This is a genomic window from Aeromicrobium sp. CFBP 8757 (assembly GCF_014841755.1).
Classification (GTDB): Bacteria; Actinomycetota; Actinomycetes; order Propionibacteriales; family Nocardioidaceae; genus Aeromicrobium.
Window position 1 is genome coordinate 224149 of record NZ_JACYUM010000003.1, and the last position, 112413, is coordinate 336561.

General features: G+C 72.1%; 109 protein-coding genes, 1 tRNA gene and 1 pseudogene (2 of these 111 cut by a window edge). 23 read left to right on the top strand and 88 right to left on the bottom strand.

Going from position 1 to position 112413, the window contains the following annotated elements:
* From araB to IFT73_RS10765, 9 genes are all read right to left on the bottom strand, one after another.
* Positions 1-1537, bottom strand: partial view of a ribulokinase gene (araB, locus tag IFT73_RS10725; protein WP_192167608.1) — the 5' portion only. Its footprint begins 209 nt before the window's first position; the window shows 1537 of its 1746 coding nt (coding positions 1-1537); the start codon lies at positions 1535-1537; the stop codon falls past the left edge of the window.
* Positions 1534-2571 carry a LacI family DNA-binding transcriptional regulator gene (locus IFT73_RS10730; protein WP_197984003.1) on the bottom strand — a complete coding sequence of 346 codons (1038 nt, stop codon included), beginning with the start codon at positions 2569-2571 and terminating at the stop codon, positions 1534-1536. Before IFT73_RS10730 ends, araB begins: the two co-directional genes overlap by 4 nt.
* The gene (gene yjfF / locus IFT73_RS10735; RefSeq protein ID WP_192167609.1) at positions 2568-3572 is read right to left on the bottom strand and encodes a galactofuranose ABC transporter, permease protein YjfF; all 1005 of its coding nucleotides are present in this window, start codon (positions 3570-3572) and stop codon (positions 2568-2570) included. The genes IFT73_RS10730 and yjfF overlap by 4 nt, the downstream gene beginning before the upstream one ends.
* Positions 3569-4606: an ABC transporter permease gene (locus IFT73_RS10740; RefSeq protein ID WP_371811241.1), complete on the bottom strand. Its 1038-nt coding sequence runs from the start codon at positions 4604-4606 to the stop codon at positions 3569-3571. The genes yjfF and IFT73_RS10740 overlap by 4 nt, the downstream gene beginning before the upstream one ends.
* On the bottom strand, positions 4599-6212 hold the full coding sequence (locus IFT73_RS10745; protein ID WP_192167610.1) for a sugar ABC transporter ATP-binding protein: 1614 nt from the start codon (positions 6210-6212) through the stop codon (positions 4599-4601). Before IFT73_RS10745 ends, IFT73_RS10740 begins: the two co-directional genes overlap by 8 nt.
* Before the next feature lie 71 nt (positions 6213-6283).
* Entirely contained in the window at positions 6284-7294 is a 1011-nt protein-coding gene (locus tag IFT73_RS10750; RefSeq protein ID WP_371811242.1) for an ABC transporter substrate-binding protein, read from the bottom strand.
* A 220-nt stretch (positions 7295-7514) separates the two neighbouring features.
* Entirely contained in the window at positions 7515-8615 is a 1101-nt protein-coding gene (locus IFT73_RS10755; RefSeq protein WP_192167612.1) for a glutamate--cysteine ligase, read from the bottom strand.
* 169 nt (positions 8616-8784) lie between these two features.
* Positions 8785-9876, bottom strand: a complete 1092-nt coding sequence (locus IFT73_RS10760) for a CU044_5270 family protein (RefSeq protein WP_192167613.1) — start codon at positions 9874-9876, stop codon at positions 8785-8787.
* Complete coding sequence (locus IFT73_RS10765; RefSeq protein WP_192167614.1) at positions 9873-10409, bottom strand: sigma-70 family RNA polymerase sigma factor; 537 nt, start codon at positions 10407-10409, stop codon at positions 9873-9875. The genes IFT73_RS10760 and IFT73_RS10765 overlap by 4 nt, the downstream gene beginning before the upstream one ends.
* 160 nt (positions 10410-10569) lie before the next feature.
* Between IFT73_RS10765 and IFT73_RS10770 the strand changes: the two genes are divergently transcribed.
* Positions 10570-10977: a DUF2510 domain-containing protein gene (locus IFT73_RS10770; RefSeq protein WP_197984005.1), complete on the top strand. Its 408-nt coding sequence runs from the start codon at positions 10570-10572 to the stop codon at positions 10975-10977.
* 61 nt (positions 10978-11038) lie between these two features.
* Here IFT73_RS10770 and IFT73_RS10775 read toward each other — a convergent pair.
* Positions 11039-11120, bottom strand: a tRNA-Tyr gene (locus tag IFT73_RS10775).
* A 91-nt stretch (positions 11121-11211) separates the two neighbouring features.
* Here IFT73_RS10775 and IFT73_RS10780 point away from each other — a divergent pair.
* On the top strand, positions 11212-11703 hold the full coding sequence (locus IFT73_RS10780; RefSeq protein WP_192167615.1) for a YajQ family cyclic di-GMP-binding protein: 492 nt from the start codon (positions 11212-11214) through the stop codon (positions 11701-11703).
* Between the two features lie 38 nt (positions 11704-11741).
* Here IFT73_RS10780 and IFT73_RS10785 read toward each other — a convergent pair whose 3' ends face one another.
* The 13 genes and pseudogenes from IFT73_RS10785 to IFT73_RS10845 form a co-directional block, all read right to left on the bottom strand.
* On the bottom strand, positions 11742-13139 hold the full coding sequence (locus IFT73_RS10785) for an NADH-quinone oxidoreductase subunit N (RefSeq protein ID WP_192167616.1): 1398 nt from the start codon (positions 13137-13139) through the stop codon (positions 11742-11744).
* A complete protein-coding gene (locus IFT73_RS10790) occupies positions 13136-14563 on the bottom strand; it encodes a NuoM family protein (protein ID WP_192167617.1) in 1428 nt (475 codons plus the stop codon). Before IFT73_RS10790 ends, IFT73_RS10785 begins: the two co-directional genes overlap by 4 nt.
* On the bottom strand, positions 14560-16281 hold the full coding sequence (locus tag IFT73_RS10795; RefSeq protein WP_192167618.1) for an NADH-quinone oxidoreductase subunit L: 1722 nt from the start codon (positions 16279-16281) through the stop codon (positions 14560-14562). Before IFT73_RS10795 ends, IFT73_RS10790 begins: the two co-directional genes overlap by 4 nt.
* Positions 16278-16574: an NADH-quinone oxidoreductase subunit NuoK gene (gene nuoK, locus IFT73_RS10800; protein WP_192167619.1), complete on the bottom strand. Its 297-nt coding sequence runs from the start codon at positions 16572-16574 to the stop codon at positions 16278-16280. Before nuoK (IFT73_RS10800) ends, IFT73_RS10795 begins: the two co-directional genes overlap by 4 nt.
* Complete coding sequence (locus IFT73_RS10805) at positions 16574-17071, bottom strand: NADH-quinone oxidoreductase subunit J (RefSeq protein WP_056605907.1); 498 nt, start codon at positions 17069-17071, stop codon at positions 16574-16576. Before IFT73_RS10805 ends, nuoK (IFT73_RS10800) begins: the two co-directional genes overlap by 1 nt.
* 167 nt (positions 17072-17238) lie before the next feature.
* A pseudogene (locus tag IFT73_RS18980) lies at positions 17239-17463 on the bottom strand (4Fe-4S binding protein); the annotation flags it as partial.
* 122 nt (positions 17464-17585) lie between these two features.
* Positions 17586-18554 carry a complex I subunit 1 family protein gene (locus IFT73_RS10815; RefSeq protein WP_192167620.1) on the bottom strand — a complete coding sequence of 323 codons (969 nt, stop codon included), beginning with the start codon at positions 18552-18554 and terminating at the stop codon, positions 17586-17588.
* Positions 18547-19080 carry an NADH-quinone oxidoreductase subunit C gene (locus IFT73_RS10820; protein ID WP_192167621.1) on the bottom strand — a complete coding sequence of 178 codons (534 nt, stop codon included), beginning with the start codon at positions 19078-19080 and terminating at the stop codon, positions 18547-18549. The genes IFT73_RS10815 and IFT73_RS10820 overlap by 8 nt, the downstream gene beginning before the upstream one ends.
* Complete coding sequence (locus tag IFT73_RS10825) at positions 19077-19628, bottom strand: NADH-quinone oxidoreductase subunit B (RefSeq protein WP_192167813.1); 552 nt, start codon at positions 19626-19628, stop codon at positions 19077-19079. Before IFT73_RS10825 ends, IFT73_RS10820 begins: the two co-directional genes overlap by 4 nt.
* Positions 19629-19648: 20 nt before the next feature.
* The gene (locus IFT73_RS10830) at positions 19649-20029 is read right to left on the bottom strand and encodes an NADH-quinone oxidoreductase subunit A (RefSeq protein WP_192167622.1); all 381 of its coding nucleotides are present in this window, start codon (positions 20027-20029) and stop codon (positions 19649-19651) included.
* A 10-nt stretch (positions 20030-20039) separates the two neighbouring features.
* Entirely contained in the window at positions 20040-20786 is a 747-nt protein-coding gene (locus IFT73_RS10835; RefSeq protein WP_197984007.1) for a TIGR02206 family membrane protein, read from the bottom strand.
* 80 nt (positions 20787-20866) lie between these two features.
* On the bottom strand, positions 20867-21700 hold the full coding sequence (locus IFT73_RS10840) for an SDR family oxidoreductase (RefSeq protein WP_192167623.1): 834 nt from the start codon (positions 21698-21700) through the stop codon (positions 20867-20869).
* Positions 21701-21809: 109 nt separating this feature from the next.
* Entirely contained in the window at positions 21810-22397 is a 588-nt protein-coding gene (locus tag IFT73_RS10845; RefSeq protein WP_056605879.1) for a bifunctional 2-polyprenyl-6-hydroxyphenol methylase/3-demethylubiquinol 3-O-methyltransferase UbiG, read from the bottom strand.
* A 33-nt stretch (positions 22398-22430) separates the two neighbouring features.
* Between IFT73_RS10845 and rarD the strand changes: the two genes are divergently transcribed.
* Positions 22431-23339: an EamA family transporter RarD gene (gene rarD / locus IFT73_RS10850; RefSeq protein ID WP_371811243.1), complete on the top strand. Its 909-nt coding sequence runs from the start codon at positions 22431-22433 to the stop codon at positions 23337-23339.
* A 125-nt stretch (positions 23340-23464) separates the two neighbouring features.
* Here the strand turns inward: rarD and IFT73_RS10855 are convergent, their stop codons facing one another.
* From IFT73_RS10855 to IFT73_RS10930, 16 genes are all read right to left on the bottom strand, one after another.
* Positions 23465-24454 carry a polyprenyl synthetase family protein gene (locus tag IFT73_RS10855; RefSeq protein ID WP_192167624.1) on the bottom strand — a complete coding sequence of 330 codons (990 nt, stop codon included), beginning with the start codon at positions 24452-24454 and terminating at the stop codon, positions 23465-23467.
* Positions 24455-24488: 34 nt separating this feature from the next.
* Positions 24489-26114: an NADH-quinone oxidoreductase subunit NuoN gene (nuoN, locus tag IFT73_RS10860; protein ID WP_192167625.1), complete on the bottom strand. Its 1626-nt coding sequence runs from the start codon at positions 26112-26114 to the stop codon at positions 24489-24491.
* Positions 26114-27664, bottom strand: coding sequence for an NADH-quinone oxidoreductase subunit M (locus IFT73_RS10865; protein ID WP_192167626.1), 1551 nt, complete (start codon positions 27662-27664; stop codon positions 26114-26116). The genes nuoN and IFT73_RS10865 overlap by 1 nt, the downstream gene beginning before the upstream one ends.
* On the bottom strand, positions 27661-29538 hold the full coding sequence (gene nuoL, locus IFT73_RS10870) for an NADH-quinone oxidoreductase subunit L (protein ID WP_192167627.1): 1878 nt from the start codon (positions 29536-29538) through the stop codon (positions 27661-27663). Before nuoL ends, IFT73_RS10865 begins: the two co-directional genes overlap by 4 nt.
* A 14-nt stretch (positions 29539-29552) precedes the next feature.
* Positions 29553-29822, bottom strand: coding sequence for an NADH-quinone oxidoreductase subunit NuoK (nuoK, locus tag IFT73_RS10875; RefSeq protein ID WP_056609932.1), 270 nt, complete (start codon positions 29820-29822; stop codon positions 29553-29555).
* Positions 29823-29842: 20 nt separating this feature from the next.
* On the bottom strand, positions 29843-30628 hold the full coding sequence (locus IFT73_RS10880; protein WP_192167628.1) for an NADH-quinone oxidoreductase subunit J: 786 nt from the start codon (positions 30626-30628) through the stop codon (positions 29843-29845).
* Positions 30625-31206: an NADH-quinone oxidoreductase subunit NuoI gene (nuoI, locus tag IFT73_RS10885; RefSeq protein WP_192167629.1), complete on the bottom strand. Its 582-nt coding sequence runs from the start codon at positions 31204-31206 to the stop codon at positions 30625-30627. Before nuoI ends, IFT73_RS10880 begins: the two co-directional genes overlap by 4 nt.
* A complete protein-coding gene (nuoH, locus tag IFT73_RS10890) occupies positions 31203-32462 on the bottom strand; it encodes an NADH-quinone oxidoreductase subunit NuoH (RefSeq protein WP_192167630.1) in 1260 nt (419 codons plus the stop codon). The genes nuoI and nuoH overlap by 4 nt, the downstream gene beginning before the upstream one ends.
* A 196-nt stretch (positions 32463-32658) precedes the next feature.
* Complete coding sequence (locus IFT73_RS10895; protein ID WP_192167631.1) at positions 32659-35058, bottom strand: NADH-quinone oxidoreductase subunit G; 2400 nt, start codon at positions 35056-35058, stop codon at positions 32659-32661.
* Between the two features lie 103 nt (positions 35059-35161).
* Complete coding sequence (nuoF, locus tag IFT73_RS10900) at positions 35162-36475, bottom strand: NADH-quinone oxidoreductase subunit NuoF (RefSeq protein WP_192167632.1); 1314 nt, start codon at positions 36473-36475, stop codon at positions 35162-35164.
* Positions 36468-37223: an NADH-quinone oxidoreductase subunit NuoE gene (nuoE, locus tag IFT73_RS10905; protein ID WP_192167633.1), complete on the bottom strand. Its 756-nt coding sequence runs from the start codon at positions 37221-37223 to the stop codon at positions 36468-36470. Before nuoE ends, nuoF begins: the two co-directional genes overlap by 8 nt.
* A 20-nt stretch (positions 37224-37243) precedes the next feature.
* Positions 37244-38572: an NADH-quinone oxidoreductase subunit D gene (locus IFT73_RS10910; RefSeq protein WP_192167634.1), complete on the bottom strand. Its 1329-nt coding sequence runs from the start codon at positions 38570-38572 to the stop codon at positions 37244-37246.
* Entirely contained in the window at positions 38569-39318 is a 750-nt protein-coding gene (locus IFT73_RS10915) for an NADH-quinone oxidoreductase subunit C (protein WP_192167635.1), read from the bottom strand. Before IFT73_RS10915 ends, IFT73_RS10910 begins: the two co-directional genes overlap by 4 nt.
* A 13-nt stretch (positions 39319-39331) precedes the next feature.
* Positions 39332-39886, bottom strand: coding sequence for an NADH-quinone oxidoreductase subunit B family protein (locus IFT73_RS10920; RefSeq protein WP_056605838.1), 555 nt, complete (start codon positions 39884-39886; stop codon positions 39332-39334).
* Complete coding sequence (locus IFT73_RS10925) at positions 39886-40245, bottom strand: NADH-quinone oxidoreductase subunit A (RefSeq protein WP_056605836.1); 360 nt, start codon at positions 40243-40245, stop codon at positions 39886-39888. The genes IFT73_RS10920 and IFT73_RS10925 overlap by 1 nt, the downstream gene beginning before the upstream one ends.
* A gap of 168 nt (positions 40246-40413) precedes the next feature.
* Positions 40414-41106, bottom strand: coding sequence for a demethylmenaquinone methyltransferase (locus tag IFT73_RS10930; protein WP_192167636.1), 693 nt, complete (start codon positions 41104-41106; stop codon positions 40414-40416).
* 124 nt (positions 41107-41230) lie between these two features.
* Between IFT73_RS10930 and IFT73_RS10935 the strand changes: the two genes are divergently transcribed.
* Positions 41231-42484: an isochorismate synthase gene (locus tag IFT73_RS10935; RefSeq protein WP_192167637.1), complete on the top strand. Its 1254-nt coding sequence runs from the start codon at positions 41231-41233 to the stop codon at positions 42482-42484.
* On the opposite strand, the gene IFT73_RS10940 is transcribed toward IFT73_RS10935, so the two are convergent.
* The 8 genes from IFT73_RS10940 to IFT73_RS10970 all read right to left on the bottom strand — a co-directional run bounded on the left by IFT73_RS10940 (position 42481) and on the right by IFT73_RS10970 (position 52635).
* Positions 42481-42906, bottom strand: a complete 426-nt coding sequence (locus IFT73_RS10940; RefSeq protein ID WP_192167638.1) for a hypothetical protein — start codon at positions 42904-42906, stop codon at positions 42481-42483. The genes IFT73_RS10935 and IFT73_RS10940 overlap by 4 nt on opposite strands.
* Before the next feature lie 10 nt (positions 42907-42916).
* Entirely contained in the window at positions 42917-43678 is a 762-nt protein-coding gene (locus tag IFT73_RS10945) for a GDSL-type esterase/lipase family protein (RefSeq protein ID WP_192167639.1), read from the bottom strand.
* A gap of 16 nt (positions 43679-43694) precedes the next feature.
* Positions 43695-46577, bottom strand: coding sequence for a helix-turn-helix transcriptional regulator (locus IFT73_RS19425; protein WP_192167640.1), 2883 nt, complete (start codon positions 46575-46577; stop codon positions 43695-43697).
* 44 nt (positions 46578-46621) lie between these two features.
* Positions 46622-46747: a hypothetical protein gene (locus IFT73_RS19300; RefSeq protein WP_256435491.1), complete on the bottom strand. Its 126-nt coding sequence runs from the start codon at positions 46745-46747 to the stop codon at positions 46622-46624.
* A 198-nt stretch (positions 46748-46945) separates the two neighbouring features.
* Positions 46946-48475: an aldehyde dehydrogenase family protein gene (locus IFT73_RS10955; protein ID WP_192167641.1), complete on the bottom strand. Its 1530-nt coding sequence runs from the start codon at positions 48473-48475 to the stop codon at positions 46946-46948.
* A gap of 14 nt (positions 48476-48489) precedes the next feature.
* Positions 48490-50070 (bottom strand): GMC family oxidoreductase, encoded by a 1581-nt coding sequence (locus IFT73_RS10960; protein ID WP_192167642.1) that lies wholly within the window; start codon positions 50068-50070, stop codon positions 48490-48492.
* 67 nt (positions 50071-50137) lie between these two features.
* A complete protein-coding gene (gene menD, locus IFT73_RS10965; protein WP_192167643.1) occupies positions 50138-51694 on the bottom strand; it encodes a 2-succinyl-5-enolpyruvyl-6-hydroxy-3-cyclohexene-1-carboxylate synthase in 1557 nt (518 codons plus the stop codon).
* The gene (locus tag IFT73_RS10970; protein ID WP_192167644.1) at positions 51691-52635 is read right to left on the bottom strand and encodes an o-succinylbenzoate synthase; all 945 of its coding nucleotides are present in this window, start codon (positions 52633-52635) and stop codon (positions 51691-51693) included. The genes menD and IFT73_RS10970 overlap by 4 nt, the downstream gene beginning before the upstream one ends.
* 37 nt (positions 52636-52672) lie before the next feature.
* Between IFT73_RS10970 and IFT73_RS10975 the strand changes: the two genes are divergently transcribed.
* Positions 52673-53332 (top strand): SDR family oxidoreductase, encoded by a 660-nt coding sequence (locus IFT73_RS10975; RefSeq protein WP_192167645.1) that lies wholly within the window; start codon positions 52673-52675, stop codon positions 53330-53332.
* A 64-nt stretch (positions 53333-53396) separates the two neighbouring features.
* On the opposite strand, the gene IFT73_RS10980 is transcribed toward IFT73_RS10975, so the two are convergent.
* Together IFT73_RS10980 and IFT73_RS10985 are read right to left on the bottom strand one after the other, a co-directional pair.
* A complete protein-coding gene (locus tag IFT73_RS10980; protein ID WP_371811244.1) occupies positions 53397-54422 on the bottom strand; it encodes an AMP-binding protein in 1026 nt (341 codons plus the stop codon).
* A complete protein-coding gene (locus IFT73_RS10985) occupies positions 54419-55003 on the bottom strand; it encodes a hypothetical protein (RefSeq protein ID WP_197984008.1) in 585 nt (194 codons plus the stop codon). The genes IFT73_RS10980 and IFT73_RS10985 overlap by 4 nt, the downstream gene beginning before the upstream one ends.
* A 76-nt stretch (positions 55004-55079) precedes the next feature.
* Between IFT73_RS10985 and IFT73_RS10990 the strand changes: the two genes are divergently transcribed.
* Positions 55080-55967, top strand: a complete 888-nt coding sequence (locus IFT73_RS10990; protein WP_056605818.1) for a 1,4-dihydroxy-2-naphthoate polyprenyltransferase — start codon at positions 55080-55082, stop codon at positions 55965-55967.
* Position 55968: 1 nt separating this feature from the next.
* Positions 55969-56466, top strand: a complete 498-nt coding sequence (locus tag IFT73_RS10995) for a metallophosphoesterase family protein (protein WP_371811245.1) — start codon at positions 55969-55971, stop codon at positions 56464-56466.
* On the opposite strand, the gene IFT73_RS11000 is transcribed toward IFT73_RS10995, so the two are convergent.
* Positions 56456-57550: a pyridoxal-phosphate dependent enzyme gene (locus IFT73_RS11000; RefSeq protein ID WP_192167647.1), complete on the bottom strand. Its 1095-nt coding sequence runs from the start codon at positions 57548-57550 to the stop codon at positions 56456-56458. The genes IFT73_RS10995 and IFT73_RS11000 overlap by 11 nt on opposite strands.
* Positions 57531-57797 carry a DUF4229 domain-containing protein gene (locus tag IFT73_RS11005; protein WP_192167648.1) on the bottom strand — a complete coding sequence of 89 codons (267 nt, stop codon included), beginning with the start codon at positions 57795-57797 and terminating at the stop codon, positions 57531-57533. Before IFT73_RS11005 ends, IFT73_RS11000 begins: the two co-directional genes overlap by 20 nt.
* Positions 57798-57866: 69 nt before the next feature.
* Here IFT73_RS11005 and IFT73_RS11010 point away from each other — a divergent pair, with 69 nt between their 5' ends.
* Positions 57867-58142: a PLD nuclease N-terminal domain-containing protein gene (locus tag IFT73_RS11010; RefSeq protein ID WP_192167649.1), complete on the top strand. Its 276-nt coding sequence runs from the start codon at positions 57867-57869 to the stop codon at positions 58140-58142.
* A 12-nt stretch (positions 58143-58154) separates the two neighbouring features.
* Here IFT73_RS11010 and IFT73_RS11015 read toward each other — a convergent pair whose 3' ends face one another.
* From IFT73_RS11015 to hemL, 8 genes are all read right to left on the bottom strand, one after another.
* The gene (locus tag IFT73_RS11015) at positions 58155-59213 is read right to left on the bottom strand and encodes an ABC transporter permease (protein WP_192167650.1); all 1059 of its coding nucleotides are present in this window, start codon (positions 59211-59213) and stop codon (positions 58155-58157) included.
* Positions 59210-60112 carry an ABC transporter ATP-binding protein gene (locus IFT73_RS11020; protein ID WP_192167651.1) on the bottom strand — a complete coding sequence of 301 codons (903 nt, stop codon included), beginning with the start codon at positions 60110-60112 and terminating at the stop codon, positions 59210-59212. Before IFT73_RS11020 ends, IFT73_RS11015 begins: the two co-directional genes overlap by 4 nt.
* A gap of 241 nt (positions 60113-60353) precedes the next feature.
* Positions 60354-61295: a c-type cytochrome biogenesis protein CcsB gene (gene ccsB / locus IFT73_RS11025; protein WP_192167652.1), complete on the bottom strand. Its 942-nt coding sequence runs from the start codon at positions 61293-61295 to the stop codon at positions 60354-60356.
* The gene (locus tag IFT73_RS11030) at positions 61292-62857 is read right to left on the bottom strand and encodes a cytochrome c biogenesis protein ResB (protein WP_192167653.1); all 1566 of its coding nucleotides are present in this window, start codon (positions 62855-62857) and stop codon (positions 61292-61294) included. Before IFT73_RS11030 ends, ccsB begins: the two co-directional genes overlap by 4 nt.
* Positions 62858-62867: 10 nt before the next feature.
* The gene (locus IFT73_RS11035; RefSeq protein WP_192167654.1) at positions 62868-63620 is read right to left on the bottom strand and encodes a cytochrome c biogenesis protein CcdA; all 753 of its coding nucleotides are present in this window, start codon (positions 63618-63620) and stop codon (positions 62868-62870) included.
* Positions 63617-64210 carry a TlpA disulfide reductase family protein gene (locus IFT73_RS11040; protein WP_056605793.1) on the bottom strand — a complete coding sequence of 198 codons (594 nt, stop codon included), beginning with the start codon at positions 64208-64210 and terminating at the stop codon, positions 63617-63619. Before IFT73_RS11040 ends, IFT73_RS11035 begins: the two co-directional genes overlap by 4 nt.
* Position 64211: 1 nt before the next feature.
* On the bottom strand, positions 64212-64862 hold the full coding sequence (locus IFT73_RS11045) for a histidine phosphatase family protein (RefSeq protein WP_056605790.1): 651 nt from the start codon (positions 64860-64862) through the stop codon (positions 64212-64214).
* Positions 64863-64932: 70 nt separating this feature from the next.
* On the bottom strand, positions 64933-66249 hold the full coding sequence (hemL, locus tag IFT73_RS11050) for a glutamate-1-semialdehyde 2,1-aminomutase (protein WP_371811246.1): 1317 nt from the start codon (positions 66247-66249) through the stop codon (positions 64933-64935).
* 184 nt (positions 66250-66433) lie between these two features.
* Here hemL and IFT73_RS11055 point away from each other — a divergent pair, with 184 nt between their 5' ends.
* Positions 66434-67657 (top strand): lytic transglycosylase domain-containing protein, encoded by a 1224-nt coding sequence (locus IFT73_RS11055; RefSeq protein ID WP_192167656.1) that lies wholly within the window; start codon positions 66434-66436, stop codon positions 67655-67657.
* A 76-nt stretch (positions 67658-67733) separates the two neighbouring features.
* Here the strand turns inward: IFT73_RS11055 and hemB are convergent, their stop codons facing one another.
* The 7 genes from hemB to IFT73_RS11090 form a co-directional block, all read right to left on the bottom strand.
* Complete coding sequence (hemB, locus tag IFT73_RS11060; RefSeq protein ID WP_192167657.1) at positions 67734-68711, bottom strand: porphobilinogen synthase; 978 nt, start codon at positions 68709-68711, stop codon at positions 67734-67736.
* Between the two features lie 2 nt (positions 68712-68713).
* Entirely contained in the window at positions 68714-70345 is a 1632-nt protein-coding gene (locus tag IFT73_RS11065; protein WP_371811252.1) for a uroporphyrinogen-III synthase, read from the bottom strand.
* A gap of 35 nt (positions 70346-70380) precedes the next feature.
* Positions 70381-71322: a hydroxymethylbilane synthase gene (gene hemC / locus IFT73_RS11070; protein WP_056605765.1), complete on the bottom strand. Its 942-nt coding sequence runs from the start codon at positions 71320-71322 to the stop codon at positions 70381-70383.
* Positions 71319-72611 (bottom strand): glutamyl-tRNA reductase, encoded by a 1293-nt coding sequence (locus IFT73_RS11075; RefSeq protein ID WP_056605763.1) that lies wholly within the window; start codon positions 72609-72611, stop codon positions 71319-71321. Before IFT73_RS11075 ends, hemC begins: the two co-directional genes overlap by 4 nt.
* On the bottom strand, positions 72608-73303 hold the full coding sequence (locus IFT73_RS11080; protein WP_192167659.1) for a redox-sensing transcriptional repressor Rex: 696 nt from the start codon (positions 73301-73303) through the stop codon (positions 72608-72610). Before IFT73_RS11080 ends, IFT73_RS11075 begins: the two co-directional genes overlap by 4 nt.
* Positions 73304-73421: 118 nt before the next feature.
* Positions 73422-73688: a glutaredoxin family protein gene (locus IFT73_RS11085; protein WP_197984011.1), complete on the bottom strand. Its 267-nt coding sequence runs from the start codon at positions 73686-73688 to the stop codon at positions 73422-73424.
* Entirely contained in the window at positions 73685-75253 is a 1569-nt protein-coding gene (locus tag IFT73_RS11090) for a class I adenylate-forming enzyme family protein (protein ID WP_371811247.1), read from the bottom strand. The genes IFT73_RS11085 and IFT73_RS11090 overlap by 4 nt, the downstream gene beginning before the upstream one ends.
* A 52-nt stretch (positions 75254-75305) precedes the next feature.
* Between IFT73_RS11090 and IFT73_RS11095 the strand changes: the two genes are divergently transcribed.
* The 3 genes from IFT73_RS11095 (at position 75306) to IFT73_RS11105 (ending at position 78127) form a co-directional block, all read left to right on the top strand.
* Positions 75306-76181 (top strand): HAD family phosphatase, encoded by an 876-nt coding sequence (locus IFT73_RS11095; protein WP_192167661.1) that lies wholly within the window; start codon positions 75306-75308, stop codon positions 76179-76181.
* A gap of 127 nt (positions 76182-76308) precedes the next feature.
* The gene (locus IFT73_RS11100) at positions 76309-76941 is read left to right on the top strand and encodes a sigma-70 family RNA polymerase sigma factor (RefSeq protein WP_244633306.1); all 633 of its coding nucleotides are present in this window, start codon (positions 76309-76311) and stop codon (positions 76939-76941) included.
* A gap of 106 nt (positions 76942-77047) precedes the next feature.
* A complete protein-coding gene (locus tag IFT73_RS11105; protein WP_192167662.1) occupies positions 77048-78127 on the top strand; it encodes a DUF5667 domain-containing protein in 1080 nt (359 codons plus the stop codon).
* 67 nt (positions 78128-78194) lie between these two features.
* On the opposite strand, the gene IFT73_RS11110 is transcribed toward IFT73_RS11105, so the two are convergent.
* The 8 genes from IFT73_RS11110 to IFT73_RS11145 form a co-directional block, all read right to left on the bottom strand.
* On the bottom strand, positions 78195-79466 hold the full coding sequence (locus IFT73_RS11110; RefSeq protein ID WP_192167663.1) for a 1-acyl-sn-glycerol-3-phosphate acyltransferase: 1272 nt from the start codon (positions 79464-79466) through the stop codon (positions 78195-78197).
* On the bottom strand, positions 79463-80443 hold the full coding sequence (locus tag IFT73_RS11115) for an NAD-dependent epimerase/dehydratase family protein (protein WP_056605755.1): 981 nt from the start codon (positions 80441-80443) through the stop codon (positions 79463-79465). Before IFT73_RS11115 ends, IFT73_RS11110 begins: the two co-directional genes overlap by 4 nt.
* Before the next feature lie 12 nt (positions 80444-80455).
* A complete protein-coding gene (locus tag IFT73_RS11120) occupies positions 80456-80557 on the bottom strand; it encodes a 30S ribosomal protein bS22 (protein WP_019143756.1) in 102 nt (33 codons plus the stop codon).
* 209 nt (positions 80558-80766) lie between these two features.
* Positions 80767-80952 (bottom strand): helix-turn-helix domain-containing protein, encoded by a 186-nt coding sequence (locus IFT73_RS18995; protein WP_157432466.1) that lies wholly within the window; start codon positions 80950-80952, stop codon positions 80767-80769.
* A 156-nt stretch (positions 80953-81108) separates the two neighbouring features.
* Positions 81109-82305, bottom strand: a complete 1197-nt coding sequence (locus IFT73_RS11130; RefSeq protein WP_192167664.1) for an acetoin utilization protein AcuC — start codon at positions 82303-82305, stop codon at positions 81109-81111.
* A 10-nt stretch (positions 82306-82315) separates the two neighbouring features.
* Entirely contained in the window at positions 82316-83122 is an 807-nt protein-coding gene (proC, locus tag IFT73_RS11135; protein WP_192167665.1) for a pyrroline-5-carboxylate reductase, read from the bottom strand.
* 36 nt (positions 83123-83158) lie between these two features.
* Positions 83159-83944 (bottom strand): TIM barrel protein, encoded by a 786-nt coding sequence (locus tag IFT73_RS11140; RefSeq protein WP_192167666.1) that lies wholly within the window; start codon positions 83942-83944, stop codon positions 83159-83161.
* Positions 83945-83969: 25 nt separating this feature from the next.
* Positions 83970-84881 (bottom strand): Ppx/GppA phosphatase family protein, encoded by a 912-nt coding sequence (locus IFT73_RS11145; protein ID WP_192167667.1) that lies wholly within the window; start codon positions 84879-84881, stop codon positions 83970-83972.
* 65 nt (positions 84882-84946) lie between these two features.
* On the opposite strand from IFT73_RS11145, the gene IFT73_RS11150 reads away from it, so the two are divergent.
* Both IFT73_RS11150 and IFT73_RS11155 read left to right on the top strand, forming a co-directional pair.
* Positions 84947-85690, top strand: coding sequence for a hypothetical protein (locus IFT73_RS11150; protein WP_056609911.1), 744 nt, complete (start codon positions 84947-84949; stop codon positions 85688-85690).
* A gap of 42 nt (positions 85691-85732) precedes the next feature.
* Positions 85733-86371, top strand: a complete 639-nt coding sequence (locus IFT73_RS11155) for a VOC family protein (RefSeq protein ID WP_192167668.1) — start codon at positions 85733-85735, stop codon at positions 86369-86371.
* 18 nt (positions 86372-86389) lie between these two features.
* On the opposite strand, the gene IFT73_RS11160 is transcribed toward IFT73_RS11155, so the two are convergent.
* Complete coding sequence (locus IFT73_RS11160; RefSeq protein WP_192167669.1) at positions 86390-87046, bottom strand: hypothetical protein; 657 nt, start codon at positions 87044-87046, stop codon at positions 86390-86392.
* Positions 87047-87128: 82 nt separating this feature from the next.
* Here IFT73_RS11160 and radA point away from each other — a divergent pair, with 82 nt between their 5' ends.
* Together radA and disA are read left to right on the top strand one after the other, a co-directional pair.
* Positions 87129-88520 (top strand): DNA repair protein RadA, encoded by a 1392-nt coding sequence (gene radA, locus IFT73_RS11165; protein WP_056605733.1) that lies wholly within the window; start codon positions 87129-87131, stop codon positions 88518-88520.
* A gap of 42 nt (positions 88521-88562) precedes the next feature.
* Positions 88563-89663 carry a DNA integrity scanning diadenylate cyclase DisA gene (gene disA, locus IFT73_RS11170; RefSeq protein WP_056605732.1) on the top strand — a complete coding sequence of 367 codons (1101 nt, stop codon included), beginning with the start codon at positions 88563-88565 and terminating at the stop codon, positions 89661-89663.
* Here disA and IFT73_RS11175 read toward each other — a convergent pair whose 3' ends face one another.
* Complete coding sequence (locus IFT73_RS11175) at positions 89664-90452, bottom strand: hypothetical protein (RefSeq protein WP_192167670.1); 789 nt, start codon at positions 90450-90452, stop codon at positions 89664-89666.
* Between the two features lie 46 nt (positions 90453-90498).
* Between IFT73_RS11175 and IFT73_RS11180 the strand changes: the two genes are divergently transcribed.
* The gene (locus IFT73_RS11180; RefSeq protein ID WP_192167671.1) at positions 90499-91401 is read left to right on the top strand and encodes an A/G-specific adenine glycosylase; all 903 of its coding nucleotides are present in this window, start codon (positions 90499-90501) and stop codon (positions 91399-91401) included.
* On the opposite strand, the gene IFT73_RS11185 is transcribed toward IFT73_RS11180, so the two are convergent.
* A complete protein-coding gene (locus IFT73_RS11185; RefSeq protein ID WP_192167672.1) occupies positions 91384-91923 on the bottom strand; it encodes a TetR/AcrR family transcriptional regulator in 540 nt (179 codons plus the stop codon). The genes IFT73_RS11180 and IFT73_RS11185 overlap by 18 nt on opposite strands.
* 62 nt (positions 91924-91985) lie before the next feature.
* On the opposite strand from IFT73_RS11185, the gene IFT73_RS11190 reads away from it, so the two are divergent.
* The gene (locus tag IFT73_RS11190; protein WP_192167673.1) at positions 91986-92315 is read left to right on the top strand and encodes a multidrug efflux SMR transporter; all 330 of its coding nucleotides are present in this window, start codon (positions 91986-91988) and stop codon (positions 92313-92315) included.
* A 60-nt stretch (positions 92316-92375) separates the two neighbouring features.
* On the opposite strand, the gene IFT73_RS11195 is transcribed toward IFT73_RS11190, so the two are convergent.
* The 5 genes from IFT73_RS11195 to IFT73_RS11215 form a co-directional block, all read right to left on the bottom strand.
* Positions 92376-94895: an ATP-dependent Clp protease ATP-binding subunit gene (locus tag IFT73_RS11195; RefSeq protein ID WP_056605720.1), complete on the bottom strand. Its 2520-nt coding sequence runs from the start codon at positions 94893-94895 to the stop codon at positions 92376-92378.
* 271 nt (positions 94896-95166) lie between these two features.
* Positions 95167-95427, bottom strand: coding sequence for an HPr family phosphocarrier protein (locus IFT73_RS11200; RefSeq protein ID WP_056605717.1), 261 nt, complete (start codon positions 95425-95427; stop codon positions 95167-95169).
* A 49-nt stretch (positions 95428-95476) separates the two neighbouring features.
* Positions 95477-97537, bottom strand: coding sequence for a fructose-specific PTS transporter subunit EIIC (locus IFT73_RS11205; RefSeq protein WP_197984013.1), 2061 nt, complete (start codon positions 97535-97537; stop codon positions 95477-95479).
* Entirely contained in the window at positions 97515-98513 is a 999-nt protein-coding gene (locus IFT73_RS11210; RefSeq protein WP_192167675.1) for a 1-phosphofructokinase family hexose kinase, read from the bottom strand. Before IFT73_RS11210 ends, IFT73_RS11205 begins: the two co-directional genes overlap by 23 nt.
* The gene (locus IFT73_RS11215; protein WP_192167676.1) at positions 98510-99277 is read right to left on the bottom strand and encodes a DeoR/GlpR family DNA-binding transcription regulator; all 768 of its coding nucleotides are present in this window, start codon (positions 99275-99277) and stop codon (positions 98510-98512) included. Before IFT73_RS11215 ends, IFT73_RS11210 begins: the two co-directional genes overlap by 4 nt.
* Before the next feature lie 177 nt (positions 99278-99454).
* On the opposite strand from IFT73_RS11215, the gene ptsP reads away from it, so the two are divergent.
* Positions 99455-101095 (top strand): phosphoenolpyruvate--protein phosphotransferase, encoded by a 1641-nt coding sequence (gene ptsP, locus IFT73_RS11220; protein ID WP_192167677.1) that lies wholly within the window; start codon positions 99455-99457, stop codon positions 101093-101095.
* Between the two features lie 111 nt (positions 101096-101206).
* Here ptsP and lysS read toward each other — a convergent pair whose 3' ends face one another.
* The 6 genes from lysS to IFT73_RS11245 all read right to left on the bottom strand — a co-directional run bounded on the left by lysS (position 101207) and on the right by IFT73_RS11245 (position 107304).
* Positions 101207-102664, bottom strand: a complete 1458-nt coding sequence (lysS, locus tag IFT73_RS11225; protein WP_192167818.1) for a lysine--tRNA ligase — start codon at positions 102662-102664, stop codon at positions 101207-101209.
* A gap of 84 nt (positions 102665-102748) precedes the next feature.
* Positions 102749-103528, bottom strand: coding sequence for a type III pantothenate kinase (locus tag IFT73_RS11230; protein ID WP_197984014.1), 780 nt, complete (start codon positions 103526-103528; stop codon positions 102749-102751).
* Positions 103525-103947: an aspartate 1-decarboxylase gene (panD, locus tag IFT73_RS11235; protein ID WP_197984115.1), complete on the bottom strand. Its 423-nt coding sequence runs from the start codon at positions 103945-103947 to the stop codon at positions 103525-103527. Before panD ends, IFT73_RS11230 begins: the two co-directional genes overlap by 4 nt.
* An 8-nt stretch (positions 103948-103955) precedes the next feature.
* The gene (panC, locus tag IFT73_RS19000; RefSeq protein WP_371811248.1) at positions 103956-104804 is read right to left on the bottom strand and encodes a pantoate--beta-alanine ligase; all 849 of its coding nucleotides are present in this window, start codon (positions 104802-104804) and stop codon (positions 103956-103958) included.
* 2 nt (positions 104805-104806) lie between these two features.
* Entirely contained in the window at positions 104807-105709 is a 903-nt protein-coding gene (locus IFT73_RS19005) for a Rossmann-like and DUF2520 domain-containing protein (protein WP_244633308.1), read from the bottom strand.
* A gap of 131 nt (positions 105710-105840) precedes the next feature.
* Positions 105841-107304 carry a glycosyltransferase gene (locus IFT73_RS11245; RefSeq protein ID WP_192167678.1) on the bottom strand — a complete coding sequence of 488 codons (1464 nt, stop codon included), beginning with the start codon at positions 107302-107304 and terminating at the stop codon, positions 105841-105843.
* Positions 107305-107361: 57 nt separating this feature from the next.
* Here IFT73_RS11245 and IFT73_RS11250 point away from each other — a divergent pair, with 57 nt between their 5' ends.
* The 4 genes in view from IFT73_RS11250 to IFT73_RS11265 are tightly spaced (at most 31 nt apart) and all read left to right on the top strand, a layout consistent with a single transcriptional unit that may run on beyond the window.
* Positions 107362-108288: an SAM-dependent methyltransferase gene (locus IFT73_RS11250; protein ID WP_192167679.1), complete on the top strand. Its 927-nt coding sequence runs from the start codon at positions 107362-107364 to the stop codon at positions 108286-108288.
* Positions 108285-109748 (top strand): polysaccharide pyruvyl transferase family protein, encoded by a 1464-nt coding sequence (locus IFT73_RS11255; protein ID WP_192167680.1) that lies wholly within the window; start codon positions 108285-108287, stop codon positions 109746-109748. The genes IFT73_RS11250 and IFT73_RS11255 overlap by 4 nt, the downstream gene beginning before the upstream one ends.
* Positions 109745-110887, top strand: a complete 1143-nt coding sequence (locus IFT73_RS11260) for an NADH-quinone oxidoreductase subunit D (RefSeq protein ID WP_192167681.1) — start codon at positions 109745-109747, stop codon at positions 110885-110887. Before IFT73_RS11255 ends, IFT73_RS11260 begins: the two co-directional genes overlap by 4 nt.
* A gap of 31 nt (positions 110888-110918) precedes the next feature.
* Positions 110919-112413, top strand: the 5' portion of a protein-coding gene (locus IFT73_RS11265) for a DUF885 domain-containing protein (RefSeq protein ID WP_192167682.1). The gene runs 158 nt beyond the window's last position; only the first 1495 of its 1653 coding nucleotides appear in the window; the start codon lies at positions 110919-110921; its stop codon lies beyond the right edge, outside the window.

Consider the following 112413-nt stretch of genomic DNA (forward strand, 5'->3'; position numbering starts at 1 on the left):
CCATGGCCTTCGCGGCGGCGCGTATGTCCGCATACGCACCGGCCGCGACGGCGGCATGGAGAGCAGAGCCCAGCGCGGCGCCCTGCTCGGACCCGACGACGGACAGCGACAGGCGCGTCACGTCGGAGTACACCTGCATCAGCAGGGGGTTCTTCGACAGCCCGCCGGCGATCACGAGCTCCTCGACGGGGACGCCGGAGGAGGTGAAGGCCTCGATGATCGTGCGGGTGCCGAAGGCCGTGGCCTCGATCAGCGCGCGGTACACGTCCTGCGGCCGGGTGGCCAGCGTCTGCCCGACCACGAGGCCCGAGAGCTCGTGGTCGACCAGGACCGAACGGTTGCCGCTGTGCCAGTCGAGGGCGAGGAGGCCGTGCTCGCCGACCTCCTGCTCGACGGCCAGCGCCGTGAGGTGCTCGTGGACGGACCGGCCCAGGGCCGCGGCCTCGTCGTGGACGTACGGGGGCACGCCGTGCTCGACGAACCAGCCGAAGATGTCGCCGACCCCGCTCTGCCCCGCCTCGTAGCCCCAGCTGCCGGCGACGATGCCACCGTCGACGACGCCGCACATGCCCGGCACCTCACGCAGCACGCCGGCACTGACGACGTGGCACGTCGAGGTGCCCATGATCGCGACCATCTGGCCGTGGTCGACGGCCTGCGCGGCGGGGGCGCTGACGTGCGCGTCGACGTTGCCGACGGCCACCGCGATGCCCTCGGGCAGTCCCGTCCAGGCGGCGGCCTCGGCCGTCAGGCCGCCGGCGCGCTGGCCCAGCTGGCCGATCGGCTGCGCGAGCTTGTCGTCGACGAAGCCCGCGAAGGCGGGGTCCAGCGCGGCGAGGAAGTCGGCCGACGGGTACGAGCCGTCCTGCAGGATGCCCTTGTAGCCCGCGGCGCAGGCGTTGCGCACGTAGGTGCCGCACAGCTGCCAGACGATCCAGTCGGCGGCCTCGACCCAGCGGGCGGTGCGCGCGTAGGTGTCGGGGTCCTCGTCGAGCAGCTGCAGCCCCTTGGCGAACTCCCACTCCGACGAGACGAGCCCGCCGTACCGCGGCAGCCAGGCCTCGCCGCGCTCACGGGCGAGCTCGGTGATGCGGTCGGCCTGGGCCTGGGCCGCGTGGTGCTTCCAGAGCTTGACGTAGGCGTGCGGGCGCGCCGCGAGGTCGTCGACCTCGTTGAGCGGGGTGCCGTCGGCGAGGGTCGGCACCATGGTGCAGGCCGTGAAGTCGGTCGCGATGCCGATGACGCGGTCGGGCGCGACGCCTGCCTCGGCCAGGGCCGCGGGCACCGCGACCCGCAGCACGTCGCGGTAGTCGTCGGGCACCTGCAGCGCCCAGTCGGGGGCGAGCTCGACGGGTCCGGCGCCGGTCAGGTGACCGGGGATCTCGCGGTCCATGACGGCGTGCCGGTAGGGGTGCACGGCGGTGCCGAGCTCGACGCCGTCGCCGACGCGCACGACCAGCGCACGCCCCGACAGGGTGCCGTAGTCGACGCCGACGACGTACGTGGCGTCGTCGTCCCGCGTCCGGTCGGCGGTCACGGGGTCCTCCTGGGCTCGACGGGGCGGACCCCCGTGCTGGTGCGCACGACGAGCTCGGGCTCGATGAGCCGCTCGAGGTCCTCGTCCTCGCCGCTGATCGCGGCGTGGAGCACCGCGATGGCGCGACGGCCGACCTCGGCGAAGTTCTGGCGCACCGTCGTGAGCGGCGGGATCAGGTAGCCCGACTCTGGCGAGTCGTCGAAGCCCACGACGCTGACGTCGTCGGGCACGCGGACCCCGGCCTCGTGCAGCGCCCGCAGCAGGCCGATCGCCATCTGGTCGTTGGCCGAGAACACCGCCGTGACGTCGCGCGACCGGGCGATGCGGGCGCCGAGCAGGTAGCCGCGCTCGGCGGTCCAGTCGCCGACCAGCAGGGGCCCGGGCTCGAGCCCCGCACCCGTCAGGGCGTCCTGCCAGCCCTGGCGGCGGGCCTCGGCCTCGGTCCAGTTCACGGGTCCGCTGATGTGCGCGATGCGGGTGTGGCCGAGCGCGATCAGGTGCCGCGTCGCCTCGAGCGCGCCGCGGTGCTGGTCGACCCCGACGGCCGACGGCCCCCGCGACAGGTCGCCCTCGACCACGACGAGCGGGACGCCCGGGTCGTGGCGGCCGATGACGTCGAGCGCCTCGTGCTGCGCCGCGATCATGACGATGCCGTCGACCGACTGGCGCATCAGGTGGTCGATCGCACCCGTCAGGCCGGTGCTGGTGATCTCCTTGAGGCTCACGGACCCGGCGAAGTAGCCGGCCTCGCGGGCGGCCTCCTCGATCGTGCGCTGGATGCTGGTGGGGCCGTACAGGCCGGTCTCGGTGCTGATGATGCCGATCGTCGACGAGCGACGCGTCACGAGGGCACGGGCCGCCGTGTTGGGCCGGTAGCCCAGCTCGGCGATCGCCGCCTCGACCTTCGCGCGGGTCGCCGGCTGGACGTTGGGCAGGCCGTTGACGACCCGCGAGACCGTCTGGTGCGAGACCCCGGCCAGCCGGGCGACATCGGCCATGACGGGGGCGTGGGAGCCGTTCGAGCGCAGGGTCATGACTGCCTCCTCGAGAAGAAGCGTTGCATGACGACGAACACCAGCAGCAGGACGCCGATCGAGATCTTGGTCCACCACGAGCTCAGGGTGCCGTCGAAGGAGATGAAGGTCTGGATCGCCCCGAGGACCAGGACGCCCAGCAGCGATCCGATGACCAGCCCGCGTCCGCCGGTGAGCAGCGTCCCGCCGATCACGACCGCCGCGATCGCGTCGAGCTCCATGCCGACGGCGTGCAGGCTGTAGCCCGACAGCATGTAGAGGGAGAACAGCAGGCCGGCCAGTGCCGAGCAGAAGCCGCTGATCGCGTAGACGCCGACCTTGACGCGGGCGACGCGCAGGCCCATCAGCAGGGCCGAGGCCTCGCTGCCGCCGACGGCGTAGACGGTCCGGCCGAAGCGCGTCATGTGCAGCACCCACGCCGCGACGCCGACCACGACGAGCGCGATGACGGCGGTGTACGTCAGGTAGACGTCGCCGGGCAGCGTGATGGTGGCGCTCGACAGCGAGCCGAACAGGTCGTCGCGGATCGGGATCGACTCGACGCTGATGAGGTAGCAGAGCCCGCGGGCCAGGAACATGCCGGCGAGCGTCGCGATGAACGGCTGGATCTGGAAGTAGTGGATCACCAGACCCATCAGCAGCCCGAGCAGCGTGCCGACCGCCAGCACCGTCACCATGCTGAGCACGGGAGGCCAGCCGGCCCGCAGCGTCGCCGCCGCGATCATGGTCGACAGCGCGACGACCGAGCCGACGCTGAGGTCGATGCCGCCGGTCAGGATCACGAACGTCATGCCGACGGCCAGGACGATCAGGAACGCGTTGTCGACCAGCAGGTTGACCATCACCTGGGGCGAGGCGAACCCCTCGTAGCGGATCGATCCGACGCCGAACATGCTGACGAACAGCACGAACGTGGCGATGACGGGCACGAAGCGCTGGGGCGGGCTGTACCCCTTGACGCGGTCGACCCACGAAGTCGACCCGACGGTCACGGCACTCATGCGACACCTGCCTTCACGGGGGCCGCGGCAGGACGGCGGGTCACCGCGAGGGCGGCCCGCGCCTGCGGCGACTGGAGGAGGCACACCACGATCACCGCGACGGCCTTGAAGAGGTAGTTGGTCTCGGCCGGGATGCCGATCGTCGGGATCGTCGTGGCGAGCGTCTGGATGAACAGCGCGCCCACGAGCGTGCCGGTCAGCGAGAACCGCCCGCCGGCCAGCGAGGTGCCGCCGATCACGACGGCCAGGATCGCGTCGAGCTCGATGAACAGTCCCGCGTTGTTGGCGTCGGCGGCGCTGGTGTTGGACGCGATCATGAGCCCCGCGATGCCGGCGCAGAACGCCGCGAACACGTACACCGTCCAGATGATCGTGCGCGACCGGACGCCGGCGAGTCGCGCGGCCCCGGGGTTGATGCCGACGGCCTCGATCAGCATGCCGAGCGCCGTGCGGCGGGTCAGCACGGCGGTGATGCCGAGCACCACGAGCGCCACGATGATCGCGACCGGCAGGGTCGCGACGAAGCCCGCGCCCAGGCGGCGGAAGGCCGGGTTGTTGACCGTCGTGATCTGGCCGTCGGTGATGAGCATCGCCAGGCCGCGACCGGCCGTCATCAGCACGAGCGTCGCGATGATGGGCTGGATGCCGAGCACCGAGACCAGGAAGCCGTTCCACAGGCCCAGCAGCACGCACACCGCGAGCGCGGTCGACATCGCGACGATCGCGGTGCCGGTGGCGCTCTCCTGCGAGGAACCGGCGATCGACGTGCACGCGACGGCACCGGCGATCGCGGCGATCGCGCCGACCGAGAGGTCGATGCCGCGGGTCGCGATGACCAACGTCATGCCGAGTGCGACGAGCAGCACGGGGGCGCCGTTGCGCAGGATGTCGACCAGGCTGCCGTAGAGGTGGCCGTCCTGCATGCGGATCGAGAAGAACGACGGCGTGGCGATGACGTTCACGACCAGCAGGACGACCAGCGCGAGGACGGGCCACATCAGCTGGTGGCGCACCAGCGGGCGCAGATCAGGCACGGGGAGCCTCCTCGGCCGTGGTGGTGGTGACGGCGTCCGCCGGACCGGGCGAGGACGCCTCGCCCGCGATGATCTGCAGGACGTCGGCGACGTCGAGGTCGACGTTGTCGCGCTCGGCGATCTTGCGGCGGTCGCGCATCACGACGACGCGGTCGCTGAGGCGCAGGACCTCCTCGAGCTCGGCGGAGATGAACACGACCGACATGCCGTCGCGGGCCAGCTCGGCCACGAGCTGCTGGATCTGCGCCTTGGCGCCGATGTCGATGCCGCGGGTCGGCTCGTCGAGGATCAGCAGCTCTGGCTCGGTGATGAGCCAGCGCGCCAGCAGCACCTTCTGCTGGTTGCCGCCGCTGAGGTTCCTCATCATGGCCTGCGGGTCGGCCGGACGGATGTCGAGCGCCTCGATGTACTTGGCCACGAGGGCGTCCTTGGTGCGCTGGGGCACGGGACGCATCCAGCCGCGCGACGCCTGCATCGCGAGGATCATGTTGTCGGCGATCGACAGCTCCCCGATGATGCCCTCGGCCCGGCGGTCCTCGCTGGAGAAGGCGATCCCGTGCTCGATCGCGGCGCGCGGACCCTTCAGGCGCACGCGCCTCGACCGCACCTCGACCTCGCCGGTGTCGGCGGAGTCGGCGCCGTACAGCAGCCGCGCCAGCTCGGTGCGTCCCGAGCCGAGCAGGCCCGCGACACCGACGACCTCGCCGTCGTGCAGCGTCAGGTCGGTGGCCTCGAGGCTGCCCTTGCGACCGAGGCCCAGCACCGTCATGAGCGGCGCCGGCTCGGGAGCCGCCGGATCGGCCGGGGTGCGGTCGATGCGGTCGAGCACCTCGAGCTCGCGGCCGATCATCTCCTGCACGAGCCTCAGCTGCGTCATGTCGGCGGTCAGGTGCTCGGCGACCAGGCGGCCGTTGCGCAGCACCGTCATGCGGTCGGAGATCTCGAAGACCTGGTCGAGGAAGTGCGAGACGAACAGGATCGCGACGCCGTCGGCGCGCAGGGTGCGCATGACGTCGAACAGCCGGCTCACCTCGTCGGCGTCGAGGCTCGAGGTGGGTTCGTCCAGGATCAGCACGCGGGCGTCGATGTCGACGGCGCGGGCGATCGCGACGAGCTGCTGGATCGCGATGGGGTGCTCGTCGAGCTGCGACCGCGCGTCGACGTCGAGGCCCAGGCGGTCGAGCACCTCGCGGGCGCGCTGGTTCATGCGCCGGGTGTCGATGCGGCCCAGGCGGTGCGGCTCGCGGCCGAGCATCATGTTCTCGGCGACCGTGAGGTTCGTGCAGAGGTTGACCTCCTGGTACACCGTGCTGATGCCGGCGGCCTGCGACGCGAACGGGCCGGAGAAGCTGTGGGGGGTGCCGTCGACCGTGATGGTGCCGGCGTCGATCGAGTAGACGCCCGTGAGGGCCTTGATCAGCGTCGACTTGCCGGCGCCGTTCTCGCCCATCACGGCGTGGATCTCGCCCGGGAGGAGCCGCAGGTCGACCCCGTCGAGCGCCTTGACGCCCGGGAAGCCGATCGAGATGCCCGTCATCTGCACGACGGGGTCCGGCTGGCCGATGCCGGTCGGCGACGGGCCGGTCTCGACGGTCGTCTGCATCATGTCTCCTCGGTGGTCCGGGTCCCGGGGGCTCGCGGGCGCGAGCCCCCGGGTGGGTGGTGGTGCGGCGTCGCTCAGTACTGGCGGTCGGCCAGGACCTGCTTGGCCGTCTCCTGGTCGAAGGCGCTCTCCTCGGTGACGACGCGCTTGGGCACGTCCTCGCCGGCGACGACCTTCTTGGCGAGGTCCATCAGCTGCGGGCCGAGCAGCGGGTTGCACTCGACGATGTAGTTGATCTTGCCCTCGGACAGGGCGGTCATGCCGTCCTTGACGGCGTCGACCGTGATGATCTTGATGTCCTTGCCCGGCACCTTGCCGGCCGCCTCGATCGCCTCGATCGCACCGAGTCCCATGTCGTCGTTGTGGGCGTACACGACGTCGATGCCCTTCTGCGACTTCAGGAACGACTCCATGACCTTCTTGCCGCCGTCACGGGTGAAGTCACCCGTCTGCGACGCGACGACCTTGATCGTCGGATCGGCCTTGGTGGTCTCGGCGAACCCCTCCTTGCGGTCGATCGCGGGAGCGGCGCCGGTCGTGCCCTGCAGCTCGACGACGTTGATCGCGCCGTTGCCGTCGACGTCGGAGTCGGCGGCGTTGTCGACCAGCCACTGGCCGGCCTTCTCGCCCTCCTCGACGAAGTCGGAGCCGAGGAACGTCGCGTAGAGGCTGTCGTCCTCGGAGTCGACCGAGCGGTCGGTCAGGATCACGGGGATCTTGGCCCGCTTGGCCTCCTGGAGGACCGAGTCCCAGCCGGTCTCGACGACGGGGCTGAACGCGATGACGTCGACCTTCTGCTGGATGTACGAGCGCAGCGCCTTGATCTGGTTCTCCTGCTTCTGCTGGGCATCGGAGAACTTGAGGTCGATGCCGTCGGTCTTGGCGCTGTCGCGGACCGACGTCGTGTTGGCCGAGCGCCAGCCGCTCTCGGCACCGACCTGCGAGAAGCCCATCGTGATGTCGCCCGAACCGCCCGAACCGCCGGAGCCGCCCGAGCCGGCCCCGTCCGAGCTGCTGCTTCCACATGCCGCGAGGCCACCGATGAGGGCTGCGCCCGCCGTGGCCGTCAGGATCTTCTTGAACACTGTCTTCCTCCATCTTCGGGAACCCCGGGCCGACGGCGAGGGGCTGTGTGGCGGGCGGACTCCGGTCACACGAGGCGGGCTGATCGCTGTGACCGGCATCACCTTGGAGTTGATTGTTAACGCTCACAATTCGCGTGTCAACCATGAGGGTGAAAAAAATGTGAGCGTTAACATCCCTGACGCGGCACGACCGGCTCGCAGGGCCGCGCCGGCGGGCCGTTTAGGGGGTCGGCCGGACGGACGTGCGCCGCAGGACGTCGTCGACGACAGCCTCGAGGTCGGCGCGCTCCCCCGCGACCGCGCGCTGCCGGTCGGCGCCGGTGCCGTCCCGCACCAGCCGGGCCAGGCCGGCCTCGACGAGCGGGCGGTCGCCCGCGAGGTCGAGCGCGGGGCCGATCGTCCGCAGGAGCGATCCGACGACGTCGGACGCGGGGTGCGCCTCGCCCGTCAGGGGGTCGAGCAGCGACCCCGCGAGTCCGTCGCGCCGGGCCAGCCAGCGGGCCGCCCGGAGCTGCTCGACGCGCCACACGGGTGCCCGCTCCCCCGCGCGCCACTGCCGCGCACAGGTCTCGACCAGCGCGCGCACGACGCCGGCGACGACGACCGTGTCGGCCAGGTCGGTGCACACGTCGGCGACGCGCACCTCGACGGTCGGGAAGTCACGTGCCAGTCGGGCGTCGAAGTAGACCATCCCGTCGTCGAGAGCCGCCCCGGACGCGATCAGGCCCGCCACGGCGCGTCGGTAGCCCGCGGCGTCGCCGAACGGCTCGGTGGCTCCCGCGGTGGGCCAGGCCTCCCAGACCTCGGCCCGCCAGCTCGCGAACGACGTGTCGACGCCGAGGTGGAAGGGCGACCCCGCCGACATCGCGAGCACGACCGGCAGCCACGGGCGGAGCCGGTCGACGATCGCGACCGCCTCCTCGTCGTCCGACACGTCCACGTGCACGTGCATGCCGCACACCAGGGCACCGCGCGCGACCCGTCCGTAGCGGGCCATCATCGTGCGGTAGCGGTCCTTGGGCGTGACGTCGCCGTCCGCGTCGAGCACGACCGGCGTCGGCATCGCGGCGAGGCGGGCCCCGACCGAGGAGGCCGCCTCGGCCGCCGAGGCCCGGGCCCCGGCGAGGTCGTCGAGCAGGTCGGCGACCGCCAGCCGGGGGCTCGACTGCGTCTCGACCTGCTGCAGGAACAGCTCCTGCTCCACGTCACCCTCGCCCTCGTCCGACCTCCCGACGGCCCGGTCCGACGACCCGACGAGACGGCGGGTGCCGGGGTCGACCAGGAACATCTCCTCCTCGACGGCCAGCTTGCGAGGCGTCACCCTCGCCGCGCGGACTGCTCGAGCCGGATGTCGCCCACCCCGTGCCGCACGACTGCCTCCATGTCCGCCCCTCCCTGGGCCCCGGCGCGTCCGGTGCCCGGGCCCGTCGTACCCGCGCGGGCCGGTCCCATGCGGCGACCAGCCGCGGGTGCCGGCGCACCGACCGGCCCTAGGACGCGGACCGGACCCAGCGCGCCGTCAGGAAGGCCGTGAAGCTCGTGATGGCGGGGGCCGTGATCTTGGCGGCCACGTCGTCCTTGATCAGGATGTCCTCGGCGCCCAGCAGCCGTCCCGTCGCCGGGTCGACGATCAGCACGACACGGTACGAGGGCGAGGACTCCGGGAACAGCGAGATGCCCAGGCCCGTCCGTCCGGCGCGGTCCTTCACGTCGCCGAGCAGGCGGTAGGCGCCCGTCTCGGCCATCAGGCTCCAGAAGGCCGCGTCGACCCGGGCCGGCACGACGTAGATGTTGTGCAGCTCCAGGATGTGCACGTAAAGGCACAGCGGCCGGTCGGGCCGGTCGCGCGATGCGCAGCCGGTCAGCTCCAGGAGCGCCGTGCGCAGCTTCGCCCGGTCGGTCGGCAGCCGGTCGAGCGCCGCGGCATCGATCTCGCCGGCGGGCTGCGTCACGTCGCCCTTGACCGGGAGCGAGTCCCAGCCGCCCGGCCGACTGAGCCCGCGCCCACTGTCGTCGAGCGGGTCGTCGACCTTCTCGACGCTGCGCTGCGCACCATCGCTGGTCAGCCACCGCTGGAGCAGGGTCGGGATGACCTCGGGCTCCTCGTCACCCCCGACCGTGGCGCTCAGGAAGAAGTTGTCCGACACGGTGTACTGGACCGGCCCTCGTCGAACCGGCTCGACCTGCTCGGCCGCCGTCTCCGAGAGCGACCGCAGGGTCTCCCGGGCGTCCTTGCCGGGTGCCGTCGCGATCTGCTTCGCCGAGGCGTACTCGTAGCTGAGGATGGGCACGGTCGAGGCGGCCGCGCCGTCGGGCTGCCACGGCTGGAAGACGCCCAGCTCGAACACGCTCACGGCGGCGACGGAGCTGACCACAGCGGCCAGGACCCGGCGGCGCCGGTGCCGGCGCCGCCTCGCCACGTCGACCTCGGACGGCCCGTCGTGACCGGCCAGCAGGTCGTCGGCCGAGGGGAACGCGAGGCCGTGCCGGGCCGGGTCGATGTCGGCGTGCAGCCCCGCCTTCTCGGCGGCCCGGCGCAGGCGGGCGAGCTCCTGCTCGGGGTCGACCGGTGTCTCGTTCATGCCCGCTCCCCCCTCTCGGACAGGATCGGCGTGCCGAGGTGCTCGGCCTCGAGCGCCTCGAGCCTGCGACGCAGGCGCAGGACGCGCGTCGTGTACGCCGAGGTCGAGATGCCCATGAGCCGTGCCCCGTCGGCGGTCGACAGCATCTGCACGAAGGCGACGGTCATGAGCCGCTGCTCCGACGGCTCGAGCGATCGCCACACCCACCGGCCGTACTCGGTGTCGGCGACCACCTCGGCGACGTCGGGGTTCACGGGGTCCTCACGGTCGGCGTAGTCCTCGATGAATCGGTTGTCGTGGTGCTTGCGCGTGACCCTCTGCCCTTCTTGCAGGACCTGGTTCCTGGCGATCCCCATGACCCACGGGGCCCACTCCTCGGGTCGTTCCGGGCAGGCATGGCGCTTGCGCAGCACGACCTCGAAGGTGCTGTTGACGACGTCCATCGCCTGTTCGGGCGACAGCCGCCGGGCGGCGAACGAGAACACCGCCTGCTGGAGCCGGGCGTAGAGCGCTCTGAAGTCCTCGTCGCTCACGCCCGCAGGATACGTGAGGCGCGGCTCAGTCCCGGCAGCTCGCGGCGGTCGACAGGAACCCTGCGCCTCGACGGTGATCCGGCGCCCCCGAGTGCGATGAACCACCACGGGGATGTCGATGCATCCCCGGGGGCCCACGCACAGAGGAGTCGTCACGACCATGAACACCGCAGCAGCCGACTGGTACCCCGACCCGCGAGCACCCGAGGGCGGACTGCTCCGCTACTGGGACGGGTCGACGTGGACCGAGCACGTCCGCGACGCCCCCTCGGCACCGGACCCCGCCGCCGAGGACCTGTCCGCCGCCTCCCGACGCTCGGTGCCGGTCCTCGGCGCCAGGAGGATCGCCCGCGACCTGATCGAGGAGAACGACCTCCTCGCGGCCGACAACCGGCGCCTGCGACGGGCCGTCGAGCACTACGGGATCGAGGACGTCGTGGGGCGCACGATCGCCCTCGACGACCTCGAGGCCGAGATCGGCGTGCAGCGGGCGCGGCTCGAGGGACTCCTCGAGCACGTCAGGAGCCTCGGGCTGACCCTCGCGAGCGATCGATCGTTCCCGCTCTGAGCGCTGCACGACGAAGCCCCCGACCCGCGTCGTCGCAGGTCAGGGGCTTCGTGTCGTGCTGTGGCAGGTGCAGGGTTCGAACCTGCGTAGGCTGAGCCGTCTGATTTACAGTCAGATCCCTTTGGCCACTCGGGCAACCTGCCGGGCGTTGCCGGGGCAACGACGAGCAAGCCTAGCGCAGCCGATTAGGCTGAGAGAAATCAGACCCACCGCAACGCTTCAGGAGCACCCTTCATGGCCGACTCGTCCTTCGACATCGTGAGCAAGATCGATCGCCAGGAGGCCGACAACGCGCTCAACCAGGCGGTCAAGGAGATCCAGACCCGCTACGACTTCAAGAACACCGGCGCCGAGATCAAGTGGAGCGGCGAGTGGGGCATCGAGATCACCGCCAACGCCGACGAGCGCGCCCTCGCGGTGCTCGACGTCTTCAAGGACAAGCTCATCAAGCGCGGCATCTCGCTCAAGGCCCTCGAGGACGGCGAGCCCCGCCAGTCGGGCAAGGACACCAAGCTCAACTGCACGTTCGGCGAGGGCATCAGCCAGGAGCAGGCCAAGAAGGTCTCCAAGCTGATCCGCGACGAGGGCCCCAAGGGCGTCAAGGTGCAGATCCAGGGCGACGAGCTGCGCGTCACGAGCAAGAAGCGCGACGACCTGCAGGAGGTCATCGCGCTGCTCAAGGGCGCCGACCTCGACTTCGCGGTGCAGTTCACCAACTACCGCTGAGCCCCACCGCGCCGCTCGCCCCGCTGGGCGCCGTCGGATCAGGGCAGGTGCGACAGCAGCAGGTCGGGCCAGGCACTGAGGACGACCAGGGCGGCCGCCCCGATCAGCACCGTCGACTTCGCGAAGCGCACCGAGATCGGCGGTGACGGGCTGACGTACGGCTCGCCGACCGGGCGCTCGCACAGCGTCACGACGAGCCGCAGGTAGTACGCCAGGCCCAGCACGACGTTGACGCCCATGATGATCGCGAGCCACACGTGGTCGCCGTCGACGACGGGGCGGATGACGACGAACTTGGTCACCAGGCCGATGACGGCCGGGGGGAAGCCCGCCAGCGTCAGGGCCGCCATGACGAGCGGGACACCCATCCACGGGTCGTTGCGGGCCATGCCGCGCAGGTCGTCGAGCCGGGTGCTGCCCCGCAGCCTGAGCACGACCGCCAGGGCGGCGAAGGCCACGAGGTTGGCCAGCGCGTACACCGCGACGTACTGGGCCGCGGCCGGCAGGGCGTACGACGACGAGACGACCGCCGCGGGCGCGACGAGGAACCCGGCCTGCGCGACCGACGACCACGCGAGCAGGCCGATCGCATCGTCCTGGCGCAGCGCGCCGACGTTGCCGACCGTCATGGTCAGGGCCGCCACGACCGCGACGACCGGCTGCCAGTCGTCCTGCGCCGCCGGCAGCGCGACCGACAGCAGCACCAGCAGCGCGCCGAGCGACGCGGCCTTCGAGACCGCCGACAGGAAGCCCGCGACCATGACCGATGCGCCGCCGTAGGCGTCGGGCACCCAGAGGTGGAACGGCACGGCGCCGAGCTTGAACAGCAGGCCCACGACCGTCATCACGACGGCGACCGACACCACGGCGTCGGGCACCGCCGGGTCGACCAGGGCCCGGCCCAGCAGTGCGTAGTCGAGCGTCCCCGTGACGCCGTACAGCAGCGAGACGCCCATCAGCGTGACGGCCGTCGACACCACCGAGACGAGGAAGAACGTCCACGCCGCCCTGATCGCGCCGCGGTCGCCCTGCCGCAGCCCCACCAGCGCGATCGACGGCAGTGAGAGCAGCTCGAGGGCCACGACCAGCGTCACGACGTCGCGGGCACCGACCATCAGCAGCGCGCCGGCGGCCGCGCTCATCAGCAGGAAGTGGTACTCCCCCGGCGGCATGGCGTTCTCGAAGTTCATGACGTTGGAGGCCACGACGACAAACAGCGTCCCGACCAGCACGACGAGCGAGAACGCGAACGGCGTGCCCGTCGCGTCGCCCCGCACCAGCTCGGCCGTCGCGGCGACCCCGGCCACGGTCGCGGGGAGGCCCGAGCCCAGCCACGTGCGGCGCGGGTAAAAGGCGTCGACCATCAGCGCGACGAGCGCGCCGACCAGCACGATCGTGGCGGGCCCGGCGACGGTCCAGTCGATGGGGATCGTCATCGCGCCACCCCGACGTACACGGGACCGTAGAGGTCGAGCAGCAGCTGCGGCACCAGGCCCAGCACCACGACGACCGCGACGAGAGCGCCCATCACGACGACCTCGCGACGTCCGAGGTCGCGGTCGGCCTCGAGCGCCGACGGCTCGCCCTGCGCCAGCAGCCGGACGGCCCGGACGACGTACGCCGTCGTCAGGGCGATGCCGACCAGCGCCAGGCCCAGGGCCGTCCAGGCCACGGGCCTGGTCAGCACGGAGCCGACGTCGTAGGCGGCGCGCAGCGACAGCACCTCGCCCCAGAAGCCCGCGAGGCCCGGGAGCCCGAGGCTCGCCACGGCCGCCAGCACGAACGTCGCCGCCAGCCACGGCGCGCGGCCGTAGAGGCCGCGCCCGATGCCGGCCATCGACGTCGTGCCGTAGCGGTCCTTCATCGAGCCGGCGGCGAAGAACAGCAGCCCCGTGACGACGCCGTGCGCGACCGAGCCGAACACCGCGGCGGCCAGCCCCGCCTCGCTGCGGGTCGAGATCGCGAGCACGACGAAGCCCATGTGCCCGATGCTGGAGTACGCGATCAGCCGCTTGAGGTCGTCCTGCGCGTAGCAGGCCAGCGCCGACCAGACGATGCCGACGGAGCTCGCGACCGCGAGGTACGGCGCGACCACGCCGAGGTGGTCGGACGGCAGGACGAACACGATGAGGCCGTACGTGCCGAGCTTGAGGAACACCGAGGCCAGCAGCACCGACCCGACGGTGGGGGCCGAGCTGTGCGCGTCCGGCAGCCACGTGTGCAGCGGGACGACGGGCGTCTTGACCGCCAGGCCCAGCGTCATCAGGACGATCGCGACGGCGGTCGGCCGCAGGGCCGTCAGCTCGAGTCTCCCGCCCTCCACGGCCGCGACGACGATGCCGACCAGCAGCAGCGCCGATCCCGTCACCGTGAACAGCAGGAACCGCGTGGCCGCTCGGCGCGCGACGTCGCGGTCGGCGTCGGACCACCACGCGATGACGAACCACATCGGCACCAGTGCGAGCTCGAAGAACACGAACAGCAGGAGCGCGTCGAGCGAGCCGAACACCCCGAGGGCCGAGGCGCCGATCACGAGCACCAGCCCGACCAGGGCCGGCGAGGTGTCGTCGGCGACGAGCCACAGGCAGCACAGGACCGCGATGAAGGCCGTCATCAGCGCGAACGGCCACGACACCGCCGTCAGGCCGAGGTGGAGGCGGGCGCCGACGGATTCGATCCAGGCGACGTCGACCTCGCCCGAGACGCCCTCGCGGCCCTCCCAGACGGCGGCCACGAGCACCATCGAGACCGTCGTCGCGGCGACCCCGATCCACGCGGCGGCGCGTCCGGACACGAACCGGCGGCCGAGCATGAGCAGCAGACCCACGACGAAGGGGACGGCCAGGGCGGCGACGATCATCGCAGCACCACCCCCACCACGACGATCACCACGACGCCGACCGCCAGCACCGTCGCGTAGCGCTGGACGTTGCGCGACTGCGCCAGACCGAGCCCTCGCGAGACGGCGGCCACGAGGGCCGCACCGCCGCGCGGGTAGACGTCGACGGCATCGCGGTCGAGGTCGACGACCCCGCGCGCGAGCGGCGCGGCCGCAGCCGGGACCCACCGCGAGAACGGCCGGTCGAGCCACAGCTCGGACGTCAGCGGCGCCGGCGACCGGTCGAGGGCCGATCCGCGGCGCGCCAGGAGCAGCACGGTCGCCACGCCGGCCCCGGCGACCGCCGTGCTCAGCAGGCCCGTGCCGAGGTGGAGCGGCTGGCCGACCGACAGCGCGAACGTCGCGACGGCCAGGACGACCAGGGGGCCCGTCATGGCGGGCGGCTGCTCGCGCACGTCGTGGTCGGCGCGGTCGGCGCCGACCGGGCCGAGGAACGTCAGCACCCACAACCGGGTCGCGTAGGCGGCCGTCACGAACGTCGTCACCAGCGCGACGACCAGGAGCGCCCAGGCCACGCCCGGCGCGAGCCCGTGGTCTCCGTCGGTCGCGACCTCGATCGCGTGCAGCACCGAGTCCTTCGTGAAGAATCCCGCGGTCGGCACGAGGCCCGCGAGGGCCGCGAAGCCGATCGTCATGGTCCAGAACGTCACCGGCATCGAACGCCGCAGACCACCCATCGCCGCCAGCGCGCTCGACCCGACCGCGAGCATCACGCAGCCGCAGCCGAGGAACAGCAGCGCCTTGAAGACCCCGTGCGACACCAGGTGGTCGAGCCCGGCCTCGGCGCCGCCGGCCGCGACGGCGGCGAGCATCAGCGCGAGCTGGCTGACGGTCGACCACGCGAGCGCCCGCTTCAGGTCGGTCTGGACCAGGGCGAACAGCGCCCCCATCAGCATCGTGACCGCCGCGCCGCCCGCCATCAGCGTCAGGACGAGCTGCGAGTCGGCGTAGAGGAAGAACAGCCGTGACGCGAGGTAGACGCCTGCCGCGACCATCGTCGCGGCGTGGATCAGCGCCGTGATCGGCGTCGGCCCGGGCATGGCGTCGGGCAGCCACGTGTGCAGCGGGAACTGCGCCGACTTGCCGATCACGGCGACCAGCACGAGCAGCCCGATCAGCGTCGCGTGACGCGTGCCGTCGGCCTGGGCGACCTGGGCGCCGACGATGTCGTACGTCCCGTACGTCTCGCCGATCACGATGATCGCCATCACCAGGCCGAGATCGGCCGCGCGGGTGACCAGGAAGGCCTTCGCGGCACCCGCCCGGGCCGGCGCCGTCTCCCACTCGTGACCGATCAGCAGGTACGAGCACAGGCCCATGACCTCCCACCCGACCAGGAGCACCCACAGGTTCGTCGTGCCGACGACCGCGATCATCCCGAGCAGGAACAGCACGATGACCAGCGCGTACGAGCGGTAGCGCGGGTGACGACCCAGGTACGCCGTCGAGTAGGTCTGCACCAGCAGCCCCACGCCGACCGCCAGCAGCACGATCTGCGCCGCCTGCGGGAACAGGAACAGGTCGGGCGACAGCGACGGCAGCGGAGGATCGACGCCGGGGCTGCTCGCCCCGACGTAGCGCCCGAAGTAGCCGTGGCGCGTCACCTCCGGGATCGCCCAGACCGCGACGACGACCGCGAGCACGGCCGTCAGACCCACCGCCGTCCACCGCCGCGTCATCGCCCCACCTCGTCGACGTCGACCGTCCGCACCGCGCGGAACAGCGCCAGGACGATCGCGAGCCCCAGGCCGATCTCGGCCGCGGCCAGCGCGATCGTGAACAGCGTCAGCACCTGGCCGGTGTGCAGCGCGTCGGCGAACCACGCGTCGAAGGCCACGAGGTTGAGGGTGACGGCGTTCAGCATCAGCTCGACCCCCAGCAGCACCAGGACGGCGTTGCGGCGGGCCAGGACGCCGTACACGCCGATGCCGAAGAGGGCGGACGACAGCAGCAGGGGGTACAGCAGCGACATCAGCGATCGGATCCCGACCGTGAGAGGACGATCGCGCCGACCAGCGCGGCCAGCAGCACGCCGCTGAGGATCTCGAACGGCAGCACCCAGTCGGTGAACAGCGCCTCTCCGATCGAGGCCGCCGTGCCGATGCGACGCCCCTCGATGCGCTCGCCCGCGAAGCCGGCGACCATCGTCGCCCCGAGGCCGACCGCCGCGACCAGGCCCAGCACCGCGGCCGTCCACCGGTTGCCCGTGACCTCCGCGGTCGTCCGCCCGCTCTGGCGGGTCAGCATCAGCGCGAAGATCACCAGCACCACGACCGAGCCGACGTAGACCAGCACCTGCACCCATGCGACGAACTCGGCCGTCATCAGCACGAAGCAGCCGGCGACGGCCCCGAGCGTCACGACGAGCCACAGCGCCGCGTGCACGAGCTGGGGGCTCGTCATCGCGAGCACGGCCGAGCCGACCGCGAGGAGCGACAGCACGACGAAGACGACCTCGGTGCCGTTCACAGCCCCTCCTCGGTCGCCCGCGTCCGCTCGTACGCGTCGAGCTCCTTGCCCTGCTCGGCGCCGGGGTCGAGGGCCCGCGGGGGCGGCACGGTGTCCATCCACGTGCGCAGGCGGTTCATGTCGTGCGTGAGGTCCTTCAGGTCGCCCTCGGCGTACGCGAACTCCGGGGACCAGTGCAGCGCGTCGAAAGGGCACACCTCGATGCAGATCGAGCAGTACATGCAGATCGAGTAGTCGATGTCGAAGCGGTCGAGGACGTTCTGGCTGCGGTCGCGCCCGCCCTCGGTCGCCGAGGGGATGACCTCCTTGTGCGAGTCGATCGTGATGCACCACGACGGGCACTCGCGGGCGCACAGCATGCACGACGTGCAGTTCTCCTCCTGCAGCGCGATGACGCCGCGACTGCGGGGAGGGAGCTCGGGCTCGACGTCGGGGTAGTGCGCCGTGACGCTGCGCCGCGTCAGGTTGCGCCACGTCACGCGCAGGCCCTGCCACAGGCCCCTGCCGTATGCCTTCACCACACCACCACCAGGGTCGTCAGGGTGACCTGCGCCAGCGCGAGCGGCACGAGCACCTTCCACGCCAGCACGTTGACCTGGTCCTCGCGCAGCCGCGGGTAGGCCACGCGCGCCCAGATCACGAGGAACGAGACGCCGACGATCTTGAGCAGCGTCCAGGCCCAGCCCAGCTGCTCCGACCACGGCCCGGCCCACCCGCCGAGGAACAGCACCGTCGTCAGCGCCGCCAGCACGACGATGCCGGCGTACTCCGCGAGCAGGAACATCGCGAACCGCATGCCGCCGTACTCCGTCAGCGGGCCCATGACGAGCTCGGCGTCGGCCAGCGGGGCGTCGAACGGCGGGCGCTGCAGCTCGGCCAGCCCCGCCACGAAGAACACCACGAGGCCCGGCAGCTGCACCAGGAGCCACCACGGCTCGAAGGCGTCCGCGATGCCGACCAGCGACAGGGTGCCGGCGAGCATCGCGGCGCTGGCCGCGGCGAGAACCATCGGCAGCTCGTACGACATCAGCTGGGCCGCGACCCGCATGCCGCCGAGGTAGGAGTACTTGTTGCCGCTGCCGAGGCCGCCCATCAGCGTCCCGAGCACGCCGACGCTCATCGCGGCCAGCACGAAGAACAGGCCGAGGTCGAGGTCCTGGCCGATCAGCACGCCCTGGCCGAAGAACGGGCCGAGCGGGATCGCGACCATCGCCACGAGGTACGGCACCAGCGCGACGGCCGGCGCCAGCTCGAACACGCGGCGGTCGGCCGCGACGGGCGTGATGCTCTCCTTCTGGGCGAACTTGACGCCGTCGGCGACGAGCTGCGCCCAGCCGTGGAAGCCACCGGCCGCCATGGGGCCGACGCGGGCCTGCATGTGCGCCATCGCCTTGTGCTCCATCTGCCCGACCAGCAGCGGCATCGTCAGGAACGCCCCCAGCACGACGAGGCACCGCAGCAGCACGTCGAGCGCCTCACTCATCGCGCGCCCCCTTGAGCCAGTCGTCGGGCACGCCCGGGGGCCTGACGCGACGACGGCCCGGCGAGTGCGCCGAGTCGGCGTCGCTCTCGCCCGGCTCCTTGGCACCCGGCCAGGCCTTGGCGACGCGCGAGGCGAGCACGAACTCCTTGCGCAGGGGGTGGCCCTCGAAGCCGTCCGGCAGCAGCAGCGGGTCGAGCACGAGCGGTTCTCCCGCCCGGAGGAACGCGATGCCGAACATCTCGTGCGTCTCGCGCTCGTGCCACGCCGCGCCCGCGAAGACGTCCGCGACCGACGCCACCGACGGTGTCGCGCGGTCGAGGTGGGTCGCCAGCAGCAGGTGCTCGAGGGTCGGTGCCAGCCGCGCGACGTGCAGCACGAGCCGGAAGCCCTCGGGGTGCTCGTCGACGGCCGACAGCCAGTCGAAGTACGTGAACCCGTCGGCCCGCAGGCCCGCCACGACGTCGTGCCAGTCGCCGACCTCGACGACGCGGTGCGGCGGGCCGAACGGGTTCGACTCGAGGCTCACGGCGCCTCGATGCGCGGGCTGAGCAGCGACGTGGCGGGGCGGGCGTAGCGCTCGGCGAGGTTCTCCCCCGCGATCTGGTGCTGCAGCTGCACGATGCCGTCGAGCAGCGCCTCGGGCCGGGGCGGGCAGCCGGGCACGTAGACGTCGACGGGGATGATCTGGTCGACGCCCTTCGTGACGCAGTACGAGTCCCAGTAGGGGCCGCCGGAGTTGGCGCACGACCCGAAGCTGATGACGTACTTGGGCTCGGGCATCTGGTCGTAGAGCCGCTTGATGGCCGGCGCCATCTTGTCGGTGACGGTGCCCGAGACGACCATCAGGTCGGCCTGGCGGGGGCCCGGCGCGAACGGGATCACGCCGAGGCGGATGAAGTCGTGGCGCGACATCGACGTCGCGATGAACTCGATCGCGCAGCACGCCAGGCCGAAGTTGAACACCCACAGGGAGTACTTCCGGCCCCAGTTGAGCAGGTAGCGCGCGGCCTTGGGGGCGGCCTGCGAGCCGGCGCCGAGGCTCGCGGCACCGTCGGGCGGTGCGAGGGTCGGCATGGGCAGGTCGACGGCTCCGGTCACGTCCACGACAGCACGCCCTTGCGCCACGCGTAGGCCAGGCCGATCGCGAGGACGCCCACGAAGACGCCCATCTCGACGGCGGCCGCGTGCCCGATCTGCTCGAGCACGAGGGCCCACGGGAACAGGAACACGGCGTCGACCGCGAAGATCACGTAGAGGAACGCGTACACGTAGTAGCGGACCGTCGACTGGGCCCAGCCCTCGCCGACGGGGTCGACGCCCGACTCGTACGTCGTGCGCTTGTCGCGCGACGCGACCTGCGGTCGCAGGAGCCGGTTGACGCCCAGCATCGCGGTCGCGAGCAGGATCCCGACCACGACGATCGCGCCGACGGTGGCGTACCCCTGCAGGTACGTGTCGTCGAGGAGGGCGCGCATGGGCACCACTCTAGGCGCGCCGGCGCCCGGCGGCGGCGTCCGTGCCGCCGCGACGCGCGCCGGCCGACGAGGGTCGCGTCCACGGCCACGTCAGCAGCGCCCACACCGCGGCGACGATCGCGATCTCGAGGACGACGTACAGCGGCCACGGGCCGAGGTGGTCGAGCAGCGAGGCGTTCCGGGGCAGGCGGTTGAGGTAGCCGTAGTTGGTGCCGGCCACGACGTTGAAGGCGTAGGCGGCCACGGCCCACGCCAGGGTGAGCACGACGGTCAGGCGGTACGTGCGCCACGTCGGCACGATGCGCAGGCCGACGACGAGGAAGAACGACGCCCACACGATCAGCACGTGCATGCCCCAGAACATCAGGAACCTGGGCTCGGGGAAGTCGGACGCGAGGTCGGGCGTCAGCATCCCCTGGGTCGTGAGGGTGATGCCCCACAGGTAGGTGATCGTCGAGGTGACGCGGTGGCGGGTCCACAGGGCGTGGGCCGCGACCATCCAGGCGAGGTCGCACAGCTGCAGGGGCAGCGACGTCTGCGGGTTCCACTCGTCGGGGGTCAGCTGCAGCACCTGCAACGGGATCGTGACGCACAGCAGGACGATCGCGAACGTCCGGCGGACGACCTGCTCGTGCGGGCCGCCGGCCAGCCGTCGCCCGGCGACGATCGCGACGGCGACCCCGATCACGAAGATCGCGAGCACCGTCAGGTGCGACGAGCCGTAGCTCTCGAACCGTTCGTCGGCGGCCAGCATCATGCCGCGAGGCTAGTCGATCGCGGGCCGCCGCGGCAGGGACCAGGCGGCCGGGCGGTGAGCGTCCCGCCCGGCCGTCGGCGTCAGCCCTGGGCCTTCTCCGACACGTGGTTCCACTGCTCCCACGTCGCGAGGCGCTTCTCGTAGTCGGCCTTGGCGATGCCGAGCGGCGCGGTGCCGAAGAACACCCGCAGCGGCGGCTCGTCGGCGTCGACGACGTCGAGGATCGCGGCGGCGGACGCGTGCGGGTCGCCGGGGGTGGCGTTGCGCGAGCTGCGCTGCTCCATCGTCTTCTGGCGGAAGTCGGCGTAGGCGGGGTTCTCCTCCGAGTGCGAGGCCGAGTCGCCGCTCCAGTCGGTCGAGAACCCACCGGGCTCGACCAGCGTCACGTGGATGCCGAAGTCGGCGACCTCCTGGGCGAGCGCCTGCGAGAAGCCCTCCAGGCCCCACTTCGACGCGTGGTAGATGCCGACGAGCGGGAACGCCGAGATGCCGCCGATCGACGACACCTGGATGATGTGGCCCGATCCCTGCTCGCGCAGGAACGGCAGCGCCGCCTGCGTCACCCAGAGGGCTCCGAACAGGTTGGTCTCGATCTGCGCGCGGGCCTCCTCCTCCGTGATCTCCTCGATGAAGCCGAAGTGGCCGTAGCCCGCGTTGTTGACCACGACGTCGAGGCGACCGAAGTGGTCGTGCGCCTGCTTGACGGCGGCGAAGTCGGCTGCGCGGTCGTTGACGTCGAGGGCGATCGGCAGGATCGCGTCGCCGTACTTCTCGACGAGGTCGTCGAGGGAGTCGGTCCTGCGCGCCGTGGCGGCCACGCGGTCACCGCGCTCGAGGGCGGCGATCGCCCACTCGCGGCCGAATCCTCGCGACGTGCCGGTGATGAACCAGGTCTTGCCAGTCGTGTCAGTCATGCCGTCGACGCTACGACCTGGAGCGCGCTCCAGCGCAACTCGAAATGCGCGAGGACGTCATCACTTCAGTACCTGGGTCGGCGCACCCGTGATGACGTCCCGGCCGGCCCTACGGCACGCGCAGGAAGGTCACCGCGAAGTCGGCGTCGTCGGCGAACGGGACGAGGTCCCACGTCGCGAACCGCTGCTCGTGGACGAGCCCGGCCGCCTCGGCCGCGGCGTCGAAGTCGGCGACCGAGAGCTCGCGGTCGGTCGCGAACCCCAGCACGACGCGGCCCCCCGGACGCACGTGGCGCCGCAGCGACTCCAGCACCCGCTGCTCGGTGCCGGGCGCCACGAACACCATGACGTTGCCGGCCACGACCGCGAGGTCGAACGGGTCCTCGTCCAGGTCGAGCGTGCTGAGGTCGGCCACGAGCCAGCGCGGACCAGGGTGGTCGTCCTGGGCCGCCTCGATCAGCACGGGGTCGGCGTCGACGCCGACGACGGTGTGGCCGCGCGCGTGCAGCACGGCGCCGACGCGTCCGGGGCCGCAGCCCGCGTCGAGCACGCGCGAGCCCGGCGGGACGATCGCGTCGATCAGGCGCGCCTCCCCGCCGAGGTCGGCGCCCTCGTCGTGCAGCGTGCGGAATCGCTCGACGTACCACTGCGAGTGGCCGTCCTTGGTCTCGCTGAACCAGCGGGGAACGTCGGTCATCGCACCATCGTCCACCAGGCGTACGCTCACCGCGTGGACGACTCCCGCCGCGGTGTGCCCCTCGGGGTCGCGGCCTACCTGTGCTGGGGCTTCTTCCCGCTCTACTGGCCGCTGCTGGAGCCCGCGGGATCGCTCGAGGTCCTGGCCCACCGCTTCGTCTGGTCGATGGTCTTCGTCCTCGTCGCGATCACCGCGATGGGACGCTGGGGGGCGTTCGCCGCGATCGCCCGCGACCGTCGCCTGATGCTGATCCTGACGGGCGCCTCGGTCACGATCGCGATCAACTGGGGCGGTTTCATCTACGGCGTGACGAACGGCCACGTCATCGAGACGTCGCTCGGCTACTTCATCAACCCCCTGGTCACGGTGCTGCTGGGCGTCTTCGTCCTCAAGGAGACGCTGCGCCCCGTGCAGTGGGTCGCGATCGCGATCGGCGCCTCCGCGGTCGTCGTGCTGACGGTCGACTACGGACGCCTGCCGTGGGTCGCGCTGCTGGTCGCGTTCTCGTTCGCGATCTACGGCTTCCTGAAGAAGAAGGCCGACCTCGGGGCGTTCGAGGGCCTCGGCATGGAGACCGCGATCCTGTTCCCCGTCGCCCTGGCGTTCCTGGTCGCGCTGCAGCTGCGCGGTCAGCTGACGTTCGGCCACGACGGCCCCGGCAACGCCGCACTGCTGATCGGCACCGGCGTCGTGACCGCGATCCCGCTGCTGCTGTTCGGCGCCGCGGCGACGCGCCTGTCGCTGACGACGATCGGCCTGCTGCAGTACCTCGGGCCCATCATCCAGTTCCTCGTCGGGCTGACGATCTTCGGCGAGGACATGACCGCCGCCCGCTGGGCCGGCTTCGTCCTGGTCTGGCTGGCCCTCGTGATCTTCACCGCCGATGCCCTGAACAACCGCCGCCGGCTGCTCAGCCGGACCGCCGAGGCCGCCGCGATCTAGCCCACGTCCAGCGACAGCCGCCGAGTGCTGTCTTCCAGCCGTCGAGCGGTGCAGCGTGGACAGACGCGCCGTCCCAGAATGTCCGAACCGCACCACTCGCGGATCGGGGCAGATCGGGGCGCGATCTAGCCCAGACGCGTGGCGACGGTGTCGCAGAGCTCCTGCAGGGCCGCCCGCGCGGACGACTCGGGCAGCGTCGCGAGCAGGGCGCTGGCGGCGTCGGCCTCGGCCTGCACGTAGGCGCGGGCCTCGTCGAGCGCGGGGTGCGCGCGCAGCAGGGTGAGGGCCTCGGCGTGCTCGGCGTCGTCGGTCAGCGGCTTCGACAGCAGCGTGCGCAGACGGTCGTCGGCCGCGTCGGTCGACCGCAGGGCGATCAGCGTGGGCAGCGTCGGGACGCCCTCGCGCAGGTCGGTGCCGGGCGTCTTGCCCGACTCCCCCGTCTCGCTCGCGACGTCGATGACGTCGTCGGCGAGCTGGAAGGCGGCCCCGACGCGCTCGCCGAACTCGGTCAGCGTCTGCTGCACCTCGTCGGGCGCACCCGCCATCATGGCACCGAAGCGGGCGGCGGTCGCGATGAGCGAGCCGGTCTTGTCGGCGACGACGCCGAGGTAGTGCTCCAGCGCGTCCTCGTCGTCGTCGGGCCCGATCGTCTCGCGGATCTGGCCCTGGACGAGGCGAGAGAACGTGCGCGCCTGGATGCGGACGGCGTCGGGCCCGAGGTCGGACACCAGGTCGGACGCCTGCGCGAACAGGAAGTCGCCCACCAGGATCGCGACCGAGTTGCCCCAACGGGAGTTGGCGCTGGGCGCACCCCGGCGGATGTCGGCCTCGTCCATGACGTCGTCGTGGTACAGCGTCGCGAGGTGCGTCAGCTCGACGACGACCGCCGAGCGGGCGACCTCGGGGCGGGTGGGGTCGCCGAACTCGGCGGCCAGCATCGTCAGCAGCGGCCTGAACCGCTTGCCGCCGGCGTTGAGCAGGTGCGACGCGGCCTCGGCGACGAGCCGGGACGGGCTGTCGACGGCGTCGACGAGCTGACGCTCGACCTCGTCGACGCCACCTGCCACCCGCGACTCGAGGGCTCCGTCGGTGAACGAGACACCCAGAGTGGTCACGCAGAGCTCCTAGCCGAAAGATCCTTGGTCGTGGTCAGCGCACGAACGCTCCCGCGTGCTGGGCGAGATCCAGCACCGGTCCCGGAATGATACCGAGTGCGACGGTGCCGACCACAGCCACGACGATGACCACGGTAGTCAGCGGGCTGGGGACCGCGACCGTCGGGCCGTCGCCGACCGGATCGGTGAAGAACATCAGCACGATGACCCGCACGTAGAAGTAGGCGGCGAGGGCGCTGATCAGGACGCCGATCACGACGAGCCACCAGAACCCGCCGGAGTACGCGGCGCTGAACACGCCCCACTTGCCGATGAACCCGCCCGTCAGCGGGATGCCCGCGAACGACAGCATGAACACCGCGAACGATCCCGCCAGCAGCGGCGACGTGCGGCCCAGCCCGGCCCACTTCGACAGGTGCGTCGTCTCGCCGCCGGAGTCGCGCACGAGCGTCACGATCGCGAAGGCGCCGATCGACGACAGCCCGTAGACCGCGAGGTAGAACAGGATGCTCGACACCGACGTGACGCGGTCGGAGCCCGCGACGCCCGCGTACACGCCGACGAAGCCGACCAGCAGGAAGCCCGCGTGCGCGATCGACGAGTACGCCAGCATGCGCTTGACGTCGGTCTGCGAGATCGAGACGACCGCGCCGAGGAACATCGTGACGATCGCGATCGCCACGATCGTCGGTCGCCAGTCCCACTGCGCCCCGCCGAAGGCGACGTAGAACACGCGCAGCAGCGCCAGGAAGGCCGCCGCCTTGGTGCCGGCCGCCATGAACGCCGTGACGGGTGTCGGGGCGCCCTGGTAGACGTCGGGCGTCCAGGTGTGGAACGGGGCGGCGCCGATCTTGAACAGCAGGCCGACCGCCATCAGCGCGATCGACGCCAGCAGCAGCGTCTCGCTGTCGGTGCGGTTGGTGACCGCGGTGTCGATCGCCGACAGCTCGAAGCTGCCGGAGTAGCCGTAGGCCAGCGCGATGCCGTACAGGAAGAAGACCGACGAGAAGGCGCCCAGCAGGAAGTACTTGAGCGCGGCCTCCTGGCTCAGCAGCCGGCGTCGGCGGGCGAGCCCGCACAGGATGTAGAGCGGCAGCGACAGCACCTCGAGCGCGACGAACATCGTCAGCAGGTCGTTGGCGGTCGCGAACAGCATCATGCCGACCAGCGCGAACAGCGCGAGCGGGAAGATCTCGCTGTGCTCGAGACGGCGCTGGACGGCGTCGGCCTCGGCGGGCGAGCCCGGGGCGTCGGCGGCGCGGCCCGTGAAGGCGCTGAGCCCGCCCTCGAGCCGGCGCTCCGCGAACAGCAGCATGCTCAGCAGCCCGAAGACCAGCAGGATGCCCCACCCGAAGACGCCGGGGCCGTCGATCGACAGCGCGCCCTCGGCGGCGACCTGGCCGCGCGCCGTCAGGGACGCCTCTACGCGGTCGAGGTCGGTGTAGACCCAGACCGTGTCGGCCAACGCGGCGACGATCGCGCCGCAGGCCAGCAGGGCCTGGGCGGCGAAGCGGCTGGGGCGCGGCCAGAAGGCCTCGACCAGCACGCCGACGATCGCGGCGCCGACGACGATCAGCAGCGGTGCGATCAGCGAGTACTCGATGTCGGCGGCGGGGATCGGCGGCAGGTCGGTGGCCGCCGCGAGGGTCGAGATGCTCATCAGTGGCCTCCTTCCTGCTCGGACGGGACGTCGATCGGGGTCGGTGTCCTCGGGGTGGGATCGGTCTTGCCGAGGTGGGTCACGACGGCGTCGACGGCGGGGTTGATCGCGGTCAGCACAGGCTGCGGGAAGAAGCCCAGACCGATGATCAGCATGATCGCGGGCGTCAGTGCGGCGATCTCACGCGGCCGCAGCTCGGTGACGCCCTCGGCGCCCGGCGCCAGGGGGCCCGTCATGGTGCGCTGGTACATGATCAGGATGTACAGCGCCGCGAGCACGATGCCGAGCGTCGCGACGGCGGCGGCCGGGATCGAGACCGTGAACGTGCCGGCCAGCACCAGGAACTCCGAGACGAACGGGGCCAGGCCCGGCAGCGACAGGCTCGACAGGCCCGCCAGCAGCAGGACGCCCGACATGATCGGGGCGATCCTCTGCACGCCGCCGAAGTCGGAGATCCTCGCCGACCCGCGCCGCGACACCATGATGCCGGTGACGAGGAACAGCGCCGCGGTCGAGAGGCCGTGGTTGAACATGTAGAGCGTCGAGCCGGCCATCGACGTCGACGTGAACGCGAAGATGCCGAGGATGATGAAGCCGAAGTGCGACACCGACGTGAAGGCGATGAGCCGGCGGATGTCGTCCTGGCCGATCGCCAGCAGGGCGCCGTAGACGATGCTGACGACGGCGAGCGTGATGATGACGGGGCTCGCCCAGTCGGCCGCCTCGGGGAACAGGTTGAGGCACCACGTGATCATGCCGAACGTGCCGATCTTGTCGACGACGCTGACCATCAGCACCGACGTGCCGGGCGTCGACTCCTTCGCGGCATCGGGCAGCCACGTGTGCAGCGGCCACAGGGGCGCCTTGATCGCGAACGCCGCCATGAAGCCCAGGAACAGCAGCCGCTCGGTGGTCTGGCCCATGTCGAGGTTCTTCAGGTCGCTCAGCAGGTACGAGGCATCGCCCTGGCGCGAGCTGACGACGTACAGGCCGACGATCGCGGCCAGCATCAGCAAGCCGCCGACGAGGTTGTAGATCAGGAACTTGACCGCGGCGTACGAGCGGCGGGGACCACCGAAGCTGCCGATCAGGAAGTACAGCGGGATCAGCGTCGCCTCGAACAGGACGTAGAACAAGAACACGTCCATCGACATGAACGCCCCGAGCGCCAGCCCCTCGACCGCGAGCATCCACGCGAAGTACGCGTGCGTGCCCTTCGGGTCGGGCAGGCGGTCGTCGAACGAGGCCAGCACCACGATCGGCACGAGGATCGTGGTCAGCAGCACCAGCGTGATCGCGATGCCGTTGACGCCGACGGCGTAGTGGGCGCCGAAGGCCGCGATCCAGGTGTGCTGCTCGGTCATCTGGTAGCCGCCGTCGCCGGGCTCGTACTGCGCCAGCACGGCCAGCGACAGCACCAGCGTCGCGAGCGACACCGCCAGGGCGACGACCTTGGGACGCATCTGACCGCCCGTGGCGGAGCCGCGCGGCAGGACCGCGAGCACGAGAGCGCCCACGATCGGGGTCGCGGCGAGGATCGAGAGGATCATGCGAGGGTCACCGCCAGGAGGCACAGGACGACGATCGCGACACCGGCGAACATCGTGAGGGCATAGGAACGGACGTAGCCGGTCTGCGGCTTGCGGAGGAGCTGCGAGGTGTCGCCCAGCCGGTCGGCCAGACCCGTCACGAAGCCGTCGACCCCCTTGCCGTCGAACCAGACCAGGAACCGGGTCAGGTGCCGGGTCGGACGGACGACGACGGCCTCGTTGAGCTCGTTGCCGTACAGCTCGTGGCGGCCCGCGCGGGCGAGGAACGACACCGAGCCGTCGGCGGGGGTCTCGGCGGCCACGGGACGGCGACCGTACGTGAGGAAGCCCAGCGCGACGCCGGTCGCGGCCACCAGGGTGATGATCAGCGTCAGCACGATCGCCGGCACCGCGAGCTCGTGGTGCTCGGCGTGCCCGGTGACGGGCTCGAGCCACTCCACGATCCAGTCTCCGACCAGCAGCACGCCGCCCAGCAGCGAGAGGGCACCGAGCGCGACGAGCGGGACCGTCATGACCTTGGGCGACTCGTGGGGGTGGACGTCGTCCTTCCAGCGCGCGTCGCCGAAGAACGTCATCATCATGAGGCGTGTCATGTAGAACGCCGTCACGCCGGCGCCCAGCAGCGCGCCGAGACCCACCCACAGGTTCTCGCCGAAGGCCGTCTCGATGATCTTGTCCTTGGACCAGAAGCCCGAGAAGCCGGGGAACCCGATGATCGCGAGGTAGCCGAGGGCGAAGGTCGCGAACGTCACCGGCATGGCCTTGCGCAGCCCGCCGTAGTGGCGCATGTCGACGTCGTCGTCCATGCCGTGCATGACCGATCCGGCGCCCAGGAACATGTTGGCCTTGAAGAAGCCGTGCGTGATGAGGTGGAAGATCGCGAACGGGTAGCCCGCCGGGCCGAGGCCCGCCGCGAGCATCATGTAGCCGATCTGGCTCATCGTCGAGCCCGCCAGCGCCTTCTTGATGTCGTCCTTGGCGCAGCCGATCCACGCGCCGGCCAGCAGCGTCACGAGGCCCACCACGATGACGGCGGTGCGGGCGACCTCGGACGCGTCGAAGATCGCGTTGCTGCGCACCACGAGGTAGACGCCTGCGGTGACCATCGTCGCGGCGTGGATCAGGGCCGAGACGGGGGTCGGGCCCTCCATCGCGTCGAGCAGCCAGCTCTGCAGCGGCACCTGCGCCGACTTGCCGCACGCGCCGAGCAGCAGGAGCAGGCCCAGCGACGTCGTGACGGCGTCGGTCGCACCGGGGGCGGCGGCGTTGACGGCCGCGATCGCCGAGGTGCCGAACTGGGCGAACATCAGCATGATCGCCAGCGCCATGCCGATGTCGCCGACGCGGTTGACGACGAACGCCTTCTTGGCCGCCGCGGCGGCGCTGGGCTTGTGCTGCCAGAAGCCGATCAGCAGGTACGACGCCAGGCCGACGCCCTCCCAGCCGAGGAACAGCACGAGGTAGTCGCCGGCCAGCACGAGCGTCAGCATCGCCGCGATGAACAGGTTCAGGAAGGCGAAGAAGCGCCGTCGCCGCTCGTCGTGCTCCATGTAGCCGATCGAGTACACGTGGATCAGGGTGCCGACGCCCGTGATGAGCAGGACGAACAGCGCCGAGAGCTGGTCGTAGACGAAGCTCATCTCGACGTGGAAGGTGCCCGTGTCGATCCAGGTGAACAGCGAGACGGCGTGCGACCGCTCCTCGGCGTCGTTGCCGAGCAGGGCGGCGAACAGCACGACGCCGAGCACGAACGACGCCGCGGACGCCGCCGTGCCGATGAGGTGGCCGAAGCGGTCGGACTCCTTGCCCCAGATCAGCAGGAGGGCGCCGGAGGCGAGGGGGATGGCGATGAGCAGCCACTGAAGATCGAACACGTCGTCCAGCGCTCCTAGGACTTCAGCAGGCTCGCGTCGTCGACCGAGGTCGTCCGTCGCGTGCGGTAGATGGAGATGATGATGGACAGGCCGATGACGACCTCGGCCGCCGCGACGACCATGACGAAGAACGCCGCGAGCTGACCGTCGAGGTTGCCGTGCTGGCGCGAGAAGCTGACGAACGCCAGGTTGGTGGCGTTGAGCATCAGCTCGATGCACATGAACACGATGATCGCGTTGCGCCTGACCAGGACGCCGACGGCGCCGATCGTGAACAGGATCATCGACAGGGTGATGTACTCGGTCACTTGCCCTCACCCTCCTCGTCGTCGGCGCGGTCGTCGGAGGCCGGGTCGAGCCGGCGGGCCATGTCGTCGACGGCCTCGTCGTAGCCCGAGCGCACCTGGCCGCGACCGATGATGCTCTCGGAGATCGACGCCTCCAGCGGCGTGCCGTCCGGCAGCAGCGCGGGCGTGTCGACGGCGTTGTGGCGGGCGAAGACGCCGGGCGTCGGCGCGTTGCCGGGATGGACGCCCTGCTCGGCGTAGTCGCGCAGTCGCTGGCGGGCCAGGTCGGCCTGCGAGCGCCTGGGCAGCAGGCTCTCGTGGTGGGCCATGACCATCGCGCCGAGGACCGCCGTGATGAGCAGGGCTGCGGTGAACTGCACCGCGAGGACGTACGGACCGAACATCAGGGCCGCGAGGCCCTCGACGTTGCCGTCGGCGTTGGCGGCCTTCAGGCCCGTCGTCGGCGAGACGACGGCCTGGCCGACGATCGTCACCATCACGACGCCGAAGGCCAGGCCCACGGCCGCCGCGGCGAGCCGCTGGCCGCCGATCGTCTCGCGCAGCGACTCCGAGGTGTCGACACCCACCAGCATCAGCACGAACAGGAACAGCATCATGATCGCGCCGGTGTAGACGATGATCTGCACCGCGAACAGGAACGGTGCCCCCTGCGCCGCGTAGAGGATCGCGAGGCTGATCATCACGACCGCGAGGCCGAGGGCCGCGTGCACGGCCTTGCGGGCGAACAGCAGCCCCAGCGCGGCGATCACCATGACCGGCGCCAGGATCCAGAACGTCGTCACTCCCCGCCCTCCGCTTCACCGGTCGGGCCGCTCGACACGTCCACGATGGGCAGCTGCTTGCCGCGGTAGTAGTCGTGGTGGTCGTCGCTGATCATCATCTCGTGCGGCGGCTCGACCATGCCGGGCAGCAGCGGCGCCAGCAGGTCGCCCTTCTCCCAGATGAGGTCGGCCCGGTTGTCGTTGGCCAGCTCGTACTCGTTGGTCATGGTGAGCGCGCGCGTCGGGCACGCCTCGATGCACAGGCCGCACAGGATGCAGCGCAGGTAGTTGATCTGGTAGACGCGGCCGTACCGCTCGCCGGGGCTGTGACGTCCTGAGCCGTCCGGCTCGTCGGTGTTGGACGCGCCCTCGACGTAGATCGCGTCGGCGGGGCACGCCCACGCGCACAGCTCGCAGCCGATGCACTTCTCGAGGCCGTCGGGCCAGCGGTTGAGCTGGTGACGTCCGTGGAAGCGGGGTGCCGTCGGCACCTTCGTGAACGGGTACTGCTCGGTCACGGGCTTGCGGAACATCGTGCGGAACGTCACGCCGAAGCCGGCGATCGGGTCCCACAGGGTCTCCTTGACCGGGTTCGTCATGACCTCACCTCTTTGGCGTCGTCGGTGGCGGCGGACTCGTGCTCGGCGCGCTGGCCGGGCATCGGCGGGACGGGGTAGCCGCCCGCGAAGGCGTCGAACTCGACCTCCTCGGGCTCGGGCGGCTGCTTCTTCTCGGGAATGAAGAAGGTCAGCACGGCCAGCACGCCGACCACGATCGCGACGGGCACGAGGACGTCCTGGTCGAGCATGTCCTCGGCCTTGAGCTTGCGGATGAACGTCACCGCCACGATCCACGCGAGCGAGATCGGGATCAGGATCTTCCAGCCGAAGCTCATGAACTGGTCGTACCGCATGCGCGGCAGGGTGCCGCGCAGCCACACGAAGACGAAGATGAAGAACAGGGTCTTGCCGAAGAACCACAGGATCGGCCAGTAGCCCGTGTTGAAGTAGCCGTCGTCGATCTGGCCGATGCCGAACGGGGCGCGCCAGCCGCCGAGGAACAGCGTCGTCGCGAGCGCCGAGACCGTGACCATGTTGATGTACTCGGCCAGGAAGAACAGCGCGAACTTCAGCGACGAGTACTCGGTGTGGAAGCCGCCGACGAGCTCGCCCTCGGCCTCGGGAAGGTCGAACGGGGCGCGGTTCGTCTCGCCGACCATCGCGATGCAGTAGATGACGAACGACGGGAACAGCGGGATGAAGTACCACATGTCCGACTGGGCGGCGACGATCTCGGACGTCGACATCGAGCCGGCGTACATGAACACCGACACGAACGACAGGCCCATCGCGACCTCGTACGAGATGACCTGGGCGCTGGAGCGCAGGCCGCCGAGCAGGGCGTAGATCGAGCCGGACGACCAGCCGGCCAGCACGATGCCGTAGACGCCGATCGACGTCACGGCCAGCACGTACAGCACCGCGACGGGCAGGTCGGTCAGCTGCAGCGGGGTGACGGTGTCGGTGAACGGGATCGTCACCGCGGGGCCGAAGGGGATCACGGCCCACGCCAGGAACGCGGGGATGACGGCCAGGATCGGCGCGATGATGTAGACCGCCTTGTCGGCGGCCTTGACGACGATGTCCTCCTTGAGCGCGAGCTTGACGCCGTCGGCGAGGCTCTGCAGCAGGCCGAACGGGCCGTTGACGTTGGGACCGATGCGGTGCTGCATCTTGGCCACGACGCGTCGCTCGAACCAGATGTTGAACAACGTGTACACCAAGAGGAACACGAAGATCAGCACCGACTTGAGCGCGACGACCCAGAACGGGTCGTTGCCGAACAGCTCGCTCATGCGTCACTCCTTCCGGTCGCCAGGGAGGCCGCCCGCGGCCGACCGTGAGCGGAGCGAGGCGACCTCACGCACGCACGATCGCTGGGGTTCGCCTCGGGCTCCGCAGAGCTCCTCGCTGGCGAACGGGGGTGATCGGTCGCCAGGGAGGCCGCCCGCGGCCGACCGTGAGCGAAGCGAGGCGACCCGGGACGAGGCATCACAGCGGCGCCCCGGCCGTGAGGGTGACGCGGTCGCCGAACCCGGCACCGAGGGCGGCGCGCAGGTTGACGCCCGAGTTGGTCGGCACCCACACGACGCCGTCGGGCAGATCGGCCACCTCGGTCAGGAACGTAGCGCTGCCCGCGGGCGTCGAGATCGTCGCCGGCCCACCGGGGTCGACGTCGAACGCGCCCAAGGTCGCCCTGCTGGCCCGCAGCACCGCCGGACGTGCCGTCGCCTTGAACTGCGCCTGGCCGTCCTGGCCGCGCCCGTCGTCGACCATCAGCCGCCACGTGTCGAGCACGACGGTGCCCTTCTTCGGCCGTGCACCGGTCCTCGGCTCGACGGCGGGACGTTCGGCGCGCGAGCCGTCCCACGGTCCGAGCTCGGTCATGGCGCGGCGGGCCGACGCGACGGTGCGGAAGCCCAGCGGCTGCCCCATCTCCTCGGCGATCCCCGCGAGCACGCGGATGTCGGTCAGCGAGGCGGGCTGGTGCAGGACCGCCTCGAACGTCCGCAGGCGGCCCTCCCAGTTGACGAAGGTGCCGGGCTTCTCGACGACGGGGGCGATCGGCAGCACGACGTCGGCCAGGGCCGTCACGTCGCTGTGCCGCACCTCGAGGCTCACGACGAAGCCCGCGGCCTCGAGACCCGCGCGGGCCGCGGCGGGATCGGGCAGGTCGTCGAGCTCGACGCCGCCGACCAGCATCGCCCTGAGCGTGCCGGACGCCGCGGCGGCGAGCATCGCGGTCGTGTCGCGCCCCTTCGTGGCGGGGACGGACCGGACGCCCCAGGCGGCGGCCAGGTCGGCCCGCGCCTCGGCGTCCGCCAGCGGGCGTCCGCCGGGCAGCAGGGTCGGCAGGCACCCGGCCTCGACCGCGCCCCGCTCACCGGCGCGCCGCGGCACCCAGGCCAGGCGCGCACCCGACGTCTCGGCGGCGGACACCGCCGCGCTGAAGCCTCCGACGACCGACGCGAGCCGCTCGCCGGCCAGGATGATCGCGCCGGCAGGCAGGTCGAGGGCCGCGAGGGCGGCGGGCTCGTCGCCGGGCGCGGTGCGCACCAGCTCGCCCGACGTCTTGCGCAGCCCCCGCGTGGCGTGGCTCGCGATCGCGACGACCCGCAGGCCGTGCGAGCGGTGCGCCTTGCGCAGCCGCAGGAAGATGCTGCCGTTCTCGTCCTCGGGCTCGAAGCCGACCAGGACGACGGTCGACGCCTTCTCGAGGTCGGCGAAGGTGACGTCGAGGTGCGTCGCGGCGACGTGCGACGCGAGGAAGGCGGCCTCCTCGGCCGAGTGGGCCCGCGCGCGGAAGTCGATGTCGTTGGTGCGCAGCACGGTGCGCGCGAAGGTGCTGTACGCGAAGGCGTCCTCGGCCGTCAGACGTCCGCCGGTCAGCACGCCGACCTTGCCGCCCGCGGCGGCCAGACCGCGACCCGCGACCGCGAGCGCGGCGGGCCACGACGCGACCTCCAGCTCGCCGGTGTCGGCGTTGCGCACCAGCGGCGTCGTGAGCCGGTCGCCCTGCGTCGCGTAGGTGAAGGCGAAGCGGTCCTTGTCGGTGATCCACTCCTCGTTGACGTCGGGGTCGTCGCCCGCGAGGCGGCGCATGACCTTGCCGCGCCGGTGGTCGACGCGGATCGCCGAGCCGCTGGCGTCGTGCTCGGCGATCGACGGCGCCGACACGAGGTCGAACGGCCGGGAGCGGAACCGGTAGTCGGCGCTCGTGAGCGCGCCGACGGGGCAGATCTGGATCGTGTTGCCCGAGAAGTACGAGCTGAAGGGCTCCTCCTCGTAGATGCCGACCTGCTGGCGGGCGCCCCGCTCGACCAGCGCGATGAACGGGTCGCCGGCGATCTGCTCGGAGAAGCGGGTGCAGCGGGCGCACAGCACGCAGCGCTCGCGGTCGAGCAGCACCTGCTCGGACACCTTGATCGGCTTGGGGAACGTCCGCTTGGTCTCGGTGAACCGCGACTCCCCCTGCCCGTGGGTCATGGCCTGGTTCTGCAGCGGGCACTCCCCGCCCTTGTCGCAGACGGGGCAGTCGAGGGGGTGGTTGATCAGCAGGAACTCGAGGTTGCCGCGCTGCGCCTTCTCGGCGACCGGCGACGTGACCTGGGTCTTGACGACCATGCCGGCCGCGACCTCGATCGTGCAGGACGCCTGCGGCTTGGGGAAGCCGCGGCCGTTGCCGGCGTCGGTGATCTCGACCAGGCACTGCCGGCACGCGCCGACCGGGTCGAGCAGCGGGTGGTCGCAGAAGCGCGGGATCTCGGTGCCGATCAGCTCGGCGGCGCGGATCACGAGCGTGCCCTTCGGGACGCTGACCTCGACGTCGTCGATCGTCAGCGTCACGAGCTCGACGGGAGCCTGCGTGTCGGGCGTCGCCTCGATGGTCATGACGCCCCTCCCGTCTCGGTCGCCAGGGAGGCCGCCTGCGGCCGACCGTGAGCGGAGCGAGGCGACCATCCGCTGCGCTCCCTGGCGGGCGTCGTCGTGGTGATCATGCCGTCACCTCTTCCTGTCGGAACAGCATCGAGGCCGCGGGCGGGAACAGCTCGCTCGACGGCGTGTGCAGACCGGCCTCGAACTCGTCGCGGAAGTGCTGGATCGCCGACGTGATGGGGCTCGTGGCGCCGTCGCCCAGCGCGCAGAACGAGCGTCCGAGGATGTTCTCGCACAGGTCGACCAGCAGGTCGATGTCGCCCTCGCGCCCCTGCCCCTCGTCGAGGCGCTGCAGGGTCTGCACGAGCCACCACGTGCCCTCGCGGCACGGGGTGCACTTGCCGCACGACTCGTGCTTGTAGAACTCGGTCCAGCGCAGCACGCACCGCACGACCGACGTCGTCTGGTCGAAGATCTGCAGGGCGCGGGTGCCCAGCATCGAGCCGGCCGCGCCGACCGACTCGTAGTCGAGCGGCATGTCGAGGTGCTCGGCCGTCAGCAGCGGCGTCGACGAGCCGCCGGGGGTCCAGAACTTGAGCTCGCTGCCCTCGCGCATGCCGCCGCCGAGGTCGATCAGCTGACGCAGGGTGATGCCGAGCGGGGCCTCGTACTGGCCGGGCCGGCGGACGTGTCCCGACAGCGAGTAGATGACGAAGCCCTTCGACTTCTCGGTGCCCATCGAGGCGAACCACTCGTGGCCGCCGCGGACGATGGCGGGCACCGACGCGATCGACTCGACGTTGTTGATCACGGTCGGGCTGGCGTAGAGGCCCTCGACGGCGGGGAACGGCGGCCGCAGGCGGGGCTGCCCGCGGCGGCCCTCGAGCGAGTCGAGCAGCGCCGTCTCCTCGCCGCAGATGTAGGCGCCGGCCCCGGCGTGGATCACGAGGTCGATGCCGACGCCGCTGCCGAGGATGTCCTGCCCGAGGTAACCGGCCTCGTAGGCCTCGCGGCACGCGGCGCGGAGACGGCGGATGACGTGCAGCACCTCGCCGCGGACGTAGATGAACGCCTGCTTCGCGTTGATCGCGTGCGCCGCGATGATGACGCCCTCGATGAGGGTGTGCGGCGTCGCCATCATGAAGGGGATGTCCTTGCACGTGCCGGGCTCGGACTCGTCGGCGTTGACGACGAGGTACTTGGGGTTGGGGTTGTCCTGCGGGATGAACCCCCACTTCATGCCGGTCGGGAAGCCCGCGCCGCCGCGACCGCGCAGTCCCGACTCCTTGACGAGCTCGACGACGTCGGCGGGCGCCATCGCCAGGGCCTTCTCGAGCGCCCGGTATCCGCCGGTGCGGCGGTACTCCTCGAGCGTCCAGGCACGGTCGGTGCCCCAGTCGGCCGTCAGGACCGGCGTCAGCAGATCAGTCATCGTTGCCCTCCTCTGCCGTGTCGGCGGGAGACTCCTCGATGAGGGTCTCGGTGCCGGCGCGGGTGGTGTCGGCCTGCTCCTCGGCCTCCTGCTTGGTGTCGGCGACGCCGGCGGTCGACCCCTCGGCGTCGAGGCTCGGCGCCGTCCAGCCGCGCTCGCGGGCGATCTCGAATCCGGCGAGCGACGCCCCCGCGGCCGTGGGGCCCTCGTCGACCCGTCCGTCCTCGAAGCCCGCGATGACCCGCTCGGCCTCGCGCCAGCTCGTGATCGTCGCGCCGCGCGTGGCCTGCACGGGCTCGCCGGCCCGCAGCCGGTCGACGACCTCGATCGCCGACTCGGGGGTCTGCTGGTCGAAGAACTCCCAGTTCACCGTCATGACGGGGGCGAAGTCGCACGCCGCGTTGCACTCGATGTGCTCGAGCGTCACGCGCCCGTCGTCGGTCGTCTCGTCGTTGCCGACGTCGAGGTGGCTCTTGAGCCGCTCGAAGATCAGGTCGCCGCCCATCACGGCGCACAGGGTGTTGGTGCAGACGCCGACGTGGTGCTCGCCCATGGGGCGGCGCTTGTACATCGTGTAGAACGTCGCGACGCCCGACACCTCGGCGGCGGTGATGCCGAGGATGTCGGCGCACACCTCGATGCCCTCGTTGGTCACGTGCCCCTCGGCGGACTGGATCAGGTGCAGCATCGGCAGCAGCGCGCTGCGCGCCTGCGGGTACCGGGCGGCGAGCTCGTGCAGCTCACCCATGGTCACGTCGGACAGCGCCACTAGCGATCAACCCCGCCCATGACGGGGTCGATGCTGGCGACGGCGACGATGACGTCGGAGATCATGCCGCCCTCGCTCATGACCGACGTGCCCTGCAGGTTGACGAACGACGGATCGCGGAAGTGCGCGCGGTAGGGGCGCGTGCCGCCGTCGGAGACCAGGTGGCAGCCGATCTCGCCGCGCGGCGCCTCGACGGCACCGTACGCCTGGCCGGCCGGCACCCGGAAGCCCTCCGTGACGATCTTGAAGTGGTGGATCAGCGCTTCCATCGACTCGCCCATGATGTGCTTGATGTGCTCGGCGGAGTTGCCCTGGCCGTCGGCTCCGACGCTGAGCTGCGCGGGCCAGGCGATCTTCTTGTCGGCGACCATGACCGGCATGCCCTCCATGCCGGCGAGCCGCTCGGTGGCCTGCTCGACGATCTTGATCGACTCCCACATCTCGTCGAGCCGGATCCGGAAGCGCCCGTAGGCGTCGGGCTCGTCGCGGGTCACGACGTCGAAGTCGTACGTGTCGTAGCCCCAGTAGGGCTGCTTGCGGCGCAGGTCCCAGTCGTAGCCGGTCGAGCGCAGCACCGGGCCGGTCAGGCCGAGCGCGAGGCAGCCCGCGAGCTCGAGGTGGCCGACGCCCTTGAGGCGTCCCTTGAAGATCGGGTTGGCGTTGCAGAGCGCGGCGTACTCGGGCAGGCGCTTCTTGAGCAGCGCGACGGTCGAGCGGATCTTCTCGATCGCGCCGTCGGGCAGGTCCTGGGCCACGCCGCCGGGACGGAAGAAGGCGTGGTTCATGCGCAGGCCGGTGATCATCTCGAACAGGTCGAGGATCAGCTCGCGGTCGCGGAACCCGCAGGTCATGACGGTCAGGGCGCCGATCTCCATGCCGCCGGTCGCCAGGCACACCAGGTGCGACGAGATGCGGTTGAGCTCGAGCAGCAGCACCCGCATGGCCTGGGCCTTCTCGGGCGCCTCGATCTCGAGCAGCTTCTCGACCGCCATGACGTAGGCGGCCTCGTTCGAGAACGGCGCGACGTAGTCCATCCGGGTGCAGAACGTGACGCCCTGCGTCCAGGTGCGGAACTCCATGTTCTTCTCGATGCCGGTGTGCAGGTAGCCGATGCCGGCGCGGGCGTCGCGGACGGTCTCGCCGTCGATCTCGAGCACGAGCCGCAGCACGCCGTGCGTCGACGGGTGCTGGGGGCCCATGTTGATGACGAGGCGGTCGCCCTGCAGGTCGGAGACGTCGATCGTGTCCCAGTCCTGGCCCGTGACGGTGAAGACCGGGCCCTCGTTCGAGTCGGTCGTGCCGGCGTAGGGATCTGTCGTCTGGGTCATGAGTAGCTCCTGCGCTGGTCCGGCGGCGGGATCGTGCCGCCCTTGTACTCGACCGGGATGCCCCCGAGTGGGTAGTCCTTGCGCTGGGGGTGGCCGGGCCAGTCGTCGGGCATGAGGATGCGGGTCAGCGCGGGGTGGCCGTCGAACTCGATGCCGAACATGTCCCACGCCTCCCGCTCCTGCCAGTCGGCGGTCGGGTAGATCGGGACGACGCTGGGCACGTGGCGGTCGTCGTCGGGCGTCGTGGTCTCGACCCGGATGCGACGGTTGTGCGTCATCGAGAGCAGGTGCAGGACGACGTGCAGCTCGCGTCCCGTCTCGTGCGGGAAGTGCACCGCACTGACGCTGGAGCAGAACTCGAAGCGCAGCACGGGGTCGTTGCGCAGGTGGGTCACGGCCGGCAGCAGCAGCTGGCGGCGGACGTAGAAGGTGATCTCGCCGCGGTCGACGACGACCTTCTCGATCGCGCCCTCGAGGCCGGCACCGCCGGCGAAGCGGTCGGCGACCTCGTCGAACCAGCCGCCGTACGGACGTTGGCTGGGGCCCGGCATGACGACGGGACGGGTCAGGCCACCGAAGCCGCTCGTGTCGCCCGTGCCGTGCGCGCCGAAGGCACCTTCACGGACCTCGACGACCTCGAGCTCGGTCACGTCGGCCCGCACGAGGTTGTCGTGCGACTCGTGCGAGACGTCCTGCGACCGCGTGCCGGCGTCGCGGGCGTCGCGGTCGCCCCGGGGGTCGGTCATCGTGCGCCACCCCTCATCGCATGAGCCCCTTCATGGCCGAGGTCGGCGTGGCCAGCAGCGCCGTCCTCTCGTCCTCCTTGATCTCGGCGAGGCGGTTCGAGCCGAGCTTGGTGTGCTGGATCTGGTCGTGCAGCTTGAGGATCGCGTCGATCAGCATCTCGGGACGGGGCGGGCAGCCGGGCAGGTACATGTCGACCGGCACGACGTGGTCGACGCCCTGCACGATCGCGTAGTTGTTGAACATGCCGCCCGAGCTGGCGCAGACACCCATCGCGAGGACGTACTTGGGACCGGCCATCTGGTCGTAGATCTGCCGCACGACCGGCGCCATCTTGTTGCTGACGCGGCCCGCGACGATCATCAGGTCGGCCTGGCGCGGCGAGGGCCGGAAGACCTCCATGCCGAAGCGTGCCGAGTCGAACCGGGGCGCGCCGAACGTCATCATCTCGATCGCGCAGCACGCCAGGCCGAACGTCGCGGGCCAGAACGAGGCCTTGCGCATGTAGCCGGCCAGCCCCTCGACCGTCGAGAGCAGGACCCCGCTCGGCAGCTTCTCTTCGAGACCCATCAGGTCCACTCCATTCCGCCGCGGCGCCACTCGTAGGCGTAGGCGATCGTGACGTTGACGAGGAACAGCATCATCGCGAAGACCGCGAACCAGGACATCTGGTCGAAGGCGACGGCGAAGGGGTACAGGAACACGATCTCGATGTCGAAGACGATGAACATCATGGCCGTGAAGAAGTACTTGACGGGGATGCGTCCGCCGCCCTCGGGCAGGGGGCTCGGCTCGATGCCGGACTCGTAGCGGTCGAGCTTGGCGCGGTTGTAGCGCCTGGGACCCGTCAGCGGCGCGATCGCCACCGAGCCGATCGCGAACAGCGCCGCGAGACCCCCGAGCACGAGGATCGGCGTGTAATCCGTCACGGGACCTCCCGGGCCTGGACCGACAGAGCGAAGAACCACTGTGATCGTGCGCTTGTGAATTGCTTCACAACGTGATCACGGTCTCACCCTACGCCCGCCTCGGACCAGGTGTAACTTAGGTCACACTAAGTCAGCCTGTCGCGTCCGCCCCGCCGTCTGGGAGGGGGCTCAGGGCTTGACGGAGTGGTGCAGCGCGACGATGCCGGCCGACAGGTTGTGCCACTCGACGCGACCCCAGCCGGCCTCGACCATGCGCAGCGCGAGGCCCTTCTGGTCGGGCCACGCCCGGATCGACTCGGCGAGGTAGACGTACGACTCCGGGTTGGACGACACCGCGCGTGCGACGGGCGGCAGCGCCCGCATGAGGTAGTTGGTGTAGACCGCGTCGAACGGCCCCCACGTCGGCGTGCTGAACTCGCAGACCACGATGCGTCCGCCCGGGCGCGTGACGCGCAGCAGCTCGCGCAGGCCCGCGATGGGATCGACGATGTTGCGCAGGCCGAACGAGATCGTGACGGCGTCGAAGGTGTCGTCGCCGAACGGCAGCCGCATGCCGTCGCCGGCCGTGAAGGGCAGGGCCGGACGGTCGCGCTTGCCGACCTCGAGCATGCCGATCGAGAAGTCGCACGGCACGACGGTGGAGCCGGCGTCGGCGAACGGCTGGCTCGACGTGCCGGTGCCCGCCGCGAGGTCGAGGATCAGCTCGCCCGGCCTCGGTGCGACGAGCTCGACGACCCGCTTGCGCCAGCGACGGTCCTGGCCCATCGACAGCACGTCGTTGGTCAGGTCGTACTTCTCGGCCACGCCGTCGAACATCCGCGCGACGTCGTGGGGCTGCTTGTCCAGGCCGGCTCTGCTCACCGCCCGATCCTACGACCACCGCAGCACCCGCGCCGTCCGGGCCGCCGCGCGATGCGGGGGTCACGGGTGTCTGACGCGACACATCACGAGCATCCCTCCGGGGCCCCGCGTAGACTCGATCGATGTGAGCAGTCCCGCCGTCGACCCCGAGATCGGTCCCCTCGTGGTCCGGTCCGCGCCGGTCGACGACCCCGGTGAGCTGCTCTCGCTGCTGCCCCCCGACGACGCGTTCGCGTGGGTGCACGGCGGCGACGGACTCGTCGGCTGGGGACGCGCGACCGAGCTGCGCACGTCCGGCCCGGGCCGCTTCGCCGAGGCCGCCGAGTGGTGGCGCGAGCTGTCGTCACACGCCGTCGTCCGCGACGAGGTCGACACCCCCGGCTCGGGTCTCGTGGCCTTCGGCTCCTTCACGTTCGCCGACGCCGCCGAGGGCAGCGTCCTGGTCGTGCCCGAGGTCGTGGTGGGACGCCGCGACGGCGTCGCCTGGGTCACGGTGATCGGCACGGGCATCGCCGCGACCCCCGCGGTCGCCCCCACGACGCCCCCGCGCCCGCCGTCGGGCGCGACGTTCGTCGACGGCCCGGTCGACGGTGACGCGTGGAAGGCCCTGGTCGCCGAGGCGGTCCAGCGCATCCAGGCCGACGACCTCGACAAGGTCGTGCTGGCGCGCGACCTCGTCGCGACGCTCGACGAGCCCCTCGACGTCCGCGCTCCCCTGGCCCGCCTCGCGGCCGACTACCCCAGCTGCTGGACGTTCCACGTCGACGGCTTCTTCGGGTCGACGCCCGAGATGCTGGTGCGTCTCGAGCGCGGCCTCGTGACGTCGCGCGTGCTGGCCGGCACGATCCGACGCACCGGCGACGACACGCACGACCTGGCCCTGGCGGGCTCCCTCGCGCGGTCGAGCAAGGACCTCGAGGAGCACGAGTACGCCGTGCGCTCGGTCGCCGACTCGCTCGCCCCCCACTGCACGAGCATGAACGTGCCCGAGACGCCGTTCGTGCTGCACCTGCCCAACGTCATGCACCTCGCGACCGACGTCACGGGCGTCATGAAGAACGGCGCGAGCGCCCTGACGCTGGCCGCGTCGCTGCACCCGTCGGCGGCGGTCGGCGGCACCCCGACGCCCGACGCGGTCCGCCTGATCGACGAGATCGAGCGGCTCGAGCGCGGCCGCTACGCCGGACCCGTCGGCTGGATCGACGCCCGGGGCGACGGCGAGTGGGGCATCGGCCTGCGCTCGGCCCAGGTCGAGGACGACGGCCGCACGGTGCGGCTGTTCGCGGGGTGCGGCATCGTCGCCGACTCCGTCCCGGCCGACGAGCTCGCCGAGTCGAGCGCCAAGCTCATCCCCGTCCGCGAGGCGCTGACCTCCTAGCGGTGGATCCGCGCCTCCAGCGACTGACCCATGATCCGGGCGGCCAGCAGGCGGTGCAGGCCGTCGAGGTGCCACCACCCGTTGCCGTCGTCGACCTCGTAGACCTTGGCCGGCTTGAGCGTCTCGCCCGCGTCGAGCCGCGTCAGGTAGTAGCTGACCTTCGCGACGCCGACGAGCTGCTGCGGCGTCATCACGACGGTGTGCGGGCCCAGCACGACCGAGTCACCGGTCGCCGTGGGGGTGCGCTCCTGCTTGAGCTGCAGGGGGCCGGCGAACACCACCGCGAGCCACAGGAGCCGCCGGGTGCTGACGACCTTGTCGTCCTTGGTCATGCGGATGAACTCGTCCAGCCGCTCCATCGAGTCGTCGTCGAGGTCCGTCGGCGGGCCGGCCAGCTTGGGGCCGAGCCTCGGCAGACGCACCGCGACGCCCTCAGCCGGCCGTGACCGCGGAGAGCGTCGGCCGGCGGGGCGCGAGTCCGTCGCCGGACGACGTGCCCGTGAGCCGGCGCCTGACCCACGGCCCGGCGTGCGTGCGGGCCCAGTCGAGGTTGGCGGCGCGGCGGTCGGCGGCCGACAGCACCGGACGCTCGTCGAGCGGCAGCGGCTGCAGGTCGTGCTCGAGGCCCAGGGCGTCGAGCACCGCGATCGCCATCCGCTGGTGACCGGCCGACGACATGTGCATGCGGTCGCCGTCCCACAGGCGGTCGTCGCGGTAGTCGCGCAGGCGCCAGAAGTCGACCAGCGTCGCCCCGTGCCGGTCGGCGACCTCGCGCACGAGCTCGTTGTAGATCGCGAACCGTCCGCGCAGTGCGCCGAAGACCGGCGAGCCGCCCGGGTCGTACGCCGTGAACACGACGACGCGGGCACCGGATGCCGCGAGCCGCCCGATCGCGTCGTCGTACGCCTCGATCAGGCGGTCGACGTCGATGCGGGGGCGCAGGACGTCGTTGGCCCCCGCGTAGATCGTCACGAGGTCGGGCGACATCGCGACCGCGGGCTCGACCTGGTCGGCCACGATCTGCAGCAGCTTGCGCCCGCGGATCGCGAGGTTGGCGTACTGCACGTCGTCGCCGGTCAGCTGCGCGGCGACCCGGTCGGCCCAGCCCCGCACACCGTTGGGGCGGGTCTCGTCGGGGTCGCCGACGCCTTCGGTGAACGAGTCGCCGAGGGCGACGAAACGGTGGTAGGTCACGCGGCCAGCGTAGCCCTCAGTCGTCGAGCAGGCCCCTGCGGCGAGCGATCGCCGCCGCCTCGGTGCGCCCCGCCGCGCCGAGCTTCGCCAGGATGTTGGAGACGTGCACCGACACGGTCTTGGTGCTGATGAACAGCCGTGTGCCGATCTCGCCGTTGCTGCGACCCGCGGCCACCTGCTGCAGCACCTCGCGCTCGCGCGGCGTCAGGTCGACGTCGGCGCGGACCGGTCGGGGCGAGAGCCGGTCGAGCTCGGCCAGCAGGGGGCGGGCGCCGAGCCCGACGGCGGTGGCACGGGCCTCGGCGACCAGCCCGGCACCCTCCGCGTCGTCGCCCGACGCCACCAGCACCGCCGCGAGCCGTGCCGACGAGCGGGCCGTCTCGTAGGGGTCGCCGAGCCCGACGAACCCCTCGCGCACGGCGCGCCAGGCCGCGACCAGGTCGGCCGACGACGCGGCGCCGGGCCCCGATCCGGCGAGCCAGTGCAGGCGGGCGACCTCGGCGTGCGCCCGCGCCTGCCACGCGAGCCCCTCGGGCCCGAGCGGCTGGGTCGTGCGGGCGGCCCGCTCGACGTCCGCGAGCAGCTCGGGCACCTGGTCGACGAGCAGCTGCTGCCCGGCACGGTCGAGCGTGCGCACCGCGCCGGCGTACTGCCCGACCAGCAGCGCGACGAGCCGGATGCGGGCCGGGAAGTCGGGCTCGTCCCACGAGCGGGTGTGCAGCTCGACGAGGTCGTCGTAGTGACGCCGCGCCGCCGCCAGGTCTCCGCCGGCGCCGGCGAGCTCGACGAGGGCCGACGTGCCGTGGATCGCCGATGCCTGGTCGTGGCGCCACAGCGCTCGCTGCGGCAGGGTGCGCTCGATCTGGGCCGTGTCGCCCCGTCCGGCCGACACGAGCAGCGACACCGCCGTCAGGTAGGCGTCGAACTCCGGCGGCGCGCCCGCACGGACCGCCCCGAGCTCGAGCGCCTCGTCCCAGCGCCCCCGCATGAAGGCGACCAGCACGCCGAAGAACCGGCCGTCGAAGCCGTAGGGGCCCCACGACCACCCCGTGCGGGCGGCGCGGCGCCTCTCCTCGTCGAACGTCTCGGCGGCGGCGTCGAGCTCGCCGGCGTTGAAGTGGACGAAGGCCATCTGGTTGAGGCCCCGCAGCTCGCCCAGCACGTGCCCCGAGGCGCGGGACGCGTCGATGAGCTCACGGAACGCCTGCATCGTCTCGTGCGAGCCGTCGCCCGACCGGGCCAGCAGCCGGGTGACGGTGGCCTTGGCGTCGAAGATGACGGCCTCGGCGCGCGTCGCCTCGCCGATCCGCAACGCCTGCTCACCCCACTGCGCGGCCTCGCGGTCGCGCCGCCGGTTGGCCAGCACCCGTGCCCGCAGGGCGGCGACCTCGCCCCGCAGGACCGTCGGCTCGTCGGGCACGACCTGCGTCGCGCGGACGCTCGCCTGCTCGGCGTCGGCGTCGAGGTTGGCGAAGTAGCTCGTGTTGCCGATCGCGACGAGCAGGCGCCCGTGGCAGTCGCGGTGGACGTCGGTGGCCAGGCCCGCGAGGTGGTCGCGCAGCAGCCCCAGCGCGCGCATCAGCTGGCCGGACGTGACCAGGGCGTTGGCGGCGTCGATCACGAGGTCGATCTCGTCGGTGCCGCCCGGTGCCGCGTCGATCAGGTCGAGCGCCCGCTCGTAGTGCTGGGCCGCCTCGTCGTAGCCGGCGACGCGACCCGCGGCCTCGGCGGCGCGCACCGTGGCCGTGAAGGCCGTCTCGCGCTGCCCGGCGGCCAGGGCGTGGCGGGCGACCGTCGCCGGCGGGGCGTCGTCCGGGAGCGCCGCCAGGAAGGCGGCGTGGATGCGGCGTCGCTCCCCCGGCAGCAGGTCGTCGCGCAGCGCCTCGCCCAGCAGGGCGTGGCGGAACACGTAGTCGTCCGACCCGGTGCGGCGCAGGACCTTGTGGTCGACCGCCGCGACGAGGGCGTCGTCGAGCTCGTCGTCGCTGAGCCCCGCGGCCGCCGCCAGGGCCGTGAACCCCTCGCGCCCGTCGGTGACCGACGCGGCCCGCACGAGCCGTCTCGCACCGTCGTCGAGGCGCTCCAAGCGCACCAGGAGCAGATCGCTCAGGGTCTCGGGGAGCGACGAGCGGTGGTCGGCGAGGCCGGCGTCGAGCAGCTCCTCGACGAAGAAGGCGTTGCCGCCGGCCCGTTGCACGACGGCGCGCAGCCCCTCGGCCGGCAGCTCGGCCGTGGAGCGGACGCGGGCCAGGTCGGCGACGTCGGCGTCGGCGAGCGGCTCGAGCTCGACGCGGCGCACCCGCGGCAGCCGCACCCACTCGCTCAGCGCCTCGCGCAGCGGGTGACGTCGGTGCAGGTCGTCGGCGCGATAGCTGACGACGACGTGGACCGCCCCGCGGAAGCCCTGGGCGAGGACGTAGCGGATCAGGTGCCGCGTGGAGGCGTCGGCCCAGTGGGCGTCCTCGATGACCAGCAGGACGGGACGCTCGGCGGCCAGCGAGTCGAGCGCCGCGACGACCGACGCGAACAGCTCGGCGCGCTCGACGCCGGGGCCCGGGGCCGCCGACGGCCGCGGCAGGAGCGGACCGAGGGCCGGAAAGCGCTCGGCGAGCGCGTCGCGCTCGGCGTCGGACAGGCCCGAGAACGCCTCGGCGAACGGCTGGTAGGGCAGCGCGCTGTCGCCCAGGTCGAGGCAGTGGCCCGCCATGACGCGGTGGCCGGCCTCGCGGGCCGCGGCACCGAGCTCGCGCAGCAGGCGGGTCTTGCCGATGCCCGCGTCGCCGCCGAGCAGCACGACGTCGCGCGCCTCGGGGGCCGTGACGCCCGCCAGGCCGAGCAGCTGGTCGAGCTCGCGCGTGCGACCCACCAGTCGCGTCGACGGAGCCCTGGTGTCAGCCATGCCGACCATCATGGCCGACGCCTCGGACGCTGCGGGCACGTCCGTCACACCTGACCCGATCGACCCGTCGCCCAGGCCGCGAGCCGCAGCACGAGGCCGCGCCGCGACCGCCGGCGTCCGGGTCGCAGGAGGCGGCCGGACGGGCCGGCGGGTGCGCGCTCGATCGTCATGGCCCGAGCCTCGCACCGCGCGGCCCCGGCCCGCATCGGACGATCTCCCTAGACACGGGCCGCAGGTGCCTCAGATCGTCCCAGCCGATCGTCCCGACCACAGGCCGAGCGAGCGCAGCGAGCGACGGCAGACGCCCGGGCGTCAGCCCGGCTGGCGCGAGGGACGAGTGCCAGGTGCGGCGACGAAGGAGCCGCGCGTCACTTGAGCGTCTGCTTGCCGCCGTGCAGCAGCGTGATGAGCTGCGCGACGCGGCCGTCCTCCTTGGCGCCCCGCTCGAACGACGTCAGCATCATGACGGGCTTGAACTTCTGCCGCGTGATGGCCTTGGCGTACGTGAACTCCTTGAGGCCGTCGGGCCCGTGGATGCGACCGAAGCCCGACTGCCCGACGCCGCCGAACGGCAGGGTGGGCACGCCGGCGAAGGCGATGACCGAGTTGACCGACGTCATGCCCGAGCGGATGCGCCGGGCGATCTCCATGCCCTGCTTCTTGGAGAACACGGCACCCGCGAGGCCGTACGACGTCGCGTTGGTCAGCTCGACGGCCTCGTCCATGCTGCGGACGGGGTTGATCGCGAGGGTCGGGCCGAACGTCTCCTCGGTGATCTCGGTCGAGTCCTCGGGCACGTGGGTCAGGATCGTCGGCTGGACGAAGCGCTCGCCGACGGCGTCCGAGCCGCCCAGCGCGACGTGCGCGCCCTTGGCGATCGCGTCGTCGATGTGGCTCTGGATGACCTTGAGCTGCGACGGCATCGTGATGGGGCCGATCTTGGCGCCGGCGTCGGCGCCCGCGCGCAGCCCCTTGGCCTGGCCGAGGATCTCGGTCATGAACGAGTCGAAGACCTTCTCGTGGACGTAGACGCGCTCGGTGCCGATGCAGGTCTGGCCGGCGTTCGACATGCCGCCCCACAGCGCCGCCTCGGCGGCCTTGGCGAGGTCGGCGTCCTCGTCGACGATCAGCGAGTCCTTGCCGCCGGCCTCGATGATGACGGGGGTCAGGTTCTCGGCGCACGCCGCCATGACCTTCTTGCCGGTCGGGCCCGACCCGGTGAAGGCGAGCTTGTCGACGTCGGCGGTGCACAGGGCGTTGCCGGTCTCGCCGAGGCCCGTGACGACCTGCAGCACGGGGCGACCGTGCACGACCTCGGTGAACGTGTCGGCGAGCCACTGGCCCACGCCGGGCGTGTACTCGCTGGGCTTGAACACCACGGTGTTGCCGGCCGCGAGGGCGTAGGCGATCGAGCCCATCGGGGTGAAGACGGGGTAGTTCCACGGCCCGATGACGCCGACGACGCCGAGCGGCTTGTACTCGACGGTCGACGCCTGGTTGGCCATCAGCAGGCCCGACCTCACCTTGCTGGGCCCGAGCACCTTCTTGGCGTTCTTCGCGGCCCACGCGACGTGGTCGATCGCGAGGATGATCTCGAGCTGCGCGTCACCGTGCGGCTTGCCGGTCTCGCGGTGCGACAGGTTGGCGAGCTGCGCGATGCGGCGCGTGATGACGCTGCGCCACGTCAGCAGGTGCTCGGCGCGCTCGTCGAAGCTCAGGGCCCCCCACCAGCCGGCGGCCTCGCGGGCCCGGGCCACGGCGGCGTCGACGTCGGCCTTGGACGTGACGGGGTGCGTGCCGACGAGGTCGCCGTTGGCGGGGTCGAGCGAGTCGAACGTGTCGACGGGGGCGTCGGCGGAGGCGGTGGCGGTGGGGGTGGGGTCGAGCGTGGCGGTCATCGTGGCTCCTGCTTCTAGGCGGTGCGGATCAGGTCGGCGCACTTCTCGCCGATCATGATGGTGGGTGCGTTGGTGTTGCCGCGGGGGACGCGGGGCATGACCGAGGCGTCCGCGACGCGCAGTCCGTCGACGCCGTGGACCTTGAGCTCGGGGTCGACGACGCTGCCCTCGACCGTGCCCATCGCGCACGTCGCGACGGGGTGGTAGAGCGTCTGGCCCAGCGTGCCGATCGTGTCGATGATCTCGTCGTCGGTGGGATCGGCGGACGCGGGCATCCACGGCTCGTCGAGGTAGCGGGCGATGGGGCCCTCGCGCAGGATCGCGAGCGCCCGCCGGTAGCCGCCGATCATCGCGTCGAGGTCGGCACGGTCGTCGAAGTAGCCGGGGTCGATCGCGGGGTGCCACGTCGGATCGGCCGAGCGCAGCGTGATGCTGCCCTTGCTCTGCACGTTGACGAGCGTCACGGCGGTCGTCAGGGCCCGGCGGGTGGGCTCGTGCATGCCGTTGTCGTAGAAGCCCGTGGGGGCGACGTGCAGCTGGATGTCGGGGACGTCGAGGTCGTCGCGGGACGTGAAGAACGCCCCGGTCTCGGCGACGTTGGAGCCCAGCGGCCCCTTGCCCGTCGCACGCCACTTGAGCAGGTTGCCGAGCCCCAGCATCTCGGCGACGTCGGTCGTGTCCTTGGTGTAGCTGAGGATGCCCGAGACGGGGTGGTCCTGCAGGTTCTGCCCCACGCCGGACGACTCGACGACGACGTCGATGCCCATCTCGCGCAGGTGCGCGCCCGGGCCGATGCCCGACAGCATCAGCAGCTGCGGGCTGTTGATCGCACCGCCGCTGAGGACGACCTCGGCGTCGGCGCGCACCTCGAACGTCTCGCCGCCGCGCGTGTAGGCGACACCGACCGCGCGGGTGCCCTCGAGCAGGATGCGGGTCACGAAGGCCTCGGTCAGGACCGTCAGGTTGGGGCGGTCCTCGGCGGGGTGGATGTAGGCGTCGGCGACCGACCAGCGCCGCCCCTTCCTGCACGTGACCTGGTAGAGGCCGATGCCCTCCTGCGAGGCACCGTTGAAGTCGGGATTGCGCTTGAGGCCGGCGGCGACGCCCGCCTCGACGAACGCGGTGCTGAGCTCGTGGTCGTACTGGCGGTCCTCGACGTGCAGGGGCCCGTCGGTGCCGTGGAACGGGTCGCCGAGCCGGGTGTTGGACTCGGCCTTCTTGAAGTACGGCAGCACGTCGTCGAAGCCCCAGCCGTCGGCCCCGTAGCCGTCGCGCCACTCGTCGTAGTCGGCGTGGTTGCCGCGGATGTAGATCATGGCGTTCATCGACGAGCAGCCGCCGAGCGCCTTCATGCGCGGCCAGTAGGCGCGCCGACCGGCGAGGTGCTTCTGGTGGGTCGTCTCGTAGTTCCAGTCCCACTTGGTCTTGAACAGCGTCGAGAAGCCCAGCGGCATGTGGATCATCTCGTCGTCGTCCTGCGGTCCCGCCTCGAGCAGCAGCACCGAGACCTGCGGGTCCTCGGTGAGCCGGGCGGCGATCACCCCACCGGCGCTGCCCGATCCGATGACGACGTAGTCGAAGGTCGAACTAGCCATGGGCCCTCTTCCAGCTGGTGACGTGGGCCACAAACCTACTGCGAGTATGTCCGTGACACAACAGGTGTCAGCGATCCAGGACGGCCCGGATCGACGCCCCGATCCGTGCGTCGAGCTCGCGACGACCTGTCCGGTCGACGGGCACCTCGAGCACGCGGATGCCGGCGACGTCCTCGGCGAGGGCGGCGGGCAGCGCGGCGACGTCGACGAGGCGGTGCGGCACGCCGTAGCCGCGGCACAGCGTGCCGATGTCGGCGCCCGTCGGCGTCGCGAAGACGCGCTCGAACGAGGTCGCGAAGTCGGGGGCGCCCTGCTCGAGGGTCGTGAAGATGCTGCCGCCGTCGTCGGACGCCACGACGACGGTCAGATCGGGCCGCGGCTCGCCGGGACCGATCAGCAGCCCGTTGCTGCCGTGCAGGAACGTCAGGTCGCCGACGTAGGCGATCGCGCGGCTCGACGGGCGCCCCAGGGCCGCGCCGATCGCGCTCGACAGGACGCCGTCGATGCCGGCCAGCCCCCGGTTGGCGATGATCAGCCGCTTGCCGCCGACGGGGTAGGGCCGCGCGACGAGGTCGAGGTCGCGGACGGGGCTCGACGAGCCGACGAACAGCAGGCCGCCGGGCGGCACCGCCGCGTTGACGGCCCGTGCGACGTCGTAGTGCGTGCCGGTCGTCAGGTCGTCGACCACGGCGGTCGCGAGCGCGTCGTCGGCCAGCCACTCGTCGAGCCACGACGACTCGTCGACGCCGCCCGCCGCGACGCGGTCGACGAACATCACGTTCGGGCCGGCGGGCACGGGGAACGTCGCCTGCGTGCCGACGTGCACGACCGGGACGTCGGTGCGCGCCAGCAGCCGGGCGACCGGACGCGTGAGCGTCGCGTGGCCGAGGCTGACGACGCGCTCGATGCGGCGTGCGAGCGGCGAGTGGACCAGCAGCTGGCGGTACGTCACGAGGGCCTCGCCGTTGCGCGAGCCCGACGACGGCTCGGCGAGCAGCGGCCAGCGGGCGTCGCGGGCCAGGACGCGGGCGGGCTGCCGGGCGTCGTCGCCGGCCACCACGACGGTGCGGGGGCCGATGTCGAGCACGTGGGGCTCGCCGTGCTCCTCGCCGCGCATCGTCCGCTCGGGCGGACCGAGCGGCTCGAAGCCCCACTCGACCGGCTCGAGGAGCGGCTCGTCGAGCTCGAGGTTGAGGTGCTGGACGCGTCCTGACAGCTCGTCGACGCGGTCGGTGAACGGGACGCCCGGGAAGATCGCGCGCTGGTCGGTCGTCTGGTTGGCACCCGTGCCACGCAGCCGTGCGGGCCGGTCGGCCGTCACGGCGAGCACCGGGACGTCGGCGTGCAGCGCCTCGAGCATCGCCGGGTGCAGGTTCGCGACCGCCGTGCCCGACGTCGTGACGACCGGCACGAGCCGGTGCGAGCCCTTCGCGAGGCCCAGCGCGAGGAACGCGGCCTCGCGCTCGTCGACGCGCACGTGCAGCCGCAGGACCCCGGCCCGCTCGGCCGCGAGCAGGCCCACCGCGAGCGGCCCCGAGCGCGAGCCGGGCGACAGCACGGCGTCGCGCACCCCGAGCGTGATCAGCGAGTAAATCAGCCGCCGCGCGTCCCCCGAAGCGCTCATGCCAGCACCGCGCGGACGGCCGAGAGGCGGGCCTGCCAGCGGGCGTCGGTCTCGCCGTCGGCGGCGACCCGGTCGTAGGCGGCGAGGTCGAGGGCCTGGCGCCCGACCGGCAGGAAACCGTCGACCGGGACGAGCGGGGACGCCACGACGTCGCCGTCGAGCAGCGACGTCGTGGCCAGCCCGCACGCGTAGGGCAGCTCGGGCAGGGCGGCCGCCAGGGCCAGGCCCGCCGCGAGGCCGATCGAGGTGTCGACGGCGCTCGACACCACGACGGGCAGACCGATCTGCTCGGCGATGCGCAGGGCCGCGTGCACCCCGCCGAGCGGGGCGACCTTCAGCACCGCGATGTCGGCGGCCTCGAGCTCCACGACACGGAACGGGTCGTCGGCGCGACGGATCGACTCGTCCGCCGCGATCGGCACCCCCACGCGCCGGCGGACGGCGGCGAGCTCCTCGACCGTCGCGCACGGCTGCTCGACGTACTCCAGCCCGTGGCTCGCGAGGTTCAGGGCCGCGATCGCGCTGACCGCCTCGTCGACCGTCCAGCCGCCGTTGGCGTCGACGCGCACCCGGCCCCGGGGGCCGATGGCGTCGCGCACGGCCTCGACCCGGTCGACGTCGTCGGCGAGCGTCTGGCCCCGCTCGGCGACCTTGACCTTGGCGGTGCCGCACCCGCTGGCGCGCACGATGCGCGCGGCCTGCTCGGGACCGACCGCCGGGACGGTGCAGTTGACCGCCACGCGGTCGCGGACGGCAGCGGGCCAGGGACGCTCGGCGGAGTCGATCGCCGCCGCGAGCCACGGGGCGCTCTCGCGGGCGTCGTAGTCGAGGAAGGGGCTGAACTCGGCCCAGCCGGCGGGGCCCTCGATCAGCATGCCCTCGCGCCGCGTGATGCCGCGGAACGTCGTCGGCATCGGGATCGAGAAGGTACGGGGCTGCACGAGTGGCAACTTACCGCCACCGACCTACGTTGGAGACATGACTCGTATCGCCATCGTCGGAGGCCACGGCAAGATCGCCCGCCTCCTCATCCCCGTCCTCGTCGACGCCGGCCACCAGCCCGTCGCCCTCGTCCGCAACCCCGACCACGCCGCCGAGCTCCAGGGCCTCGGGGCCGAGGTCGTGCTGCTCGACATCGAGAAGTCCGACGACGACGACTTCGCCCAGGCCTTCACGGGCGCCGGAGCCGTCGTGTTCGCCGCGGGAGGTGGCGGCGACGGCAACATCGAGCGCAAGAAGACCGTCGACCTCGGCGGCTCGCTCAAGTCGATCGCCGGGGCCACCGCGGCCGGCGTGCGCCGCTTCGTCCAGATCTCGGCGATCAGCGTCGACGAGCCCCTGGCCGATGACGTCGAGGACTCGTGGAAGGCCTACGTCGAGGCCAAGCGCGAGGCCGACGTCGTCCTGCGCGCCAGCGACCTCGACTGGACGATCATCCGTCCCGGCGGCCTGACCGACGACGACGCGACGGGTCAGGTCACGCTGGCCGAGACGGTCGAGCGCGGCGAGATCCCCCGGGCCGACGTCGCCGCGGTCATCGCGGCCGTGATCGAGGACCCCACGACCCACCACCGGCAGTGGGAGGTCGTCGGTGGGTCGACGCCGATCCCCGAGGCGATCGCCGCAGCGGTGGGCTAGCGACCCGTTCCCGCCCCCCGGCGGTGGGCTGGCGACCTCTCACGGACGTCGTGAGGTCGCCAGGTCACCGCCGCCGGAGCGCGACGCGGTCGACCTTGCCACCCGGCAGCAGCGGCAGCCCGTCGATCAGCACGATCTCGCGCGGGGCCCACGTACGGGGCAGGCCGGACGCCTCGACGCCGTCGCGCACGACGTGCAGCGGCGGGGCGCCGGCACCCGTGTCGGGCACGACGAACGCCACGACGCGGGTGCCCCACTCGTCGTCGGGAACGCCGAGCGCGATCGCGTCGCGGACGCCGTCGAGACCGCGCAGCGCCCGGGTCACCGCCGGCAGGCCGATGTTGACGCCGCCGCTGATGACGACGTCGTCGGAGCGCCCCGTCACCCGCAGGCGGCCAGCGGCGTCGATCGTGCCGAGGTCGGCGGTCGCGAACCAGCCGTCGCGCAGCACCGCGGCGGTCGCGGCCGGGTCGGCGTAGCCGTCGAACAGCACCGTGCCGCCGACGTGCACCTGCCCCGCGTCGTCGACGCGCAGCCGCACCCCGTCGAGCGGCACGCCGTCGTACACGCAGCCGCCGCTGGTCTCGCTCATCCCGTACGTCCTCACGACGCGCACGCCGTCGAGCGCGTCGAGCAGCTCGGGAGGCGCCGCGGCACCGCCGATCAGCAGCGCGTCGAGCGACCGCAGCGCGCCGACCCGGCCCGCCTCGACGAGCCGGTGCACCTGCGTCGGCACGAGCGAGGCGTAGCGCCGGTCGCCGGGGATCGCGTCGATCGCCGCCGCCAGGCCGTCGTGCTCGTCGACCAGGACGGGGTCGAGCCCGGCCAGCGCCGACCGCACCAGCACCTGCAGCCCGCCGACGCCCGTGACGGGCATCGCGAGCAGCCACCCGCCGGGGCCGCCGAGCCGCTCGAGGCTCGCGCGCGCCGACGACGTGACGGCCGCGTGCGACAGGATGACGTCCTTCGGCTCCCCCGTGCTGCCGGACGTGCGGACGACGACCGGGTCGCCGCCGTCGCGCACCCACGCGCGCACCAGCGCGTGGACGTCGCGCGGCGCGCCCGCGACGGGCCGCAGCGACGCCGTCACGTGGGCTCGCCGGGCACGGCCGGCAGCGGCAGCGGGCGCTTCAGGTACACCCACGGGAACCACGTGGAGCCGATGCGCTCCCACCCCTTGGCCTCGAGGTCGCGCATCTTGCGGCTGCCCACGACGGCCCGCTTGTGCTCCCACTGCGTGTCGGACTTCTCGACGTCGTGGAACAGCGGACCGAAGCCGATCGAGTGCCAGCCGTGCCGTCCCCACAGGTCGAGCTGGTCCATCTCGTTGAACGCCGTCAGGCCCACGAGCTGCCGGTGATCCCCCGCCTCCGGCAGGTGCCCGTCACCGGGATCGGGGGCGGACGACGGCTTGTGCCCGAACCGCTGCTGGGCGGCCTGGCGGCTCATGCCGAGGGACGAGCCGATCGCCTCCCAGCTCGACCCGGCGGCGCGGGCCGACGTCACGGCCGAGCGCAGCAGGCGTCCGGTCTCGTCGTGCGCACGGCGCGTCAGCAGCACGAGGTCGAGGTGCGCCGACGGCTCGGTGTCGAGCCGTCGCTCGAGGGACGGATCGAGCCGGGCGACCGCGCGGGCGATCAGGTCGGAGAACTCGGCGTCGTCGATGCTCATGCCGTCAAGCCTAGATTGACGCACCTGAGGCGTCAACACGAAATTGACACGTGGGCGGGTGGCAGACTTGCCGCCCATGACCACCTCGTCGCCGTCCCCCGTCCAGCTGTGGGTCGCCGGCTCGCGCCCACGGACGCTGCCCGCCGCCGTCGCGCCCGTCCTGGCCGGCACGGGCGCCGCGGCGTACGCCGACTCGGTCGTGTGGTGGAAGGCCCTGCTGGCGCTCGGCGTCTCGCTGGCGCTGCAGATCGGCGTCAACTACGCGAACGACTACTCCGACGGCATCAAGGGCACCGACGACGACCGCGTCGGCCCGCTGCGCCTCGTCGGCTCCGGGCTCGTCCCCGCCCGCTCGGTCAAGATCGCCGCGCTGGGCTTCCTCGGGCTGGGTGCCGCGATGGGCCTGGTGCTGGCCGCGACGACGACGTGGTGGCTCCTGCTCGTGGGCGTCGCCGCGCTGGGGGCCGCGTGGACGTACACCGGCGGGCCGTCGCCGTACGGGTACCGCGCGCTCGGCGAGGTCAGCGTGTTCGTGTTCTTCGGGCTCGTCGCGGTGCTCGGCACGGCCTACGTGCAGGTCGAGGAGGTGACGGGCGTCGCGGTCGCGGCGGCCGTCGGCGTCGGCGCGCTCGCCTGCGGCATCCTCGTGGCCAACAACCTGCGCGACATCCCCACCGACAGCGTCACGGGCAAGCGGACGCTCGCGGTCGTCCTGGGCGACTCCGGCACCCGCCGGCTCTACGGCCTGCTCGGGTTCGTCGCGCTCGCGATGCTGGTGTGGGCCGCGTTCTCGACGCCGTGGGCCCTGCTCGGGCTCCTGTGCCTGCCGCTGCTGGGGCGCGGCGCCGCCACCGTCGCGTCGGGCGCCAGGGGCATGGCGCTGATCCCCGTCCTGCGCGACACCGGGCTGGCCGAGCTGGTCTACGCCGCGGGGCTCGCGATCGGCCTCGCGATCGGCGCCTGACGTGCTGCGGGTCGCCGTGGTCTCCGACACGCACGCGCCGAGGTTCTGGAAGGCGCTCCCGCCGGCCGTGGCCGAGCACCTCGAGGGCGTCGACGTCATCCTGCACGCGGGCGACGTCTGCGTGCCCTCGGTGCTCGACGAGCTCGCCGCCGTGGCACCCGTGCACGTCGTGGCGGGCAACAACGACGGTCCCGACGTCGTCGCGTGGGGCGCGCCCGAGACGCTCGAGATCGAGCTGGACGGGCTGCGGGTCGCGATGATCCACGACAGCGGCTCCAAGGACGGGCGCGCCCGGCGCATGCGCCGCCGCTTCCCCGACGCCGACCTCGTCGTGTTCGGCCACTCGCACATCCCGTGGGACACCCAGGACGACGGCCAGCGCCTGTTCAACCCCGGCTCGCCGACCGACAAGCGACGTCAGCCGCGCGGCACGATGGGCCTGCTCGTGATCGACGACGGCCGACTCGTCTCGGCCGAGATCGTGCCCGTCACGCCGTGACGGAGACCGCGGGCAGGACGCCCGTCGACGCGAACTCGTCGAGGGCCGCCGCGTACGGCGCGATGTCGATGCCCTTCGCGGCCAGCCACGCGTCGTCGTAGTACGTCTGCTCGTAGCGCTCGCCACCGTCGCACAGCAGCGTCACGACGCTGCCCTCGCGCCCCTCGTCGCGCATGTCGCCGATCAGCTGCAGCGACGCCCACACGTTGGTGCCGGTCGAGCCGCCCACCAGACGTCCGAGGATCGCCGAGACCCACCGCATCGTCGCGATCGACGCGGCGTCCGGCACCTTGACCATGTCGTCGATGACGCCGCCGACGAACGACGGCTCGACCCGCATGCGCCCGATGCCCTCGATGCGTGAGGGCCGGTCGGTCGTCACGTCGGAGCTGTCGGTCTCCCACCCGCCGTAGAACGCGGAGTTCTCGGGGTCGGCCACCGCGACGCGGGTGTCGAAGCGGCGGTAGCGCACGAACCGTCCGATCGTGGCGGAGGTGCCGCCGGTGCCGGCGCTGACCACGATCCACGTGGGGCACGGGTGCGGCTCGGCCGACAGCTGGTCGAAGATCGACTCGGCGATGTTGTTGTTGCCCCGCCAGTCGGTCGCCCGCTCGGCGTAGGTGAACTGGTCCATGTAGTGCCCGCCGGTCTCGTCGGCGAGGTCGCGGGCGACGTCGTAGACCGTGCCGGGGTCGTCGACCAGGTGGCACCGGCCCCCGTAGAACTCGATCAGCGCGATCTTCTCGCGGCTCGTCGACGACGGCATGACCGCGACGAACGGCAGCCCGATCAGCCGCGCGAAGAACGCCTCGCTGACGGCGGTCGAGCCGCTGGACGCCTCGATGACGGTCGAGCCCGGACCGATCCAGCCGTTGCACAGCGCGTACAGGAACAGCGAGCGCGCCAGGCGGTGCTTGAGGCTGCCGGTCGGGTGGACCGACTCGTCCTTGAGGTACAGGTCGATGCCGGGCACCGGGATCGGCAGGACGTGCAGGTGCGTGTCGGCGCTGCGGTTGGCGTCGGCGTCGACGCGCCGGATCGCCTCGGCGATCCAGTCGCGGCTCTCAGTCGATGTCTTCGGCACGACGAGACTCCTCGATGCGCTCCGTCATGCGGGTGGCCCGTTCGTGGACGTTGAGGGCCAGCTTGTCGCGCAGGCCGGCGAGCAGGAACACCGAGATGACCGACGACACGACCAGCGAGATCAGCAGGACCCAGATGTTCGTCACGGCCGTCGACTCCAGCCAGATCTGCGCCAGCAGCCAGATGACGACGAAGCACGCGGCGAAGACCGCGAACCGCGCCAGCGTGTAGGTCCAGAATGCCTTCATGCCGCCACCCTAATCGGTCGGACCCCATCGCCGGCCGTCCGGTTGTGACCTGCCGGATACGGTGGCGTCATGGGTAAGGCGCTGTTGGTGGTCGTTGCTGTGGTGCTGGTCGTCTACGCGATCTTCGACCTCCTCGCGACGCCCAAGGGGCAGGTGCGCGTGCTGCCCAAGATCGTGTGGTTCGTGCTGGTCCTCGTGCCGTTCGTGGGCCCGCTGCTGTGGATCTTCGTGGGCCACGGGCGCCAGGCCCCGCCCCCGCGGCAGCGCGGCGCGGGCGGCGGCTGGACCCCTCCCCCGAGCCCCCGCGGCCCGGACGACGACCCCGACTACCTCCGGGGTCTCTGAGCGAGCGGGACGTCAGTCGTCCCAGCGGAACAGCCGGCTCGCGACCGCGGTCACGACGACCGCGAACCCGAGCAGGATCAGCATCGGCACGACGGCCGACGACGGGCCCTCGCCGCGCACCATGGTGTCGAGCATGCCGTCGTTCAGGTGCTTGAGCGGCAGGACCTTGCTGATCGCCGTGACGTAGCCGGGTGCGCCGTCGAGCGGGAAGAACGATCCCGACAGGAACGCCATCGGCAGCACGACGAAGTTGGCGATGCCGACCGCGGCCTCCTCGCTGCGCGCCACGGCCCCCGCGAGCAGGCCGATCGCCATGAAGGCCAGCGTCCCGCACACCAGCAGCGGGACGATCATGGGCCACGAGCCCGTCAGGCGGAGCCCGAACAGCGCGACGCCGACGCCGACGAAGATCGCCGCCTGCACGATCGCGATCGCGATCGACACCGCGACGCGGGCCAGCACGACCGAGCGGGTCGGGATGGGGGCCAGGCGCAGACGGCGCAGCAGCCCGTTGCGGCGCCAGACGACGAGGTTGGTCGCGGCGCCGAACGTCGCGCCCGACGCGATCGCCCAGCCCATCAGCCCGGGCGTGTAGTACTGGATGGACTTCAGCGAGTCGTCCTCGACCTGGTCGGCCGTGAGGCTGAAGCGCGGCGCCTGCCCCGTCTCGGCGAGGTTGGCGGACTGCACGATCGCCTCGAACGTCCCCCGCACCGTCGCGGCCTGCACCTGGTCGGCCTGCGAGTACCGCACGACCAGGCGGTCGCCGTCCTGGCGGATGACGGCGTCGGCGTCGCCCTTGCGCACCTGCTCGAGGGCGTCCTGCTCGTCGGACGACCGCGTGACGTCGAGGCTCTCGTCGAGGGCCGCACGGGCGGCCTTCGGCGCGTCGTCGAGCACCGACACCGCGCCGATCTGGATGACGTCGGACCTCGACGCGCCCTGGTCGGTGAAGATGCCGCCGAACAGCACGAGGAACATCAGCGGGAAGATCACGGCGAAGAAGAACGCCATCTTGTCGCGGAAGAAGCCCTTGAGCATCGCCCGGGCCAGGCTGCGGAAGGCCCTCATGCGCGGTACTCGCGACCCGTGAGCTCGAGGAAGACGTCCTCGAGGGACGCGCCCTTCACGCTGAGACCGTCGAGCGCGTCGCGCTGCGCGAGGGCCGTCAGGACGCGCGACGGGTCGCGGGTCGTGATCGTCGTGCCGGAGTCGTCGTCGGTGACGGGGTCGTCGCCGGCCAGCGCGCGGGCGTCGGAGACCGGCAGCGTGCCGGGGGCGAGGCTGATGCGCACGGGGGCGTCGAGGCCGCGCACCAGCGCCGCGGGGGTGTCGAGCTCGAGGATGCGACCGGCGTCCATGATCGCGACGCGGTCGCACAGCACCTCGGCCTCGTCCATGTGGTGCGTCGTCAGCACGACGGTGCGGCCCGAGTCGTTGATCGAGCGCAGGACGTCCCACAGGTTGCGGCGGGCCTGCGGGTCGAGGGCCGCAGTCGGCTCGTCGAGGAAGACGACCTCGGGGTCGTGGATCAGCGCGCACGCGATCGACAGGCGCTGCTTCTGGCCGCCCGAGAGGTCCTCGGTGCGGACGTCGGCCTTGTCGACCAGGCCGACCTGCTCGAGCATCTCGGCGGTGCGCCCCGGGGCGACGCCGTAGAGGGCGCCGAAGGTGTCGAGCTGCTCGCGGGCCGTCAGCCGCTCGAAGAACGACGACGACTGCAGCTGGACGCCCATGCGGCGCTGCAGCTCGGGCTCACGGCGCCACGGCTCGTGCTCGCCGATGCGCACGGTGCCGGACTGCGGCCTGCGCAGCCCCTCGATCATCTCGAGCGTCGTGGTCTTGCCCGCGCCGTTGGGGCCCAGCAGCCCGAAGAACTCACCGGGCGCGACCGTGAAGGTGACGTCGTCGACCGCCCGCACGTCGCCGTACGTCATGACGAGCCCCTCGACCCTGATCTCGACTCCCATGAGCCCAGACCCTAGCCGGGTTCCCCCGGTGCTCGCAGTTTCCCAGGTTCACCTGGCATTCTTCAGACCCGAGCGAGGTTTTCCAGGTGAACCTCGGAAGCTGTCGGGGTCCACCTGGGAAACCGACACCGCGCCCCGGGAGCAACCGGGGTGACGTGCCGGCTCGCGGGGTCACCCCGGTTCCGGCGATGGCTCTCCGCCGAAACCCAGGTTCACCTGGGAAACTGCGGCGGTGCGCGCCCTACTTGGCGTAGGAGTGCATGCCCCCGACGAAGAGGTTGACGCCGACGAAGTTGAACACGAACGTCGCGAAGCCGATGAGGGCCAGGATCGCGGCGGCCTTGCCCTTCCACCCGGCGGTCGCGCGGGCGTGCAGGTAGCCGGCGTAGACGACCCAGGTGATGAACGCCCAGACCTCCTTGGGGTCCCAGCCCCAGTAGCGGCCCCACGCGTACTGCGCCCAGATCGGCCCGGCGATCAGGGCGGCGAACGTCCAGATCGGGAACGCGAACGCGTGCACGCGGTACGCGACCTGGTCGATCTTGGCCGACGCCGGGATGCGCCACAGGAAGCCCGTGCGCTGGTCCTCGGGGGTCGTGCGCTCGGCCCGCGACTTGACGAGGTACAGCACCGAGGCGGCGGCACCCACGAGGAACGCCGAGCCCGAGATGATCGCCCCGAGCACGTGGATCACGAGCCAGTACGAGTGCAGCGCGGGCACGAGCGGACCGGCCGGCACGTAGACCATCGCGGACGCACCCAGCACGACGGTGCCGAAGCCCGTGATGATCGGGCCGACCCAGTCGATCTCCCAGACGCGCACGAGCACGAGGTAGGCGACCACGGCGGCGAGCGTCGCGGCGCAGCCGAACTCGTACATGTTGCCCCACGGGACGCGCTGGGCGGCGAACCCGCGCGTCACGACGCCGACGGCCAGGACGAGCGCCGACAGCGTCGTCAGCGACAGCCCGATGCCACCGGCCATGTCGCTGCGCTCGACGGGGTCGCTGCTGCCGGACGGCGCCTCGGCCCCACCCGCCGTGACGAGCTCGCGCTCACGCTCGGGCGCGAGGTTGCGGGCGAAGCCCCACTGCGCGACGTAGGCGACGAAGGCCAGCGCCAGGATGCCCGTCGCGGAGGCGACCGCGTAGTTCGAGATCTGCGCCAGGGTCTCCAGGGTCATGCCTTCTCCTCGGTCTTCTCCCCGAGCGCGTCCTTGAACCGCTCGAGGAAGTCATCCAGGTCGGCCGGCAGGTCGTCCCGGGGGACGCGGTCGAGCACGGCGACATCCACCACGGTACGTGAGCCCTCCCGACGCGTGCGAATCCACGTGCGACGGGGCTTGACGGTCAGCGACACCATGAGGCCGAGCAGCCCGGCCACGATGCCGAACAGCGGCACCTTGACCAGCGGCGACGAACTGATCTGGAACCGCGCGAACTGCCGCAGCTCGGTGAACTCGATCGTGCCGCCGTCCGGCAGGTCGGCGGTCATGCCGGGCTGCAGGCTGATGCGGACGTTGGCGTCGCCGTTCTTGTACTGCGTCATCTTGGACTTGTCGAGGATGAACACCGACTGCGACCGTCCGTCGTCCAGGCCGAGGTCGCCGTGCCACACGTTCAGGCCCACGAGCGGGTTGGCCGCGGCGGGGTGCGCGGACGTCGAGAGCTCCTGTCCGTCCTGCGTGACGGCCGTCGGCAGGAAGAAGCCCTGGAAGCCGAGCTGCTCGGGCTTGGCGTCGGGCACCTTGATGATGCCGTTGGACGTGTAGGTCGGATCGGCCGGCAGGAACGGGACGGCGTCGTCGAACACGACGTCGCCCTGGGCGTCGGTGATCTTGAAGACCGGCGCGTAGCCCTGGCCCAGCAGGTAGATCGACGTGCTGCCCACCGACAGCGGGTGGTTGACCGTGATGTCGAAGCGCCGGTCGGCGTCGCCCGGGCGGGCCGTGTAGGTGCCCGCGGCCCGGAACTCGCGCGGCGCCCCGGCCTGCGGGCTGCCGAACGGCTGGAACCGGGCCGTGACCTGGTCGAGGGTCAGGGCGAACGGCGGCAGGTCGTCGGTGCTGAACAGCGTGCCGGAGCTGAACTCGTCGTACTGCGGCAGCGAGTTCGCGAACTGCCCGCCGTCGTCGGTCACGATGACCGAGCCGCGGTAGCCGTAGAGCGTCCCGACCGCGACGCCGATCAGCACCACGACGATGCTGACGTGGAAGACCAGGTTGCCGGCCTCGCGCAGGAAGCCCTTCTCGGCGCTGACCTCGCGCACGTCGCCGTCGCGGTCGACGACGTCGACCCGCGAGCGTCCGAGCGCCTCACGGGCCGCCGCGACGACCTCGTCGGGCGTGCGGTCGGTCTCGAACGTCGCCGACGCCGGCAGGCGGGCGAAGTTGCGCGGCGCCCTGGGCGGGCGCGCGCGGACGGCCTTGAGGTACACGAACGAGCGCGGCAGGATGCAGCCCACCAGCGACACCATCAGCAGCAGGTACACGGCGCTGAACCACGGCGAGCTGTACACCGCGAACATGCCGAGCTTGTCGAGGAACGGCGCGAGCTGCGGGTGGTCGAGGAAGTAGTTCTCGACGGCGCGGGCGTCGACGCCGCGCTGCGGGTACAGCGATCCGGGGACCGCCGCGATCGCCAGGAGCAGCAGCAGCATCAGCGCCGTGCGCATCGACGTCAGCTGGCGCCAGAACCACCGGGTGAACTCCCGGCGACCCAGCGCCGGGACAGCGTTGTCGCTCATGCGGCCTCACTCATATCGGTGCCTCGAATCCGTTCACCCAGGTCTGCATGTCGCTGACGAGGTCGGTCCACAGACCCGTCACGAGCATGATGCCGACCGCGATCAACAGGACTCCCCCGACGACCGACACGGCGCGCTGGTGGCGGCGGAACCACGAGACGGCGTGCATGAACCGGCCGAACCCCAGCGCGGCCAGCACGAAGGGGATGCCGAGACCGAGGCAGTAGAACAACGTCAGGAAGGCGCCGCGCGACGCCGACGCGTCGTCGGTCGCCATCGAGAGCGCCAGGACGGCGCTGAGCGTCGGGCCGATGCACGGCGTCCACCCCAGGCCGAAGAAGACCCCGAGCACCGGTGCCATCGCGAGGCCGACCGCGGGGACCGCGTGCACCCGGACGTCGCGCTGCATCAGCGGCACCAGGCCGATGAAGGCCAGGCCCATCAGGATCACGAGGACGCCCGTGACGAGCGTCAGCGTGTCCTGGTGCTCGGCCAGCTTGAGCCCGATCGAGCCGAACAGCGCGCCGCCCAGCACGAACACGGCGCTGAAGCCCGCGACGAACAGCACCGCGCCGGCCAGGAGGCGGCCGCGGCGGGCCGTCTCGAGGTCCTGGGCCGCGACGCCCGAGATGTACGACAGGTAGCCGGGCAGCAGCGGGAGCACGCACGGCGAGAAGAACGACAGCAGTCCGGCGACCGCTGCCACGGGGACGGCGAGGAGCAGGTTGCCCGACAGCGCCGTCTCCCTGAACCAGTCGGTCACGCGGTGCTCTTCTGGACGTCGTCGATCAGGTTGGCCAGCGTCGACGCCGAGATCTTGTCGATGACGCGGGCCGCGACCCGTCCCTCGGAGTCGATGATCCACGTGGTGGGGATCGCGAGCGTCGGGAGGCTGTCGTTGAAGCCCAGCTCGAGCTTGCCGCCCTGGTCGGCGAAGCTCGGGTACGTGATGCCCTTGTTGCGGTTGAACGCGATCGCGCTGGTCGGGTCCTTGGTGCGGGTCAGGATGCCGACGAACTGGACGTCCTTGCTCGCGTACTCCTGGGCCACCTCGTCGAGCGCCGGGGCCTCGGCGCGGCACGGCGGGCACCACGGGCCCCACAGGTTGACGACGATCGTCTTGCCGGCGAAGTCGGCGGTCGAGAGCGGACGCCCGTCGAGCCCCTCGCCCTCGAGCACCGGCGCCTTCTCGCGGTCGGCGGCGTCGACCGTCGTGATCGCCTCGGAGCCGTCGCCGGACACGAAGCCCGTCGTGGTGCCGCGGTTGCCGGCCCCGCTGCACGCCGACAGCGTCGTCACGACCAGGACGGTCGCGACGGCCGCGAGGGCGCGGGCTCCCCGGCGCGTCGCCACGTCAGGCTCCGCCGACGACCTTGCCGCGCAGCGGCTCGGGCAGCAGGTCGCGGGCGGGCTCGCTGTAGGTGACGCCGATGAACTCGTCGCCGTCGAAGTACAGGCTCGTCAGGCTCGCGAGCGTGCACTGGCGCTTGCGCGGGTCGTGGACGAACGTCTTGCGCTCGAAGGCGCGGCGCGCGATCCACACCGGCAGCTGGTGCGAGACGATGACGGCCTCGTGGCCACGGGCGGCCTCGCGCGCGTCCTGGACGGCCGACTGCATGCGCGCCGCGATCTCCGTGTAGGGCTCGCCCCACGAGGGCCGGAACGGGTTGCGCAGCATCCACCAGTTGGAGGGGTTGCTGAACGCGCCGTTGCCGACGCCGACGGTCTTGCCCTCGAAGAGGTTGTCGGCCTCGATGACCCGCTCGTCCGTCACGATCGGCACCTCGAGCAGCTGCGAGAGCGGGGCGGCGGTCTGCTGCGCGCGCTCGAGCGGCGACGCGACCATGTGCACGATCTCGTTCTTCGACAGGAACTCCGCCGCCCGGGCCGCCATCTGGTGGCCGAGGTCGGACAGGACGAACTCAGGCAGTCGTCCGTAGAGGACGCCCTCGGGGTTGTGCACCTCGCCGTGGCGCATCAGGTGCACGATCGTACGTTCGGACATGGGGTCCTCTTCTGCTGGACGGGACGAGCTTCTCGGACGGTGGTGCTTCTCGACGGGGGGCCGGACCGGCTCAGGTCGCGGCGGTGGCGCGGGCGGCGGCCTGCGCGGCGGCGGGCAGCGCCTCCGCGATCCTAGTGAGTGCCTCCTCGCCGTGGGCCGCCGAGACGAACCAGCACTCGAAGGCGCTCGGCGGCAGGTACACGCCGGCGTCGAGCATCGCGTGGAAGAACGGCTTGTACCGCCAGGCCTCCTGCGCCTGCGCGCCCGCGAAGTCGGTCACGGGGGCGTCGACGCCCCAGAAGACGCTGAACATGTTGCCGGCGTTCTGCAGGGTGTGGGCGACGCCCGCGGACGTCAGCGCGTCGGTGACGAGGGCCTGCAGCTGGCGCGAGGCGTCGTCGAGCCGCGCGTACGCGTCGGCGTCGGCCAGGCGCAGCGTCGTCAGGCCCGCGGTCGTGGCGATGGGATTGCCCGACAGCGTGCCCGCCTGGTAGACGGGGCCCGACGGCGCGAGCTGCTCCATGACGTCGCGGCGACCGCCGAACGCGGCGGCCGGGAAGCCGCCGCCCATGACCTTGCCGTACGTCACGAGGTCGGGCGCCCAGCCCTCGCGCTGCCCGTCGAGGCCCCAGTGGCCCGACCGGGTCACGCGGAAGCCCGTCATGACCTCGTCGCTGATGAACAGCGCCCCGTGGCGGGCGGTGATCTGCGACAGGAACTCGTTGAAGCCGGGCTCGGGCGGGACGACGCCCATGTTGCCCGCGGCCGCCTCGGTGATGAGGCACGCGATGGCGTCGCCGTGCTCGGCGAACGCCGCCTCGACCGCGGAGCGGTCGTTGTAGGGCAGGACGATCGTGTCGGCCGTGACGTGCGCGGGCACGCCGGGCGTCTCGGGCAGGCCGAGCGTCACGACGCCCGAGCCGGCCTCGGCCAGCAGGGCGTCGACGTGACCGTGGTAGCAGCCCGCGAACTTGACGATCTTGTCGCGACCCGTGAACCCGCGGGCCAGGCGGATCGCCGACATCGTCGCCTCGGTGCCCGACGAGACCATGCGCACCATCTCGGCCGACGTCCGCGCCACGATCTCCTCGGCGAGCAGCACCTCGGGCTCGCTCGGCGTGCCGAACGACGTCCCGCGCGTGGCGGCCGCACCGACCGCGGCGATGACCTCGGGGTGCGCGTGGCCCAGCAGCATGGGCCCCCACGAGCCGACCAGGTCGACGTACCGCCGACCGTCGACGTCGGTGAGCCAGGCGCCCTCGCCGGACGCCATGAAGATCGGGGTGCCGCCGACGGCGCGGAAGGCCCGGACGGGCGAGTTGACGCCGCCCGGCGAGACGGCTCGGGCGCGCTCGAACAGGTGCTGCGAGGCAGGAGAAGGAGTCACCCCACCATTGTCTCGCGCAGGCGAAATGGCCGTGACGGCGGCGTCGGACCGGCGTAACCTTCGCGGGGTGCGCGTCGTTGACGATGTGTTCTGCGCCACGACCGGACTGGCAGGCCGTCCCGGCCTCCGGTAACATCGGTTTACTGTCTGGCACGAACGCGGTGTCGATCTGGGAGGGTGTGACATGGGGGCTCGTAAGCTGACGCGCTGGCAGAAGGCCGGCGCCCTGGTGCCGATGGCCGTGCTGGTCGGCGCGTGGGGGGCCGCGCTCGGCAACTCGGGCCTGGCCACGGCGTCCGACGACGTCTCGGCGGCCGACATCCCCGACGTCCCCGCCACGGCGTTCGAGCAGCCCGCCAGCGTGCAGCAGGCGCCGGGCGGTGTCGACCAGAAGGCCGGTGCCGCGGGCACCGTCGCGACGCTGTCGACCAACGGCATCCCCTCGTCGGCACTCGCGGCCTACCGCCGCGCCGAGACGCTGCTCGGCAAGGCCGACAAGGCCTGCAACCTGTCGTGGACGCTCGTCGCCGCGATCGGCCGTGTCGAGTCCAACCACGGGCGCACCAACGGCAACTCGCTCGACACGAAGGGCATCGCCCAGCCCGGCATCTACGGCGTGCCGCTCGACGGCAAGGACGGCCGCGCGCGCATCGGCGACACCGACAGCGGCGCGCTCGACAAGAACGCGGTGCTCGACCTGGCGGTCGGTCCGATGCAGTTCATCCCCGGCACGTGGAAGTCCGTCGGCGTCGACGCCGACAACGACGGCAGCAAGAACCCGCAGAGCATCACCGACGCCGCCACCTCGGCCGGCATCTACCTGTGCGCCGGCGAGGGAGACCTCTCCGATCCCGCCGACGCCGCCGCGGCGGTCAAGCGCTACAACAACTCCGACGCGTACGTCGACCTGGTGCTGAAGATCGCCGCGGCCTACGCGCAGGGCGACTTCACCAAGTCCCCCGACGGCATCTCGACCTCGCCGATCCTGACGTCGTCGGCCAACGACCAGACCCTGACGCCCACGCAGCGCGCCAAGGCGGCCAAGACCCAGCGGTCGGCCGACAAGAAGTCGTCGGGCGGCGGCACCTCGAAGGGCTCGAAGACCCCCTCGGCCGGCCCCACCGGCGGCACCGGGTCGGGCGGCGGCGGCAGCACGCCGTCGACCGGTGGCGACGGCGGCGGCTCCGGCGGCGGTTCGAGCACGCCGACCCCCACCCCGACCAAGACGCCCGGCACCCTCGGTGGAGGCGTGCAGGACGGCGTCAAGGACACGCCGCTCGCGCCGGTCGTCGAGCCTGTCACCGACCTGCTGTCCATGACCGAGGCGACGCTCCGGTGCGGTCTGCAGTACCCGCTGGGCCTGCCGAAGGACAAGTACGACGCCTGCGTGTACGACCTGACGCACTGACGCACCCCGACCACGACGAGGGCCCCGGTTCAGCCGAACCGGGGCCCTCGTCGTCCGTCAGCGACGTGCGTGCGCGTCAGCGCCTCAGGCGGGTCGCCAGCTCGGTCGCCCAGTACGTCAGGACGATGTCGGCACCGGCCCGCCGGATCGACACGATGATCTCGTCGATCGCGCGCTCGCGGTCGATCCAGCCGTTCGCGGCGGCCGCCTCGACCATCGCCAGCTCGCCCGAGATGTTGTAGGCGGCGACGGGCACGTCGACCGCGGCGCGCACGTCGGCGATCAGGTCGAGGTACGACAGGGCGGGCTTGACCATGACGATGTCGGCGCCCTCCTCGATGTCGAGCAGGGTCTCGCGGATCGCCTCGCGGCCGTTGGCCGGATCCTGCTGGTACGTCTTGCGATCGCCCTGCAGCGACGAGTCGACGGCCTCGCGGAACGGGCCGTAGAACGCCGAGGAGTACTTGGCGGCATACGCCAGGATCACGGTCTCGTCGTGCCCCGCGTCGTCGAGCGCGGCACGGATCGCGCCGACCTGGCCGTCCATCATGCCGCTGGGGCCGACGACGTGCGCCCCGGCCTCGGCCTGCACGACACCCATCTGCGCGTAGATCTCGACCGTCGCGTCGTTGTCGACCCGTCCGCGGGCGTCGAGGACGCCGCAGTGACCGTGGTCGGTGAACTCGTCGAGGCACAGGTCGGCCATGACGAGCAGGTCGTCGCCGACCTCGGCGCGCGCATCGGCCAGCGCGACGTTGAGGATGCCGTCGGGGTCGAGCGCACCCGACCCCTGCGCGTCCTTGTGCTCGGGCAGGCCGAACAGCATGACGCCGCCGAGCCCGAGCGCCGCGGCCTCGGCGTAGGCCCGCCGCGCGGTGTCACGCGTGTGCTGGACGACGCCCGGCATGCTCGCGATCGGGCGCGCCTCGGTGCGCCCCTCGGCCACGAACATCGGCAGGACCAGCTGCGACGGCTGGACGTGCGTCTCGGCCACCAGCCGCCTCATCGCCGGCGACGAGCGCAGGCGACGAGGACGGTCGGCGGGAAAGGACACCCCTACGCCTTGCGGCGGGTCGAGGGCCGCTTCTGCGACGGCTTCGTGACCGGCTCGCCGGCCTCGACGAAGCCGAGGCGACGCGCGGCACCGAACTCGGCCAGCGCGTCGGCGAGCACCTCGACGGACGGCGACTCGGCGACGACGTCGACCCGCAGGCCGTGCTCCTCGGCGGTCTTGGCCGTCGCGGGACCGATGCACGCGATGATCGTCGACGTGTGCGGCTTACCGGCGATGCCGACGAGGTTGCGCACCGTGGACGACGAGGTGAACATGACCGCGTCGAACTTGCCGGTCTTGATCGCCTCACGCGTCGGCGCCGGCGGCGGGGCGGCCCGGACGGTCCGGTAGGCCGTGACGTCGTCGACCTCCCAGCCCAGGTCGATCAGGCCGGCGACGAGCGTCTCGGTCGCGATGTCGGCGCGCGGCAGGAAGACCCGGTTGATGGGGTCGAGCAGCTCGTCGAACGGCGGCCAGTCGTCGAGCAGGCCGCGGGCCGACTGCTCGCCGGACGGGATCAGGTCGGCGCGGATGCCCCACGTCGCGATGGCCTCGGCGGTCTTGTCCCCGACCGCGGCGATCTTCAGGCCCGAGAACGCGCGGGCGTCGAGGCCGTACTCCTCGAACTTCTCGCGGACGGCCTTGACGGCGTTGACGCTCGTGAACGCGATCCACTCGTAGCGCCCCTCGACGAGACCGCGCACGGCCTTGTCCATCTGCTGGGGGTTGCGGGGCGGCTCGACCGAGATCGTCGGGACCTCCTCGGAGATCGCGCCGAAGCCGCGCAGGCGCGAGGCCAGGCCGGCGGACTGCTCCTTGGTGCGGGGCACCAGGATGCGCCAGCCGTACAGCGGCTTGGTCTCGAACCACGACAGCGCCTCGCGCATCGTGACGACCTCGCCGACGACCGTGATGGCCGGCGCGGTCATGCCGGCGGCCTTGGCGTCGGCGGCGATCTCGGCCAGCGTCGAGACGACGGTGGTCTGCTCGGTCGTCGTGCCGACCCGGGTCATCGCGACCGGGGTGTCGGGCTTGCGACCGGCGTCGACCAGTCCGCTGGCGACCTCGCCGATGCGGGCGACGGCCGACAGCAGCACGAGGGTGTCCTCGGTGGCGTGGTCGGCCCAGTTGACCGACGAGTCGCCGACGCTGACGACCGAGTACTCGCGGTGCGTCCGGTTGGTCAGCGGCACGCCGGCGTACGCCGGGACCGCCGAGATCGACGAGATGCCGGGGACGATCTCGAAGCCGATGCCGGCCTTGCTGCAGGCCGCGGCCTCCTCGGGTCCCGTCGCGTAGGTGAACGGGTCGCCGGCGATGAGGCGCACGACCGTGGCACCGGTCTTGGCGTGCTTGACGACCAGGCGTCCGCGGGCCGCGTGCGTCAGCGGCTCGCCGTCCTCGCCGATGCCCCCGTCGACGATCTCGGCCCCGTTGGTCACGAGCGCCGACTGCTCGGGCAGCTCGGTGATGACGACGTCGGCCTGGGCGAGCAGCTCGGCCGCGCGCACCGTGAGGAGGCTCGCGTCACCCGGTCCGGCGCCGACGAAGCTCACGTGGCCGCGGGGGGCCTTGCGTGCGCTCGTCGTGGACGGTGCGTCGGGTGTCGCGGCTTCTCGAGTCGCAGTGGTGATGGTCACTGTGGTCCTTTTCTGAGTCTGTCAGGGGGTCAGGAGGTGGCGGCGGCCACGAGGGCGTCGGCACCTTCGGCGAGCATCTCGACAGCAAGACGTTCACCGACCGCGGCGGCCTCGGAGGGCAGGCCGGTCGCGGACAGTCGGATGGTGGGCGAGCCGGAGACGTCTCCGACCACGGCACGAAGCCAGAGCTCGTCGCCGTGATCGCCGTCGGCGATCTCGGCCAGGGCTCCCACCGGGGCACTGCAACCAGCCTCGAGGGTGGCGAGGAGGCTTCGCTCGGCCGTCACGGCAGCACGGGTGTCGCTGTCGTCGAGGCGTTCGAGCAGGCGGGCGGTCACGTCGTCGTCGACGCGGCACTCGCAGGCCAGGGCTCCCTGCCCGGGGGCGGGGAGCATCTGGAGGGGATCGATGACCTCGGTGGCCTCGTCGGCGCGACCGAGGCGCAGCAGGCCCGCGTGGGCCAGCAGGACGCCGTCGAGGTCGCCGGGGGCGACCCGTCCGATGCGGGTGCCGACGTTGCCGCGGATCGCGACGACGTCGACGCCGAGGCCGAGGGCGTTGAGCTGGGCCTCGCGGCGCGGCGAGCCGGTGCCGACGCGCGAGCCGTGGGGCAGCTCGCCGAGCGTCAGCCCGTCGCGGGCGACCAGGACGTCGCGGGGGTCCTCGCGGCGCGGGATCGCGGCCAGCACGAGGCGCGGGTCGGGCGTCGTCGGCAGGTCCTTGAGCGAGTGGACCGCGAAGTCGACGTCGCCGCGCACGAGTGCCTCGCGCAGCGCCGCGACGAACACGCCCTGGCCGCCCATCGAGGCCAGCGGCGCGGTGCTGCGGTCGCCCTCGGTCGAGATCGTGACGAGCTCGACGTCGACGTCGCACTCGGCGCGCAGGCGGTCGGCGATCATGCCCGACTGGGTCAGGGCGAGGGCGCTGGCGCGGGTGCCGAGGCGCAGGCTCGGACGGTTCGTGGACGTCATGCCGTGTCACCCGCCCGCGTGACGGCGTCGACGGCCTTCTGGTCGAGCGCGAACAGGTCGGCCAGCGCATCGGCGTAGGTGAGGTCGGCGGGCCCGTCGATCAGCTGCTGGACGCGCACGGTCGGCGCGTGGATGAGCTTCTCGGCGACGCGGTGCAGCGCCTTGCGGACGTCGGCCCGCTCGTCGTCGGTCAGGTTGGGCAGGCGCGACTCGATGCGTGCCTGCTCGGCCGCCACGATGTCGGTCGCCATGGTGCGCAGCGCGATGACGGTGGGCGTGATGTGCGAGGCGGCCTTGGCGGCCAGGAACGTGCGCACCTCGGACTCGACGATCGACTGCACCTGCTGCACGTCGGCGGCCAGCTCGGCGTTGGCCGCGGCCTGCGACAGCACGACGAGGTCGATCAGGTCGATGCCCTCGAGGTCGCGCACGTCCGGGTCGACGTCGCGCGGCAGGGCCAGGTCGATGACCGACATCGGACGTCCGCCGGCGGCGCTCGCGATGCGGTCGCGGTCGAACACGACGCCGCTGGCGCCCGTGCAGCTGATCAGGACGTCGGCGGCCGCCAGCTCGACGTCGAGGGCCTGCCAGCGGACGGCGCTGACGCCGAACGTCGCGACCAGCGCGTAGGCGCGCTGGTACGTGCGGTTGGAGACCATGATGCGGTGCGGGTCGACCCCGCGGTCGACCAGCGTGCGGACCGCGAGGCTCGCCATCGTGCCGGCGCCCGCGACGAGGAAGCGCGTGTCGGGGGCGTCGACGACGTCGCCCGCGGCGTCGAGGCCGGCCGTGACGATCGAGGGCGCGAGGCGGTCGATGCCCGTCTCGGCGTGGCCGCGCTTGCCGATGCGCAGGGCCTGCTGGAACAGGGCGTTGAGCGCCGACCCGACGGTCGACTCGGCCTGCGCGGAGTGCAGCGCCTCGCGCACCTGGCCGAGGATCTGGCTCTCGCCGAGGATCATCGAGTCCATGCCGGAGGCGACGCCGAACAGGTGCGCGACGGCCGCCTCGTCGAAGTGGACGTAGACGTGGCGCACGAACTCGTCGCGGTCGAGGCCCGAGAGATCGGCGAGCAGGCGCGAGACCTCCTCGACGGCACCGTGGAACCGCTCGGCCTCGACGTAGATCTCGACCCGGTTGCAGGTCGAGATGACGACCGACTCGGTCACGAACGGCGTCTCGAGCGCGAGGTGCGAGAGCTTGACCGCGGCGTCGACGTCGAGCGAGGCGTGCTCGAGGACGTCGATCGGGGCCGACTTGTGGGACATGCCCACCACCAACACGCTCATACGCCCACTTCCTTGCCGGTTGCGTCCCTGCTGGTCTTGCGCTGCTCGTGGTACGCCAGGATCTGCAGCTCGATCGAGAGGTCGACCTTGCGGACGTCGACCCCCTCGGGCACCTGCACGAGGGCGGGTGCGAAGTTCAGGATGCTCGTGATGCCGGCCGCGACGAGCCGGTCGGCGACCTCCTGCGCGGCCTCGCCCGGCGTCGCGATGACACCGATCGAGATGCGTCGCTCGGCGACGATCGCGCCCAGCTGGTCGACGGGGCTCACGACGATGCCCGACACCTCGGCGCCGACGCGCGCGGGATCGGCGTCGACGAGGGCGGCCACGCGGATGCCGCGCGTGCTGAAGCCCTGGTAGGCCGACAGCGCCGAGCCCAGGTTGCCGACGCCGACGATGACGACGTCCCAGTCCTGCGTCTGCCCCATCTCGCGGGCGATCTGGTAGCGCAGGTACTCGACGTCGTAGCCGACACCGCGGGTGCCGTACGAGCCGAGGTACGACAGGTCCTTGCGCAGCTTGGCGGGGTTGACGCCGGCCTGCTCGGCCAGCTCGCCCGAGGCGCAGGACAGCACTCCCTGATCGGCGAGCGCGTTGAGCGCACGCAGGTAGACAGGCAGACGGGCCACGGTGGCATCAGGGATGCCACGGGCAGTTCCGTCGGCGAGCCGAGGGCTGCGAAGTATCGTCACGGTGCTCCTGCGCCGCGATGCTGGGGATTATCCCTTGCGGGACGGGCATCGGGTGCCCCGTCAGTTTAAGAGTTTGTGAACGTCGGAACCAAATCGAGGGACGCACCGGTGGCCCAGGTCACACCGGGCGACGCCTCGCGAGCGCGGCGCCGAGCCGCACGGGATCGACGCGCCAGAAGTCGTGCTGGGCCCCGTCGACGAACGTGACGGGCACCTGCTCGGTGAAGCGGGCCCGCAGGTCGGGGTCGTCGTCGATGTCGACGCGCACCCAGTCGTCGCCCGTGCCGGCGCAGACCTCCGCGACCTGCTGCTCGGCGACCTCGCACAGGTGGCACCCCTGGCGGGTGTAGACGACGACCCGCGCGTCGCCGGAGTGCGCGATCACGCGTCGAGGCCCAGGGTCTCGCTGCGGGCCAGGGCACGCAGCCGCCCCTTGGCGACCTTGCCGGTCGCCGAGTGCGGCAGCCCCGTGACGACGATCGTGCGTCGCGGCTGCTTGAACCGGGCCAGCCGCGTGCGGCAGTGCGCGTCGACCGCCTCGAGCAGCGTCGTCTCGTCCGGCGCGTCACCCGCGGGGACGACGAAGGCCACGACGGCCTCGCCGGTCTCCTCGTCCGGCAGGCCCACGACGGCGACCTGACCGACGCCGTCGACCTCGGCGATGACGTCCTCGACCTCGAACGGGTACACGTTGAACCCCGAGACGATCACGAGCTCGCGCAGCCGGTCGACCAGGGTCAGGTCGCCGTCGTCGTCGAGGTAGCCGACGTCGCCCGTCGGGTACCACCCCTCGGCGTCGGGGCCGTCGACGCCGTCGGGCCAGTAGCCCGAGAAGAGGTTGTCGCCCCTGACCCAGATCTCGGCCGGGTCGCCGGGCGCCGCGTCGATGCCGCCGCCCTCGACGATGCGCAGCTCGATGCCGGGCAGCGCGCGCCCGACCGTGCCGTGCTTGATGTGGTTGTCGGTGTCGCGGGACGAGCCGTGCGTCGTCGCGATGACGGGTGCGGTCTCGGTGAGCCCGTAGCCCTGCTCGATCTGGTGGCCCGACGACTCGCGGAAGGCCTCGGCCAGATCGGCGTCGAGCGCCGACGCCCCCGACAGGATCGTCGTGACGTGCGCGAGCTGGGCACGCAGGTCGTCGCGGCCCGCCCACGCGGCGATGACCGGCGGCGCGAGCGGCAGGTTCGTGACACCCTCGGCCGCGATCAGGTCGAGCAGGCCGCTCGGGTCGAAGCCGTGGACCAGCACGACCGTCGCCCCCTGGCGCACCGCCTGGCCGAGCACGCAGTTGAGCCCGTAGATGTGGAACATCGGCAGCAGGCCGAGGCACACGTCGTCGGGCGTCATGGCGGGCGGCGTCAGCCGCGCGATCTGCTCGGTGTTGGCGATCAGGGCCCGGTGCGTCAGCATCGCGCCGCGCGGCTTGCCGCTCGTGCCCGACGTGTAGAGGACGACCGCGAGCGCCTCGGCGTCGGCGGGGGCGGCCGGGGCGGCTCCCGAGGCGTCGGCGAGGAAGCGCTCGAACGACGTCTCGTCGTCCCGCGGCTCGGCCCCGTCGACCACGACGCTGACCCGGTGGTCGTCGGTGAGGGCCTCGCGGACCTGACCGACGCCGGCCTCGTCGCACAGCACGACGCGGGCCAGCGAGTCGGCCAGCATGCGGCCGATCTCGCGGGTCGTCGAGCGCGGGTTGATCGGCACGGCGACCATGCCGCCGCGCAGGATGCCGTAGTAGGCGATCGGCAGGTCGACGCGGTTGGCCATCACGACCGCGACGCGCTGCCCGGCGACCAGGCCCCGCCCCGACAGGGCGCGAGCCACGGCGTCGACGGCCTCGTCGAACTGGCGCCACGTCACCTCACGCCGGGTGTCGCGGTGCTCGATCAGCGCGACGCCGTCCGGATCGGCCGAGGCGGCCGCGTGCAGGTAGTCGCTGACATTCACCGTCACGCGTCGAGTCAACCACAGGTCGACCGGGCGGGAGGGGGTTAGGCTCGGCCGCATGGGACGGGACGGAACACCCGAACGGCAGCGCAACCTGCAGTCACGCTCGCTGCTCGCGGGTCAGGCGGCCGCGGCCTCGTCGCAGATGGAGCGCGAGCTCACCGCCTCCCAGGACCCCACCGCCGCGGCGTTCTTCGACGTCGACAACACGATCATGCAGGGCGCCTCGATCTTCCACCTCGCCCGCGGGCTGCACCGGCGCGAGTTCTTCACGACGGGCGACCTCGTCCGGGCCGCCTGGCAGCAGGCGTGGTTCCGCGTCGTCGGCAGCGAGGACCCCGAGCACATCGCGAAGGCTCGGGCCACGGGGCTGGCCTTCATCGCCGGTCACAGCGTCTCCGAGCTCGAGGAGATCGGCGAGGAGATCTTCGACGAGCACATGGCGGGCAAGATCTGGCCCGGTACGCGGGCGATCGCCCAGTGGCACCTCGACCGCGGCCACCGCGTGTGGCTCGTGACGGCCGCGCCGGTCGAGATCGCGCAGGTCATCGCCCGCCGGCTCGGGCTCACGGGCGCGCTCGGCACGGTGTCCGAGCACGTCGACGGCGTCTACACCGGGGCGCTGGTCGGCGAGATGCTGCACGGCGAGGGCAAGGCCGTCGCGATCCGCGAGATCGCCGAGCGGGAGTCGCTCGTGCTGGACGACTGCTACGCCTACTCCGACTCGAGCAACGACCTGCCGATGCTGTCGCTCGTCGGGCACCCGTGCGCGGTCAACCCCGACTCGACGCTGCGCGCCCACGCCAAGTCCAACGGCTGGCGCATCCGCGACTACCGCACGGGCCGCAAGCTGGCCCTCGTCGGCGGCAAGGGGGTCGTGGCAGCCATCGCGGCCGGCGGCACCTGGCACGCGCTGCGCAGAAGAAATCGTTGATTTTCACTGACTTAGGTCCTAACACCGGGTTACGCTCTCCCTGATCAGGGGAGGGCCTGTGAGTTCACGGTGGAGTCATCTGCGCGACGTCATGTCGCTCGCGTTGTCGATCCCTGACGACCGGTCCTTGCAGATCGCGCTCGCCGTGGCCGACTCCCCCGCGTACGCGCCGTCGTCCGGCGGCCCGCCGCCGCGCGACGACCTCGACCCCGAGGCCACCCGCCTGCGCGCCCTCGTCGACCTCGCCAAGGAGGGCGACGCCGAGGCGTTCGGCCAGCTGTACGACCACTACGTCACGGGCGTCTTCCGGTTCGTCTACTACCGGGTGGGTTCGCAGCAGCTCGCCGAGGACCTCACGAGCGAGACGTTCGTGCGGGGACTCCGGGCGATCCAGCGCTTCACGTGGCAGGGCAAGGACTTCGGCGCGTGGCTCACGACGATCGCCCGCAACCTGATCGCCGACCACTTCAAGTCGAGCCGCTCCCGGCTCGAGATCGTGTCCGAGACGATCCCCGAGGGCACGTCGCACGCCGCGAGTCCCGAGCAGGAGGTCCTGTCCCTCATCTCCAACGAGATGCTGTTCGAGGCCGTCAGCGGACTGCCGCCCGAGCAGCGCGACTGCATCCTCATGCGCTTCATCCAGGGACTGTCGATCGCCCAGACGGCTGCGGCCCTCGGGCGCAGCGAGGGGGCCATCAAGCAGCTCCAGCTGAGGGCCGTGCGGAGCCTCGCGAAGTCGGTCCCGGAGGACATCCGATGAGACACCATGACAGGACGTTGGTCCCCCTCACTTCACGTAACCTTCACCCCGCCGGCGTCGTTGGTCAGGTCAGCAGCCACGCACGCTCAGCAGTGAGGACCCCATCATGATCGGCCGTCGCTCCCACGACGATGCCCAGTCGTTCGACGACGCCTTCAACGGGCGTCCGCCGAAGGACGAGCACATCGCCGAGCTGGTCCGCTTCGCCGAGACCCTGTGCCAGGCCGCCGTCGTCGAGCCCGGTGCCGCGTTCCGCTCGTCGCTGCGTGCCCAGCTCATGACCGAGGCGCAGACCGTGCTGGTGCCGATGCCGTCGACACCGAGGCCCGCCGTCGCACGGGTCGACGAGTCGCGGCCGGTGCGTCGTCGCGTCGCCGCCGTCACGGCGGCCCTCGTGACGTCCGCCGGTGTCGTGGGGCTCGTCGCCTCCAGCGCCTCGGCGGTCCCCGGCCAGATGCTCTACCCCATCAAGCGTTCGGTCGAGTCGGCCGAGCTCCTGCTGCACCGCGACGACGCCTCCCGCGGGTCGTTCCAGCTGGCGCAGGCCTCCGAGCGGCTCGCCGAGGCGCGCACGCTGAGCGCCCAGGGCGGCTCGGCCAGCGACATCGCCGACACGCTCGACGACTTCACGACGACCGCCACGGCGGGTTCGAGCAGGCTGTTCACCGACTACACGTCGCACGGCGCGCAGGACTCCGTCGAGCGGGTCAACGACTTCGCCGCCGCGTCGAGCCTCGACCTGGCCGAGCTGTCGTCGCAGCTGCCCGAGGGCCTCGACGATCCGTTCGCCGCGGCATCGGCCGCGGTGACCGATCTCGCCGGCGAGGCCGTGACGCTGTGCGCCAGCTGCAGCCCCGCCGACGTCGACGCCCTGCTGTCGCTGGCCGCGCTGTCGCAGGAGGCCCCGTCGCCGCCCGCCGCCGCGCCGGATGCCGCACGCGACGACGCGACCCCGACCCCGCGCCCGGCCGCCACGCCGGCGCCGGCCGCGCCGACGTCGGCGCGTCCCAGCAGCACGCCGGCACCGTCGCCGTCCAAGCGTCCGCCGGTCACGACGACGCCGCCGCCGGCGGCTCCTCTCGCACCGCTGACCGACCCCCTGCTGGGTGGCCTGCTCGGCGACGAGGACCAGGTCGGGCTCGTCCCGGGCCTGGTCAACGGCCTGCTCGGCACCCCCAAGAAGTAGCCGGACCGCACCGAGCAGCAGGTCCGTGGTTCGCCCACGTGATGACCACGGGCCGAGCGAGCGCGGCCTAGAAGAACGCGTTGCCGCGCTCGACGAGCAGCTTGTAGAGCGTCTGCTGGATCGTCTCGCGCACCTGGTCGGTGACGTTGAACAGCAGCATGGGGTCGTCGGCGGCCTGCGGCTCGTAGGCGTCGGTGCGCACGGGCTCGCCGAACTCGATGATCCACTTGCTGGGCAGGGGCACGAGGCCGAGGGGGCCGAGCAGCGGGAAGAACGGCGTGATCGGCAGGTACGGCAGGCCGAGCAGGCGGGCCAGCGACGGCACGTTGCCGACGAGCGGGTAGATCTCCTCGGCGCCGACGATCGAGACCGGCACGATCGGCACCTGCGCGCGCATCGCGGCCGAGACGAAGCCGCCGCGGCCGAAGCGCTGCAGCTTGTAGCGCTCGGCGAAGGGCTTGCCGATGCCCTTGAAGCCCTCGGGCCAGACGCCGGCCAGCTCGCCGCCGCTCAGGAGACGTTCGGCGTCCTCCTGGCAGGCCAGCGTGGCGCCGACCTTGCGGGCCACCTGTCCGACGACGGGCAGTGCGAAGACGAGGTCGGCGCCCAGCGGGCGCAGGTTGCGTCCGGCGTACTTCTTGACGGCGTAGCCCGTGATCAGTCCGTCGAGCGGGACGGTGCCGGAGTGGTTGGCCACGAGCAGCGCTCCCCCGTCCTCGGGGATGTTCTCGACGCCGCGCACCTCGAGGCGGAACCACTTCTCGGCGATGGGCTCGACCGCGGCGGTCAGCACCTGTGCGATCTCGGGGTCGAAGCCGAACTCGTCGACCTCGTAGGATCCGCCCAGACGCTTGCGCACGGTCGACAGCAGCGTCGCGACGCGTGACTCCCAGTCGGAGCCCAGCACCCGCTGGGCGGCCTCGATGACGGCCACGAAGATCTCGTCGATCGGGATGCCGGCCGACAGCGGCGCCGCGCCGGCCGTCCGGGTGCGACGCGCGGCCTCCTCGGCGGCGGCGGCCGCAGCGGCTGCGGCGTCCTCGTCGGTCACGGCCCGCAGACGGGGCGAGGTCGGGCGCTCGCCCGTGGGGGGTGCCGTCGTCTTCTTCGCCGCGGTCCTGCTGCCGGCCGCGGTCTTGCGGGGGGCGGCGGCCTTCTTGGCCCCCGTGGCCTCGGGGGCGGGCGAGGCCGGCGTCGCGGGGGCCTTCTTGGCCTTCGCGGCGGGCTTGCGCGCCGCGGTGCCGCCGGCCAGCGCCCGCGCGGCCGTCGACGGTGACGTCTGCCGGTTGCCGCGTCCGGGCGTGCCGCCCGAGCCGATCGTCGTGCGGTCGTCGTTCACGCGCGCCTCCCCAGGCCGGACAGGATGCCGGGACGCAGCGCCCGGCCGAAGTCGTCGAGGGTCTCCTCGGACGTGCGCTGCAGCTCGTAGCCGAAGATGTCGCGCAGCGCCGAGGTGTCGACGGCGCGACCGAAGGTCAGCAGACGGTGCAGGTCGGGCGGGATGTCGGAGCCCATCGCGCGCACGAAGCGGCGCGCCGCCGGCGCGAAGCCGAGCCGGGGCATCGGCACGAGCGGACGTCCGAGGCGGCGGGCCACCTGGCTCAGCAGCACGACGCCGTCGCCGGCGGCGTTGAACGTGCCCGGGCGGTCGTGCTCGACGGCCTCGCCCAGGATCGACAGCGCGTCGTCGAGCGACAGGAACTGCAGGCGCGGGTCGAAGCCCAGCACCGACGGCAGCACGGGGTTGCTGAAGTAGTTGCGCAGCGGGGTGTCGACCTCGGGGTGCAGGACCTGCGCGGCCCGGATCGTCGTGATGATGACGTCGGGGCGGCGCCGGGCGAAGCCGCGGACGTACGACTCGACCTCGACGATGTCCTTCGGGAAGCCCGAGCGGACGCCGCTGCGGGCCAGGAGCGACTCGGTGAACATGGCCGGGTCGCGGGGCGACGAGCCGTAGACCGCGGCCGACGACCCCAGCACGACCTTGCCGACCGTGCCGGACCGCTGGCACGCGGCCAGCAGCTGCATCGTCCCGATGACGTTGAGCTCCTTGCCGCCGACCCGCCCGCGCTGCGGGGGGTTGACGTCGAGGTGCACGACGGTGTCGACGTCCTCGACCGCGATGACCTTGCCGATCACGGGGGTGCGGATGTCGGCCCTCACGAACTTCATGCCGCCGAGGTCGACGTCCGGGAGGATCGTGTCGATGCCGACGACCTTGTCGATCCCGGCGGCCTCACCGAGCTCGACGAGCCGGCGGGCCACCAGGGACGCGAACGAGCCAGCCACGCCTGTGACAAGGACGACCCGGCTCATGACGGTGTGGGGCTACTTGCCCAGACGGCGACGCTGCACGCGCGTGCGCTTGAGCATCTTGCGGTGCTTCTTCTTCGACATCCGCTTGCGCCGCTTCTTGATGACTGAACCCACGGGTCACAACTCAATTCTTGTCGGCCGCGCGCACGCGGCATGCTTCGTCCAACACGGTGTTCGTCTGAGACGTGGTGCCACGCTCGGCGGGACATGGCCGCATGGCCTGCGCCCCGGGTCGTGGCTAGCGATCAGCCTACACGGCGGGTGCGGTGACCGCCGATGCCGACCACCGGCCGGCGACGGGCGGGATCGGGCGTCGGCGACGCTCAGCCGGCCTCGAAGTAGGACTTGCCGAGGAAGGCCGTGACGGCGTGCTCGGGGACGCGGAACGATCGACCGACGCGGACGGCCTCGAGCTCGCCGGAGTGCACGAGACGGTAGACCGTCATCTTCGACACGCGCATCTGACTCGCCACTTCGGCGACGGTCAAGAACGTCGGTCCGGGCGCCACGTCACCACCTGCTTCCTGAGGGGCACGCGCGCTCTCTGGCTTCCCCACCAGAGAAACAGCGCGCGTGCCTTCGACGAGACTAGTGCCTCGCGACACTTCCGCGACAGTAGTTGTCCAAATTGACCGAGAGCCCGGCAGGAGAGGCCGGATCGGGGCTCACGGCAGGGGGTCGAGGCCGTTCAGCGGGAAGACCGCCTCGCGGGTCGCGTGGATCGAGCGGTCGAGCCAGCTCGCTGGGTCGTAGCCCTGCTCCCACGCCCGGTAGCCGACGGCCCGGCCGTCGGTCATGCGCAGCGGACCGGGTTGACCGCGCATCTCGTGGATGCGCTCGCGCCACCGCTCGGGCGTCTCGGCCCGGGGGTCGAGCGGCGTGCCGGCGACGATCGCCATGAGGTGGGCCCAGGCGCGCGGCACGACGTCCATCACGGCGTAGCCGCCACCGCCGGTCGCGACCCACTTGCCGCCGCACACCTCGTCGGCCAGGGCCTTGAGCGCCAGGTAGGACGCCCGCTGCCCGTCGACGCTGAGCATCAGGTTGGTCAGCGGGTCGTCCATGTGGGAGTCGCAGCCCTGCTGCGTGACCAGGATGTCGGGGGCGAACTCGCGCACCAGGGCGGGCACGACGGCGTGGAAGGCGCGCAGCCACCCCGCGTCGGACGTGCCGGGCGGCAGGGGGATGTTGACGGCCGATCCCTCGGCCCCCTCTCCCCCGGTCTCGGTCGAGAACCCCGTGCCCGGGAACAGCGTCTGGGGACCCTCGTGGATCGAGATCGTCAGGACCCGCGGATCGTCCCAGAACATCTTCTGCACGCCGTCGCCGTGGTGGGCGTCGACGTCGACGTACACGATCTTCTCGGCGCCGTTGTCGAGCAGCCAGCGGATCGCGAGCGCGACGTCGTTGTAGATGCAGAAGCCGCTCGCGCTCGTGGGCATCGCGTGGTGCAGGCCGCCGCTGATGTTGATCGCGCGGGGCGCCTGCCCGGTCCAGACGCGCCGCGCCGCCTCGACGCTCGCGCCGGCGACCAGCGCGCTCGCCTCGTGCATGTGCGCGAACACCGGGTTGTCGTCGCCGCCGAGCCCGACCGACAGGTCGGTGTACGTCGGGTGGTCGCTGAGCTTGTGGACCTTCTCGATGTAGCTCGCGGAGTGGATCAGGTGCAGCTCGTCGTCGGTGGCCGGGGCCGCGCCCACGACCTCGAGCCCGTCGACGATGCCGAGCTCGTCGGCCAGGGCCATCGTGAGGTCGACGCGCACGGGCGCCATGGGGTGCGTGCGGCCGAAGTTGTACTGCAGGAACTGCTCGTCGTAGACGATGCAGGCCCGATCCGGCGCGTGCCCTGTGGCCTCGGTCATACCGATGAGCCTATGCCGGGCCCGACAGCTCGGCGGACCGGGCTGCCGCCGCGGCGACGCCCGCCACGAGTCCGTCGCGGACCCCACGCTCGTCGAACGTCGTGATGGCGGCGTGCGTCGTGCCGTTCGGCGAGGTGACCCGGCGGCGCAGCTCCTCGGCCGTCTCGTCCGAGGTCGACAGGAGCTTGGCGGCACCCACGAGCGTCTGGGCCGCCAGGGCGCGGGCCGTCGGCTCGTCGAGTCCCTCGGCGACGCCGCCGGCGATCATGGCCTCGGCGAGGTAGAACACGTAGGCCGGTCCGGAGCCCGACACCGCCGTCACGGCGTCCTGCCGGCTCTCGTCGACGACGACGACCCGTCCGCCCGACTCGAGCAGCGCCACGACGGCAGCGAGCTGATCGTCGGTGACGGACGCTCCGGGCGAGACGCCGAACATCCCCTCGCCCACCAGCGCGGGGGTGTTGGGCATCGCACGGACGACCGCGACGCCGTCGGGCAGCGCGGCGGTCATGGCGTCGATGCGGATGCCGGCCGCGAGCGACACGACGGTCGCGGACGGCCGGACCGACGGGGCGATCTCGTCGAGCAGCGCCGGGACGTCCTGCGGCTTGACCACGAGCAGCACGACGTCGGCGTCGGCGACCGCCTCGGCGTTGCCCGTCACCTCGACGCCGTACGCGTCGCGCAGCTCGGCGGCGCGCTCGGCGCGCTTCTCGCTGATGACGACGTCGCCGGCCGCGTGGCCGGCCGACAGGATCGCCGACAGGAGGGTCTCGCCCATGACGCCGGCACCGAGGATCGCGATCCGTTGACTCATGGCCCTCACCCTAGTGTCGGCCGGCGGGCGGAGGGGTCAGGTGCTCGCGTGCAGGCGCGTGAAGGCCAGCGCCTCGAGGAGGTCGACCTCGCGCTCGGCCTGGTCCTTGGCCTTGCGGGTGTTGATCTCGACCACGATCTCGCCGTCGAAGCCCGAGGCCGCGACGGTCTCGAGGAACTCGCGGCACGGCTGCGTGCCACGCCCCGGCACCAGGTGCTCGTCCTTGGCCGATCCGCTGCCGTCGGCGATGTGCACGTGCGCGAGCCGCTCGCCGGCCGCCCGCGCCATCGCGACGGGGTCGTCGCCGGCCGTCGAGCTGTGCGACAGGTCGAGCGTCACGTGCGCGTAGTCGTGCTCGACCGGGTCCCACCCGGGTGCGTAGGCCTGGAACTCGCGCTTGCCGGTGCGCCACGGGTACATGTTCTCGACGGCGTACGTGATGCCGTGCCGGGCCTCGAGCTCGGCGATGCCGTCGACGAACGTGCGGGCGTAGTCGCGCTGCCAGCGGAACGGCGGGTGCACCACGACGACCGAGGCGCCGACCTCGTGCGCCATCTCGGCGCTGCGGTGCAGCTTCTCCCACGGGTCGGAGCCCCACACGCGCTGCGTGACCAGCAGGCACGGCGCGTGCACCGAGACGACCGGCATCTCGTGGAACGCGCTCAGGGCCTTGATCGCGGTGATGTCGGCGCTGACGTCGTCGATGCCGACCATGACCTCGACGCCGTCGTAGCCGAGCCGTGCCGCGGCCTCGAACCCGCTGGCCGTCGACCCCGGGTAGACCGAGGAGGTCGACAGAGAGACGCGGATGGGGACGGGCACGCCCCCAAGAGTAGGACGGACGACCTCAGAGGGCGTCGAGGTGCTCGAGCAGGACGCCCTCGCGCAGCGCCCACGGGCAGATCTCGAGCTCGGTCAGGTCGAACAGGTCCATCGCGGCCTGCGCGACGATCGCGCCGGCCTGGATCTGGTGCGCCCGGTCGATCGAGACGCCCGGCAGCCGGCCGACGTCCTCGGGCGACATCGTCCGCAGCTGGTCGACCAGGTGCGAGAGGTCGTCCTTGCGCAGCACGCGCCGCACGTACCGGCCGTCGGACGACGGCGCCGCGCCGCAGATGCGCGCCAGCGACCGGAACGTCTTGCTCGTGGCGACCGCGCGGTCGAACGTCCCGCCCCGCAGGATCGCGCCGGCCTCGTCGGCGATGCGCGAGCGGACGTGCAGCCGCAGCTCGGCGTTGCTGCGCCCGGCCGCGAGCCACTCGCGCGTGAGGCGTCCGGCGCCCAGCGCCATCGACTGCGCGATGTCGGGCGTCTCGTCGGCGCCCGCGGCGATCTCGAGGGAGCCGCCGCCGATGTCGAACACGCCGAGCCGTCCGGCCGACCAGCCGAACCAGCGGCGGACCGCCAGGAACGTCAGCCGGGCCTCGTCGGGACCGGCCAGCACCTGCAGGTCGAGCCCGCTGGCCTGGTTGACCGCCGCGATGACGTCGTCGACGTTGACGGCGTCGCGCACCGCCGACGTCGCGAACGCCAGGATCGTGGTGCAGCCCTTGTCCTCGGCCTCCGAGCGCGCCTCGACGGCGTACTTCACGAGCCGGCTGATGCCCTCGGGCGTCATGGCCTGCTCGGCGTCGAGGTGCTCGGCGAGCCGCAGCGGCTCCTTGTAGGAGTGGGCCGCGACCGGGGGGCCCCCGCGGAACGCGTCCACCACCAGCAGGTGGCCGGTGTTGGAACCGATGTCCAGGACGCCCATGCGCATGGGCACCATCCTCGCACCCCCGCGATGCACTGCCGCACGCGGCAAGGCCGCGTAAAGTGCGTGAGATGCCAGAGGTCGAGCTCGGATTCCCCCGGACGTTCGTGGAGTTCACCAGTCCCACCGACCCCGACGAGGTCTTCCGCTGCGACCTCACGTGGCTCACGTCGCGCTGGACGTGCATCTTCGGGCAGGGCTGCCCCGGCATCTACGAGACCAGCCCCGACGCCGGCTGCTGCACGCTCGGCGCGCACTTCTCCGACGACGACGACGTCGAGCGCACGCGCGCCGTGATGGAGCAGCTGACGCCCGCCCAGTGGCAGCACCACGACGAGGGACGACGCGGCGGCTGGACCGAGACCGACGACGAGGGCGACCTCAAGACCCGCGCCTTCGAGGGTGCCTGCATCTTCCACAACTCGCGCGACTTCGAGGGCGGCTACGGGTGCGCGCTGCACGGCTTCGCGCTCGACAACGACCTCAAGCCGCACACCGTCAAGCCCGACGTGTGCTGGCAGCTGCCGCTGCGCCGCCAGTTCCGCGACGTCGACCGCGGCGACGGCAGCACGTACACCGAGACGCAGATCGGCGAGTACACCCGCCAGGGCTGGGGACCGGGCGGGGCCGACCTCGACTGGTACTGCTCGTCCAACACCGAGGCGCACGTCGCGCCGGAGCCCGTCTACGTCACGAACCGCGACGAGCTGACGGCCCTGATGGGCGAGGCCGGATACGCCGAGCTGGCCCGGTATTGCAGGCAGCACGAGGTGCGCGGCGCCAATACACCACACCCCGCCGACCCCGTCCGATGACCCCCTGACGCGGGCCGGGTGCGGGCTGGGTCAGAATGCCGTATGCACCTCGACCACGTCTCGTTCGCAGCCGGCCCCGACGGCCTCGCCGGCACGACCGCCGAGCTCGGCCGGCTCCTCGGTGCCACGTTCCTCGACGGTGGTGCGCACCCCCGCTTCGGCACGCGCAACATGATCCTGCCGCTGAGGAACCAGCAGTACCTCGAGGTCGTGGAGGTGCTCGACCACCCCGCGTCCGACAAGGCCGCCTTCGGGCAGGTCGTCCGCGAGCGCTCCAACGCCGGTGGCGGCTGGATGGCGTGGTGCGTGTCGGTCGACGACATGACCGAGGTCGAGCGGCGCATCGGACGTCACGCGGTGCCCGGCAACCGTCGCCGTCCCGACGGCTTCAACCTGCAGTGGCGCCAGATCGGCACCAGCAGCATGCGCGCCGACCCGCAGCTGCCCTACGTCACGGCGTGGGACATCGACCCGTCCGAGCACCCGTCGCAGATGGCCGAGTCCGAGATCGAGCTCGTCGCGCTCGACATCGCCGGATCGCCGCAGCGCCTGTCCGACTGGCTCGGCGAGCCCGCGGTCGACGCCCTCGAGACGATCGACGTCAACTGGACCGCCCCGCACGGGCTGCCCGGCATCATGGCGGCCACGTTCCGCACGCCGACCGGCGACGTCCGCATCTGACGGACGCCGGGGGTCGGGCTAGGAGAGGCCGACCCGCTGCTGGTGCGCCAGCTCGAGCTGCGGCGCGACCTCGGTGAGGTGCCCCCGGCGCCACAGCGAGTGCACCCACACGGCGGCGAGCACCGAGCCCAGCGCGCCCAGCGACATGTCGCTGAGCGTGTCGGCGTAGGCGCCGAGGCGCTCGGGCGACCAGCGCAGGAAGGCGAAGTACTCGGCGATCTCCCACACCAGCGCGGCGCTGACGCCGAAGGCCAGGGCGCGCTCGACGACGGCCCCGAGGCTCGACGAGCGGTGCATCGTGAGCAGGACCACCGCTGCGGTCAGCAGCCCCGTGTTGACGAAGTGCACCCAGTTGTCGAACGAGTCGACCGAGTCGTACAGGTTGAGGACGTTGCCGAAGATGTCGGCGAAGCACGCGAACGTCACGAGGAAGTCGGCGACCCACGGGAACGAGGCCCGCTGGCGCCACCACGTGAACCAGATGAACGGGATCGCGAACGCCGCGACGGGGTAGCCGATGACGCGCGGCACGAGCCCCTTGCCGTCCATGTTGCCGAAGCCCGGCACGAGGATCGCGAGCCCCAGGAGCAGCACGAGCCCGGTCTTCGCCGCGATGTCGGCGGACCTCAGGACGGGCGGCGCGGGGTACCGCGTGGCCATGGCGACAGACGACATAGGAGGAGTTTAGGGGGCGGACCCCCTCGTCGCCGCCACCGGACGACCGGGCGCTGTCCGACCCCCCGCCTAGGCTGACGGCATGGCCAGCACCAAGACCGTCCGCCCCGCCTACGTCTGTGCCGAGTGCGGGTGGACGACCAGCAAGTGGGTCGGCCGCTGCGGCGAGTGCCAGGCGTGGGGCACGGTCGACGTCGCGGCGCCGGCACGCACCGGTCGCACGCAGGCGGCGCCCGTCACGACGCCGGCCGTGCCGATCAGCCAGGTGCAGGTCGAGTCGGCCCGGTCGGTGGGCTCGGGCATCGGCGAGCTCGACCGCGTGCTGGGCGGCGGTGTCGTGCCCGGCGGGGTGCTGCTGCTGGCGGGCGAGCCCGGCGTCGGCAAGTCGACGCTCCTGCTCGAGGTCGCGGCGCGGTGGGCCCGCGCCGGGCGTCGCACGCTCTACGTCTCGGGCGAGGAGTCGGCCGCGCAGGTGCGCCTGCGGGCCGAGCGCACCGGCGCCGTCGACGACAACCTCTACCTCGCGGCCGAGACCGACCTGGGCGGCGTCCTGACGCACGTCGAGACCGTCGCGCCGTCGCTGCTGATCGTCGACTCCGTGCAGACGATCGGCTCGGCCGACGTCGACGGCGTGCCCGGCGGGGTGACCCAGGTGCGCGAGGTCGCGTCGGCGGTCATCCAGCGCGCCAAGCGCGACGACATCGCGACGCTGCTGGTCGGGCACGTCACCAAGGACGGCTCGGTGGCCGGGCCGCGCGTGCTCGAGCACCTGGTCGACGTGGTGCTGCAGTTCGAGGGCGACCGCAGCTCGCGCCTGCGCCTGCTGCGCGCCGTCAAGAACCGGTTCGGCCCCGTCGACGAGATCGGCTGCTTCGACCTGGTCGACGACGGCATCGTCGAGGTGCCCGATCCCACGGGGCTGTTCGTGTCGCGCCACGAGAAGCCCGTCGCCGGCACGTGCGTCACCGTCACGATGGAGGGTCGCCGGCCGCTGCTCGCCGAGGTGCAGGCGCTCAGCGTCGCCTCGTCCACGCCGTCGCCGCGCCGCACGTCCAGCGGTCTGGACTCCTCGCGGGTCGCGATGATCCTGGCGGTGCTGACCAAGCACTGCGGGCTCAACCTCGGCCAGCTCGACGTCTACACCGCCTCGGTGGGCGGCGCCCGCCTGGTCGAGCCCTCGGTCGACCTCGCCGTCGCGGTCGCGACCCTGTCGGCCGTGTCGGGCCTCGCCGCCCCCAACGACCTCATCGCGATCGGCGAGGTCGGGCTCGCGGGCGAGGTGCGCAAGGTCAGCAACCTGTCCGCCCGGCTGCGCGAGGCCGAGCGCATCGGCTTCCGCCGCGCCGTCGTGCCGGCGGGCTCGGAGGGGCTCGACGCGTACTCCGGCCAGCTGTCGATCCAGGCCGTCCACACGATCGGCGAGGCGATGCTCTGTCTCGATGAGTCACCCAGGGCCCCGCGCCCCGTAGACTGACCGCGATCCGGGCCCGTCCGGGCCGATCGAGGAGGACGTGTCATGGCTACTGCCGCCGAGCGCCACGCGGCGACGCTCGACGCATCCACCCGCATGCGCGCGACGCTGTCGTCGGTCGCCCCGGGCACCTCGCTGCGCGAGGGGCTCGAGCGCATCCTGCGCGGGCGCACGGGAGCCCTCATCGTGATCGGCCACGACAAGAGCGTCGAGGCGATCTCGACCGGTGGCTTCCGGCTCGACGTCCCCTTCACCGCGACGGGGCTGCGCGAGCTCGCCAAGATGGACGGCGCGATCGTGCTCGACAAGGACGCCAGCCGCATCGTGATGGCCGGCGTGCACCTGATGCCCGATCCGTCGATCCCGACCCAGGAGACCGGCACCCGGCACCGCACCGCCGACCGCGTCGCCCGCCAGACCAACGTCCCCGTGATCTCGGTGTCGGCCTCGATGCACATCATCGCGCTGTACCTCGACGACCTGCGGCACGTGCTGGAGGACACCGGCGCCGTCCTGGGCCGCGCCAACCAGGCCCTGCAGACGCTCGAGCGGTACCGCAACCGCCTCGACGAGGTCAGCGACGCGCTGTCGGCCCTCGAGATCGAGGACCTCGTGACGGTGCGCGACGTCTCGGCGGTCGCCCAGCGTCTCGAGATGGTCAGCCGCATCGCCGGCGAGATCGACACCTACGTGCTCGAGCTCGGCACCGACGGACGTCTGCTGGCGCTGCAGCTCGAGGAGCTCATCGGCGGGGTCGACGCCGAGCGCGAGCTCATCATCCGCGACTACATGCCCACGGGGCGTCGGGCCCGCCCGCTGGAGGCCGTCCTGGCCGAGCTCGCGGCGATCGAGTCGACCGACCTGGTCGACCTCGGCGGCGTGGCCCGCGCGCTGCGCATCGGCACCGAGGAGACGCTCGACGGCCCCCTGGCGCCGCGCGGCTACCGCCTGCTCGCCCGCATCCCCCGTCTGCCGATCCCGGTCGTCGAGGGTCTCATCGAGCACTTCGGCTCGTTGCAGAAGCTCCTCGCGGCCAGCATCGAGGACCTGCAGAACGTCGGCGGCGTGGGCGACCTGCGCGCCCGCGGGGTCCGCGAGGGCCTCTCGCGGCTCGCCGAGTCGAGCATCCTCGAGCGCTACGTGTAGCTAGTCGGCGGGCGTGACCGGGGGCTCGTCCGAGGGCTGCTCGGGCGTCCCGGACGTCGCGGCGTCCGGTGCGGGTGCCGTCGGCGCGGGTGTCGTCGGCGCGGCCGGGTCGGGGGTCGCGGGGGCGGCGGGCGGCGCCGTCGTCCTGGCCGGGGCCGGACGCGCGTCGAGGGAGAACTTCGTCTCGCCCGGCTCGCCCCCCAGGGTGCCGATCTGCAACGTGTAGGTGCCCGCTGCGGCCCAGCCCTGGTTGCTGGTGCAGTTCGAGCCCGAGCCCCGGCCCGTCCACTGCACCGTCGACAGCGTCGACCACTGCGGCGACAGCTGCACCGGCGCGCTGAGCAGCGACGTCTTGCACACCGTCGAGTCCCACACCGGCGTGCCGTTGGCGCTGATCACGGCGATCGCCTCGGCGTCGTCGGGCTGGAGCGTGCAGGCCGTCTCCTCGGTCGAGCTGACGACCAGCCCGATGTCGACGGGCCCCTTGGTGAGCTGTCCGGGTCGGACGCTGGGCGTGATGCGCACCTTCTCGGGGTCGCACGGCGTCGCGGCCGAGACCACCGCGACGTCGACGAGCCCGTCGACCGTCTGCACCGGCGCGGCCGGGGTCGTGGGCGCGGTGGCCGTCGCCGACGCGCGCGCCGTCGGGGTGCCCGACGCCTGCGCGGGCTCGCCGTCGTCTCCTCCGCCGGTGAGCTGCAGGACGCCCCACACGATCGCGATGACGACCGCGACGAGCAGCAGACGCCGTCGCCAGTAGATCTCTGCTGGCAACCGGCGCTGACTCACGGTGCCACGATAGGCGGCGACGTGCGCGTGCGAAGATCGACGCGCCATGACGTCGCCCACGCCCCTGCCCCGGTCCGTCGACCCGGCGCTCCTGCACGACCGCATCACGGCGTGGTTCGCCTCGGCGGCCCGCGACCTGCCGTGGCGTCGCGGGGTGTCGCCGTGGGCCGTGATGGTCTCGGAGTTCATGCTGCAGCAGACGCCCGTCGCACGGGTGCTGCCCGTCTACGAGGCCTGGGTGCAGCGCTGGCCGACGCCGGCCGATCTCGCCGCGGAGCCCGCCGGCGAGGCGGTGCGCGCCTGGGGCCGCCTGGGCTACCCGCGACGGGCCCTGCGCCTGCACGCCGCCGCGACCGCGATCACGCAACGGCACGGCGGCGACGTGCCGACGTCCCGCGACGAGCTGCTGGCGCTGCCGGGCGTCGGCGACTACACCGCGGCCGCGATCACGTCGTTCGCGTTCGGCGGCCGGGCCGTCGTGATGGACACCAACATCCGGCGGGTCTTCGCGCGCGTCGTCGGAGGCGTCGAGCTCCCCGCGCCCGCCGTCACCGCCGCGGAGCGGCGGCTCGCCACGTCCCTCCTCCCGGCCGACGACGCCCACGTGTGGGCGGCCGCGACGATGGAGCTGGGCGCACTGGTCTGCACCGCGCGGTCGCCGCAGTGCGGGGTCTGCCCCGTGGCCGACGCGTGCCGCTGGCGAGCGCTCGGGCACCCGGCGCACGACGGCCCGGCCCGACGGGGCCAGTCGTGGGAGGGCACCGACCGACAGTGCCGCGGACGGCTCCTGGCCGTGCTGCGCGACGAGACCGGGCCCGTGCCCTCAGCGGCCCTCGACGCCGTGTGGCCCGAGGCCGTGCAGCGTGCGCGGTGCCTCGACGGGCTCGTCGCCGACGGGTTGGTCGAGCCGGTCGGCGACGACTCGTTCGCGCTACCCGGCCACCGCTGACGCGAGGTCGTGCACGACGGCGCGCGCGACGTCGGCGTCGTCGAGGGGCCCGTCGAGCATCAGCCCGTTGAACGTCGCGTCGACCAGGGCCGCCAGGCGAGGAGCCGCGCCGTCGGCCGCGCCGGAGGCCCGCAGATGGTCGGCGATGGCGTCGAGCCACACGGCGTTGGACCGGCGCACCGAGGTCGCGTACGGCTCTCGTCCGAACAGTCCCAGCGCGGCGGCCTCGACGTACATGCGCTGGCACCGCAGCAGTGGACCGGACGTGAAGACGTCCCACAGCCCCGTGACGGCCCGGGCCACGGTCGCCGCCGGCGGCAGCGACCTGATGGCCGCGATCGACCGGTCGTTGGAGACGTCGAGCACGGCGTCGACGAGCTCGTCCTTCGAGCCGAAGTGATAGATCAGCATGCGGTCGCTCGTGCCGATCGCGGCGGCGAGAGGACGCAGGCTGAGCCCGATCAGCCCGTGCTCGAGCGCGTGGTCGGTGGACGCCTGCGCGAGGTCGTCACGCTTGCCCATGGCCTCAACGTAGCACCTGCTACAGTCTTGTAGCGCTCGCTACACACCCGACAGGACGTCCCATGCTCGTCGCCGCCGCCCTCCTGGCCGTCGCCATCACCTCCGAGGTGCTGGCCACCGCCGCCCTGCCCCGGGCCGAGGGGTTCACCGACCTCCGCTGGACCGCCGCCGTCGTCGCGGGCTACGCGCTGTCGATCTGGCTGCTGACCCTCGTCGTCCGGCAGATCCCGGTCTCGGTCACCTATGCGATCTGGGCGGGGGCCGGCACCGCAGCCATCGCGGTCGTCGGCGTCGTGTTCCTCGACGAGCCGGTGACGGTGCTCAAGGTCGTGGCGATCTCGCTGATCATCGCCGGCGTCGTGCTGATCAACCTGCAGGGCTCGCACGCCTGAGACCGGGCACACGACGAGGCCCCCGCCGCCAGGTGGCGACGGGGGCTCGACGTGAGGTGACTAGTCGCCGCTGGGGGCGCCGGCCTCGACAGCCGGGGGCACGTCGGGCATCTCGAGCTCGAGCTCGGCCTTGCCGCGGCCCTCGAACGTGAACACCGCCTCGGCACCCTCGCCCTCGACACCGACCAGGACGATCTGACCGGGGTGCAGCTCGCCGTAGAGCAGCTTCTCGGCCATGACGTCCTCGATCTCGCGCTGCACCGTGCGGCGCAGCGGACGGGCACCCAGCACCGGGTCGAAGCCACGCTTCGACAGCAGGTCCTTGGCCTCCATCGTGAGCTCGATGTTCATGTCCTTCTCGGCCAGACGCTTCTCGAGCGACGCGATCATCATGTCGACCATCTGCAGGATCTCGTCCTGCGTCAACGGCGGGAAGACGATGATCTCGTCGACACGGTTCAGGAACTCGGGCCGGAAGTGCTGCTTGAGCTCGATCGAGACGCGCTCCTTCATCTTGTTGTACGACCCCGCGGTGTCGCCGGCCTGGCTGAAGCCCAGGTTGACGCCCTTGGAGATCTCTCGCGCACCGAGGTTGGTGGTCATGATGACGACGGCGTTCTTGAAGTTGACGACGCGTCCCTGACCATCGGTCAGGTGACCCTCCTCGAGCACCTGCAGCAGCGAGTTGAAGATGTCGGGGTGTGCCTTCTCGATCTCGTCGAACAGCACGACGGAGAACGGCTTGCGGCGCACCTTCTCGGTGAGCTGGCCACCCTCCTCGTAGCCGACGTAGCCGGGAGGCGAGCCGAAGAGGCGCGAGACGGTGTGCTTCTCGCTGTACTCCGACATGTCGAGCTGGATCAGGGAGTCCTCGTCGCCGAACAGGAAGTTCGCCAGCGCCTTGGACAACCACGTCTTGCCGACGCCCGAGGGCCCGGCGAAGATGAACGATCCACCCGGACGCTTGGGGTCCTTCAGACCCGCGCGCGTGCGGCGGATGGCCCGTGACAGGGCCTTGATGGCCTCGTCCTGGCCGATGACCCGCTCGTGCAGCTCGGCCTCCATGTTGAGCAGACGGCTCGACTCGGCCTCGCTGAGCTGACCGACGGGGATGCCGGTCGCCTTGGCCAGCACCTCGGCGATGAGCTGCTCGTCGACGACCGCGACGGTGTCGAGGTCGCCGGACTTCCAGGCCTTCTCGCGGTCGACCTTGGCCGTGATGAGCTTCTTCTCCTCGTCGCGCAGCGAGGCGGCGGCCTCGAAGTCCTGCGCGTCGATCGCCCCCTCCTTGCGGCGACGGACGTCGGCGATCTGGTCGTCGAACTCCTTGAGCTCGGGCGGCGTCGCCATGCGGCGGATGCGCAGGCGGGCGCCGGCCTCGTCGATCAGGTCGATCGCCTTGTCGGGCAGGAACCGGTCGGAGACGTAGCGGTCGCCCATCGTCGCCGCGGCCACGAGGGCCTCGTCGGTGATGGAGACACGGTGGTGCGCCTCGTAGCGGTCGCGCAGGCCCTTGAGGATCTCGACGGTGTCGCTGACCGAGGGCTCCTCGACGACGATCGGCTGGAAGCGACGGTTGAGGGCCGCGTCCTTCTCGAAGTGCTTGCGGTACTCGTCGAGCGTCGTCGCGCCGACGGTCTGCAGCTCTCCGCGCGCCAGCATCGGCTTGAGGATGCTCGCGGCGTCGATCGCGCCCTCGGCGGCACCCGCACCGACGAGGGTGTGGATCTCGTCGATGAACAAGATGATGTCCCCGCGGGTGCGGATCTCCTTGAGCACCTTCTTGAGGCGCTCCTCGAAGTCACCGCGGTAGCGCGAGCCGGCCACGAGCGCGCCGAGGTCGAGCGTGTAGATCTGCTTGTCCTTCAGCGTCTCGGGCACGTCGCCGCGGACGATGTCCTGCGCGAGGCTCTCGACGACGGCGGTCTTGCCGACGCCGGGCTCGCCGACGAGCACCGGGTTGTTCTTGGTGCGTCGCGACAGCGTCTGCATGACGCGCTCGGCCTCGTCGGCCCGGCCGATGACCGGGTCGAGCTTGCCCTCGCGGGCGGCCTGCGTCAGGTTGCGACCGAACTGGTCGAGGACGGCCGACGAGCTGGGCTGGCTCTCGCTGGGCGCACCGGCGGCCTCGGCCTCCTTGCCCTGGAAGCCGCTGACCAGCTGGATGACCTGCTGGCGGACGCGGTTCAGGTCGGCGCCGAGCTTGACGAGCACCTGTGCGGCGACGCCCTCGCCCTCGCGGATCAGGCCGAGCAGGATGTGCTCGGTGCCGATGTAGCTGTGGCCGAGCTGCAGGGCCTCGCGGAGGCTGAGCTCGAGGACCTTCTTGGCACGCGGCGTGAACGGGATGTGCCCGCTCGGGGCCTGCTGGCCCTGCCCGATGATGTCCTCGACCTGGCCGCGGACGGCCTCCAACGAGATGTCGAGGCTCTCGAGCGCCTTCGCGGCGACGCCCTCGCCCTCGTGGATCAGGCCGAGGAGAATGTGCTCCGTGCCGATGTAGTTGTGGCTGAGCATGCGCGCCTCTTCTTGGGCGAGCACGACCACGCGACGAGCACGGTCGGTGAATCTTTCGAACATTCTTCCCCCTGGGGTGGAGTATCCGACCAGTTTAGTCGGCTCTGGAAATCCGCGCGCCGGATGCCCATTGCTTAACCCAACCGTCATGCCGTCCCGGACGTTCCCCCGTTCGCCGTCGGCGTAACCGTCATCTTCCAACCGCCGCGCTTTACCACGGTCCCGTGGTAAAGCGCGTCCGCCCGCGGAAGATCTCCCGCGGGCGGACGCGGCTTCCGTGGGGAAGCAGAGGCGATCGGACGGTTTACCACGGTCCCGTGGTAAACCGCCGCGGTCACTCGGCGTCGAGGTCGGCCTCGACGAGGGCGGCGATGGTCTCGACGGCGGCGGCGTCGTCGGACTCGACGACGACCTCGGTGCCGTGGCCGGCCCCCAGCGTCATGATCATCAGGGCCGAGCCGGCGTCGACGGCGTCGCCGCCGACGAGGGCCAGCGTGACGGGCACGTCGATGTCGGCGGCGGCCGCCGCGATGGTTCCGGCGGGCCGGGCGTGCAGTCCGACGGACGAGCCGACGGTCACGGTCTTGCTGGGCATGGGTGCTCCTCTGGTGCGGGTGGGTGGTGGTGGAGGGTGGCGCGGACGGTCAGACGCGCGCGGGGACGGGTGCGGTCTCGTCGGCCGCGGCGACGTCGGCGTCGGCAGCGGCCCCGCCGCGTCCGCCGATCTGCTTGAGCGCCGTGACGGACAGGGCGCTGATGACGGTGCCGACCGCGATCGCGACCAGGAACCACAGCACCTGGTCGACCGCGAAGAACACGAAGATGCCGCCGTGGGGTGCCGCGAGGGTCACGCCCGCACCGGCCGAGATCGCACCGGCCACGCCCGAGCCCAGCATCATCGACGGGATGACGCGCAGCGGGTCGGCTGCGGCGAACGGGATCGCGCCCTCGGTGATGAAGGCGGCGCCGAGCAGCCAGGCCGCCTTGCCGTTCTCGCGCTCCGAGGACGTGTAGAGCCCGGGGCGCAGGGCCGTCGACAGGGCCATCGCGAGCGGCGGCACCATGCCGCCGACCATCACGGCGGCCATGATCTTGACCTCGGTGCCACCGGCGGCGATCGCCTCGGCCGTCAGGCCGGTCGTGGCGAAGACGTACGCGGCCTTGTTGACGGGGCCACCCATGTCGAAGGCCATCATCGCGCCCAGCAGCAGGCCCAGCACGACGATCGAGCCGCCCGACAGGCCGTTGAGCCAGTCGGTCAGGCCGTCGGTGATGTCGGCGATCGGGCGACCGAGCACCAGCAGCATCAGCATGCCGGCGATGATCGTCGTCACGAGCGGGATGATGACGACGGGCATGAGTCCGGACAGCCAGCGCGGGGCCGGACGCTTCGCGATCTGGTGCGCGATGAGTCCGGCGATGATGCCGCCGACGATGCCGCCGAGGAAGCCCGCGCCGATCTGGTTGGCCAGGAAGCCCATCACGAAGCCGGGCGCGATGCCCGGGCGGTCGGCGATCGCGTAGGCGATGTAGCCCGCGAGCGCCGGGACGAGGAAGCCGAACGCCCACGACCCGAGCAGGAACAGCAGGGCGCCGATGTACGTCATGAGCGAGCTGCCGAACAGGGCGTGGTCGCCCGCCGCGGGCAGGTTGCTCAGCGTGTTCTCGGACAGGATCTTCGAGGCGGGATCGCCCGCGACGTCGTAGCCCGCGAGGAGGAAGCCCAGGGCGATCAGCAGACCGCCCGCGGCGACGAACGGGATCATGTAGCTGACGCCCGTCAGCAGCCACTGGCGCAGGCGCAGGCCCCATCCGCCGGTGTCGGAGGCGCGCTCGTCGGCGGACGCGGCGGCGCCACCCTCGACGCGGCGGGCCCGGGGGTCGGTCGAGGCCGCGACGGCCTCGGCGATCATCGCGGTCGGCTCGTTGATCGCGCGCTTGACGCCGCTCACGACGACCGGCTTGCCCGCGAAGCGGGCCTGGTCCTTGACGCCGACGTCGGTCGCGAAGATCACGGCGTCGGCCGCGGCGATCGTCTCGGGCGACAGGGGCTTGGCGCCCGAGGAGCCCTGCGTCTCGACCTGCAGCTCGACGCCGTCGGTCTGCGCGGCCTCCTGCGTCAGCGAGTCGGCGGCCATGTAGGTGTGCGCGATGCCCGTGGGGCACGCCGTCACGGCGACGATGCGGGTGACGGCGGGAGCTGACGCGGCGGCGGGAGCCGGGGCAGCGGCGGGCGCCTGCTCGGCGACCGGGGCCGGCGAGACGACGTCCTCGACCAGCGCGACGATCGCGTCGGCGTCGGGGGCCGAGCGCAGCGCCGCCGTGAAGTCGGGACGCACGAGGGCGCGGGCCAGCGACGACAGCAGCTTCAGGTGCTCCTGGCCGCCGCCGGCGGGCGCGGCGATGAGGAAGACGAGGTCGGCGGGCGCGTCGGCCGCACCGAAGTCGGCGCCGGGCACGAGACGCGCGAAGGCCAGCGTGGGCTCCGTGACGGCCTCGGAGCGGCAGTGCGGGATCGCGATGCCGCCGGGCAGACCCGTGGCCGACTGGGCCTCGCGGGCGAGGGCGTCGGCGACGAGCTGCGAGGCGTCGGTCGCGCGACCGGCGTCGGCGACCTTCTGGGCGAGGGCGGTGATGACGGTCTCCGCATCCTCACCCAGGGCGGTGTCGAGGCTGACGAGATCAGCCGTGATGAGTGATGACATGACCATCCTTCTGGTTGTGGTGTGACGGGTGCTGCACGTGCGTGACGGAGACCGCGGCGAGCGCCGCGACGTCGGACGGACCGGGTGGGGTCGAGCCCGCGAGGGCCGCCGCCGCGCTGCCGTGGCGCACGGCGGTCGACAGGCAGCCGGGCGCGTCGAGCCCGTCGACCTCGGCCAGCAGGTAGCCGGCGAGCGAGGAGTCGCCCGCGCCGACGGTGCTGACGGGGACGATGGGGGGCGACGCCGCGAACCACGAGCCGTCCGCGGTGGCCAGCACGGCGCCGGAGGCGCCCAGCGTCAGCAGCACCGCGGCGGGCCCGAACTCGCGGCGGACGCGCTGCGCGGTCTCGGCGGCCAGCGCGGGGTCAGCCTCGATCGCGTCGGCGTCGCCGCCGACCAGCTCGACGACCTCGTGGGCGTTGGGCTTGACCAGGTCGGGGGCGCCGGAGGCCGCGCCGAGCGTCGCGAGCAGCGGGGCGCCGGACGCGTCGACCGCGACCCGTGCTCCCCCGGCCCGCAGCGTGCGGGTCAGGACGGCGTACCAGTCGTCGGGCACGCCGGGCGGCAGCGAGCCCGACAGCACGACCCACGCGGCGCCGGCGGACGACTCGACGATCGATCGCGTCAGGCGGTCGAGCTCGTCGGCCGACAGCTCGGCGCCCGGGGCGTTGAGCTTGGTGGTGGTGCCGTCGGCCTCGGCGAGGGTCAGGTTGACCCGCACGCGGCTGCGCGTCGGCACCGCGACGTGCGCCAGGCCCGTGGCCTCGACGGCCGTCACGAACGAGTCGTGGGCCGGGGCCGGGAAGATCGCCGCGACCTCGTGGCCGGCGGCCGCGACGACGCGGGCGACGTTGACGCCCTTGCCGCCGGGCTGGTCGACCGGGGCGCCGGTGCGGCCTACGACGCCGCGGACGAGCGGCTCGTCGAGCGTCAGCAGACGGTCGATCGCGGGGTTGGCGGTGACGGTGACGATCATGCGAGCACGACCTCCATCCCTGCGTCGCGCAGGCGGGCGACGCACTCGGCGGGGGCATCGGTGTCGGTGACCAGCACGTCGACCGACGTCAGGGCGGCGAACGTGACGAGGTAGTCGGTGTCGAGCTTGCTGGAGTCGGCCAGCACGACGGTGCGGGCGGCGCGCGAGACGATCGCGCGCTTGACCGCGGCCTCGCCGAAGTCGACGGTCGTCAGGCCGCGCTCGACCGACAGGCCGTTGGCACCGACGAAGGCGACGTCGACCCCGACCGTCTCGTAGGCCGCGACGGTGCCGGCGCCGATCGCGGCCCCCGTCGCACCGCGCACGTGCCCGCCGATGACGTGCAGGTCGACCTGCTCGAGGCGCGACATCTGCGCCGCGGCGGCGATGCCGTGCGTCACGGCGGTGAGCGAGTGCTCGTCGGGCAGGACGTCGATCAGCGCGGCGGTCGAGGTGCCGGCGTCGACGATCATGCTGCCGTCGACCGGCGGCAGGAACGCGAGGGCGGCCGACGCGATGCGCTGCTTCTGCGGCGACTGCCGGGCCTCGCGCTCGCGCAGGTCGAGCTCGACGGCCTGCACCGACGTCCGGGCGACGGCGCCGCCGTGGACGCGGCGCGCGAGGCCGCGGCGCTCGAGGGCCGCGAGGTCGCGCCGGACGGTCTCGCCGGACACGCCGAAGTCGCCGGCCGCGTCGAGGACGCTGACCCGTCCGTGCTGCTCGAGGCGCTGGGCCAGCGCTGCTCGTCGTTCTGCGGCGTACACGCGCCCTCCTCGTCTCGTCGTCATCATGTGTGTGGATTTGTGTGGTTTTTTGTTGATATCTGTTGTTCTACGCGGTAACGTCCCTCGAAGTCAAGGGGTTCGGACACATTTCCTCACGTTCGCGTAGCCCCGCTCACAGGTGGCACGACGCAGGAACCCGATCCGTAGGAGAGATGCATGAGCAGCAGCGGAACACCCGTCGTCCCGGGCGTCGGCACCGGTCCCGTCGTCGTGACGGCCGAGCGCGTCGAGGCCCCCGCCGACGAGCCTCACGTCGACCGCGACACCACCGTCGCCGCAGTCACCACCGCCTGCGCGACGGTCGCCGACCGCCTCACCGCGCGGGCCGGGCACGCGTCCGGCGCCGCCGCCGAGGTGCTGCAGGCCACCGCCGCGATGGCCCGCGACCGCGGCCTGGCGACCTTCGTCGGCCGGCACGCCGACACGTCGGGCCCCGCGACCGCCATGACCGCCGCCGTCGCCCAGCTGGCCACGATGTTCGAGTCCGCGGGCGGCCTGATGGCCGAGCGGGTCACTGACCTGTACGACGTCCGCGACCGGGTCGTCGCCGAGGTGCTCGGGCTGCCCGAGCCCGGCGTCCCCAGCCCCGACGTCCCGTCGGTGCTGTTCGCCGACGACCTCGCCCCCGCAGACACCGCGGGCCTCGACCCCGTGCGCATCATCGCGATCGCGATCCGCCTGGGGGGCGCCACGAGCCACACCGCGATCATCGCGCGCCAGCTCGGCATCCCGTGCGTCGTGGGCGTCCGCGACCTGCCGCTCGACGGATCGGCCGCCACCGCGCTGGTCGACGGGACGACCGGCGAGGTCGTGCTCGACCCCGACGCGGCCGACGCCGCCGCACGAGCAGCCGCCGACGCCGAGCGCCGGGCCGCGAGCGCCGCCTGGACGGGCCCGGGCGCGACGCTCGACGGCCACGCCGTGCAGGTCATGGCCAACGTGCAGGACGCGGCGGGTGCCGTCCGCGCCGCCGCCGAGCCGGTCGAGGGCTTCGGGCTGTACCGCACCGAGCTGAGCTTCCTGGACCGCGCGTCCGAGCCGACCGTCGACGAGCAGGCCGAGATCTACCGGGCCGTGCTCGACGCCGCCGGCGACCACAAGGTCGTCGTGCGCACCCTCGATGCGGGGTCGGACAAGCCGCTCGCCTTCGCCGACATGGGCACCGAGCCGAACCCGGCCCTCGGCGTGCGCGGGCTGCGCATCGCCACCGAGCGCCCCGAGCTGCTCGACCACCAGCTCGACGCGATCGCCGCGGCGTCCGCGCAGTCGTCGGCCGACGTGTGGGTCATGGCGCCGATGGTCTCGGTGGTCTCCGAGGCGGTCGACGTCGCGGCACGCATCCGCGAGCGCGGGCTCACCGCCGGCGTGATGATCGAGACGCCGTCGGCGGCGCTCCTGGCCGACCGCCTGCTGCAGCACGTCGACTTCGTGTCGATCGGCACCAACGACCTCAGCCAGTACACGTTCGCGGCCGATCGCATGGCGGCGTCGCTGAGCCACCTGACCGATCCGTGGCAGCCCGCCCTGCTGACGCTCGTGGCATCCGTCGCGGGCGCGGGCGAGCGCGCCGGCAAGCCCGTCGGCGTGTGCGGCGAGGCCGCCGCCGACCCGCTGCTCGCCTGCGTCCTGGTGGGGCTCGGCGTCACGTCGCTGTCGTGCGCGGCCAGCGCCGTCCGCAGCGTCGGCGCGATGCTCGCGACCGTGACGCTCGAGCAGTGCCGGGCGGCCGCCGAGGCAGCCCTCGCGGCGGACGACCCCGCCGACGGACGCGCCCGCGTCCGCGCCGCCCTCGCCTGATCCGCCGGCAGGATGGTTTACCACGGGACCGTGGTAAACCGCTTCTCCCCGGGGCAAGTCTTCCCCGGGAGGACAGGATTTACCACGGGACCGTGGTAAACCGCAGAGGCGCTACTCCGCCCGCGTCGTCGGGAAGAGGATCGCGTCGCGGATGCCGATGCCCTGCAGCAGCATCACGAGGCGGTCGACGCCGAAGCCGAGGCCGCCCGCGGGGGGCATGCCGAACTCCAGCGCCCGCAGGAAGTCCTCGTCGACGTCGTTGGCCTCGGGGTTGCCGGCCGCGGCCTGGCGCGCCTGCTCCTCGAGCCGCTCGCGCTGGATCACGGGGTCGTTCAGCTCGGAGTACGCCGGGGCCAGCTCGACACCGTTGATGATGAGGTCCCACGCCTCGACCAGCCCGGGCGTCGTCCGGTGCTTCTTGGCCAGGGGGCGCACCGACTCGGGGTAGTCGCGCACGAACGTCGGCTGGATCAGCGTGTGCTCGACGAGCTTCTCGTACAGCTCGAGCACGATCTCGCCGGCGTCCCAGCCGTCGCGCAGGGCGACGTCGTGCGTCGCGGCGAGCGCCACCAGCTCGTCGACGGACGTCGAGGTGTCGACCGTGCGGCCGACGGCCTCGCTGACGAGGTCGTGCACCGTCGCGTGGCGCCACTCGGCCTCGAGGTCGATCTCGGACCCGTCGCGGCCCGGCACGACGGTCTTGCCGACCGACCGGGCGGCGTCGAGGACGAGCTCACGGGTCAGCACCGCCATCGTGTCGTACGAGCCGTAGGCCTCGTAGGCCTCGAGCATCAGGAACTCGACGTTGTGAGTGTTGTCGACGCCCTCGTTGCGGAACGTCTTGGCCATCTCGTAGACCTTGTCGATGCCGCCGACCAGCGCGCGCTTCAGGTGCAGCTCGAGCGCGATGCGCAGCAGCGCCGGCTCGTCGAAGGCGTTGACGTGCGTGCGGAACGGACGCGCCGCGGCACCACCGTTGGTGTGCTGCAGCACGGGCGTCTCGACCTCGACGTAGCCGAGGCGGTCGAGCGTCGAGCGCAGCGACTGCATGACCTTGGCCTTGACCCGGACGTTGTCGCGCGCCTCGGGCCGCACGATCAGGTCGACGTACCGCATGCGGCTGCGTGCCTCGTCCGACAGCGCGGCGTGCTCGTTGGGCAGGGGGCGGACGGTCTTGGCCGCGAGCAGCCACGACGTCGCCATGACCGACAGCTCGCCGCGCTTGCTGGTGATGACCTCGCCCGTGACGGCCAGGTGGTCGCCGATGTCGACGGTGGCCTTGAACGCCGCGAGGCTCTCCTCGCCGACGCCGCCGAGCGAGATCATGGCCTGCAGCGGCGTGCCGTCGCCCTCGCGCAGCGCGACGAACACGAGCTTGCCGGTGCCGCGGACGAAGATGACGCGTCCGGCGACCGTGACGGTGTCACCGGTCAGCGTGTCGGGCCCCAGCGCCTCGGCGTCGTACGCCTCGACGACCTCGCGCAGCGTGTGGGTGCGTCCGACGACGACGGGGTACGGCTCCTCGCCGCGCGCGATGACCTGCTCGCGCTTCTCGAGGCGCACCCGCATCTGCTCGGGCAGCTCGTCCTCGGGGCTCTGGGTCAGTTCGCTCACGAGGAGCAAGCCTAGTGCGGTGGGATCGACGCGGGTGCGTCAGCCGTGGTTCTTCTCGTGGATCAGCCGCAGGCCCGTCAGCGTCAGGTGCGGGTCGCGGGTCGTGATGGTCTCGCAGTGCTCGACGACCGACTCCGGGAACGAGCCCGTCGCGATCACGGTGACGTGCTCCGGGTCGACGTCGAGCGAGTCGATGATGCGCGACACCAGACCGTCCACGAGCCCCGCGAAGCCGAACACGATGCCCGACTGCAGCGCCTCGACGGTGTTCTTGCCGATGACGTCGCGCGGCACCGCGAGCTCGACGCTGCGCAGCTGGGCGCCCCGCCGTGACAGGGCCTCCAGCGACAGCTCGACGCCGGGGGCGATCGCACCGCCGATGTAGCGGTCGTCGGCGTCGACGACGTCGAAGATCGTCGCCGTCCCGTTGAGGTCGACGACGATCGCGGGGCCGCCGTACAGCTCGGCGGCGGCGAGCGCGTTGACGATGCGGTCGGCGCCCACCTCGCGCGGGTTGTCGGTGTGGATCGGGATGCCGGTCCTGACCCCCGGTCCGACGACGGCGGTCGGCAGGTCGGCGTAGTAGCGCTCCTGCAGGGCCCGCAGCTCGACGAGGATCGTCGGGACGGTGCAGCACATCGCGACCGCGTCGATGTCGTCGATGCCGGCCCGTGCCGTCAGGCCTGTCACGAGCACCTGCCACTCGTCGGCCGTGCGGCGCTCGTCGGACGACACCTGCCAGTGCTCGACCAGCTCGTCGCCGTCGAACGCCCCGATCGTCGTGTGGCTGTTGCTGACGTCGAGGCAGAGCAGGATCATCGCGAGGCGACGAGCGGGTTGTCGACGACGTCGCCGCGCGTCAGGCCCGAGCCGGGCAGCGCCTCGGCCGGGTCGGCGCCCGTGCCGACCACGCGGTTGTCGCGGTCGACGAACACGACGTGGGGCTCGAACGTCCGCGCCTCCGCGTCGGGCATCTGCGCGTACGCGATCAGGATCACCAGGTCGCCGGGGTGGACGAGGTGGGCCGCGGCGCCGTTGATGCCGATGACGCCCGAGCCGCGCTCCCCCGCGATCGTGTAGGTCTCGAGCCGGTTGCCGTTGTCGATGTCGACGATGTGCACGAGCTCGCCCGGCAGCAGGTCGGCCGCCTCGAGCAGGTCGAGGTCGACCGTCACGGAGCCGACGTAGTGCAGGTCGGCCTGCGTCACGGTCGCGCGGTGGATCTTGGACTTCATCATGGTGCGGATCACGAGGGGCCTCCGAGCGTCAGGGCGGTGTTGTCGAGCAGGCGTGGCCGGCCCACGCGGGCGGCCACGAGCAGGCGGGCGTCGGAGCCGGCCACGGCCGGTCCGAGCTCGGGATCGGTCAGGACGAGGTAGTCGAGGTCGATGTCGGCCGAGACGTCGTCGAGCACGGCGTGGGCCGCCGCGAGCACCGCGTCGGGGCCCCGTGGGGCCGCCTCGACCCCGGCGCGCAGGGCCGCCGAGATCGAGGCCGCGGTGCGCCGCTCGTCGTCGCCGAGGTAGCGGTTGCGCGAGCTCATCGCGAGCCCGTCGGGCTCGCGCACCGTCGGGCAGCCCACGACGTCGACGCCGAGCGCGAGCTCGCGCGCCATCTGCCGCACGAGCGTCAGCTGCTGGTAGTCCTTCTCGCCGAACACCGCGACGTCGGGCCGCACCAGCCCGAACAGCTTCGACACGACGGTCAGGACGCCGCGGAAGTGCGTCGGGCGCGAGGCCCCCTCGAGCACGGAGCCCAGCGGCCCGGGGTCGACCGTGACGGTGTCGACGAGCCCGGACGGGTACATCGTGGCCACGGTCGGGGCGAACACGACGTCGACGCCCGCGGCGGCGCACCGCTCGAGGTCGGCGTCGAACGTGCGGGGGTAGGCGTCGAAGTCCTCGCCCGGCGCGAACTGCGTCGGGTTGACGAAGATCGACGCGACGAGCGTCTCGCCCAGGGGCCGGGCGTGCTCGAGCAGCCGCACGTGGCCGTCGTGCAGCGCGCCCATCGTGGGCACGAAGGCGACCGAGGCGGAGCCTCCGCGGGCGTCGGCGACCTCGGCCCGGGTGCGGGCGACGACGGGTGAGGTCACGGTCAGAACCCGGCGGCGATGTGCGCCATGGTGTCCCAGTCGGCCTCGTCGAGCACCTGGCGGATCGTGCCCGCCGTGGCGGCGTCGAGCCGGTCGTCGGCCTCGGCGCGGCGGGCCGTGGCGCGGGCGAGCTCGAGGTACGCGTCGACCGTCGCGTCGTCGACGTCGGACGTCGCCAGGGCGTCGACGTGGGCGCGGATCGTCGTGACGTCGCCGCGCACGACGGGCCCCGTCAGCGCGGCGTCGCCGTACGCCAGGACGTTGTCGAGCGCCGCGGTCAGCAGGGGGCGCAGCACCGCGGCGGGATCGGCCGCGCCGGCCGTCCGCAGCAGGTCCATCGACTGCGCGACGAGGGTGACGAGGTGGTTGGCGCCGTGGGCCAGGGCCGCGTGGTAGAGCGCGCGGTCGGACTCGGCGACCCACATCGGGACGCCGTGCAGCGCCGCGACGAGCTCCTCGGCGAGCGGGCGGTCGGCGACCGCGGCGGTCAGGCCGAACACGGGGCCCCGCTCGAGGTCGACGGCCGTGCCCGTGAACGTCATGGCGGGGTGGAAGGCGATGGGCCGGGCGCCCACACGGGTCAGTGCCGCGAGGGCGTCGAGCCCGTGGCGTCCGCTGGTGTGCAGGACGACCTGCCCCGGGCGGACGGCACCGGAGGCGGCGAGCTCCTCGGCCACCGCGATCAGGCTGTCGTCGGGCACCGACAGCACGAGGACGTCGGCGGCGGCCGCCACGGCCTCGGGCTCGAGCACCGGCACGCCCGGCAGCAGCGTGCTGATCCGCAGCCGCGAGGCCTCGGACCGTCCGCTGACGCCGACGACGGGGTAGCCCGCGGCGCGCAGGCGCGCGGCGAGCACGGAACCGACCTTGCCGGCTCCGACGACGCCCATGGAGGGACGCATCATGGTGGCCTTCTCTCGTCTCCGCGTTCCAGTCCCTGACGGGTACCAGACTCATTGACGCCCTCAGCATATCCCTCGTCCCCCGGAAGGCCAGGGGGCCGCCGAGTGCGCTGGGTCACACCCGGCGCCGGGGGTCATCGCGGGATCGGTGCGGTGACGGTGCCGGTGCGGTCGCCGTCCTGCAGCGTCACGGTCAGCGTGCGCGGTGCGCGCCGGCCCACCCCCCGCATCGTCACGGTCCACCCCGAGCGCGGGTAGCGGCGCTGCGCCCCCTGCCGCGACGTCGCGACGTGCGGCTGGCCGCCGGGCACGACGTCGACCAGGTCGCCGTCGGTCTTGACCGACAGGGACGGGTCGTCGAGCTCGACGTTCGGGAACCACGCGGCGACGTCGAGCACGAGATCGGCCCCGTCGCGCCGGGCCGACCGGACGACGGCGCGCGCCGCGGTCTGCTCGGCCGTCAGGACGTACGCCTCGGGCGGGACGTCGTCGACGCCCCAGCCGGGCAGGTGCACCGTGAGGCCCGCGGGCTCCGGGCCCGACGGGTGCATCTCGGGCTGCATGCCCTCGGCCCGCACGAAGCGCCACACGGCCGCCCGGTCGCCGGCGGCCAGCAGCGCGTGCAGCACGCGGTACTGCGCCGGCACCTCGGTCGCGTAGCGGTCGGGCGGGGCCGCCGCGACGATCTGCGGCACGCGCTCGACCAGGGCGTCGAGGTAGGCGTCGTCGGCCCGCTCGAGCTTGAGCAGCGAGTTCGGGACGTTGTGGCGCAGGTACTGCAGGATGCGCTCGTCGCGGGCCACCGGCAGGGGCGCCAGGATCTCGAGCACCGCGTCCATCGCGTCGTGACGGGCGTGGACGGCGGCGGCCGTCACGTGCCCCTGCGAGATCGACGTCTCCATGCGGCGCCACGTGTACGCCGGGACGGAGGTGATGTCGAGCGTGCGGGCCAGCAGGAAGGCCTCGGCCGCGACGCGCTGGTCGCCCGCCAGCAGCACCGTCGGGTAGACGAAGCCGTGCTCGTCCCAGAACGCCCGGCGGAAGATCTTGCCGCCGGGGATCGCGCTGACCAGCACGTCGGGGCGCTCGGCCAGCGTGACGCCCTCGGCGGGACGGGCGTGCACCGCGCGGATCCACGGGGCGGCCGGACGCACCACGTCGCCCTCGCGCCGCTGGTACGGCATCACCGCGACGTCCGAGCCGCTGCGCCGCAGACCGTCCATCGCGACCTGGATGCCGCTGCGCGTCACGGTGTCGTCGGAGTCGACGAACGTCAGGTACTCGCCCGTCGCGGCCTCCGTGCCGGTGCGCCGTGCGACCCCGACGCCGCCGTTGGGCTGGCTCAGCACCGTGACCTGCGGGTTGCGCGCGGCGAACGCCTGCACGACGGCGAGGCTGTCGTCGGTCGAGCCGTCGTCGACGACGACGATCTCGACGTTGCGGTACTGCTGGTCGAGCACCGACTGCAGCGACTCCTCGACCAGGTCGGCCGCGTTGTAGACCGGCACCACGACGCTCAGCAGGGGGCTGTCGCGGTTGCGCCACCGCCGCCGGACGGCACCGACGGCCGCCCGCGCACGTCGACCGCTGTTCGTCACGCGCCGAGCATAACGAGGGGGTCTCACCCGGGCGTCCCCGTGCCATAGATTGGCGCCGTGGCGGCGCACCTGGTTCCGTGGCGGACGGCGTGGGACGCCGCGCTCTACGGCGACGACGGCTTCTTCCGCACGTCGAGGCCCGCCGACCACTTCCGCACCAGCGCCCACGTCGGGACGTTCGCGGTCGCGGTGGCCGAGCTGGCCCGCCGGACCGGCGCGGCGACCGTCGTCGACCTCGGCGCGGGGGGCGGCGAGCTGCTGACGGCGCTGCACGGGCTGCTGCCGGGCGTCGACCTGGTCGGCGTCGAGATCGCGCCCCGCCCGCCGACGCTGCCGGCCGACGTCGCGTGGACGTCCGCGCTGCCCGAGCGGGTGACGGGTCTCGTGGTCGCCAACGAGTGGCTCGACAACCTGCCGTGCACCGTCGTCGAGCGCGACGACGACGGCGTCGACCGCGAGGTGCTCGTCGACCCGGCCACCGGCGAGGAGGCCCTCGGCGACGTCCACGACCCCGGCTGGACGCGTCGGTGGTGGACGCCCGGGGCCGCCGGCGAGAGGTCGGAGGACGGCGCCCCGCGCGATGCCGCGTGGGCCGACGTCGTCGCCCGCGTCGACGGCGTCGCGGTCGCGATCGACTACGGCCACCTGGCCGGCGACCGTCCCCCGTTCGGGACGCTGCGGTCGTACCTCGACGGGCACGAGGTCGACGTCCGTCCCGACGGCAGCCGCGACGTCACGGCCCACGTCGCGGTCGACTCCGTCGCGGCGGCGGTCGGCGGACGTCTCGTGCGCCAGCGCGACGCCCTGTTCGAGCTGGGCGTCGACGGCGCCCGGCCGCCCATCGACCTCGCGCGCTCGGACCCCTCCGCCTACGTCCGCGCGCTCTCGCGGGCCGGCGAGGCAGCCGAGCTGACGGCCCGGGGCGGCCTCGGCGACTTCTGGTGGATCGTCACCGACACCCGGCATGGAACACTGACCGCATGACCCGGTTGCTGATCCGTTCCGGCAAGGACCCGTTCACCCCGGTCGTCGCCGAGTCGACCCTGACCCAGGACGTCTTCAACAGCAACAGCGGCAACTACCTCTTCCAGCACTCCATGTGGCGGACGCTCTCGGTCGACGGCGCCGAGCTCGTGTCCAACTCGACGCTGTCGGAGCGGGTGTCCCCCCGCCCCGGCGACGCCGCCCGCATCAACGACGAGTTCGACCACTTCGTGATCCCGATGGCCAATGCGTTCCGCACCGAGTTCGAGCCGCGCCTGGCCCGCCTCGCCGAGCTGCTCGAGGGCGTCAGGATCCCCGTCACCGTGACGGGCATCGGGGCGCAGGCGCCGCACGGTCACGGCATCGAGGCGCTCGCCCCCGTCGACGACACCGTCAAGAAGTTCGTGGGCCTCGTGCTCGACCGGTCGGCGTCGATCGGCGTGCGCGGCGAGTTCACGAAGTCGTACCTGCTGAGCCTGGGCTTTCCCGACGACGCGATCGACGTCATCGGGTGCCCGTCGTTGTTCCTGCACGGGCGCGACTTCAGGGTCGACAAGCGCGTCGACTCCCTGACGTCCGACAGCCCCCTCGCGCTCAACCTGACGCCCGAGGTCGCCGGCATCGGCGCCTTCGCGACCACGCAGGCCGAGCGCCACCCCCACCTGACCTACGTCGGCCAGGACGCCCACGACCTGCGGATGCTGCTGTGGGGCGTGCCGTTCCCGCACGTCGACGACCCGCTCGTGCCGGTGCACCTCGAGCACCCGCTCTACCAGCAGGACCGCATCCGCCTGTTCCTCGACACCTGGCCCTGGTACGACTTCATGGCCACGCAGCACTTCGCGTACGGCACCCGCTTCCACGGCAACGTCGCCGCGCTGCTCGGCGGCACCCCGGCGCACCTGCTGGCGCACGACTCGCGCACGCTCGAGCTCGCCGAGTACCACCGCATGCCGTACACGTTGATGCCGTCGTTCGAGGCCGACGTCAGCGCCGAGGAGCTCTACGCCGCGACCGACATGTCCGAGTTCAACGCCGAGCTGCCCCGCGGGTTCGACCGCTTCACGGCGTTCCTCGACCGCAACGGGCTCGAGCACGTCCACACGCCGGGCAACGGCACGGGCGACTTCGACCAGCGCCTCGCCGCGGCGTCGTTCCCGCCGCCGGTGCACCCCCTCATCGCGGCGGACGGGCACGAGATCGCGTCGCGCCTGCAGTGGCTGCGCGACGGCATGGTCCTCGACATCACCCGTCACCCGCAGGCGTACGAGCAGCCGTGGGCCCACCCCGCGTGGACCGGCGCGGGCAGCCGCCACGAGAGGCTGCACGAGAAGGTCCGGGCGCAGGCCGGCGAGATCGAGACCATCAACGCGCGGCTCGAGATGATCGAGCGGGGATCGCCCTACATCTCGGCCCGCCGCATCGGCAGCTGGTTCAAGCGGTTGCTGCGCCGCTCATGACCGAGGTCACCGCCAGCGTCGGCACGGGCTTCGCGACGACCGACATGGTGCTCAACATCGGGCCGCAGCACCCTGCGACCCACGGCGTCCTGCGGCTGCGCCTGACGCTCGACGGCGAGCGCGTGCGGGCGTGCGAGCCGATCGTCGGCTACATGCACCGCGGCGTCGAGAAGCTGTTCGAGGTGCGCGACTACCGGCAGATCGTCGTCCTGGCCAACCGCCACGACTGGCTCAGCGCCTTCTCGTCCGAGCTCGGGGTCGTGCTGGCGGTCGAGGACATGCTGGGCATGGAGGTGCCCGAGCGGGCGACGTGGCTGCGCACGCTGCTGGCCGAGCTCAACCGCGTCCTCAACCACCTGATGTTCCTCGGGTCGTACCCGCTCGAGCTGGGCGCGATCACGCCGGTCTTCTACGCGTTCCGCGAGCGCGAGACGATCCAGGAGGTCATGGAGGAGGTCTCCGGCGGGCGCATGCACTACATGTTCAACCGCGTCGGCGGCCTCAAGGAGGACATCCCCGCGGGGTGGACGGGGCGGGCGTCCGCCGCGATCGCGACGGTCCGCTCACGGCTCGCCGAGCTCGAGGACCTCGTGCTCGGCAACGAGATCTTCCGTGCCCGCACCGTCGGCGTCGGCGTCCTGTCGCCCGAGCTCGTGCAGGCCTACGGCGTCTCGGGACCCATCGCGCGCGCGTCGGGCCTCGACCTCGACCTGCGCCGCGACGAGCCGTACCTCGCGTACGGCGAGCTGCAGGACGTCCTGCGGGTGCCCGTCATGACCGCGGGCGACTGCCACGCGCGGTTCTCGGTGCTGCTCGAGCAGACCAAGGTGTCGCTCGACCTCGCCGACGCCTGCCTGGCGCGGCTGGCCGGGCTCGCGCCGGGGCCCGTCAACGTCCGGCTGCCCAAGATCCTCAAGGCCCCCGAGGGGTCGACGTACGTCTGGACCGAGAACCCCCTCGGGCTCAACGGGTACTACCTGGTCTCGCGCGGCGAGAAGACCCCGTGGCGGCTCAAGCTGCGCACGGCGTCGTTCAACAACGTCGCGGTGCTGCCCGAGATCGTGTCCGGCACCGTCGTGGCCGACCTGGTGGCGATCCTCGGCTCGATGTTCTTCGTCGTCGGCGACATCGACAAGTAGCCCCGTCCGGCGGGCGTCGTAGGGTCGGGTCATGGCCGACCACCGCGAACCGACGCCCATCGACGACCTCGCCGAGCAGTGGCTCGAGACGATGCTCGAGCTCACCCCCGAGCTGCACGTCCACCTCGGGCGTCCCGGCCGGGAGTCCGACTACACCGACCACTCCCCCGACGGGGTCGCCGCACGCGCCGACGCCGCCCGGTCGATGCTGGCGCGGGTGCGCGACGCGCGACCCGACGACCCGACGGACGTCGTGACGCAGGCCGAGCTCGTCCGCACCCTCGGGCTCGAGCTCGAGCAGATCGAGGCGGGCTTCTGGCAGCGCGACCTCAACGTCATCGCGTCCCCCGGCCAGGAGCTGCGCGACGTCTTCGACCTGATGGACACGTCGACGACGGACGGCTGGGAGCACGTCGCCCGTCGCATGCAGCACCTGCCGGGCGCGATGGCCGGCTACCTCGACTCGCTGCGCATCGGCATCGCCGCGGGCAACGTCCCCGCCGTCCGCCAGGTGCGCGAGGTCGCCACGCAGGCGCGCAAGCAGGTGGGCGGCGACAGCTTCTTCGCGGGCCTCGCGGCCCGCGCGGACGTCCCGCCGGCCCTGCAGGCCGATCTCGACGAGGGAGCGCGCGTCGCGTCCGAGGCGTACGGGCGGCTCGCGGAGTTCCTCGAGCGCGACCTCGCGCCGCACGCCCGCGAGGCCGACGCCGTCGGTCGTGAGCACTACGCGCTCGCGTCGCGGGCCTTCGTCGGCGCCGAGATCGACCTCGACGAGACCTACGAGTGGGGCATCGACGAGCTCGCCCGCATGGTCGCCGAGCAGGAGCGCATCGCCGACCAGATCCTCCCCGGAGCGGGCGTCGCCGAGGCGATCGCGCACCTCGACGCCGACCCGTCCCGCAAGCTGCACGGCACCGATGCGCTGCAGGCGTGGATGCAGCGCACCAGCGACCAGGCCGTCGCCGACCTCGGCCGCACGCACTTCGACATCCCCGAGCCCATGCGACGGCTCGAGTGCATGATCGCGCCGACCGACGAGGGCGGCATCTACTACACGCCGCCGAGCGAGGACTTCGAGCGCGCCGGCCGCATGTGGTGGAGCGTCCCGGCCGGCATCACGGAGTTCGACACGTGGCGCGAGCTCACGACCGTCTACCACGAGGGCGTCCCGGGCCACCACCTCCAGTGCGGGCTCGCGACCTACAACAGCGCCGAGCTCAACGGCTGGCGGCGACTCAACTGGAACTCGGGCCACGGCGAGGGGTGGGCCCTGTACGCCGAGCGCCTGATGGCCGATCTCGGCTACCTCGACGACCCCGCCGACCGCCTCGGCATGCTCGACGGCCAGCGCATGCGCGCGGCCCGCGTCGTCCTCGACATCGGGGTGCACCTGCAGAAGCCGAGGCCCGACGGCAGCGGCACGTGGACGGGCGACGACGCCTTCGGGTTCATGGCGCAGCACGTGAACATGAACGACTCGTTCGTCCGGTTCGAGGTCAACCGCTACCTCGGCTGGGCCGGGCAGG

What these genes read in the sequence shown, in the direction of transcription:
- hemC (WP_056605765.1), bottom strand. Translation starts at nt 71,322, where the DNA reads ATGACGTCCACGAACCGTCCGAGCCTGCGCCTCGGCACCCGCGCCAGC.
- IFT73_RS10830 (WP_192167622.1), bottom strand. Translation starts at nt 20,029, where the DNA reads ATGCGCGCCCTCCTCGACGACACGTACCTGCAGGGGTACGCCACCGTC.
- ccsB (WP_192167652.1), bottom strand. Translation starts at nt 61,295, where the DNA reads ATGACCCTGGAGACCCTGGCGCAGATCTCGAACTACGCGGTCGCCTCC.
- nuoN (WP_192167625.1), bottom strand. Translation starts at nt 26,114, where the DNA reads ATGAGCATCTCGACCCTCGCGGCGGCCACCGACCTGCCGCCGATCCCC.
- IFT73_RS10785 (WP_192167616.1), bottom strand. Translation starts at nt 13,139, where the DNA reads ATGACGATCCCCATCGACTGGACCGTCGCCGGGCCCGCCACGATCGTG.
- panD (WP_197984115.1), bottom strand. Translation starts at nt 103,947, where the DNA reads ATGATGAAGTCCAAGATCCACCGCGCGACCGTGACGCAGGCCGACCTG.
- IFT73_RS10865 (WP_192167626.1), bottom strand. Translation starts at nt 27,664, where the DNA reads ATGATCCTCTCGATCCTCGCCGCGACCCCGATCGTGGGCGCTCTCGTG.
- IFT73_RS11020 (WP_192167651.1), bottom strand. Translation starts at nt 60,112, where the DNA reads ATGGGAGTCGAGATCAGGGTCGAGGGGCTCGTCATGACGTACGGCGAC.
- nuoF (WP_192167632.1), bottom strand. Translation starts at nt 36,475, where the DNA reads ATGACTGATCTGCTGACGCCGGTCCTGACGGCCGACTGGGGCACCGAC.
- IFT73_RS10815 (WP_192167620.1), bottom strand. Translation starts at nt 18,554, where the DNA reads ATGAGTGAGGCGCTCGACGTGCTGCTGCGGTGCCTCGTCGTGCTGGGG.
- IFT73_RS10915 (WP_192167635.1), bottom strand. Translation starts at nt 39,318, where the DNA reads ATGACCGACCCCCGGGGCGACCGCGACGCCCGCGACGCCGGCACGCGG.
- IFT73_RS11005 (WP_192167648.1), bottom strand. Translation starts at nt 57,797, where the DNA reads ATGAAGGCATTCTGGACCTACACGCTGGCGCGGTTCGCGGTCTTCGCC.
- IFT73_RS11195 (WP_056605720.1), bottom strand. Translation starts at nt 94,895, where the DNA reads ATGTTCGAAAGATTCACCGACCGTGCTCGTCGCGTGGTCGTGCTCGCC.
- IFT73_RS10780 (WP_192167615.1), top strand. Translation starts at nt 11,212, where the DNA reads ATGGCCGACTCGTCCTTCGACATCGTGAGCAAGATCGATCGCCAGGAG.
- IFT73_RS19300 (WP_256435491.1), bottom strand. Translation starts at nt 46,747, where the DNA reads ATGACGATCGAGCGCGCACCCGCCGGCCCGTCCGGCCGCCTCCTGCGA.
- IFT73_RS10825 (WP_192167813.1), bottom strand. Translation starts at nt 19,628, where the DNA reads ATGCCGACCCTCGCACCGCCCGACGGTGCCGCGAGCCTCGGCGCCGGC.
- IFT73_RS10990 (WP_056605818.1), top strand. Translation starts at nt 55,080, where the DNA reads ATGACCACCTCGTCGCCGTCCCCCGTCCAGCTGTGGGTCGCCGGCTCG.
- IFT73_RS11155 (WP_192167668.1), top strand. Translation starts at nt 85,733, where the DNA reads ATGCACCTCGACCACGTCTCGTTCGCAGCCGGCCCCGACGGCCTCGCC.
- IFT73_RS10835 (WP_197984007.1), bottom strand. Translation starts at nt 20,786, where the DNA reads ATGATGCTGGCCGCCGACGAACGGTTCGAGAGCTACGGCTCGTCGCAC.
- IFT73_RS10845 (WP_056605879.1), bottom strand. Translation starts at nt 22,397, where the DNA reads ATGACCGACGTTCCCCGCTGGTTCAGCGAGACCAAGGACGGCCACTCG.
- nuoI (WP_192167629.1), bottom strand. Translation starts at nt 31,206, where the DNA reads ATGACGAACCCGGTCAAGGAGACCCTGTGGGACCCGATCGCCGGCTTC.
- nuoK (WP_056609932.1), bottom strand. Translation starts at nt 29,822, where the DNA reads ATGATCCTGTTCACGATCGGCGCCGTCGGCGTCCTGGTCAGGCGCAAC.
- IFT73_RS19005 (WP_244633308.1), bottom strand. Translation starts at nt 105,709, where the DNA reads ATGATGCGTCCCTCCATGGGCGTCGTCGGAGCCGGCAAGGTCGGTTCC.
- IFT73_RS11150 (WP_056609911.1), top strand. Translation starts at nt 84,947, where the DNA reads ATGCCAGAGGTCGAGCTCGGATTCCCCCGGACGTTCGTGGAGTTCACC.
- IFT73_RS10770 (WP_197984005.1), top strand. Translation starts at nt 10,570, where the DNA reads ATGAACACCGCAGCAGCCGACTGGTACCCCGACCCGCGAGCACCCGAG.
- yjfF (WP_192167609.1), bottom strand. Translation starts at nt 3,572, where the DNA reads ATGAGTGCCGTGACCGTCGGGTCGACTTCGTGGGTCGACCGCGTCAAG.
- proC (WP_192167665.1), bottom strand. Translation starts at nt 83,122, where the DNA reads ATGAGTCAACGGATCGCGATCCTCGGTGCCGGCGTCATGGGCGAGACC.
- IFT73_RS11230 (WP_197984014.1), bottom strand. Translation starts at nt 103,528, where the DNA reads ATGATCCTGCTCTGCCTCGACGTCAGCAACAGCCACACGACGATCGGG.
- nuoH (WP_192167630.1), bottom strand. Translation starts at nt 32,462, where the DNA reads ATGAGCGAGCTGTTCGGCAACGACCCGTTCTGGGTCGTCGCGCTCAAG.
- IFT73_RS11260 (WP_192167681.1), top strand. Translation starts at nt 109,745, where the DNA reads ATGACCGAGGTCACCGCCAGCGTCGGCACGGGCTTCGCGACGACCGAC.
- menD (WP_192167643.1), bottom strand. Translation starts at nt 51,694, where the DNA reads ATGAGCGCTTCGGGGGACGCGCGGCGGCTGATTTACTCGCTGATCACG.
- IFT73_RS10960 (WP_192167642.1), bottom strand. Translation starts at nt 50,070, where the DNA reads ATGGCTAGTTCGACCTTCGACTACGTCGTCATCGGATCGGGCAGCGCC.
- IFT73_RS11075 (WP_056605763.1), bottom strand. Translation starts at nt 72,611, where the DNA reads ATGAGCGTGTTGGTGGTGGGCATGTCCCACAAGTCGGCCCCGATCGAC.
- IFT73_RS10730 (WP_197984003.1), bottom strand. Translation starts at nt 2,571, where the DNA reads ATGACCCTGCGCTCGAACGGCTCCCACGCCCCCGTCATGGCCGATGTC.
- IFT73_RS10975 (WP_192167645.1), top strand. Translation starts at nt 52,673, where the DNA reads ATGACTCGTATCGCCATCGTCGGAGGCCACGGCAAGATCGCCCGCCTC.
- IFT73_RS10840 (WP_192167623.1), bottom strand. Translation starts at nt 21,700, where the DNA reads ATGACTGACACGACTGGCAAGACCTGGTTCATCACCGGCACGTCGCGA.
- IFT73_RS11055 (WP_192167656.1), top strand. Translation starts at nt 66,434, where the DNA reads ATGGGGGCTCGTAAGCTGACGCGCTGGCAGAAGGCCGGCGCCCTGGTG.
- IFT73_RS11030 (WP_192167653.1), bottom strand. Translation starts at nt 62,857, where the DNA reads ATGAGCGACAACGCTGTCCCGGCGCTGGGTCGCCGGGAGTTCACCCGG.
- IFT73_RS10760 (WP_192167613.1), bottom strand. Translation starts at nt 9,876, where the DNA reads ATGAACGAGACACCGGTCGACCCCGAGCAGGAGCTCGCCCGCCTGCGC.
- IFT73_RS10920 (WP_056605838.1), bottom strand. Translation starts at nt 39,886, where the DNA reads ATGGGTCTCGAAGAGAAGCTGCCGAGCGGGGTCCTGCTCTCGACGGTC.
- IFT73_RS11095 (WP_192167661.1), top strand. Translation starts at nt 75,306, where the DNA reads ATGGGACGGGACGGAACACCCGAACGGCAGCGCAACCTGCAGTCACGC.
- IFT73_RS11045 (WP_056605790.1), bottom strand. Translation starts at nt 64,862, where the DNA reads ATGTCCGAACGTACGATCGTGCACCTGATGCGCCACGGCGAGGTGCAC.
- nuoE (WP_192167633.1), bottom strand. Translation starts at nt 37,223, where the DNA reads ATGGGTGAGCTGCACGAGCTCGCCGCCCGGTACCCGCAGGCGCGCAGC.
- IFT73_RS10955 (WP_192167641.1), bottom strand. Translation starts at nt 48,475, where the DNA reads ATGACCGCCACGCTCGACCCCACCCCCACCGCCACCGCCTCCGCCGAC.
- IFT73_RS10895 (WP_192167631.1), bottom strand. Translation starts at nt 35,058, where the DNA reads ATGACCATCGAGGCGACGCCCGACACGCAGGCTCCCGTCGAGCTCGTG.
- IFT73_RS10910 (WP_192167634.1), bottom strand. Translation starts at nt 38,572, where the DNA reads ATGACCCAGACGACAGATCCCTACGCCGGCACGACCGACTCGAACGAG.
- nuoK (WP_192167619.1), bottom strand. Translation starts at nt 16,574, where the DNA reads ATGTCGCTGCTGTACCCCCTGCTGCTGTCGTCCGCCCTCTTCGGCATC.
- IFT73_RS11210 (WP_192167675.1), bottom strand. Translation starts at nt 98,513, where the DNA reads ATGATCGTCACCGTCACCGCCAACCCCGCGATCGACCGTCTGCTGACG.
- IFT73_RS19425 (WP_192167640.1), bottom strand. Translation starts at nt 46,577, where the DNA reads ATGGCTGACACCAGGGCTCCGTCGACGCGACTGGTGGGTCGCACGCGC.
- lysS (WP_192167818.1), bottom strand. Translation starts at nt 102,664, where the DNA reads ATGCGGGTGCGCCTCGAGAAGCGCGAGCAGGTCATCGCGCGCGGCGAG.
- IFT73_RS11185 (WP_192167672.1), bottom strand. Translation starts at nt 91,923, where the DNA reads ATGGGCAAGCGTGACGACCTCGCGCAGGCGTCCACCGACCACGCGCTC.
- IFT73_RS11190 (WP_192167673.1), top strand. Translation starts at nt 91,986, where the DNA reads ATGCTCGTCGCCGCCGCCCTCCTGGCCGTCGCCATCACCTCCGAGGTG.
- IFT73_RS10790 (WP_192167617.1), bottom strand. Translation starts at nt 14,563, where the DNA reads ATGATCGTCGCCGCCCTGGCCGTCCCCTTCGTCGTGGGTCTGCTGCTC.
- IFT73_RS11130 (WP_192167664.1), bottom strand. Translation starts at nt 82,305, where the DNA reads ATGACCGAGGCCACAGGGCACGCGCCGGATCGGGCCTGCATCGTCTAC.
- IFT73_RS11010 (WP_192167649.1), top strand. Translation starts at nt 57,867, where the DNA reads ATGGGTAAGGCGCTGTTGGTGGTCGTTGCTGTGGTGCTGGTCGTCTAC.
- ptsP (WP_192167677.1), top strand. Translation starts at nt 99,455, where the DNA reads ATGAGCAGCAGCGGAACACCCGTCGTCCCGGGCGTCGGCACCGGTCCC.
- disA (WP_056605732.1), top strand. Translation starts at nt 88,563, where the DNA reads ATGGCTACTGCCGCCGAGCGCCACGCGGCGACGCTCGACGCATCCACC.
- IFT73_RS11255 (WP_192167680.1), top strand. Translation starts at nt 108,285, where the DNA reads ATGACCCGGTTGCTGATCCGTTCCGGCAAGGACCCGTTCACCCCGGTC.
- IFT73_RS11145 (WP_192167667.1), bottom strand. Translation starts at nt 84,881, where the DNA reads ATGCGCATGGGCGTCCTGGACATCGGTTCCAACACCGGCCACCTGCTG.
- IFT73_RS11160 (WP_192167669.1), bottom strand. Translation starts at nt 87,046, where the DNA reads ATGTCGTCTGTCGCCATGGCCACGCGGTACCCCGCGCCGCCCGTCCTG.
- IFT73_RS10745 (WP_192167610.1), bottom strand. Translation starts at nt 6,212, where the DNA reads ATGATGCAGACGACCGTCGAGACCGGCCCGTCGCCGACCGGCATCGGC.
- IFT73_RS11105 (WP_192167662.1), top strand. Translation starts at nt 77,048, where the DNA reads ATGATCGGCCGTCGCTCCCACGACGATGCCCAGTCGTTCGACGACGCC.
- IFT73_RS11015 (WP_192167650.1), bottom strand. Translation starts at nt 59,213, where the DNA reads ATGAGGGCCTTCCGCAGCCTGGCCCGGGCGATGCTCAAGGGCTTCTTC.
- IFT73_RS11200 (WP_056605717.1), bottom strand. Translation starts at nt 95,427, where the DNA reads ATGCCCAGCAAGACCGTGACCGTCGGCTCGTCCGTCGGACTGCACGCC.
- IFT73_RS10985 (WP_197984008.1), bottom strand. Translation starts at nt 55,003, where the DNA reads ATGAGCATCGACGACGCCGAGTTCTCCGACCTGATCGCCCGCGCGGTC.
- IFT73_RS11180 (WP_192167671.1), top strand. Translation starts at nt 90,499, where the DNA reads ATGACGTCGCCCACGCCCCTGCCCCGGTCCGTCGACCCGGCGCTCCTG.
- radA (WP_056605733.1), top strand. Translation starts at nt 87,129, where the DNA reads ATGGCCAGCACCAAGACCGTCCGCCCCGCCTACGTCTGTGCCGAGTGC.
- IFT73_RS11205 (WP_197984013.1), bottom strand. Translation starts at nt 97,537, where the DNA reads ATGTCATCACTCATCACGGCTGATCTCGTCAGCCTCGACACCGCCCTG.
- IFT73_RS11115 (WP_056605755.1), bottom strand. Translation starts at nt 80,443, where the DNA reads ATGAGCCGGGTCGTCCTTGTCACAGGCGTGGCTGGCTCGTTCGCGTCC.
- IFT73_RS10795 (WP_192167618.1), bottom strand. Translation starts at nt 16,281, where the DNA reads ATGACGCGGCGGTGGACGGCGGTGGGTCTGACGGCCGTGCTCGCGGTC.